Here is a 115,343-nt window from a genome sequence, read left to right as displayed (position 1 = left end):
CCGCATCCGCGAGGAGTACGGAGTCTCGGACACCGTCGCCCTGGAAGCCCGCAAGGTCCTGATGGCAGAGGGACTGGTCGAGGGCCGCTCGGGCTCGGGCACGTATGTCCGCGAGCGGCCGGTCCCGCGCCGGATCGCCCGCTCCGGCTACCGACCGCCGACGGGCGCCAGCCCCTTTCGTCAGGAACAGGCCGAGGAGGGGGCCCGGGGCACCTGGGAGTCGAGCAGCGAACAGGAGGAGGCGGGCCCGGAGATCGCGGCCCGGCTCGGCATTCGGCTCGGCGACCGGGTGATGCGTACGCGCTATGTGTTCCGCGACGCGGGCGAGGCGATGATGCTCTCCACCTCCTGGGAGCCGATCGAAGTCACCGGGCGCACCCCCGTGATGCTGCCGGAGGAGGGCCCGCTCGGCGGCTGCGGCGTCGTCGAGCGGATGGCGGCCATCGAAGTCGTCGTGGACAACGTCGCGGAGGAGGTCGGTGCCCGGCCGGGGCTTGCGGAGGAGCTTTTGGCACTCGGCGGCGTACCGGGCCATGTGGTGATGGTCGTCGAACGGACCTACTACGCATCAGGGCGACCGGTCGAGACGGCGGACGTCGTAGTCCCGGCGGACCGCTACCGGATCGCATACCACCTGCCGGTGAAGTGACCGGTACGCGAACAGTGCGTCCGGCCCCCGTGATCACGAGTTAACGCCCGCTCGCGTCCCGTAACGCCCGGGCAATCGCGTGCTGCGACATGCTGTCATGTCCGGCTCCTACCTTCCCGTCCGTACGCGCGCCCCCGCACACGGACCGACGAACGGGAAGCCACTGATGACGGACACCGCCACATCTGTCACCACGACGCCGGCCAACACCCCGGACGAAGAGCGGCAGTCGCCGCCACCCAAACGGAGTTATGCGAAGCTCGCCGCCGACGAGAGCCGCGAGGACTACTCGCTGCGCTATGCGCCGCACTCCTTCCGGCGCTGGTCGCCCTCGATGGTCGCCGGCACCGCGCTCGGCGGCATCGCCTATCTCGCGGACTTCGCCATCGGCGCGTCGATCGTCTTCACCTACGGCTTCACCAGCGGGCTGGCCTCGATCCTCACCGCCGCGGTGATCATCTTCCTTACCGGGATACCGATCGCCCGGGCCTGTGCCAAGTACGGCCTGGACATGGATCTGGTCACCCGTGGCGCCGGCTTCGGCTACTTCGGCTCCACGCTCACGTCCCTCATCTATGCCTCGTTCACCTTCATCTTCTTCGCGCTCGAAGGCTCGATCATGGCGCAGGCCATGCACCAGGCCGTCGGACTGCCCGTCGAGATCGGCTATCTGCTCACCACGCTGGTCGTCATCCCGATCGTCTTCAAAGGGATGGGCGCGCTGGCGAAGGTGCAGGCATGGACGCAGCCGGTCTGGATCATCGGCATGGTGCTCCCCTTCGTGGTGCTGGCCTTCGAAGTCCCTGACGCGTGGGGTGCGTTCGGCTCCTTCGGCGGTACGGAAGGGGCAGGCGCGGGCCTCTCCTGGATCGGCTTCGGCCTGGGCACGGGCGTCGCGCTCTCCCTCATCGCTCAGATCGGCGAACAGGCCGACTATCTGCGCTTCATGCCTGCCAAGACGGAGGCGAACAAGCGCCGCTGGAACCTCGCCGTGCTCGCCGCGGGACCGGGCTGGGTCATCATCGGCGCGGCCAAGCAGCTCGGCGGCGCTTTCCTCGCCTTCGTCGCGCTGGAGGCCGTCGGCAAGACGCACGCACTGGAGCCGATCGCCCCGCAGATCGAGGCGCTCAAGCCCTGGCTCGGGTCGGTCGCCCTGCCCGCGGCCGCGCTGTTCGTGATCGTCTCGCAGATCAAGATCAATGTGACCAACGCCTACAGCGGCTCGCTGTCCTGGTCGAACTTCTTCTCCCGTATCACCCACAAGCACCCGGGCCGGGTCTGGTACATCTTCCTCAACCTCGCCATCGCGCTGACGCTGATGGAGATGAACATGTTCGCGGCCCTGGGAAAGCTGCTGGGCTTCTACTCGAACGTGGGCATCGCCTGGATCGCGGCGGTCGCCGCGGACCTGGTTATCAATAAGCGGATCGGGCTCAGTCCCAAGTACATCGAGTTCAAGCGGGCCTATCTGTACGCCGTGAACCCGGCCGGCTTCGGTGCGATGATGATCGCGTCGACGGTCTCGATCCTCGCTTTCTTCGGCCTCTTCGGCCGGTACGCGGAGGCCTTCTCGACCTTCATCGCGGCAGGACTGGCTCTGGTGCTGTGCCCGTTGATCGCCTGGGCGACGAAGGGCAAGTACTACCTGGCCAGGCCGAACCCGGTGAACGGGCCCGAGGTCGAGATTGAGGACATCACCGCCACCCATGAGTGCGCGGTCTGCGAGACGGCGTACGAGCTCCCCGACATCGCGGACTGCCCGGTCCAGTCGGGCCCGATCTGCTCGCTGTGCTGCTCGCTCGACTCCGAGTGCGGGGACGTCTGCCGCAAGGACCCGGCGTCGGGCCCGGTGCTGATGCCGGTGCCGACGATGCCTAAGGCCGTGGCGAAGGCCGGGTCGGCGGTCGTGTCAGCGGTCGTTCCGGAGGTCGGACCGGAGGTCGTACCGGAGGCGCCGTCGCCCGGCGCGTAGGGGCGGCCGGAACCAGCCAGAAGGGGCGCATCCAGTCGGGTGCGCCCCTCTTCTTATCTCTTTGTGTAAATCCGTATCCGCTGAGTGAAGGTCAGGCGTAGGCTCGGGCATATGCGTAGTGCGGTTTCCTGGCGATCGTTACAGACCTGCAGGCCGGCCGAGGGAGGGGCGCGATGAACGACAGTGCCGCTGTGCTGCCCTGGCTCGTCATACGGCAGGACGACAACGGCAACCGCTACCGCGTTGGCAGATACGCCACCAGGGACGAGGCGCAGCAGATCGCGGACACGCTCGACGGCCGCGGACACAAGCAGCTGTACTGGGTCGAGCGCATCGGGCAGACGACGCACTAGCGTCCGGCGCCGGCGTCGGACGAGCCGACCGACCCGACCGTGCCGGGCGGGGGGCGGGCGCGAAGTACGCTCCGGCGCATGAACGAGCGTCGCGTAGTGGTGGTTGCCGGGGCCGTGTTCGACCGGGGGCGGCTGCTCGCCGCTCGCCGCAGCGCCCCCGAAGAGCTCGCCGGCCGCTGGGAGCTGCCCGGCGGCAAGCTGGAGCCGGGGGAGAGCCCCGAGCAGGCGCTGGTGCGCGAGCTGCGCGAGGAGCTGGGCGTCGAGACGGAGCCGCTGGCGCGGATCCCCGGCGAGTGGCTGCTGAAGCCGGGCTACGTACTCCAGGTGTGGACGGCCCGGCTGATCTCCGGGCAGCCGCAGCCGCAGCCGCTCGAGGACCACGACGCGCTGCGCTGGCTGGCTCCGCACGAGACCGATGCCGTCGACTGGCTCGATCAGGACCGGCCCGCCGTGGCCGAGGCCGCGCGACTGCTGCGGGAAAGCGAGCGGGACGGCGCGCGCGACTGATGCATACGCCGTTCGTGCCACGGTGCACCCATTGCTGCCCTCGCCGCGATACCTCGCCCCAAATTGGGGGTATGTGCTGATTAACCGTCCTAAATAGGGCGCGGGTCTGCTGCCGGTCTGGGAAGTGAGCGGTGTGATCGACACCGAAGGCGAAGTCGCCGAGTGGACCTTCCCTGCCGAGCCCGGCGTCGTGCGCGCCGCCCGGCACGCAGTGCGTGACACCCTGCGCGCCTGGGGACTGGACCCGGTCATAGGTGATGTCACCGAGCTCCTGGTCAGCGAGCTGGTGACTAATTCTCTACGGTATGCATCGGGTCCCATCGGGGTCCGGCTGGTCCGCCCCGAGCTCGGCGAGACCACCCCCAGCCTGCTTGTCGAAGTCTCCGATCCACTTCCGGATCCCCCCACCGAACGCGCCGCGGAGCCCGATGACGAGGGCGGACGCGGGCTGCAACTGGTGGCTTGTACTGCCCGCCGATGGGGCACACGGCGTGGGAGGACCGGTAAGACCGTGTGGTTCGAGCTGCCCGTCACTGGTTAGAAGTGTGAAGGGACAACGATCACGCGGGGCCCGGCTCAAAATGAACGAGACCGTGCTGTGATCGTGAACGCCGTGTCGGTCGGGGCCGTAGTGCTGAATACTGCGGTCATGGCCGGTCCGGTGCGGTGAGCTGGAGGGGACGGTCGCGTGAGCGAAATACCTGAGACGGCGAGCGGTGTCGTATGGCAGAGCAGCCCGCCTGGCTCGATCTATGACTACATCAAGGTTGCCTCTTTCTCGATCGGCCCGGACGGGCTGGTCGACCAGTGGAGTCAGCGTGCCGTAGATCTCTTCGGTATCACTGCAGACGAGGTCAGGGGCAAGGACCCGGTCGAGGTCTTCATGCCCGCCGATCTGCGCCCGCGCGGCCGCCGCCACGTGGCCGAGATCCTTGACGGCAAGGAGTGGACCGGTCTGGTCCCCTTCCGCATGCCGAGGCAGCGCGGCGCACACGGCGTCGCCGAGGTTTATGTGATGCCGAGTGAGACGGAGAGCGGCGACAAGGCTGCGCTCTGTATCGTCGTGGACGTTCGTGCACTGCGCCGGATCGAGACTGACCTCGCCGCTTCGCAGGCGATTTTCGGCCAATCTCCTTTCGGCTTCCTCCTGTTCGGCACGGACCTCACCGTGCAGCGCGCCAACCAGCGCTTCGCCACCGTCTTCGGAGGCGCCGCCGACGACCACCGCGGACGCACCGTCCACGACTATCTCTCCCGCCCCGAGGCCGAGCGGATGAACGCATCGCTGCGCCGGGTCCTGGAGACCGGCGAATCCGCCATCGACCTCCAGATCGTCGGAGCGCCGCCGGGCAGCACGGAACGCAGGCACTGGTCGATCAACCTCTACCGGGTGCACAGCGGATCCGGCCGCCCCATCGGCGTGGCCGGAATCGGCACCGACGTGACCCGCCGTCAAAACGCCGCCCGCGAGGCCGCCAGCGCCCGCCGCAACCTCGCCCTCCTCAATGAGGCGAGCGCCCGCATCGGCAACTCCCTCGATCTGGAGACCACCGCCCGCGAACTCCTCGACGTCGCCGTCCCCGGCTTCTGTGACCTCGCGTCGGTCGACCTCTATCAAGGACTCCTCACCGGTGACGAGGCTCCCCCCGGCAGTGCGGACGGAAGCGCCGAGCTGCGCCGGGTCGCCTTCGCCAGCGCCGTCTCGGACACGCCACTGGTCACCACTCCGGGCTGCGGCCACAACGCAAGCACCCCCACCGCGGTCGGCGAGGTCCACCACTATCCCTTCAACTCGCCCTGCGCCAGCGCCCTGCGCACCGCCCGGGTCCAGTCGATCCCGGGCGAGGACGGCACCCTCGTCCAGTCCACGCTCGCGGTGCCGATGGTCGCGCACGACACCGTCGTCGGCCTGGTGCAGTTCTCCCGTACGAAGGGCAGCGAGCCCTTCGGGGAACGGGACCGGGCGCTCGCCGTCGAGCTCGCCGCCCGCGCCGCCGTCTGCATCGACAACGCCCGGCTCTACCGCAGGGAACACGAGCGCGCGCTGATCCTCCAGCGCAGCCTGCTCCCGCCCGGAGACCCGGAGGCGGCCGGCCTGGACATCGCCTGCCGCTATCTCCCGGGCAATACGGCCACCGAGGTGGGCGGAGACTGGTTCGACGTCATCGAACTGCCGGGCCACCGCACCGCCCTGGTGGTGGGCGATGTGATGGGGCGAGGACTGCGGGCCGCGGTCGCCATGGGTGAACTGCGCACGGCCGTAAGGACCTTGGCTCTGCTGGACCTGGAGCCGGCCGAAGTGCTCTCCGCGCTCGACGAGATCGCCCGCGGCCTCGGCAGCCCGAGCGGCGCGCAGCAGGCCTCGCGCGTCGCTCACAAATCCCGCGAGGCCGACCTCTCCGAGGTCTATCTCGCCACCTGTGTCTACGCCGTCTACGACCCGGTCACCCGTCGCTGCACCTTCGCCAACGCCGGCCATCTGCCGCCTGTGCTCGTCGAACCGGACGAGGAGGCGCTGCTGCTCGACGTGCCGCCGGGGATGCCGCTCGGGGTGGGCGGCGAGCCCTTCGAAGAGGTCGAGGTCGAGCTCCCGGAAGGCGCGCTGCTCGCGCTCTACACCGACGGGCTCGTCGAATCCCGTGACCACCCCCTCGACGAGGGACTGCGTGCCTTCCGCACCGCGCTCACCGATCCAGTACGTCCCCTCGAAGACGTCTGTGACCATGTGCTGAACACCCTCGACACCCGGCACGGCGAGGACGACATCGCGCTCCTGATGGCCCGCATCCAGGGGCTGCCAGTCGATGCCGTCGGCGACTGGCGGCTGCCGCGCGAACCCCGCTCGGTGGGCCGGGCCCGCGAACTGGCCCGCGCCCAGCTGGTCGCCTGGGACCTCGAAGCGCTCGTCGACACGGTCGAGCTGCTGGTCAGCGAGCTGGTCACCAACGCGCTGCGGTACGGCGAGGGCGAGATCCGGCTGCGCCTGCTGCGCGACCGCACCCTGGTCTGCGAGGTGTGGGACTCGGGCCTGGTCCAGCCGAGACGACGACGGGCGCGCGACACCGACGAGGGCGGCCGCGGACTGCAACTGGTCGGCCTGCTGAGCGCGGCCTGGGGCTCGCGCCGGACCCCGCGCGGCAAGACGGTCTGGTTCGAACTCGCCCTGCCCGACGGGGACTCGACGTCCGAGCCCACTGTCGAGCAGCTGCTCAGCATGTTCTGACGCCCCCAAATGTTCTGACCCCCCAAGAAGGCCGGCGGCCCGCGCCGAAAGGTCCGGGCCGGGCGGCGCGCCACCGACGCCTGCTTGAGCACCAGATCCCCCCGACCCGCGGTGTCGGACCCGGTGTCAGACCCATGACCTAACGTTGCGACGCATGGGGATCAAAAACGGGGTGGGGGTGCGCGAGCGCGTCAGGGCGCTGCGCGTTTATTCGGGTGCGCGTGCGCTCCTGGGAATGTGGCGCGGCCCGCGTCTCAGATGGCCCAGGCGGATCGCCCTTGCCGTGACCGTCGTCCTCCTTCTCCCTGCCCTCACCGGCGCGATCGCGCTGCGCGTCAACTACGCGGGCGACCTGAAGGACGGCACGAAGACACGCGGCCAGGACGCGGTCTGGCTCGGTCATGCCTGGGTGGACGGCCGGAAGAAGGACGCCGACCTCGACGCCTTCGCCGCGCGGATAAGAGGGACCGGGATACGGGACCTGTATGTTCACGCCGGCCCGCTGGAGCACGACGGAAGTCTGCCCGCCGACCGTTATCCACGCGCGCGGTGGCTGATAGACGCCGTCCACCGGAAGATCCCCGGCATACGCGTCCAGGCCTGGCTCGGCGACAAGCTGGCGAGCGAAGGCCCGGACGGGCTGAAGCTGCCCGATGCCGGCACCCGCGCGGCCGTCGTGCGCTCCACCGACCAGATCCTGGACGCGGGCTTCGACGGCGTGCACTACGACCTGGAGCCGTTGCACTCCGGCGACCGCGACTATCTCTCGCTGCTCGACGATCTGCGCGAGCTGACGCGGGCCCGCAGCGTGCCGCTGTCCATCGCCGCGCACCAGATCGACCCCCTGCCCGCCCTCCACTCACTCGCGGGCGGGCTCACCGGGCACCCCAAGTGGTGGTCGCAGGAGTTCTTCGGCCAGGTCGCCCGCCGGGTCGACCAGATAGCCGTCATGTCGTACGACACGGCCATCCCGCTGGAGAGCCTGTACGGCGGATATGTCGCCCAGCAGACCGCGCTCGCCCTCGAAGTCACCCCCGAGGACACCGATCTGCTGATGGGCCTGCCCTTCTTCCACGAGGACGACATCGGCCACTGGGAGAACGCCGAAACCGTCGCGGCCGCGATCCGCGGCACCCGGCTGGGACTTGGGCGTACGGACCGCGACCGCAAGCGGTTCGGGGTCGCGCTGTATGTCGACTTCGCGGCGGAGGAGGCCGACTGGACGGCGTACCGAAATAGCTGGGGCGGTCCCGCCTGAGCCGAGGGCGTGTTTTAGAAGTAGCGCCGTCCGCCCGAAGGGCGGGCCCCGCGGCGTCTGGTGCGTGCAATCGCAAGGCGGAGGATCGCCCTCGTACTGGGCGTACTTGGGCGACTCCGACAACATCGCGAGGGTGCGTGCCAGGCGTCGCGGGGCAGGCGGGACTTCTAATACACGCCCTAGTCCTCCGCGCCCCGCCGCCTGATCTTGTCGCCCAGCCACACCAGCGGGTCGTACTTCCGGTCCACCGTGCGCTCCTTCAGCGGGATCAGCGCGTTGTCGGTGATCTTGATGCCCTCGGGGCACACCTCCGTGCAGCACTTCGTGATGTTGCAGTAGCCCAGACCGTGCTCGTCCTGGGCGGCCTTCTTGCGGTCCAGGCCCGCCTCGGCGGCCGCGTCCAGCGGGTGCATGTCCAGCTCCGCCACCCGCATCAGAAAGCGCGGACCGGCGAACGCCGCCTTGTTCTCCTCGTGGTCGCGCACCACATGGCAGGTGTCCTGGCACAGGAAGCACTCGATGCACTTGCGGAACTCCTGCGAGCGGTCCACATCCATCTGCTGCATCCGGTACTCGCCCGCCCGCACCCCCGGTGGCGGCACGAACGACGGCACCTCGCGCGCCTTCGTGTAGTTGAAGGACACATCCGTCACCAGGTCCCGCACCACCGGGAACGCCCGCAGCGGCGTCACCGTGATCGTCTCCTCGCGCGAGAAGACCGACATCCGGGTCATGCACAGCAGCCGCGGCCGGCCGTTGATCTCCGCGCTGCACGAACCGCACTTGCCCGCCTTGCAGTTCCAGCGGACCGCGAGATCGGAGGCCTGGGTGGCCTGGAGGCGGTGGATGATGTCGAGGACGACCTCCCCGTCATTGACCTCGACGGCGAAGTCCTCCAGCTCCCCGCCGTCCGCATCACCGCGCCAGACCCTGAAGGCCGCTGTGTAGCTGCTCACTCGTAGAGCTCCTCTTCGGCGAGGTACTTGACCAGCTCCTCCTTCTCGAAGAGGGCGAGCAAGTCGGGACGGATGGGATCGGTCGTCTTACGTACGAGCGCGATCTGGCCGCGCACCGGGTCGGTGGCCACCAAGCCGCCGGTGGGGTCGACGAGTTGGCACAGCAGATTGGCCCGCCGCCACTCGCGCTCCATCGTCGGGCAGTCCTCGCGGGTGTGCCCGCCGCGGCTCTCGGTGCGCTCCAGCGCCGCCCGCGCGATGCACTCGCTGACCAGCAGCATGTTCCGCAGGTCCAGCGCGAGGTGCCAGCCGGGGTTGAACTGCCGGTGCCCCTCGACCCCGGCGCGCCGCGCCCGTACCCGCAGACCCGCCAGCTTCTCCAGCGCCTGCTCCATCTCCGCCCCGCGCCGGATGATGCCGACCAGGTCGTTCATCGTCTGCTGGAGCTCCTGATGAAGGGTGTACGGATTCTCCGGCGGCTTCCCGTTCTCCTCGCCCGGCTGCGGTCCCTCGGCGCTGAACGGACGCAGTGCCTCCGCCGCGGCCTCGTCGATCTGCCCGTCCTCCACCGCGGGGCGGTCGCTGAGCCCCTGTGCGTACTCGGCCGCGTGCAGACCCGCCCGCCGTCCGAAGACCAGCAGGTCGGACAGTGAATTCCCGCCGAGCCGGTTGGAGCCGTGCATCCCGCCGGCGACCTCGCCAGCCGCGAACAGGCCGGGAACCCCGACCGCGGCCGCGGTGTCGGACTCGACGGCGATGCCGCCCATCACGTAGTGACAGGTCGGTCCGACCTCCATCGCCTCCGCCGTGATGTCGACGTCCGCCAGCTCCTTGAACTGGTGGTACATCGACGGCAGCCGACGCCGGATGACCTCGGCCGGCATCCGGGTCGAGACATCCAGGAACACGCCGCCGTGCGGGGAGCCGCGGCCTGCCTTGACCTCGGAGTTGATGGCGCGGGCCACCTCGTCGCGCGGCAGCAGCTCGGGAGGACGCCGGTTGTTGTCCGGGTCCTCGTACCAGCGGTCGCCCTCCTCCTCCGACTGCGCGTACTTCTCCTTGAAGACGTCGGGAACGTAGTCGAACATGAACCGCTTGCCCTCGGAGTTGCGCAGCACACCGCCGTCGCCGCGCACCGATTCGGTGACGAGGATCCCCTTCACCGAAGGCGGCCAGACCATCCCGGTCGGGTGGAACTGCACAAACTCCATGTTGAGCAGCGGTGCGCCCGCGAGCAGCGCCAGCGCGTGCCCGTCGCCGGTGTACTCCCACGAATTGGACGTCACCTTGAAGGACTTGCCGATGCCGCCGGTGGACAGCACCACGGACGGCGCCTCGAGAACGAAGAAGCGCCCGGACTCCCGCTCGTAACAGAAGGTCCCGCAGACCCTGTCGCCATCCTTGAGTACGCGGGTGACCGTGCACTCCTGGAAGATCTTCAACCGGGCTTCGTAGTCGCCGAACTCTTCCTTGTCCTCCTGCTGCAGCGAGACGATCTTCTGCTGGAGCGTACGGATCAGCTCCAGGCCCGTCCGGTCGCCGACGTGCGCCAGTCGTGGGTACTCGTGTCCGCCGAAGTTCCGCTGGGAGATCTTCCCCTCGGCCGTGCGGTCGAAGAGCGCCCCCCAGGTCTCCAGCTCCCAGACCCGGTCGGGCGCCTCACGCGCGTGCAGCTCTGCCATCCGCCACTGGTTGAGGAACTTCCCGCCGCGCATGGTGTCGCGGAAGTGCACCTCCCAGCTGTCCCCGGGGTTCACATTGCCCATGGAGGCCGCGATGCCCCCCTCGGCCATCACCGTGTGGGCCTTGCCGAAGAGGGATTTGCAGATGACCGCCGTGCGGGCGCCCCGCTCGCGCGCTTCGATGGCGGCCCGCAGGCCCGCGCCGCCCGCGCCCACCACCACGACGTCCCACTGCTGTCGTTCGAGTTGCGTCATGTCAGAACAACCTCGGATCGTCGAAGGCACCGGACGCGACGAGATAGACGTAGAAGTCGGCTAGCGCGACGCTGATCAGCGAGGTCCATGCGAGGAGCATGTGGCGCTCATTCAGCTTGCCGACCCAGCCCCACAGGCGGTAGCGCACCGGGTGTTTGGAGAAGTGCTTCAGCCGGCCGCCGATGATGTGCCGGCAGGAGTGGCAGGAGAGGGTGTACGCCCAGATCAGCACGATGTTGATCAGGAGGACGAGGGTGCCGAGGCCCATATGGCCCCACTCGTAGTGCTCGTCGCGGAAGGCGAGCACAGTGTCGTACGTGAGGATTCCGGCGACCGGAATCGCCGCGTAGAAGAAGTACCGGTGGATGTTCTGCAGGATCAGCGGGAAGCGGGTCTCGCCGGTGTACTTCTTGTGCGGCTCGGCGACCGCGCAGGCCGGGGGCGAGGCCCAGAGGCCCCGGTAGTAGGCCTTGCGGTAGTAGTAGCAGGTCAGCCGGAAGCCGAGCGGGAAGATCAGGATCAGCAGGGCCGGGGACAGACCCCACCAGCTGCCAAAGATCTCCCAGTTGGGGCCGTGCCGCATCGGCTCGCAGTTCTCCGCGATACAGGGCGAGTAGAACGGCGAGACATACGGCGCCGCGTAGTAGTCGGCGTTGGCGAATGCCCGCCAGGTCGAGTAGATGACGAAGGCGAGCAGTCCGCCGGCGGTCAGGGCGGGCGACAGCCACCAGCGGTCGGTGCGCAGATGGCGCGGTCCGATGGCGGCGCGCGTGGCACCGTGCACGCCCGTATTGACTTGTGGTGGTTCAGTACCTGTGGCCAACGAGGTCTCCTAGGGAGCGTGCCGGTCTCGGACGCCCAGGCCCTCGTCGTCCGAATCCGTCCACAGCGCGTTGTTGTACGGGACGTCGGGAATGGTGACCAGCTCGGGGCGGCCCGGTGTCTTCGTGCCCGGTGTGATCGGCTCGGCAGTCGTGGCCGGGCCGGCGCCACGTAGCTGATCGACGGTCCGCTCCAGCTCTCCGACACGCTGGACCAGCTCGTCGAGGCGCCGCTGAATCACCATCAGGTCTTCCTGCTGGGACATGACTTGCCCTCACTTCCGCAGGGTGCGGTGGCATGGCTCATGCGCCTGCGAGTGTCGCGCGTCACGTCCCCGCTTGTGAAGGGGACGAGCAGGGATTCCCGGCGCATGCGCTTTCAGCGCGCCCCTTGTGGTTCGGATATCACTAGCCTCATTTTCTCCCTTTAAGTGCCATTGTGTCTGGTTATGCGTTGGGCCGCATGGGTGACCTTGGATCCGGTCGCGCCGTGTCGCAGCCGCCTGTCGCGCTCCTTCCACTTCAGTGGACGGGAATCGGTGTGATCATCTCCAAATTCCGCAAAATTGGACGAAGAGGTACAAGCCATGTCCAAGGTCGACGCGCCACGCGGGAGGACATGCTCCCGCACGCTCCGCTCTGTCGCGCTGCTCACCAGCGGGGTGCTCGCTCTGCCCGTACTGTCGGGCTGCAGCTCGGGTGAGCCCGACACCGGCAAGGCCGCGGCCCAGGACATCGCGGCCGCCGGGCGCGATCTGGTCGCCGACGGAGGGACGCTGCGCTGGGCGATCGACGCCTTGCCCACCACGCTCAACACCTTCCAGGCCGACGCGGACGCAGCCACGACGCGTATCGCCGGGGCCGTGCTCCCCTCCCTCTTCACCCTCGACCGGAGCGGCCGTCCGCAGCGCAACCCCGACTACGTGGAGTCCGCCGAGGTCGTCAAGCGCGAGCCCAAGCAGGTCGTGCTCTACAAGCTCAACCAGGAGGCGGTGTGGAGCGACGGCCGGGAGATCGACGCGGCCGACTTCGTCTCCCAGTGGCGCGCGCTGAGCGGCAAGGACTCCGCGTACTGGACCGCGCGCAACGCCGGCTACGAGCGGATCGAGAAGATCGAGCGCGGCGCCAACGGCCTCGAGGTCAAGATCACCTTCAAGAAGCCGTACGCGGACTGGCGGTCCCTCTTCACCCCGCTCTACCCGAGGGACGTCACCGGCACCCCGGCCTCCTTCAACGACGGGGCCCGCAGCACGCTCAAGGTGATGGCCGGCCCGTTCCAGCTGAAATCCGTCGACCGCGCGGCGGGCACGACCACGCTCGTACGCAATCCCCGCTGGTGGGGGGAGCGGGCAAAGCTGGAGCGGCTGGTGCTGACCGCGGTGCCGCGCGACCAGCGCGCCGCCGCGATCACCGCGGGCAGCCTCGATCTCGCTGAGGTCGACCGCAGCACAGCGGACCGGATCGCCCCCGCGGCAGGGGAGAAGAAGAGCACCGGCGGCCAGCCGCTCGCCCACGGCTATGTGGTCCGCAAGTCGCTGGAGCCCGTGTACACCCAGCTCGCGCTGAACGGCGAAAGGGGACCGCTCGCCGACGACCGGGTGCGCCGCGCTGTAGCCCGCGCGCTGAACCGCAAGGAGCTGGCCGAGACCGTACTGACCCCGCTCGGCCTGCCCGCCACCCCGCCCGGCAGCCATCTGGCACTGGCCGGGCAGCGGGCGTACGCCGACAACAGCGCAGCGCTCGGCGAGCAGAACACCCAGGAGGCGCAGGCGCTGCTGGCCGACGCCGGCTGGACTCCCGCCGGAGCACGTATGAAGCCCGACCCGGCCAAGGCGGGCGGCGAGGTCGAGGGCGACAAGAAGCCGTCACCCAGCCCGACCGAGCCGAAGAAGGCCGAGCCGAACAAGACCGAGGCGAACAAGAAGGACGACAAGGCTTCCGACGAGGGGCTCTACATCGTCGGCGACGACAAGCCCGCGAGCGGCGGCCACGGCCCCGAGTCAGGCAGCAGCGGTACGCATGTCCTCGCGCCCGCGCCCGCCGCGGCCCTCCAGGGCATGGCCCTGCAACGCCAGGCCGAGTCCCTCGACGACGACCCCGCGACCAGGCCCCGGACGAACGCCGCGGAGAAGCAGGGTGGCCTCGCCGGAGCGTATGCCCCGCGCGGCACGGCCGCCCCCGCCCGGGCGGGCGGCCCGATCGGCAAGGACGGCAAGCCGCTCACCCTGCGCTTCGTCCTCCCCTCGGGCCATGGCTCCGAGGCGCTGCGCACTGTGGGCGACAAGATCGCGCGGATGCTGGCCCGCATCGGCGTGCGCACCGAGATCACCAAGGTCGCCGACGACAGCTACTTCAAGGACCACATCGCATCGGGCGACTACGACCTGGCGCTGTACTCCTGGCCCGCCACTGCCTACCCGGCGACCGACGCCCGCCCGATCTTCGCCAAGCCCGTGCCCGCCACCGACGGCTCACTGCTGGTGGAGCAGAACTACACCCGCGTCGGCTCCGACCACATCGACCAGCTCTTCGACCAGGCGGCCGCCGAGCTGGACGAGGACGCAGCCCGCGACCTGGTGCGCAGGGCCGACGCCCGGATCTGGGCCGCGGCCGGATCCATCCCCCTCTACCAGCGCCCCGAGCTGGTCGCGGCCAAGTCCCAGGTGGCCAACGCGGGCGCCTTCGGCTTCGCCACACCCCGCTACCAGGACATTGGCTTCAAGAAGCCCAAGGACGCCAAAGCTACTAAGAAGTAGCAGGTCAGAACCTCAGAACTGGCTCAAGTCCCTTGCCCGTCGGCGTCGCCGGCGGGCAAGATCGTGATCACCCCTTGACCCGGGCTTTCGACCCCGCTCCACCACACGCTTCAGTACACCCCAGTGCTCCACGATCCTTCTCCCGATCGGGCCGGGAAGCCCCCGACGCGGCGGCCCCGTACCATAGGACTAGCCGTGGCGTGTCCGCCCGGCGGGCGGACGAGGCTACGACCGTCAGACGCCTGATCCCACGATCGAGAGAAGCGCTAGTCAGCATGCCCACGCGCCACGACATCCGTAACGTTGCCATCGTCGCCCACGTCGACCACGGCAAGACCACCTTGGTCGACGCCATGCTGAAGCAGGCCGGCGCGTTCGCCGCGCACGCCGCCGAGCACCTCGACGACCGCATGATGGACTCGAACGACCTGGAGCGTGAGAAGGGCATCACGATCCTGGCGAAGAACACCGCCGTTAAGTACCACCCCAAGGCCGGCGGGGCCCCGATCACCATCAACATCATCGACACCCCCGGTCACGCCGACTTCGGCGGCGAGGTGGAGCGCGGTCTGTCGATGGTGGACGCGGTCGTTCTGCTCGTCGACGCCTCCGAGGGCCCGCTGCCGCAGACCCGTTTCGTGCTCCGCAAGGCGCTGCAGGCCCGGATGCCCGTCATCCTCTGCATCAACAAGACGGACCGCCCGGACTCCCGGATCGACGAGGTCGTCAACGAGACGTACGACCTCTTCCTGGACCTGGACGCGGACGAGGAGCAGATCGAGTTCCCCATCGTCTACGCCTGCGCCCGTGACGGCGTCGCCTCGCTGACCAAGCCGGAGGACGGCACCGTCCCGTCCGACAGCGAGAACCTCGAGCCGTTCTTCAACACGATCCTCGAGCACGTCCCGGCCCCGGAGTACGACGAGGCCGCGCCGCTCCAGGCCCACGTCACCAACCTGGACGCCGACAACTTCCTGGGCCGTATCGCGCTGTGCCGCGTCGAGCAGGGAGAGCTGAAGAAGGGCCAGACCGTCACGTGGATCAAGCGCGACGGCACCATGTCCAACGTCCGGATCACCGAGCTGATGATGACGGAGGCGCTCACCCGCAGGCCGGCCGAGAAGGCAGGCCCGGGCGACATCTGCGCCATCGCCGGTATCCCGGACATCATGATCGGTGAGACCCTCGCCGACCCCGAGAACCCGATCGCGCTCCCGCTGATCACGGTCGACGAGCCCGCCATCTCCATGACCATCGGTACGAACACCTCGCCGCTGGTCGGCAAGGGCGGCAAGGGCCACAAGGTCACCGCCCGCCAGGTGAAGGACCGTCTGGACCGTGAGTTGATCGGTAACGTCTCGCTCCGCGTCCTGGACACCGAGCGTCCCGACGCATGGGAGGTCCAGGGCCGAGGCGAGCTCGCGCTGGCCATCCTGGTCGAGCAGATGCGCCGTGAGGGCTTCGAGCTGACCGTCGGCAAGCCCGAGGTGGTCACCAAGGAGATCAACGGCAAGCTCCACGAGCCGATCGAGCGCATGACGATCGACTCGCCCGAGGAGCACCTCGGCGCCATCACCCAGCTGATGGCCACCCGCAAGGGCCGCATGGAGACGATGACCAACCACGGCTCGGGCTGGGTCCGCATGGAGTGGATCGTCCCGTCCCGCGGACTCATCGGCTTCCGTACGGAGTTCCTCACCCAGACCCGCGGTACGGGCATCGCGCACTCCATCTTCGAGGGCCACGAGCCCTGGTTCGGCGAGCTGCGCACCCGTCACAACGGTTCCCTGGTCGCCGACCGCTCGGGCTCGGTCACGCCGTTCGCGATGGTCAACCTCCAGGAGCGCGGTGTCATCTTCACCGAGGCGGGCACCGAGGTGTACGAGGGCATGATCGTCGGCGAGAACTCTCGCGCCGACGACATGGACGTGAACATCACCAAGGAGAAGAAGCTCACCAACATGCGTGCCGCGTCCGCGGACACCACCGAGAACGTGGTGCCCGCCCGGAAGCTGTCGCTGGAGCAGTCCCTGGAGTTCTGCCGCGAGGACGAGTGCATCGAGGTGACCCCGGAGACCGTGCGTATCCGCAAGGTCGTCCTGGACCAGAAGGAGCGCGGCCGCACGGCCTCCCGCGCCAAGCGCAACTGACGCCCCATCAGTGACGGTCCGGCCCCCCGCAGAAACTTGCGGGGGGCCGGCCGTTCGTCAACTCCTTTTCATGGCCCGAGTGTCCGCATATCGGCTATCGCTCTCCGGAACATGTGTTAACGGTCCGTTTCGCGGGTGTCTGTCTGTGCTCGCTTTGTCCGGATTTCGGGCTGAGAGGGTCCGGCGATGTTGTCAAAACGAGACCCTTTAAGTGTGGTTTACGGCTCGGGTCTACTTAATAGTTGGCTCCATTGAGCTCGGGTCAATGGGTCACGCGCTGTGGGGAGCGCCGACTCACGAGCACACTCGGGGTACTTGACGTGTTCGCTGTCAGGGGTGTCAGCGCGCGTAGATGTGCCCTTCTTGTAGTGACAAGTGGACTCATGAGGAGGAACCCATGCGCGGTGCCAAGAGCGCCAAGTGGGTAGTGGGTGCGATAGTCGTGGCTCTGTCGGCGACGGCGTGCGGCGGCGGAGGCAGTGACACGGACTCGGCTTCGAAGGAGAAGGGCAAGCCCGCGGGCTACGTCTCCATCGACGTCGGTGAGCCGCAGAAGCCGCTGATCCCGGCCGACACGAACGAGTCGCTCGGCAGCTACGTCATCCAGTCGCTGTTCACCCAGCTGCTGGACTTCGACGCGCAGGGCAAGATCGTCTACACCAACGCCGAGTCGGTGAAGACCACTGACTCCAAGACCTGGACGGTCAAGCTCAAGCAGGGCTGGAAGTTCCATGACGGCACCCCCGTCACGGCGGACTCCTACGTTAAGGCGTGGAACTGGTACGCCAACATCAACAACAAGCAGCAGAACGCCTTCTGGTTCGAGGACATCGCCGGCTACGCCGACGTACACCCGGAGAAGGGCGCTCCGAAGTCCGACAAGATGTCGGGTCTGAAGGTCGTCGACGAGACCACCTTCACCATCGAGCTCGCCAACGCTGTGCCGTACTACGAGTACAAGCTGGGCTACACCACCTTCGCGCCGCTGCCCGAGGTCTTCTACAAGGACACCAAGGCGTTCGGCCAGGCTCCGGTCGGCAACGGTCCCTACATCTTCGAGAAGTGGAACCACAAGAAGCTCATCCAGGTCAAGGCCAACCCTGACTACCAGGGCCCGAACAAGGCCAAGAACAAGGGTGTCCTCTTCAAGAACTACGCGACCGTCGAGGCCGCGTACCAGGACCTCCTCTCCGGCAACCTGGACATGATCCGCCAGGTCGGCCCGAAGGACCTGCCGAAGTACAAGCAGGACCTCGGCGACCGCGCGATCGAGCAGCCCTACGCGGCCATCCAGTCGCTCGTCCCGGTCTTCTACTCCAAGACCTTCAAGGGCATCGACCCGAAGGTCATCCAGGGGCTGTCGATGGCGATCGACCGCGAGACGATCACCAAGACTGTCCTCAACGGCACCCGCAAGCCCGCCACCAGCTTCATCCCCGAGGGTGTCGCCGGTAAGCAGGACCTGGGCAGCGACGTGTTCACCTTCAACGCGGCCAAGGCGAAGCAGCTTGTCACCGAGGGTGGCGGCGTCCCGGGCAACCAGGTCTGGATCCAGTACAACGCCGACGGTGGCCACAAGGAGTGGGTGACCGCGGTCTGCGAGTCGATCCGCAACTCCACCGGTGTCGAGTGCACCCCGGACGCCAAGCCGGACTTCCAGACGGACCTGGAAGGGCGCGACAACAACAAGGTCAAGTCGATGTACCGCGGTGGTTGGGTCGCCGACTACCCGGTGAACGCCAACTTCATGCGTGAGCTGTACGGCACCACCGCCGAGGCGAACAACGGCCGGTTCTCCGACAAGGCGGTCGACGCCGCGTTCAAGAAGGCCGACAACGCCAAGACCCTGGAAGAGTCGATCAAGCTCTACCAGGAGGCGGAGAAGCTGGTTCTGACGAAGATGCCGGCCATCCCGCTGTGGGAGTACAAGATCAACGGTGGCCACTCCAAGGCCGTTGGCAACGTGACGGTGGACTTCCACGGCGACTTCAACATCACCGAAGTCACCGTCGCCAAGTAACCGGCCTGCGGGCCACCCCCACTCGGCCGTCACCCGCCACCGCAACTGGCGGTAGGCCCCCGGGGCCGCTCCCTGAATCCAGGAAGCGGCCCCTGGGGCTGCAGTTATCCATATCGGAGGCAAACATGGGGCGTTATGTCGCGCGGCGACTGCTCCAGATGATCCCGGTCTTCCTCGGGTCAACCTTGCTGGTCTTCTCCATGATGTTCGCGCTGCCCGGTGATCCTGTGCGCGCGCTCGCCGGAGAGCAGACCGTCGATCCAGCACAGATCGCGGCCATGAAGAAGGACCTTGGTCTCGATCTGCCGCTCTGGCACCAGTACTGGAACTACCTGGTCAACCTGTTCCAGGGCGACTTCGGTACACAGATCGCCAGCGGCCAGCCCGTTGCCGACATCATCGCGGACGCATTCCCGATCACGGTCCGACTGACCCTGTTCGCCTTCACCTTCACCGTGCTCGTCGGAATCTCGCTCGGCGTCTTCGCCGGGCTGAAGGCAGACACGCTCCGGGACCGCGGCCTGCTCATCCTGACGCTGCTGCTGATCTCGGTTCCCTCGTTCGTCCTCGGCTTCCTGGCGCAGTTCTTCTTCGCCCACCAGCTCGGCTGGGTCGACCCCAACGTCAGCGCAGTGGCGGACTGGAACGAGCTGATCCTGCCGGCCGTTGTACTCGGCTCCCTGTCGCTCGCGTACGTCGCCCGTCTCACCCGTACGTCGATCGCGGAGAATCTGCGCTCCGACTACATGCGCACCGCGGTGGCCAAGGGGCTGCCTCGCCGCCGCATCATCGGGGTACACCTGATGCGCAACTCCATGATTCCCGTGGTCACCTTCCTCGGCACGGACATCGGCTCCCTGATGGGCGGCGCGGTGGTCACCGAAGGCATCTTCAACGTTCAGGGCGTCGGCTACAACGTATTTTCCGCGCTGAAGCACCGTGAGGGCTCCACCGTCGTGGGCATCGTGACCCTGATCGTGGTCGTCTATCTCGTCGCCAGCCTGCTCGTCGACCTGCTCTACGCGGTCCTGGACCCGAGGATCCGTTATGCCTGAGGCACTCAAGGACACCGTCAAGGACCAGCCCGCCGTCGAGACCCCGGTCAACCGGCCGGTGGAGGCCAAGGTGGGCAAGCCGCGCAGCCTCTGGTCGGACGCCTGGCACGACCTGCGCCGCAACCCACTGTTCCTGGTCTCCGGGGTGCTGATCGTCGTCCTGCTGACCATGGCGATAGCGCCGGGCCTGTTCACCGGCGCCGACCCGCGTCACGCGGACCTCGCCAAGCACTACCTTCAGAAGCCCAACTGGGGCAGCTTCTTCCAGGAGGACTGGTTCGGTTACGACATCCAGGGCCGCTCGATCTACGCACGCGTCATCTACGGCGCCCGCGCCTCGATCGCCGTAGCCGTGGGTGTGACCGCCATCGTCACCGTCCTGGGCACCGTGGTCGGCATGATCGCCGGCTACTTCGGCGGCATCCTGGACACCCTCCTGTCCCGGGTCACCGACATCTTCTTCGGCGTCCCGTTCATCCTCGGCGCGATGGTGGTGCTGACCTCGTTCACCGAGCGTCACCTCTACGTCGTGATTCTGGCGCTGGCCTTCCTGGGCTGGACCCAAATCGCACGTGTCGCCCGCGGTTCGGTGCTGACCATCAAGCAGGCGGACTACGTCATGGCGGCCAAGGCGCTCGGCGCCTCGACCACCCGCATCCTGCTCCGGCACATCCTGCCCAACGCCATGGCACCAGTGATCGTCGTCGCGACAATCGCGCTCGGCGGTTACATCTCGGCCGAGGCCACGCTGTCCTTCCTGGGCATCGGTCTCGCCGAGCCGACCGTCTCGTGGGGCGTGGACATCTCGTCGGGCCAGGAGCAGCTGCGTAATGCCGCGTTCGTCCTGATCATCCCGTCAGTCATGGTGTCGATCACTGTCCTGGCGTTCATCATGCTCGGCGATGCGGTACGCAACGCCCTCGACCCCAAGCTGCGCTGAGGGAGGCGTACATGACCATCATCGACGAGACGGCAAGCGTTCCTTCCCCGTGCGGTACGGACGATAACGGCGGCCCGCTGCTCGAAGTCCGCGACCTGCACGTGGAGTTCAACACCCGTGACGGCGTGGCCAAGGCCGTCAACGGCGTCAACTACAGCGTCAGCTCCGGCGAGACCCTCGCAGTGCTCGGCGAGTCCGGCTCCGGCAAGTCCGTGACCGCTCAGGCGATCATGGGCATCCTCGACATGCCCCCCGGCCGGATCCCCAAGGGAGAGATCCTCTTCCGCGGTGAGGACATGCTCAAGATGAGCAACGAGGAGCGGCGGAAGATCCGCGGCCAGAAGATCGCGATGATCTTCCAGGACGCGCTGTCCTCGCTGAACCCGGTGCTCTCCGTGGGCTACCAACTGGGCGAGATGTTCCGCGTCCACCTGGGCCTCTCCAAGAAGGAGGCCAAGGCCAGGTCCATCGAGCTGATGGACCGGGTGCGCATTCCGGCGGCGAAGGAGCGGGTCAACGACTACCCGCACCAGTTCTCCGGCGGTATGCGCCAGCGCATCATGATCGCGATGGCGCTCGCCCTGGAGCCGGACCTGATCATCGCCGACGAGCCCACGACCGCGCTGGACGTCACCGTCCAGGCCCAGGTCATGGAGCTGCTCGCGGAGTTGCAGCGCGAGTACAACATGGGCCTGATCCTGATCACCCACGACCTCGGCGTGGTCGCCGACGTCGCGGACAAGATCGCGGTTATGTACGCGGGCCGGATCGTCGAGACCGCCCCGGTGCACGAGCTGTACAAGCGCCCCGCGCACCCGTACACCCGTGGCCTCCTCGACTCCATTCCGCGCCTGGACCAGAAGGGCCAGGAGCTCTTCGCCATCAAGGGCCTGCCGCCCAACCTGCTGCGCGTACCGTCCGGTTGTGCTTTCAACCCGCGCTGCACCAAGGCGGAGGACATCTGCCGCTCCGAGATCCCGGCACTGCTTCCGGTCACCGAGCAGGACGGCACGGAACTGGTCGGCCGCGGCAGCGCGTGCCACTTCTGGAAGGAGACGATCCATGGCTGAGCTCAAGAAGACTGACGAGCCGACGGACGCCGTGGACGCCACCCCGAACGTCACCGACGTCGAGACGGTCGACGCCGCCACCGAGGCCGAGGCCGTGGCAGCCATCGACGCGCCCGTCTCGCAGGGTGAGCCGATCCTTCAGGTCCGCAACCTCGTCAAGCACTTCCCGCTGACCCAGGGCATCCTGTTCAAGAAGAAGGTCGGCGCGGTCAAGGCCGTGGACGGGATCTCCTTTGACCTCTACCAGGGCGAGACCCTCGGCATCGTCGGCGAGTCCGGCTGTGGCAAGTCCACCGTCGCCAAGCTGCTGATGACGCTGGAGACGGCGACCGCCGGCGAGGTGTTCTACAAGGGCCAGGACATCACCAGGCTCTCCGGCCGCGCGCTCAAAGCCGTACGCCGCAACATCCAGATGGTGTTCCAGGACCCGTACACCTCGCTGAACCCCCGTATGACGGTCGGCGACATCATCGGGGAGCCCTTCGACATCCACCCGGAGGTGGCGCCCAAGGGCGACCGCCGCCGCAAGGTCCAGGAACTCCTGGACGTCGTGGGCCTCAACCCGGAGTACATCAACCGGTACCCGCACCAGTTCTCCGGCGGTCAGCGCCAGCGCATCGGCATCGCCCGCGGCCTGGCGCTCAACCCGGAGATCATCATCTGCGACGAGCCGGTCTCGGCCCTGGACGTCTCCGTCCAGGCGCAGGTCATCAACCTGATGGAGAAGTTGCAGGACGAGTTCAACCTCTCCTACATCTTCATCGCCCACGACCTGTCGATCGTCCGGCACATCTCGGACCGGGTCGGCGTGATGTACCTCGGCAAGATGGCCGAGATCGGTACGGACACGCAGATCTACGACCACCCGACGCACCCCTACACCCAGGCGCTGCTGTCGGCGGTCCCGGTCCCCGACCCGGAGGCCCGCGAGGGCCGCGAGCGGATCATCCTCGTCGGCGACGTCCCGTCTCCGGCGAACCCGCCGTCCGGCTGCCGCTTCCGCACCCGTTGCTGGAAGGCCGAGGACAAGTGCGCCGAGGAGATCCCGCTGCTGGCGGTCCCGGAGCGCTTCAAGGGCGCGGCCACGCCGGCGGCGCACGAGTCCGCGTGCCACTTCGCCGAGGAGAAGGACGTCGTCCACGCGGTGTAGTGCTGCGCAGTACGTGAACGGGGGCGTCCCGGGCCCATATCGGCCCGGGACGCCCCCGTCGTCGTACGCGACTGCGTCCGCTCGTCCGGACGGGCGATGAGAATATGCGCGCGATGGCGTGTGAGGTGATATTTGGGGCCTAAGTGAGACTCGGGACACTGGAGGCGACCTCATGCGTGGAGCCACGCACGCCAGATGGGCCGCATGCGCCGTGGCGCTAGCCCTCGCGGCCACGGCCTGCGGCGGCGGGAGCGACAGCGGTGGTGGTGCCGACGGGATCGTGAGCTCCTCGTGGGGCGACCCGCAGAACCCGCTGGAGCCCGCGAACACCAACGAGGTGCAGGGCGGCAAGGTCCTCGACATGCTCTTCCGTGGCCTCAAGCAGTACGACCCGAAGACCGGCGAGGCCAAGGACATGCTCGCCGAGAAGATCGACACGACGGACTCCACCAACTTCACGGTCACCGTCAAGGACGGCTGGACTTTCAGCAACGGCGAGAAGGTCACCGCCAAGTCCTTCGTGGACGCGTGGAACTACGGCGCCAACCTCAAGAACAACCAGAAGAACGCGTACTTCTTCGGCTACATCGAGGGCTACGAGCAGGTCCACCCGGAGCAGGGCCAGCCCACCGCCGAGACCCTCTCCGGGCTCAAGGTCGTCGACGACAAGACCTTCACGGTCAAGCTCTCCCAGAAGTTCTCCACCTGGCCCGACACCCTCGGCTACGCAGCCTTCTCCCCGCTGCCCAGCGCGTTCTTCGACGACCATGCCGCCTGGCTGTCCAAGCCCGTCGGCAACGGCCCGTACATGGTCGACTCGTACGCCAAGGGCTCGAAGATGTCGATGCGCAAGTGGGACGGCTACCCGGGCAGCGACAAGGCGCAGAACGGCGGCGTCGACCTCAATGTGTACACGGACAACAACACCGCCTACACCGACCTGACCGCGGGCAACCTCGACCTCGTCGACGATGTGCCGGCCTCGCAGCTGAAGAATGTGCAGGCGGACCTCGGCGACCGGTACATCAACACCCCGGCCGGCATCATCCAGGCCATCGCCTTCCCCTTCTACGACAAGGCCTGGAACACCCCCGGCGCCGCGAAGGTCCGCACGGGCCTGTCCATGGCGATCAACCGCGAGCAGATCACCGACACGATCTTCCAGAAGACGCGTACGCCCGCGAAGGACTGGACCTCGCCCGTGCTCGGCGCGGACGGCGGCTTCAGCGAGACCCTGTGCGGTGACGCCTGCACCTACAACCCCACCGAGGCGAAGAAGCTGATCACCGAAGGCGGCGGCATCCCCGGCGGCCGGCTGAAGCTCTCGTACAACGCGGACAGCGGCTCGCACAAGGAGTGGGTCGACGCCGTGTGCAACAGCATCAACAACGTGCTGGGCAAGGACACGGCGTGCGTCGGCAACCCGGTCGGCACCTTCGCCGACTTCCGCAACCAGATCGGGCAGCACAAGATGCCCGGTCCCTTCCGGGCCGGCTGGCAGATGGACTACCCGCTCATCCAGAACTTCCTGCAGCCGCTCTACTACACCAAGGCCTCGTCCAACGACGGTCTGTGGAGCAACCCGGAGTTCGACAAGCTCGTCGACGAGGCCAACGCCGAGTCCGACACGAAGAAGGCCGTCGAGACCTTCCAGAAGGCCGAAGAGGTCGTACGCGACCAGATGGCCGCCATCCCGCTCTGGTACCAGAACGGCAGTGCCGGGTACTCGGAGCGGGTCTCCAATGTCTCGCTGAACCCCTTCAGCGTCCCCGTCTACAACGAGATCAAGGTCAACTGACGGCGGAAGGCGACCGGCCCGGCGTGCCCTACGCGCCGGGCCGTCCACCTTCCCACGACCCCCGGAGCCCTTCATGGGACGTTATGTGATCCGGCGTCTGCTGCAGATGATCCCTGTCTTCTTCGGCGCCACACTGCTGATCTTCCTCATGGTGAACGTGATGGGCGACCCCATCGCGGGCCTCTGCGGCGACCGGCAGTGCGACCCGGCGACGGCCGCCCAGCTGCGCAAGGAGTTCGGCCTCGACAAGCCGGTGTGGCAGCAATACCTGACGTACATGGGCAATGTCTTCACCGGCGACTTCGGCACCGCCTTCAACGGGCAGAAGGTCACCGAGCTGATGGGCGAAGCCTTCCCGGTCACCATCCGGCTGACGATCGTCGCGATCGTCTTCGAGATCGTCATCGGCATCACGCTCGGCGTGATCACGGGCCTGCGGCGCGGCCGTCCCGTAGACACCTCCGTGCTGCTGCTCACGCTGGTCGTCATCTCGGTCCCGACCTTCGTCACCGGTCTGATCCTCCAGCTGCTGCTGGGCGTCGAGTGGGGGGTCATCAAGCCCGCCGTCTCACCGGAGGCGCCCGTCAACGAGCTGCTCATCCCCGGACTTGTGCTCGCCTCGGTCTCTCTCGCGTACGTCACCCGGCTCACCCGGACCTCGATCGCCGAGAACGCCCGCTCCGACTACGTCCGCACCGCGAAGGCGAAAGGGCTCCCCAGAGGGCGTGTGATCAGCCGTCATCTGCTGCGCAATTCACTGATCCCGGTGGTCACCTTCATCGGCACCGACATCGGCGCCCTGATGGGCGGCGCGATCGTCACCGAGCGCATCTTCAACATCCACGGCGTCGGCTACCAGCTCTACCAGGGCATTCTGCGCCAGAACACCCAGACCGTCGTCGGCTTTGTGACCGTACTCGTCATCGTCTTCCTGCTGGCGAATCTGCTGGTCGACCTTCTGTACGCCGTTCTCGACCCGAGGATCCGGTATGCCTGAGCGATACGATCCGGGCGAAGCCATCGCTCCCACCGGAGCGGGTGGCGCGATGGACCTCGCGACCAGCGAGGGGACGACGCTGGAGCTGGATGCATCAGCCGCCTCCGGCGGACGGGCACCCGGTGGCCCGATGGGCACCGGACCCGCCGAGAGGCCCCGCAGTCTGTGGTCCGACGCCTGGCTCGATCTGCGGCGCAACCCGATCTTCATCATCTCCGGCCTGGTCATCCTCTTCCTGGTCGTCATCTCCATCTGGCCCTCGCTGATCGCCACCCAGAACCCGCTCCAGTGCGACCTCGCCAAGGCCCAGCAGGGTTCCCAGCCGGGCCACCCCTTCGGCTTCAACGGACAGGGCTGTGACGTGTACACGCGCACGGTGTACGGCGCCCGCGCCTCGGTCACGGTCGGCGTCTGCGCCACCCTCGGTGTCGCGCTGATCGGTTCCGTCTTCGGCGGTCTCGCCGGCTTCTTCGGCGGGGCGTCGGACGCGATCCTGTCCCGCGTCACCGACATCTTCTTCGGCATCCCGGTCGTCCTCGGCGGACTGGTCCTGCTGTCCGTCGTCACCAGCTCCACCGTCTGGCCGGTCATCGGTTTCATGGTGCTGCTCGGCTGGCCCCAGCTCTCCCGTATCGCGCGCGGCTCGGTCATCACCGCGAAGCAGAACGACTACGTCCAGGCGGCGCGGGCGCTCGGCGCGTCCAACTCCCGGATGCTGCTGCGCCACATCGCCCCCAACGCCGTCGCTCCCGTGATCGTCGTGGCGACCATCGCGCTCGGCACCTATATCTCCCTGGAGGCGACCCTCTCGTTCCTCGGTGTCGGCCTCAAGCCGCCGACCGTGTCCTGGGGCATCGACATCTCCTCCGCCTCGCCGTACATCCGCAACGCCCCGCACATGCTGCTCTGGCCGGCCGGTGCGCTGGCGATCACCGTGCTCGCGTTCATCATGCTCGGCGACGCGGTGCGCGACGCCCTCGACCCCAAGCTGCGCTGAGGAGCCCGCCATGTTGCTCGAAGTGCGCGATCTGCACGTGGAGTTCCGTACGAGGGACGGGGTGGCCAAGGCCGTCAACGGCGTCGGCTACGCGGTGGACGAGGGCGAGACGCTCGCCGTGCTGGGCGAGTCCGGCTCCGGCAAATCCGTCACGGCGCAGGCGGTCATGGGCATCCTGGACACGCCCCCGGGGAAGATCGCGGGCGGCGAGGTCCTCTTCCAGGGGCAGGATCTGCTGAAGCTCAAGGAGGACGAGCGGCGGAAGATCCGCGGGGCCGGGATGGCCATGATCTTCCAGGACGCGCTCTCGTCCCTGAACCCGGTGCTGAGCGTGGGCGACCAGCTCGGCGAGATGTTTGTCGTCCACCGCAAGATGTCGCGGAAGGACGCGCGCGCCAAGGCCGTCGAGCTGATGGAGCGGGTGGGCATCCCGGCGGCGAAGGAGCGGGTGGGGCAGTATCCGCACCAGTTCAGCGGCGGTATGCGCCAGCGCATCATGATTGCCATGGCGCTCGCCCTGGAGCCCTCGCTGATCATCGCGGACGAGCCGACGACCGCGCTGGACGTCACCGTCCAGGCCCAGGTGATGGATCTGCTGGCCAAGCTCCAGAGCGAGCTGAACATGGGCCTGATCCTGATCACCCACGACCTGGGTGTGGTCGCCGACGTCGCGGACAAGATCGCGGTGATGTACGCGGGGCGGATCGTCGAGACGGCCCCGGTGCACGACATCTACAAGGCCCCGGCGCATCCGTACACCAAGGGGCTGCTCGAATCGATCCCGCGCCTGGACCAGAAGGGCCAGGAGCTGTACGCGATCAAGGGCCTGCCGCCGAACCTGACGAACATCCCGCCCGGCTGCGCCTTCAACCCGCGCTGCCCGATGGCTCGGGACGTGTGCCGGACCGATGTGCCGCCGCTGTACGAGGTGTCGCAGAACCGCAGGAGCGCGTGCCACTTCTGGCAGGAGGCACTCAATGGCTGAGCGGGCTGAGCAGGCCGGGCGGGCTGGGCGGGCCGGGCGGGCTGAGGCGATTTTGGAAGTGCGCGACCTGTACAAGCACTATCCGCTCACTCGAGGGATCCTCTTCAAGAAGCAGGTCGGCCTGGTGAAGGCCGTCGACGGCGTCGACCTCGACCTGGCGGCGGGCGAGACGCTCGGCATCGTGGGGGAGTCGGGCTGCGGCAAGTCCACCCTCGCCAAGATGCTGGTCCATCTGGAGCGGCCGACGGCCGGGGTGATCCGGTACAAGGGCGACGACATCACCAAGCTGTCGGGGCGTGCGCTCAAAGCCGTGCGCCGGAACATCCAGATTGTGTTCCAGGACCCGTATACGTCCTTGAACCCACGGATGACGGTCGGCGACATCATCGGTGAGCCGTACGAGATCCACCCGGAGGTGGCCCCGAAGGGCTCGCGCCGGAAGAAGGTCCAGGACCTGCTGGACGTGGTCGGGCTCAACCCGGAGTACATCAACCGCTACCCGCACCAGTTCAGCGGAGGCCAGCGGCAGCGCATCGGCATCGCGCGCGGGCTCGCCCTCCGGCCGGAGATCATCGTGGCGGACGAGCCGGTTTCGGCGCTCGACGTCTCCGTCCAGGCACAGGTGATCAATCTGCTGGACAAGCTGCAGAGCGAGTTCAGCCTGAGCTATGTGTTCATCGCACACGACCTGTCGATCGTGCGGCACATCTCCGACCGGGTCGGCGTGATGTACCTGGGCCGGATCGTGGAGATCGGCAAGGACGAGGAGATCTACGACCACCCGACGCATCCGTACACCCAGGCACTGCTGTCGGCGGTCCCGGTGCCGGACCCGGAGGCCCGTGAGCGCCGCGAACGGATCATCCTGCGCGGTGATGTCCCGTCACCCGCGAACATCCCGTCGGGCTGCCGGTTCCGCACGCGCTGCTGGAAGGCGCAGGAGCGCTGCGAACTGGAGGTGCCGCTGCTGGAGGTGCCGGCGGAGTTCCGGCTGCAGGAAGGGCCCGCGCAGCATCCGTCGGCGTGCCACTTCGCGGAAGAGAAACGCGTGGTCCCGTCGGGACCCGAGGCGGAGTGATGTCTCTTTTCGCGTCCGCGCGATTCATGACTTTCGATTCGTCACACAGTCCGTATCGTGGCAGACAAAGTCAAACAAATATCCATCAATTTCGTTAACACGCAGGCAACTTGACCGTCGCAACTCCGATATACGAACGCGTCACGCTGAACAGCGTACGGCCGTGCGGGTGCCGTAGACCGGCTGGGGCTCGCCATGTGGCCCCGGCCGGTCGCCCACCCGGTGCACGGGCCCTTGTTCAACGGTGCACAGCGATGCAACATCGCACGTGTGACTCTTACCCGGGGGGCTCGGATCACGGGAGCGGTGCTGTGCGCCGCGCTTGCTCTCATCGTGGGCGGCTGGATCGGCCGGGATCTCACCACCGTGGACGACCCGTTGGATCTCTGGCGGTACTGGACCGGGAACGGCAGTGCAGGGGCCTCGGACACGCTGACGACGTCCCTGGAAGACCTGCTGCTCTTCGCGGTGTACGTCACCGTGGTCGTCGCGGCCCTGCGCTCGGCCGTCGCGGCCGCCGCGCTGGTGGCCGTCGGAGTGATCACCCTCGCCCTGCGGCTACCGGGCCTGTGGGTCCTCAGCACCTCCTGGATGGGCCTGCGGGCCACCGACGAACTGCGCACCCGGGCGCTGTACTGCGCCTTCGCGGCCCTCGGGCTCGGTCTCGGGCTGATCATCACGGCCGCCGCGGGACGCCGTGCGCCCGGCGGCTACGACCCGTACGTCACGCACGACGCCTACCCCGCCCATGAGTTGACGCCGACCAGGCCCACGCAGGGCGTGTCCGTGGTCGCCTTTCTGCTGCTCGGCGCGTCGGCAGGGATCCTGGCGGCCTGGGAGGTCTACACGGCGACGGAGATCGGCGGCTCGCGCTATCTCGACCGGTTCACCGGCAGCGAGACGGTCCTGCTGCCGCTGCTCGGAATCCCGCCCGGCTGGCTGGTCGCGGTGATCGTCGTGATCGCCCTGCTGGCGGCGTTCGGCGCGCTCTTCCACGCGGTCTTCTCGCGGCCGCTGGGGTTGGTGGTGGCGGTGTTCCTGCTGGGCACGGGCGGGCGGGGCGTCGACATCGCGGTCCGGAACGCACTCCTCTCCCGGCTCGGCGATCTGCCGACCCGCGATCAACTGCTTGTCCTGTCCTGGCTGTTCGAGCTGGCGGCGGGGGTGGTGCTGGTGATGGCGCTGGGCCGGCGGGGCGAGAGGGATGAGGTTTCGGGGGGTGCGCCGGTGTGGCAGCAGCCGCGGTCCGGCTATGGCTATCCGCAGAGCGGCGGGGGGCCGCCGCCGCCGACGTCGCCGCCGCCGGGTTGGTGACGGGGCCGCTTTTTTCCCTACCCGGGCAAGCCCCCAGACCCGCCCCCTACGCCCTTCGGGCGTGGGGGGACCCCCAGTACGCCCTTCGGGCGTGGGGGGACCCCCAGTACGCCCTTCGGGCGTGGGGGGACCCCCAGTACGCCCTTCGGGCGTTGTCCTCAATCTCCCCCAGACTTCGTCCGGGGGGACCCCCAACGGGCTTGATTTCCGCCGGTCGGCCTGAAGATTCAGGCCGACCGGCGAAACTTCAGTCCGCCCGGGCAAATCAAGCCTCGCCGGCGTTTGAGGCGCGGGGCCCGGGGCGGAGCCCCAGGGGGACGCGGACCGGCCGGAATTTCAGCCCCTCCGGCGATTGAGGAGCGGGGTCCGGGGCGGGGCCCCGGCCGGGTGGACGCGGTCACCCCCGCGCCCCCCGCTACCGCCTCGCCAACGACCGCTTCAAGAAGTCCACCTGAAGCAGCAGCAGATTCTCCGCGATCTGCTCCTGCGGCGTCATATGCGTCACCCCACTCAGCGGCAGCACCTCATGCGCCCGCCCCGCCGCCAGCAGCGCCGACGAGAGCCGCAGCGTATGTGCCATCACCACATTGTCGTCCGCCAGACCATGGATGATCATCAGCGGCCTGGCCGGATTCTCCGGCGTCGTCAACCCGTCCTCCGTGACAAGCGAGTTGGCCGCGTACACTTCCGGCCGCGCCGCCGGATCGCCCAGATAGCGCTCCGTGTAGTGCGTGTCGTACAGCCGGAGATCCGACACCGGCGCGCCCGCGACCGCCGCATGGAACACGTCCGGGCGGCGCAGCACCGCCATCGCCGCCAGGTAACCGCCGTACGACCAGCCGCGGATCGCCACCCGGTCGAGGTCCAGCGGGAACGCTCCGGCCAGTGCGTGCAGCGCCTCGATCTGGTCGTCGAGGGTGAGCGGGAAGTTGTCCTTGATCGCCTTCTCCCAGCCGGGGGAGCGGCCGGGCGCGCCCCGGCCGTCCGCCACGATCACCGCGAATCCCTGGTCGGCGAACCACTGCGAGGTGAGGTATGGATTCTGCGCGGCGAAGACACGCTGGCCGTGCGGGCCCCCATAGGGATCCATCAGCACCGGCAGCGGACCGTCCGACTCCCGGTAGCCCTCGGGAAGCAGCACGCCGCACGGAATCCGCAGTCTGCCCGCCTCGCAGAGCCGCACCCGGGCAGTCAGCACCGGCTGCTCCGCGTACGAGGCGACGGTCGCGACCGGCTTGCCCTCCCGCAGCACCTGCACGGACGCGCCGCTCACCTCCGCACGCGACGAGGCCAGCACCGTCACCGGGCCGGAGCGTACGGCCGAGTGCACCCCGGGGCCCTCCGAGATACGCTCGATCCCCAGCTCGTTGACCCGGTACACATGGATCTCGCCGGTCTCCGGATCCGAGGCCTCCTCGCCCGCCGCCGCGGACACCAGCACATCGCTCTCGCCGATGTCCAGCACCGCCCGCAGCTGCAACTGGGCCCCGGTCAGCGCCTGGTCGCCCACCGCGAGCACCCGCGCGCCGCCCTCGTCGGCGATTCGCACAAGTCGCCCGTCCGGCGCCCAGGCAGGCACCCCGGGGAAAAGATCAAGCCACACCGGATCCTCGTCGACATGCACCGTCCGGGTCGCGCCGGTCTCCTGATCAACCGCCAGATAGAGCTGCGTGCGCTGGTCACGAGCCTGTACGAGCAGCAGCGGGGCGCCCGCCGCCGACCAGTGCACCCGGGCCAGATACGGATACCGGGACCGGTCCCAGCCCACTTCCGTACACTCCCCGTCCAGCGTGACCAGATACAGCCGCACCTCCGCGTTCGGCGTCCCGGCCGACGGGTAGGCGACCTGCTCCGGCTCCCGGTCCGGATGCGCGGGATCGGAGATCCACCAGCGCCGCACGTCCCGCTCGTCGACCCGGGCGACCAGCAGCCGGTCCGACTCCGGCGCCCACCAGAAGCCGCGCGAGCGGTCCATCTCCTCGGCCGCGATGAACTCCGCGAGTCCGTACGTGGTGTGCTCGTCCTCCGGCTCGGCCAGCGCCCGGTCCTCCTCGCCCTCCGCGCCGGTCACCCGCAGCGCGCCCCGCGCCACATATGCGATGTGCCGGCCGTCGGGGGACGGCCGCGGGTCGATCACCGGGCCGGGCACGGGCAGTTCGCGCGCGGTCCCGGCCCGCAGCTCCGCGGCGTACAGCCGCCCGGAGAGCGTGAACGCCGCCAACTCGACCGCCTGGTCCACCGCATAGCCGACGATGCCCGCAGACCCCTCACGGCTGCGCTCCCGCCGGGCCCGCTCCTGCGCGGACAGCTCCTCCTCGGCCCCACCCAGCAGCGCGTCCGGATCTGCGGCCAGCCGCTCCTGCGGCCGGCGTGCGTCGCCGTCGAGATCGAGCACCCAGAGCCGGCCCGCCCGGTCGGTCCCCGAGGCCGACCTGAGGAACACCACCCGGGATCCGTCCGGCGACACCGTGAAGGCGCGCGGGGCGCCGAGAGTGAAGCGCTGGGTCCTGGCGTACTGACGCGGGAAGGAGAGCTGCAGCCTCGTGGTCATGCGACCGAACCTAGCGTTCGTGCGCCCCCGTGTGCTGCCGTGCACCGATCGATGCGTTCGTACGGATAGTTATGATCCGTAGCGCAAGGTGGGTATGACCCCCCTGGCACATGCAACCTGCCCGTCCCGACCGAATATCTGTGGAGGTGAACCGCCGTGGCACTCTCGATTTCGGCGGTGGTGCTGCTGGCGATCGTCGTCTTCCTGCTGGTCCGGAAGTCCGGGCTGAAAGGTGGGCATGCGGCGGTCTGCGTGTTGCTCGGGTTCTATCTCGCAAGCTCGTCCATCGCCCCCACCATCACCGAACTGACCACCAATGTGGCCGGGATGATCGGGGGCATCAAGTTCTAGCGCGGCGGGTCCGGCCTCGTAGGCTGTCCGCATGAAGGATCTTCCCGCCCGTCGTCTGCTCCTGGTGCACGCGCACCCTGACGACGAGTCGATCAACAACGGCGCGACGATGGCCCTGTACGTGGCCGCCGGCGCCCGGGTCACGCTGGTGACCTGCACCCTCGGGGAGGAGGGCGAGGTCATTCCGCCGGATCTCGCCCACCTCGCGTCCGACCGGGAGGACCGTCTCGGGCCCCATCGCGCCGGAGAACTGGCCGCCGCGATGAAGGAGCTGGGCGTCACCGATCACCGCTTCCTCGGCGGCCCGGGCCGGTTCCGGGACTCCGGGATGATGGGCGTCCCGCAGAACCGCCGCACGGACGCGTTCTGGAACACCGACGTGGACGACGCCGCCCCGTACCTCGTCGAGATCATCCGTTCCGTACAGCCCCAGGTGCTCGTGACGTACGACCCGGACGGCGGCTACGGACATCCGGACCACATCCAGGCCCACCGGGTCGCGATGCGCGCCGCCGAGCTGGCCGCGGAGCGCGCCTTCCGGCGCGACCTGGGCGACCCGCACACCATCGCCAAGATCTACTGGAACCGGGTGCCGCGCTCGGTGGCCGAGGAGGGCTTCGCCCGGCTGCGCACCGCCGGCGGAGTGAACTTCCCGGGCATCGCCGAGATCGACGACATTCCGGGCGTGGTGGACGACTCCGAGATCAGCACGGAGATCGACGGTACGGCGTACGCAGAGCGGAAGACGGCGGCGATGCGCGCCCATGCCACCCAAATCGCCGTGGACGGCCCCTTCTTCGCACTCTCGAACTATCTGGGGCAGCCGATCTTCCCGACGGAGTACTACCAGTTGGTGCGGGGCGAGCCGGGCGCGCCACCCGGAAAGCGTGAGCACGACCTCTTCACAGGAGTTGCACCATGAGCGGGAGTTGCGGCATTTCAGGAGTTGCGCCATGAGCGGACACGACGTACCCGGCTCCTGGCTCGCCCAGTCGCCGAAGCCCGGGAGGATCGCCGCCTACCTCGGTCTCGCGGTGCTCGGCGCCCTCGTCGGCATCGCGGGCTCACTGGTCCAAGGCGCTTGGTTCCCGGGCGGGTTGGTGCTCGCGCTGCTCGCCGCGGTGGGGCTGTTCTACGGCTCGCTGCGGGCGACCGAGACGCAGCTCGGGGTCGTCGCGCCCGCCGTCGGCTGGCTGGCGGCGGTCGTGGTGCTGAGCATCGGACGTCCCGAGGGCGACGGGGCGTTCTCCGCCGGGATCGGGCCGCTGGTCTACATGCTCGGCGGGATGGCGGTGGCTGTGATGTGCGCCACCATGCCGCGGCCGGCGCAACCGGGCGGCGGGCCCGGCCGACTTGGCAAGTAGGGGCCTGTGGGACCCCCTGGTAGGCAGCAGGTGGGGCGGGCCCTATGGTGGGTCGCCCCTAGGGGTGGGAAGCCACTGAACTGACCATGCCCGTACGGTCGGCGGAATGTCGCTTCCCACAGTCCCGGGGCGTCTGTCTTCGGCGGCCAGTATGGTGGTGCGCGCCGCCGAGCCGCCCGCAGCAGTAGCTATCCAGTAAGAAACGGGCGGCGAAGCCAACCGGGAGAACCTGCTTTGAGTCGTGAAACTGACAGTTCGTCCTCCGGCCCCCAGGGGCGCGGTGGAGCCGCGTACCCCTCGGGAACACCGCCGTACGGATCCCGCCAGTATCCGTCGCTGCATCCCACGCAGGACGCTCCGGACGAGGCCGGCGCGGCTCCCGAGCCGCAGCCGGACGAGCCCAGGACCGAGACCACGCTGACCACCCGCATCCGGATCAACATCCCGGGTTCGCGGCCGATCCCGCCGGTCGTCATGCGTACGCCGATGAGTGAGGCTGACGCCTCCGCGGCTTCGGCGGGCGGCACCCTGGGCGGGTCTTCGGGCGCGTCTTCGGGCGGCCGGGACAGCGAGCGTACGGGCAGCACTCCGCGGCCGGACGTGGCGCAGGACGCCGCGGCGGCGGAGCCGCAGTCCGAGGAGAAGGCGCCGACGAGCGACTGGTTCGCGCCGCGCAAGTCGTCCGGCACGAATTCCGGCACGAATGGGGCGGGTCTGTCGGCTTCGGCCGCGCCGGCCGGTCCTTCCGCACCGGCGCCGGCTTCGGGTCCGGGGGCCGCGAACCGCGGTGGTCCCGGGGCCGGTCACCCGTACTTCTCGGACAGTCCGCAGTCCGGCCCGGCTCAGGGCGGACCGGGTGCGCCCCGCTCCGGCAGCTCGCTGAACGACCTGGCGGCGAACGCCGACAGCGCGGCATCCGGTACGAACGCATTCGCTCCCGGGAACGAAACGCCTCCGCTGGGTGCACGGCCGCCCGCCGGGCCGACGGCGGGCCCGTCGACCGGCAGCATGCCGATCCGCCCGCGTCCGGGCGCCCAGGGCGGTCCGGGTGGTCCCGGTGCGCCTGGGCACGGCCTGGGCGGCCCCGCCGGTCCCGGGCAGGGTCCCGCGGGTCCGGGCCTCGGCGGTCCCGGTGCTCCCGGTGTTCCCGGTGTTCCTGGTCAGGGGCCTGGCTCCGGCGTGCCCCGGATGTCCGACGACACCGCCGTGCTGACCCCGCAGAAGCCCGCCGGCCCGGCGCCCGATCCCACCGCCGGCCATGTCTCCGGTGACACGCTCACCAGCGGCATCCCCGTCGTGCCCCCGGAGCACCGCACGCCTTCGCCCTTCCCGCCGCTCGGCGCTCCGCAGCACGGCCCCGGCACCGGACCGAACCCCCTCTTGCAGTTCCCCGGCCCGCAGGACGAGGGCGACTTCTCCGCACCGGAGTTCCCTGGCGGCCCGGGCGGTGGCCCCGGCGGCCCCGTGGTGCCCGCCCCCCGCCCCGCCGCGGCCAGGCCCGCCCCCGCCCCCGCGCCCCGCTCCGCGCCCGCCAAGAAGGGCCGCTCCAAGCTGGTGCTCGCCGGCGCCGGAGTAGTCGGCCTGCTCGGCGTCGCGTACGGCGCGGGACTGCTGATGAACCACTCCGACGTACCGAAGAGCACCACGGTTCTCGGTATCGACATCGGCGGCGGCACCAAGGAGGACGCGGTCGGCAAGCTCGACGCCGCTCTCGGCAAGCGCGCCGCCAAGCCCCTTCAGCTCACGGTCGGCGGCAAGAAGGAGCAGCTCGCCCCGGACAAGGCCGGACTCTCCCTGGACAGCCAGGAGACCGTCCGGAAGGCCGCGGGCAGCGACTACAACCCCGTCTCGGTGATCGGCTCCCTCTTCGGCGCCGAGCGCGTCTCCGAACCGGTGATCCTGGTCGACGAGGAGAAGCTGGGCGTCGCGCTCACCGACCTCGCGGGCGTCTCGGGATCGGCCACCGAGGGCACGATCAAGTTCGAGCCCGGCAAGGCTGTCGCCATACCGGGCAAGGCGGGCCAGGCACTGGACGTCGGCCGCTCCATGATCTCGGTCAAGGACGCCTACCGCGCCCAGGTCGAGACCGGCAGGCCCAACATCGTCGAACTGCCCGTCGCCACCCGCGAGCCGACCGTCAGCCAGGCCGAGCTCGACCGGGCGATGAAGGAGTTCGCGAAGCCCGCGATGTCCGACCTGGTCACGATCAAGGCGGGCGGCAAGCAGATCCAGTTCGGCCCGGCCAAGTCGCTGCCGAAGATCCTTTCCATGAAGGCGATCGACGGCAGGCTGGTCGAGGTCTACGACAAGAAGGCGATCAACGATCTGCTGGACGGCGTGTTCGAGGGCGTCCTGATCACCAAGGGCGACGGCAAGAAGCACCAGCTCTCCGCGGACGACGTGGCCCAGGCGATGGGGACGGCCCTGCGCGGCAAGACGCCGGCCGAGCGCACCGCCACGATCGAGCTCAACCCGAGCTAGCGGCCGACCGCCGCCGTCGCTGATCAGAGCCCCTGCCCGAGCGGGGGCTCTGCCACATCCCGGGTGGCCTGCCGCCCCGCCCGCACGCTCGCGGTACGGCCGTGCGCCGGGCAGGCGTCAGGCGGCGCCGCTCACGCCGGGGGCTACGAAGCGCCGGTGAAGCGGGAAGAACCGGGGCTCGGGCTCACCGGTGATGCCGGCTTCCACAACCGCGGGGGCGAGCCGCTCCGCGAAGAAGCGCTCGAAGTCGTCTTGTGAGTTCCACACGTCGATCACGAGCAGAGTGCCGGGCTCGAACCAGGCCACATGCAGGACGGCGCCGTCCGGCGCCTGCTCCTCCCAGCGCACTGCCGTGCGCACCGTGTCGTACTGCTCGGGCGTGACACCTGCCCAGCGCAGTGACAGCACAACAGCCATCGGGAACCCTCACTTCTGTTCGGCTCTGCTCGGCGCCCCCTTCGCCAGCAGACCGCCCCGGACCGCAGACCGCATGTCGTCGTACCCCGTTCGTGTCCGACCGTCGCCCGGCTGCTGCGGTTGGCCACGGGTCTGCCCATCGGCCGGACCTCGGCCCGTGATCCTCATAGAATCGCCGGATGACCGCTCCGGACCTCGACACCCCGCCCGAGGCGAGTGACGCGCTGCAGGTGCTGCATCGCGTCTTCGGTTATGGCTCCTTCCGGGGGAGCCAGCAGGAGATCATCGAGCATGTCGTCGCAGGTGGTGACGCGCTCGTGCTCATGCCGACCGGTGGCGGCAAATCGCTCTGTTACCAGATCCCCGCGCTCGTGCGGAAGGGCGTGGGTGTTGTCGTTTCGCCGCTCATCGCGCTCATGCAGGACCAGGTTGACGCGCTGAGGGCGCTCGGGGTGCGGGCGGGGTTTCTCAACTCCACGCAGGATTTCGACGAGCGGCGGCTCGTGGAGTCCGAGTTTCTGGCCGGGGAGCTGGATCTGCTCTATCTCGCGCCGGAGCGGCTGCGCGTCGAGTCGACAGTGCGGTTGCTGGAGCGCGGCACCATCTCGCTGTTCGCCATCGACGAGGCGCACTGCGTGGCCCAGTGGGGGCACGACTTCCGGCCCGACTACCTTGCTCTGTCCGCGCTGCACGAGCGCTGGCCCGATGTGCCGCGGATCGCGCTGACCGCTACCGCCACCGAGGCCACCCATGCCGAGATCGCGTCCCGGCTGAAGCTGCAGGATGCCAGGCACTTCGTGGCCAGCTTCGACCGGCCGAATATTCAGTACCGGATTGTGTCGAAGGACGACCCGAAGCGGCAGCTGCTTGCGCTCCTGCGTGCCGAGCACGGCGGCGATGCGGGGATTGTCTACTGCCTGTCCCGGGCTTCTGTGGAGAAGACCGCCGAGTTCCTGGTGAAGAACGGGATAGAGGCGCTGCCCTATCACGCTGGGCTCGATGCCCGTACGAGAGCCGAGCATCAGGCGCGCTTTCTGCGGGAGGACGGGCTGGTGATGGTGGCGACCATCGCCTTCGGCATGGGGATCGACAAGCCCGATGTGCGCTTCGTCTGCCATCTCGACCTGCCCAAGTCCGTGGAGGGGTACTACCAGGAGACCGGGCGGGCCGGGCGCGACGGGCTGCCGTCCACGGCCTGGCTGGCGTACGGGCTGCAGGACGTTGTGCAGCAGCGGAAGATGATCGAGGGCTCGGAGGGGGACGAAGCACATCGGCGACGGCTCTCCGCGCACGTCGACGCCATGCTCGCGCTGTGCGAGACGGCCGAATGCCGGCGCGTGCAGCTCCTCGCCTACTTCGGGCAGGAGAGCAGCCCGTGCGGCAACTGCGATTCATGCCTGACGCCCCCGGAGTCCTGGGACGGCACCGTCGCCGCCCAGAAGCTCCTGTCGACCGTCGTCCGGCTCAAGCGCGAACGCGGCCAGAAGTTCGGCGCGGGCCAGGTCACGGACATCCTGCTGGGCCGGAAGACGGCCAAGGTCATCCAGTTCGACCACGATGCGCTGAGTGTCTTCGGTATCGGTACGGAGCTGCGCGAGGCTGAATGGCGCGGTGTCGTACGGCAGTTGCTGGCGCAAGGGCTCGTCGCCGTCGAGGGCGACTACGGGACGCTCGTACTCACCGAGACGAGTGGTGAGGTGCTGGGCGGGCGGCGCGCCGTCTCGCTGCGGCGCGAGCCCGAGAAGAAAGCGGCGGCGCGGACCGAGAAGGCGTCCAAGAAGCGAGCCCCTGTCGACCTGCCCGAAGAGGCCATGCCCGTCTTCGAGGCGCTCCGCGCTTGGCGGGCCGCCACCGCGAAAGAGCAGGGCGTGCCCGCGTACGTCGTCTTCCACGACGCGACGCTCCGCGAGATCGCGGTCACCTCTCCATCGACCCTGGCGGAGCTCGGCACGGTGAACGGGGTCGGCGAGAACAAGCTGGCGAAGTACGGGCAGCCGATCCTGGACACTCTCGCTGAGGCGACGAACGACCTGTCCGAGTAGCAGCCCCCTTCCCGGGGGGCATTCCCGTTGGGACCTGCCGGCGGCGTGGATCTTCCACGCCGCCGGTCCCGGACCGTCGCCGGCCGCCGTCCTGGCCACGGCCGATGACGGCGAGGACGGTGAGCCTGCTCCGCAGCGGACTGCTGACTGTCCGGGCGGGCGAGTTCGTCTTCCTCCACCAGACGCTGCTGGAGTACTGCGCTGCCCGCCACGCAAGCCCGCATGCCCGCGCACAGGAGTTGGACCGCCTGCTGGTGAAGCGGTGGTACCGGCACTGGCCGTGGCCCCCCCGTCCCGCACGTCGGCGCGCGGGGATGGGGGCGCCGGTTCTGGGACCCGCCCGGTGAGGAGGAGGCGTCCTACTACAGCTTCCTGCTGGACGACGGGGAGCACGACGCCACCGTGGTGGGCACAGAACTGGAGGTCCTGGCAACCCGGGACGGACTGGACGGGTGCAGGTTCCTGGTCGTCCAGCACCATCTGGGAACCGCGCTGCCGCCGTCCGTCACCTGCGCCGCCGCCGACACCCTCGCAAGGCTGTGCCGCGTCAGCCACACCGAGCGGTGGCTGGCCAAGGTGGCGCAGACACTGGGCACCAAGGACGACCCGGCTACCGATATCGACCGGGTCATGTGGCGTGCGGCGTCCGCGATTGCGGTGGATGACCGCGTGCGGGCGGCCGAAACGCTGCTGCTGCTGGGCGACAGCCGCGGCTCGGACGCCCTGGCCGAACTCGCTCGTGCCCCGTACCTCACCGGCGCCTGCGGGGCCCCGGCCGCCGTCAGACTCACGATTCTCGGCGACGGGCGTGGCGCGGACCTGCTGGCGGCCCTGGCCCGCGACACCGACTTGACGGACAAGCAGCGTCTGAGGGCCGCCGGCTTCCTGGCCAAACTCGGCGACGAACGCGGCGCGGAGCTGCTCATGCGCCTGGCCCGCAACGCCGCCGTGGGCTATCGGCAGCGTGCCGAGGCCGCCGCGTGGCTCGCCGACATCGACCGCCACGCCACCGGGACTCAGTTCAGCATCGCCCGCGCCGCCCGCGCCCGCCCCTTGATCGCGTCCGCCGCGGTCTGGTCCACCGCCGCCACCACATCCGCGTACGCGTCCAGCTCCGCCGCCCCCATCGCGAACTCCCCGCGCTGTACGAGCAGTTGGGCCCGTTCGTAGCGCAGGCGCGCCGGATGGGAGGGCAGCAGCAGGGACAGGTCGACAGCCCACAGAGCGACGTCCGACTGCTCCGGGCGGGTCGCCGCCCAGGCGCGGATGTTGTTCAGGATGCGCACCACCACGTCGAGCGGGTCCGCCGGGGTCAGCATCGACGGGTCGAGCGGCGCGCCCGTGGCGCCCGCGACCAGCAGTTCCGCGTCCGGGCCCGTCAGGAGGCGGCCGCCCGCGAAGGGGTCCACGAGGACCTGCTCGTGGGGGTCGCCGAAGCCGACCACGAAGTGGCCGGGCAGGGCGACTCCGTACACCGGCGCTCCCGCGCGGCGTGCCACCTCGATCCAGACCACCGAGAGGAGGATCGGCAGGCCCCGGCGGCGCCGCAGGACTTCGTGGAGCAAGGAGGACTCAAGGCGCTGGTAGTCGCCGGGTGTACCTCTGAAGTCGCAGCGGCCGCCGAGGAGCTCGGCCAGGGCGGATGCCCACTCGCCGGGGCCGGTCAGACCGAAGGGGAGCAGGCCGGCGAGGCGGTCCAGTTCGATCTGGGCCGCGTCCAGGGCCGCCTCGTCCATGGAGGGGTCCGCCTCCGCGCCTACGAGCAGGCACAGCATCGCGAGGTCGGGCCGCCCGGAGCGGGCCTCCTCGGCGAACAGCCGCCGCCGGTCGGCAGGCCCGTCGGCGGGCGGGTCGGGGGATTCGTCGTGCATACGCGATTCGTACCCGCTTACGCAGATCGGAAGTGGTGGTAGCGGTGGTGGGTCGCAAAACCCATTCCGTCGTACAGCGCACGCGCCCCGTCGTTGTCGGACTCCACTTGCAGCCAGGCCGCCGAAGCGCCCTCCTCGAGCACGCGCCGGGCGAGCGCGGTCATCACCGAGGTCGCGAGGCCCTGGCGCCGGTACGTCGGGTCCACCTCCACCGCCATGAAACCCGCCCAGCGGCCGTCGACCACACACCGCCCGATCGCCGCAGGTGGACCGCCTATGCCTCCGGGTACGGATGCGAACCACACAGAGGGGCCGCTCCCCAATACCTTCAGCACATGTGGCCCGGGCACACCGGACCGCTGGTAGCGCTGTAGCCAGGCCTCGTCGACGGAGCGCGCGAGCCGCACCCGCTCCACATCCACGTCCAGGTCGCCGATCGGGGCCAGCGCCCCGATCCGCACCTCCGCCGAGACCTCGCGGCGCCAGCCGCGCGCCTCGAGCTCCGCGCAGAGCTCCTCCTGCGTGCCCGCCGCCCCGGTCGCGGTCTGCACATACGCGGGCAGGCCCCGGTCCTCGTACCACGTACGCACCCTGGCCAGCGCCTCGTCGAGCGGCATCCCCGGGTCTCCGAGCGGCAGCACCGAGTTGGCCCTCCGGGTGAACCCGGACGACGCCCGCAGCTCCCACTCGCCGAGCCGCTCGCTCTCCACCGGCTGCCAGGCGCGTGCGGTCACCCTCGCGAGCTCCAGGAAATCGGCCGCAGGCCCCCGTCGCCGAGCCGGCGCGGCGGGCACCACCTTGCCCGCGACCAGCGCCGATTCCGGAATGCGGATGCTCTCACCGGTCCGGCGTGTGATCAGCAGCACACCTTCGTTCCAGGATGTGAGAACGCCGACCGTGTCGGTGAACTTCGCGGGCGCCCCGCCGGAGCCGGTCAGGCGCCTGACTGATACACGTTTGCCCACGTCAGCAGGTGTAATGCGGACCTCGAGCCGTCCGCCGCCGGTGAATTCCACAGGTCTGCGAGCCCCTCCTGTTCGGATCGTGGCCAGGAACGGAGATACTAGGGGCGGGCATCGACGACGCCGCGCTCCCGCGCAATGCCAGCCCTACCGAGGAGGAACGACAGCGTGACCTACGTCATCGCGCAGCCTTGTGTCGACGTCAAGGACAAGGCGTGCATCGAGGAGTGCCCCGTCGACTGCATCTACGAGGGCTCCAGGTCCTTGTACATCCACCCGGACGAATGCGTCGACTGTGGTGCTTGTGAGCCGGTCTGCCCGGTTGAGGCGATCTTCTACGAGGACGACACCCCGGAGGAGTGGAAGGACTACTACAAGGCGAACGTCGAGTTCTTCGACGAGCTCGGTTCGCCCGGTGGTGCTTCCAAGCTCGGCCTGATCGAGCGCGACCACCCCTTCATTGCTGCACTGCCGCCGCAGAACCAGTAGTTCCTGCAGTAAACGGCCCGTAGCAGTGCCGCTCCCGGTCCCGTACGGTTCGTCGTCCGTACGGGACCGAGGTCTTTGCCTGACGTACGAGAAAGAGAAGCCAGTGCCCGCAGTCTCTTCGCGCCTTCCCGTCTTCCCCTGGGACAAGCTCGAGCCTTACAAGGCGACGGCGGCGGCCCACCCGGACGGCATCGTGGACCTCTCCGTCGGCACGCCCGTCGACCCCGTCCCCGAGCTGGTCCAGAAGGCCCTCGTCGCGGCAGCCGACTCTCCCGGCTATCCGACGGTGTGGGGGACGGCCGAGCTGCGGAACGCGCTCACCGCATGGGTGGAGCGGCGGCTCGGCGCCGTCGATGTGGCGCACACGAACGTCCTGCCGGTCGTCGGCTCCAAGGAGCTGGTGGCCTGGCTGCCGACCCAGCTCGGTCTCGGCCCGGGCGACAAGGTCGCCTACCCTCGGCTCGCCTACCCGACGTACGAGGTCGGCGCGCGCCTGGCCCGCGCGGAGGCAGTCGTCTACGACGACCCAACGGACCTCGACCCCGCCGGTCTGAAGCTGCTCTGGCTCAACTCGCCCTCCAACCCCACCGGCCGGGTGCTGGCCAAGGACGAGCTGATCCGCATCGTCGCGTGGGCGCGCGAGCACGGCGTGCTGGTCTTCAGCGACGAGTGCTACCTGGAGCTCGGCTGGGAGGCGGAGCCGGTCTCGGTCCTGCACCCGGATGTCTGCGGCGGTACGTACGAAGGCGTCGTCGCCGTCCACTCCCTGTCCAAGCGTTCCAACCTGGCCGGCTACCGCGCCGCGTTCATCGCCGGTGACGAGGCCGTGCTGGGCGAGCTGCTCCAGATCCGCAAGCACGGCGGGATGATGACCCCCGCGCCGGTACAGGCCGCGACCGTCGCGGCGCTCGGCGACGACACGCATGTCACGGAGCAGCGGGCGCGGTACTCCGCCCGGCGCACCGCCCTGCGCACGGCGCTGGAGGGGCACGGTTTCCGGATCGAGCACAGCGAGGCCAGCCTCTATCTGTGGGCGACGCGCGACGAGCCGTGCTGGGACACGGTCGCGCACCTGGCGGAGCTCGGCATTCTGGTGGCGCCCGGCGATTTTTACGGAACGGCCGGGGAGAGTTTCGTACGGGTGGCATTCACCGCGACAGACGAACGCGTCGAGGCCGCGGTCAGGCGCCTGGGCTGACGGCGACAGGGCAGCGCAGAACAACCCAGAGAACCGCGGAGAACCGCGGAGAACCGCAGAGAGGGGCCCCGGGAGTTCGCGCTCCCGGGGCCCCTCAGCCGTATCTCCGCCTGCCTCTGCCGATCTCGGCGTATCTGGGCGGATCTGGGCGTATCTCCGCGGGCTAGAGCGGGGACTTCACCGGCAGCTGCTCGGTGGGCAGACCGCTGCCGACGGGCAGGCCGCCGAGCGACTGGGTCGCGGTGCCGGCAGTCTCGCCGCCGAGCGACTCAGTGGCAGTGCCGGCGGTCTCGCCGACGACGTCGGCGGCGTTGCCCGCGGTGTCACCGGCGGCCTCCTTGGCGGTGCCGGGCGCCGACTTGCCGGTCTTGCCGACGGTCTTGCCCGCGGCCGGGACGGTCTTCTTGACCGCTTCGGCGCCGGTGTCGCCCGCGGTGCCGGTGGCCTTCTGCGCGGCACCGTCGACGGTGTTGCCGAGGCTGTCCGTGTCGAGGGCGGTCAGGCCGCCGTGCGGGCTCTGGGGAAGTTCCACGGCGCTTGCGGAGCCGGCCGCACCGACCACGGGGGCTGCACCCGCCGCGATGAGCAGCGCGGCACGGGCGATCCGACGGGTCAGGGGGAGGGACATGATGCTCCTTGAGACGAGAAGGACGTTGGTTCGTACGCACTGACAACCGCTGGAAGGGCGGGGGAAGTTGCGGTGCACCAAGGTAAAGAGTTGGTAATGCGTCGCATTATCAGCCCTGGATAAAAATGGACAAACATTCCATTGTGCAGGGGTCTGCTGAACCGTCACTTCCCTTTGTGTGCAAGGGGTTTGATGGATCACGAGCAACGCGTGCCAATGGCCATCCGGCTTCTCGTCCGGACGTGACTGAAGCGCCTCCTACGAGGGAGCGCCCGGATTACTGTGCGATGCGAATTCGGACGTCGGCCGCCTCGGAAACCGGCGCGGAACCCGACGCGGCGCCCGTGGAACGCCAGCCCTCGTCGGACTCGCTCGCGCTCCACACCCGGCCCCCGTACGAGATCTCCTCGATGCGCAGCCCTTCCGCTCGCGCCACCGCCCAGTGAGCGAGCTCCCAGCCGCGCTGTGAGGCTCCGCCGCTGTCCGTCCCGACCGTCGACGGCACCGGTACGGCCACCTCCCGCGGTCCTGGCGCTCCCGCCCTGCCCGAGGTCCTCGCCCCCGGCAGCACCTCGGGGCCGAACGCCCGCACCAGCTCCTCGCGCACCTTCGCCGGATCGCCCGGCTCCTCACCCTTGCCCGATTCGCAGGTCAGAGCCCCGGTCGCACGGCCGGTCAGGGCGGCGGCCAGCAGCGTCGCGTCCGGCTCGTGCTTCGCGTACGCCTGCGGGAAACCGCTGCGCTGGACGCGCTGCGCCGCGACGGTCAGCGGCAGCCGCGAGTAGCCCGGGACCTCGGCGAGACGCTCGTAGAACTTCCCGGCGGCGTAGACCGGGTCGAGGATCTGCCGGGTCGTGCCCCAACCCTTGGAGGGACGCTGCTGGAACAGGCCGAGCGAGTCCCGGTCGCCGTGGTTGATGTTGCGCAGCCCCGATTCCTGGAGGGCCGTGGCGAGCGCGATGGTGACCGCGCGCTCCGGCAGGCCGCGGGTGGTGCCGACCGCGGAGATCGTCGCGGCGTTCGCGGCCTGCTCGGTGCTGAGTTCGTACGTGGGGCCCTCGCCCTCGGCCGTACGGACGGTGCAGCGAGGGGCGCCGCCGCCGGTGACGTACTGCACCACGACATAGCTGATGAGAGCCAGCAGCACGGCGACCGCGGCCGCGATACGCAGGAGGCGGCCGCGCCGGACGGGGGAGGCGGTCTCGGACACGCTGCCCACGGTACTGGAGCCCGCGTTAAGGTCGGAGCCATGCCCGACACCGTGCTTGACCTCACTCTTGATGCTCCGGCGCTCACCGCCCGGCTGGTCGACTTCCGGTCGGTCAGCGGCGAGGAGAAACCCCTCGCCGACGCGATCGAGCAGGCGCTGCGCGCCCTGCCGCATCTCACCGTCGACCGGCACGGCAACAACGTCGTGGCCCGTACGAACCTGGGGCGCGCCGAGCGGGTCATCCTGGCCGGGCACATCGACACGGTTCCGATCGCCGACAACGTGCCCTCCCGGCTGGACGAGAACGGCGTGCTGTGGGGCTGCGGCACGAGCGACATGAAGTCGGGCGTCGCGCTCCAGCTGCGCATCGCCGCGACCGTCCCCGAGCCCAACCGCGACCTCACATTCGTCTTCTACGACAACGAAGAGGTCGCCGCACACCTCAACGGTCTGGGACATGTGGCCGAAGCCCATGCCGACTGGCTGAAGGGCGACTTCGCGGTCCTCCTCGAGCCGTCCGACGCCCAGGTCGAGGGCGGCTGCCAGGGCACGCTGCGGGTCTTTCTCCGTACGACGGGGGAGCGGGCACACTCCGCGCGCAGCTGGATGGGGTCCAACGCCATTCACGCCGCGGCGCCGATCCTGGCCAAGCTCGCCGCGTACGAGCCGCGACGGCCGGTGATCGACGGGCTTGAGTACCGGGAGGGGCTCAACGCCGTACGGATCGAGGCCGGAGTGGCCAACAACGTCATCCCCGACGAGTGCACCGTGGTAGTCAACTACCGCTACGCGCCCGACCGCAGCGAGGAGGAGGCCCTGGCGCACGTCCACGAGGTCTTCGCGGACTGCGGGGTGGCGGAGTTTGTGGTGGACGACCACACCGGCGGGGCGCTGCCCGGGCTCTCGCACCCGGCGGCGGCCGCGTTCATGGCGGCGGTCGGCGGCACGGCGCAGCCCAAGTTCGGCTGGACGGACGTCTCACGCTTCAGCGCGCTGGGCGTGCCCGCGGTGAACTACGGGCCCGGTGACGCGCTCTTCGCCCACAAGCGGGACGAGCATGTCGCGGTCGACAAGATCACGCACTGCGAGGGACGTCTCCGGGACTGGCTCACCGTCTGACAACCCCGATTTCACATGTCGTAACGTTCACCGACCTACCCTGACTCAAAGCAACAATGTTCGGCCGGAGGGAGCAGGTCATGGGCAACCCCGAGGGTTTGCGGGCGCTGGAGGAGCAGCGACTGGGACCGGTGCTGCGCCGTAGGGACCAGGTGCAGCCCGGCACCACCGACCAGCGGCTGCTGGACACCGAGGGCGATTCCGAGTGGGTGCACACAGACCCCTGGCGGGTCATGCGCATCCAGTCGGAGTTCGTGGAGGGCTTCGGCGCGCTGGCCGAACTGCCCAGCGCGATCAGCGTCTTCGGCTCCGCCCGCACGGGGCCCGGGACCCCCGAGTACGAAACGGGCGTCCGCATCGGCAAGGCACTGGTCGACGCGGGCTTCGCGGTGATCACAGGGGGCGGCCCGGGCGCGATGGAGGCGGCGAACAAGGGGGCGCGGGAGGCGGAGGGCATCTCGGTCGGCCTGGGCATCGAGCTCCCCTTCGAGCAGGGCCTCAACCCGCATGTCGACATCGGCGTGAACTTCCGCTATTTCTTCGTCCGCAAGACGATGTTCGTGAAGTACGCGCAGGGCTTCGTGGTGCTGCCGGGCGGACTGGGCACGCTGGACGAGCTGTTCGAGGCGCTGACGCTGGTCCAGACCCGGAAGGTCACGCGCTTCCCGATCGTGCTGTTCGGTACGGAGTACTGGAGCGGACTGGTGGACTGGCTCCGGAACACGGTGGTGGCGCAAGGGAAGGCGTCGGAGCACGACCTGCTGCTCTTCCATGTCACCGACGACGTGGAGGAGGCGGTGGCGATGGTGACGAAGGAGACGGGCCACTGACCCCCCGGGGCTCCGCCCCGAACCCCGCGCCTCAAGGCGGTTTCTAGGGATCGTCGCAACACGTGATCGGTTGTGTCAGGCGGCGAGCAGTTTATGCAGGCGCTCGGCTGGGGTTTCCCAGCCGAGCGTTTTGCGTGGGCGGCCGTTGAGTTCGGCGGCGACAGCGGCCAGTTGCTCGCGGGTGTGGACGGACAGGTCGGTTCCCTTGGGGAAGTACTGCCGCAGCAGGCCGTTTGTGTTCTCGTTCGAGCCGCGCTGCCAGGGACTGGCGGGGTCGCAGAAGTAGACCGGGATGTCGGTGGCGACGCTGAAGGCATGGTGGGCGGCCATCTCCGATCCCTGGTCCCAGGTCAGCGAGCGTGTCAGATGCGACGGCAGGGTCTTCACGGTCTCCACCAGCGCGTCGCGCATGTGCGCTGCGCTGCGGCCGTCAGGCAGGTGCACCAGCATCACGTAGCGGGTCGCCCGTTCGACGAGGGTGCCGATCGCTGAGCGGTTGTCCATCCCGATGATCAGGTCCCCTTCCCAGTGGCCGGGCACCGCCCGGTCCTCCGCCTCTGCCGGGCGTTCGCTGATCATGACCATCGGATGCGTGAAGCGCGGCTGACGACAGGCCGCCTGGCGCTGCGGGCGGCGGCGGGCGCGGCCCGAGCGAAGGGCCCGGGCCAGCTCGCGGCGCAGTTCTCCGCGGCCCTGAACGTACAGGGCCTGGTAGATCGTCTCGTGCACCACGTGCATCTCCGGCTGGTCGGGGAAGGTCCGGCGCAGACTCTCGCAGATCTGTTCCGGGCTCCACTTCAGGTCCAGGCCGTCCTGGATGAAGTCCCGCAGTGCGGTGTTCCGACCGATCTTGCCGGGCTTGGGGCGGGGCCGGCGGGCATCCGCGCGGGCCTGGGCGGCGTGTGGGCGGTAGTGCCACTGGCTGCCTCGGCCGGGACTGCGGTTGCGGTGGATCTCCCGGCTGACGGTGGACGGGCTGCGGCCCAGTTCGGCGGCGATCGCCCGGACGGTGGCCTTCTCCCGCAAGCGGTCGGCGATGTGGATGCGCTCGGTCTCGCTCAAGTACCGGGACGGTGCGGCAACGGGCGCCCGCTCGATGTGAGCGGGCGCCCGAAGCCTCTGCGGATCCGTCCGGCCATGACGCCACTCGCGACCGGTCCGCTCATGCACGCCGACAAGCCGGGATGCTTCTTTGTTGCTGTAGCCCTGTTGCATGAGCCGGAAGTATTCCGCCCGCTCACCACGGAGCTTCCTGGGCCCCTGCGGCTTGCGATCCCCACGGATCTCGAAGTCCATCGCATCCCCTGAGCTGAGGCGTTGCGACGACCGCTAGAACCCAAGCAATCTCCGGCGGGGCTTGAGTTTCGGCCGGACGGGCGGAAACTCAAGCCCGTCCGGCGTTTGAGGACAACGCCCGAAGGGCGTACGGGGTCTGGGGCGGAGCCCCGGTTCGGGAAGGGGCGGGGTGGGGGCTGTATCCGAACCCGCATCGCCCTGCCGCTACGCCAACCCCCGCCGCGCCACCGCCGGTCCCCGGTGCCCCGCGATCGTCGACACCATGTCCAGCACCTGCTTCGTCTCCGCCACCTCGTGCACGCGATACACCTGCGCCCCCAGCCATGCCGACACCGCCGTCGTCGCCAGCGTCCCGATCACGCGTTCCTTCACCGGCTTGTCGAGTGTCTCGCCGACGAAGTCCTTGTTCGACAGTGAGACCAGCACCGGCCAGCCCGTCGCCGTCAGCTCCCCGAGGCGACGCGTCGCCTCCAGCGAATGGCGCGTGTTCTTCCCGAAGTCATGACCCGGGTCGATCATGATCCCGTCCCGCCGGACCCCCAGCTCCACCGCTCGTTCCGCCAGCGAGAGCGTCACCCGCAAAATGTCCGCCACCACGTCGTCGTACGCGATCCGGTGCGGCCGTGTCCTCGGCTCCGTGCCGCCCGCGTGCGTGCACACCAGGCCCGTGCCGTACCGCGCGGCGACCTCCGCCAGCTTCGGGTCCACCCCGCCCCACGCGTCATTGAGCAGATCCGCGCCCGCCTCGCAGACCGCCTCGCCCACGTCGTGCCGCCAGGTGTCGACGCTGATCACCACGTCCGGGTGGCGCCTGCGCACCTCCGCCACGAAGCCGACCGTCCGACGTGCCTCCTCCTCGGCCGTCACTTCCTCCCCGGGACCGGCCTTCACCCCACCGATGTCGATGATGGCAGCACCCTCTGACACCGCCTGCTCGACGCGGGCGAGGGCCGGCTCGTCGTGGAAGGTCGCGCCCTGGTCGTAGAAGGAGTCAGGCGTACGGTTGACGATCGCCATGATCACCGGCTCGTGCGCGTCGAATTCGCGCCGTCCCAGCCGCAGCATCCGCTGTTTCCTCCTCAGGTCGTTCGCCTGCGACCCTAACTGTCAGAGTCCCGTGGCACGATCAGCACCGGACAGTTTCCGCTTGGGGAGAGGCTCGCTCGTGTTCTTGTTCTTGCTGATCGCGATGGTCGTGGTCGTCGCCGCGGTCACCCTCGCCGTGGTCGGCGGCGGCGACAGCGCGGCCCTGCCCGAGGTGGCGCCCGAGCAGCTGGTCGACCCGCTGCCGGCCACCCGCCCGGTCGGCCGTGCGGACGTCGAGGCACTGCGGCTGCCGGTCGCGCCCCGCGGCTACCGGATGGCTGACGTGGACGATGTGCTCGGCCGCCTCGGCGCCGAGCTCGCCGAGCGGGACGCGCGCATCGCCGAACTGGAGTCGGCGCTGGCCGGCGCGCAGGCCACGGCTGTGGGCAGGGGCGACCTGTTCACCAAGCCCGGCGAGGAGCCCGAGCGGTGACCGGCGGCGTCGCACCCGGCCCTGACGGGAAGCTGCGCTGCCCCTGGGGCCTGTCCACGGACGACTACGTCACGTACCACGACGAGGAGTGGGGCCGCCCCGTCCACGGCGACGACGCGCTCTTCGAACGTCTCTGCCTGGAGGCCTTCCAGTCGGGCCTGTCCTGGATCACCATTCTGCGCCGGCGCGAGGGCTTCCGCCTCGCCTTCGACGGCTTCAAGATCGCTTCCGTCGCGGAGTTCACCGACGCCGACGAGGAGCGCCTCCTCGCCGACGCCGGGATCATCCGCAACCGAGCCAAGATCGAGGCGACCCTCGCCAACGCGCGCGTGCTCGCCGGCTGGTCCCCCGGCGAGCTGGACACGCTGATCTGGTCGTACGCCCCCGACCCGGCGGTGCGGCCCGCTCCACGCACGATCGCCGACGTCCCGGCCGTGACGGACGAGTCCACCGCGCTGGCCAAGGCCCTCAAGAAGCGCGGGCTGCGCTTCATCGGACCGACGACGGCGTACGCGCTCATGCAGGCGTGCGGCCTTGTCGACGACCACCTGAGCGGCTGCGTCGCCCGCCTGGCCCCCTCCTAGCCCGCTTCCAGCCCGCTGCTAGCGGCCGAGGTACTTCGGCTTCTCCTTGGCGATGAAGGCCTGGACCGCGATCGCATGGTCCTCGGACGAGCCCGCCCTCGCCTGCAGCTCGTCCTCCTTGCCGAGCGTCTCGCTGAGCGTGTGACCGGCGCCGTAGGCCAGGGACTCCTTGATCGCCGCGTACGCCACGGTCGGTCCTTCGGCCAGCGCCCGGGCCACCGCTGCGGCCTCTGCGGCCAGGTCTTCGGCGGGGACCAGCTTGTTCGCGATGCCCAGCTCGTGCGCCTCCTGCGCGGAGAACGAGCGCGGGAAGAGCAGCAGATCCGCGGCCCGGCTCTGGCCGATCAGCCGGGGCAGCGTCCACGACACCCCGGAGTCGGCGCTCAGCGCGACGCCCGCGAAGGAGGTCGTGAACTTTGCGGTGTCCGCGACGACCCGGTAGTCCGCGGCGAGCGCGAAGCCGAGGCCCGCGCCCGCGGCCACGCCGTTGACCCCGGCCACGACCGGCTTCGGCATCTCGGTCAGGGCCCGCACGATGGGGTTGTAGTGCTCGCGCACGGTGTTCATCGTGTTGCCGGTGCCCGACTCGCGGTCGGCCGCGAGGAACCCGATGTGCTCCTTGAGGTCCTGGCCCACGCAGAAGGCGCGCCCGGACGCGGTGAGCAGTACCGCCCGTACGGAAGGGTCGGCGGCGGCTGCCAGGGCCGAGTCCCTCAGAGCGACTTTGGCCTCGGTGTTCATCGCGTTCATGGCCTCGGGCCGGTTGATCGTGATCGTTGCGAGTCCGTCGCTCACCTCGTACAGCACGGAGTCGGCCATGGCAGGGTCCCCTTTGCGGCTCTGACGTTGGTGTTCAGGCGTGTTCAGGGCCCAGCATGGCGGAGATCGCCGGGGGCGAACATGTGACCTGCGTCAAACAATCTTCGGGTCCGGCCCGGTGCGCGGTGGCGAAGTATCGCAGGCGGATCGCCGAATTGAGTGGTTTTGAGAGAGCGCGTTGCGCAAGCGATGCCGACCGATGTTGGTCATCGGGTCCCGCCATGCGGGATAATGACCTGGAAGCAATGTGTTCGATGCCGGTGACACCTGGGTTGTCGGCTGCGATGAGCTGGTTTCAGGAAGGGGAACGAGCATGGCGGCCATGAAGCCGCGGACGGGCGACGGCCCGCTCGAGGTGACCAAGGAGGGGCGGGGCATCGTCATGCGCGTTCCGCTCGAAGGCGGCGGTCGGCTTGTGGTCGAGCTGACTCCGGACGAAGCCGATGCCCTCGGCGACGCTCTGAAGAAGGTCGTCGGCTGACGCGGAAGCGCCCACACTTTTCACTGCCCCGGCACTTCGGTGCCGGGGCAGTGCTGTGCTCCGGATCGGATGCGTAACGAGAGTGCAGCGGCCGCCTCGGCCGGGGCGGATACGGGCTCAGCCGCGGCGGACCGCGCAGAGCAGGCCGTCGCCCACCGGCAGCAGCGACGGCAGCAGCTCCTGGCTCTCCCGGACCGCGCGCAGCAGCTCCCGCAGACGCAGCACCTCCGCCGGCTGGGCCGCCGAGTCGACCGTGCGGCCGTCCGCGAATACGCCCTCGAAGCAGACAAGACCGCCAGGTCGCAGCAGGCGCAACGATTCAGCGAGATAGTCCAGCGACTCCGTCCGGTCGCCGTCGCAGAAGACGAGGTCGTAACCGCCGTCCGCCAGCCGCGGAAGTACGTCGAGCGCGCGGCCGGGGATGAAACGCGCCCGGTTCCCGGCGAAGCCCGCCGCGCGGAACGCCTCCTTGGCGAACTGCTGCCGGTCCGGCTCCGGGTCCACCGTGGTCAGTACGCCGTCGGGCCGCATCCCGTGCAGCAGATAGATCCCGGAGACACCGGTCCCCGTACCGATTTCGGCCACCGCTTTCGCGTCGGCGGTGGCAGCCAGCAGTCGCAGCGCGGCGCCGGTGCCTGGCGACACCGAGGGGAGCCCTGACTCCCGGGCCCGGTCACGGGCCCAGCGCAGCGCGTCGTCCTCGGCGACAAAGGCGTCGGCGAACGCCCAGCTCGTCTGCCGGTTGGCGGTAATGACCCTCTCCTGTCCCCGTAGTGGCGCGAGGCTGACTGTATCCGCTGCGCCCGGGAACCCGCGGATGGGACCAGGCGTTATGGAGGGACAGGGGGAAGCGCATGGATCAGGACCAGAAGCAGGACCCAAATTCGCGTAAAGATTCTTATCCGGAGCTAACGGGCGAGGTGGCTATGGTAGGGGCTCCGCTGGACACCACCAGAGCCGACAGGGGAGGTGCGGCTGCACCTGCGGATCGGAGAGGAGTGCTGAGGCGCTTCCTCAGGTCGGCGGGTGAGCCGAGATCCGTGACCGACATTGCTGACCGTTCTCGCTCCACTGACTCCGCAGCTACCGCGACCTTCGCATCGGATGCGGAATCGCAGGCGTGGACGCCTCCCACCTGGGAGGAAATCGTCAGCACGCACAGCGGCCGGGTCTACCGCCTCGCCTACCGGCTGACGGGCAACCAGCACGACGCCGAGGACCTCACCCAGGAGGTCTTCGTGAGGGTCTTCCGCTCGTTGTCGACGTACACGCCGGGCACCTTCGAGGGCTGGCTGCACCGCATCACAACCAACCTCTTCCTGGACATGGTCCGCCGCAAGCAGCGGATCCGCTTCGACGCGCTCGCCGACGACGCCGCCGAGCGGCTGCCCAGCCGCGAGCCGTCCCCGCAGCAGGTCTTCAACGACACCCACTTCGACGCCGATGTGCAGCAGGCGCTGGACACCCTCGCACCGGAGTTCCGCGCCGCCGTGGTGCTCTGTGACATCGAGGGGCTTTCGTACGAGGAGATCGCCGCGACCCTGGGCGTCAAGCTCGGCACGGTCCGCAGCCGGATCCACCGCGGCCGGTCCCATCTGCGCAAGGCTCTGCAGCACCGCTCCCCCGAGGCACGTGCCGAGCAGCGCTCGCTGGCGGGTGTGGTCGGCCTGGCAGGGGAGGTCGGACCGGCGTGAGTGGCTCAAGCCCCACCCCTGCGGAGCAGCATCTGGGGGACCGGCTCGCCGCGCTTGTCGACGGCGAGCTCAAACACGACGTCCGGGACCGGGTACTGGCGCATCTGGCGACCTGTCCCAAATGCAAGGCCGAGGCCGACGCCCAGCGCCGCCTGAAGAACGTCTTCGCCCACACCGCGCCGCCGCCGCCCTCCGAAGGACTGCTCGCGCGGCTCCAGGGGCTGCCCGCAGGGCCCGGAGGTGACGACGGCGGCCGGGGTGGACCTTTCGACGGGGGGCGGCTCGGTGGCGACGGGGTGTTCGGAGCGCTGAGCCCCTCGTCGGGACGGGGCCGGGACTCCGGCGACTCCCGTACGCAGACGTTCGGATACGTTCCCGCGGGCGCCCACACGACCGCACTTCCCGGCAGTTCCGGCAGCGGCTTCCGAATCCATGACGTGGGGCGTACGGAAGCGGAGCGCTCGCCCTGGCGCGGGCGGAGGTTCGCGTTCGCGGCGGCCAGCGCTGTGTCGTTCGCGGCGATCGCCCTCGGTGGGGCACTGCCGCTCGACGCCTCGGTCCAGGCCGGCCCCAGGGGCGAGGGCGCGGGTCGCAACGTCACTCCGCTGCGGGCCGCGACCCCGACCGCGGGCGCCACCGGCGTGAACACCGGGGCGGGCAACCTCAGGAGCACCGAGACCGAGCGCCGCCGCACCGGGGGCAACGGCCTGGTCAGGTCGGACAACCGCCCCGTCATCACCGGGGCGCCCAGCCTGCTGGCCCCGGCGCCGCTGAACCACCCGTTCTCGGCCCCGATGCTGACCGACGCCTCCTACTCCCCGCCGCTGATACGTCCGACGGGCTCGGCATTCCAGCTCGCCACCGCCCCCGGGCTCACCCCGAGCGCCACACCTGTCCCCACGCATCTCGCTGCCCCGACCCAGTCCGCTCTGCCCCTGTCGTCCCGGCGCTGAGCAGGACACTGCGCGGAGATTCGCAAACCTGGTTGAATCTTCTGAGGGGTGCCCCGTGGGGGTGCGCAGTGGCCGGCAGTTTGCGGGGAGAGCATGGACGACGGGAAGCCCACCGGACCGAAGGCGAAGTGGTGGAGCCGGCCCAGCGCGGGACGTGCGACCCAGCCCGAGCCGGAGGGGCAGGCGACGGTGTCGGTGTCGGAGGGCGTGCCGGTTCCGGTTCCGGTACCTGAGGACGCCGCGGTGGCCGCGGACACCGAGGTGACGGCCGAGCTGCCGCCCACGCCGGCGCCGGGCAGGCCGCAGCCGCTGCACGAGCCCGACGAGTACAGCACCCCGCCATACGGCGGACCAGGGCCGTGGGCGCCCGCACCTCCCGTACAGCGGCCGATGCCGACTCCGGCGCAGGGCACTCCCGTACCGCCGCAGTACTCCACGACGCCGAACGGCACCGCGCCGGGCACCGGCGGCGGGTACGCCCCGCCGCCCCAGCCTCAAGCGCCCCAGCCCCAAGAGTCCCAGCCCCAAGCGTCCCAGCCCCAAGCACTGCGGCCTCAAGCGCCCCAGCCCCAAGCGGTGCAGCGGCACGCCCACCAGCCTCACCCCCCGCTGCCGCAGCCCCCGACCTCCCATTGGCTGCAGTACGACCCCTGGAGCGCGCCAGGTCAGTCGCTGACCCACCCCGGTGAGCCCACCAGGAAGAAGCGCGGCCGCGGATCGCTGCTGGTCGGGGCGGTCCTGCTGGCGCTCGTCGCAGGCGTCATCGGCGGCGGCATCGGCGCGTACGTCGAACGCAACGGCGGCATCACCCAGGTCGAACTCCCGCAGGCATCCAAGGACAACGGCAACCGCCCGCCCGACAGCGTCGCGGGCATCGCCGCAAGTGCGCTGCCGAGCGTCGTCACGCTCCATGTCAGCGGCGGCGGCGAACAGGGCACCGGCACCGGCTTCGTGCTCGACCAGCGGGGCCACATCCTGACCAACAACCATGTCGTCGACCCGGCGGGCTCGGCCGGCGACATCTCCGTCACCTTCAGCGGCGGCGAGACCGCCAAGGCGACGCTCGTCGGCAAGGACAGCGGCTACGACCTCGCCGTCGTCAAGGTGTCCGGCGTCTCGGGCCTCAAGCCGTTGCCCCTGGGGAACTCCGACAGCGTCCAGGTCGGCGACCCGGTTGTCGCCATCGGCGCACCCTTCGACCTCCAGAACACCGTGACCTCCGGCATCATCAGCGCCAAGGAGCGCCCCATCACCGCGGGCGGCGAGAAGGGCGACGGCAGCGATGTCAGCTATGTCGACGCGCTGCAGACCGACGCCCCGATAAACCCCGGCAATTCGGGCGGTCCGCTGGTGGACACCAAGGCCCGGGTCATCGGCATCAACAGCGCGATCCGCGCGGCGGACTCCGGTGCGGGCCCCGAGGGCGGCCAGGCCGGCTCCATCGGACTCGGCTTCGCGATCCCCATCAACCAGGGCAAGCGCGTCGCCGAAGAGCTGATCAACACCGGCAAGGCCACCCACCCGGTGATCGGTGTCAGCCTGGACATGAAATACACCGGCGACGGCGCGCGTGTCGGCGAGAAGGGCAAGGACGGCAGCCCTTCCGTCACTTCGGGCGGCCCTGGCGCCAAGGCGGGGATCAAGCCGGGCGACATCATCACCAAGGTCGACGGCCAGCGGGTGCACAGCGGCGAGGAGCTGATCGTCAAGATCCGCTCGCACCGCCCGGGCGACCGGCTGGAGCTCACCCTGGTCCGCGGCGGCAGTGAACGGACGATGACGCTCACGCTCGGCTCCGCGGACGGCACATGACCGACAGCGGAACGCCGACGATGCCGGTCCCGGCACCGGCCGTCGGAAGGTACCGTGCGGACAGTTCCGGCGGGTACCGTGGATCGGGCCGACCCCATCCGACCTGCGGGCCGCAGAGAACACGAGGAGCAGCAGGGTGTTCAATGACATAGGCGCACTGGAGCTGGTGGCGCTCGTGGTGCTCGCCGTGCTCATCTTCGGCCCGGACAAGCTGCCGAAAGTCATCCAGGACGCCAGCCGCTTCATCCGGAAGATCCGCGAGTTCTCCGAGAGCGCGAAGCACGACATCCGCAGCGAACTGGGCCCGGAGTTCAAGGACTTCGATTTCGAGGACCTCAACCCCAAGACGTTCATCCGCAAGCAGCTGAACGAGAACGAGGATCTGAAGGAGCTCAAGGACCTCCGCAGCAGCTTCGACCTCAAGAAGGAGATCAACGAGGTCGCCGACGCGGTCAACGGCAAGGAATCCGACACGTCGGTCCCCGCCGCCGTCAACGGCTCGCCCGGCACCCCCGACCTGCTCAAGAAGCGCGAAAAGCCCGTTCAGGACGAGCGCCCGCCCTTCGACGCAGACGCCACCTGAGCACCTCAATCCCTGCGAGCCGGGACAGGGTGGCTATTCTCTCCATCTGTCCGGTAGCGAGGACGCCCGAGGGGGGCGGGTCCGCTCCGGGCCTCGGACACAGAGGAGGCGGCCGGGTAGATGGAGACGACAAGTCGGCTAGAAGCGCAAGACACGGTCGGCGATCCCGATGCGCCCGACGGGGAGCCCCCGCTCGCGGCGGCACCTGCCGGGACAGCGGCACAGCGCGCGGTCGACGACTATCGGCGTGCGTCCTTCCCCTGGTATGGGCTGGACGAGGCATTCACCGGCCCGCGCTGGCTGATGCAGGTCGGCACCGCGGCGGACGGCACGGTCCAGCACGGTGCGGTGGGCCACGGCGACGAGCCGTCGATACGGCCGGAGGCCGCCGGCGCCGAGAGAGAGCGTTTCGCCGCGGTCATCACCGTGGTGGCCAGCCCGGTGCGGCACAGCGGCGACGGCACGGGCGTACTGGACGCCACCACGGTCTCCTCCGCGGCCTGGCTGGCCGGCTCGGGGCTGCTGGCCTACACCTGGCCCGCCCAGCTCGACCACTCGCTGCGCGACGACTGGCTGGACCAGCAGACCGAGACCGCGTTCGAGCTGGCCGACGAGCTGGCCGGACCCGCTTGGTCGATGCTCTCGCTGCCGGTCGACGGTGTGCCGACGACCTTCCACTACCGCGAGTCGGAATTCGGCTGGGTGCTGGCTGGCTCGACCCGGGCCGGGGTGCACATCGGCGCGTACGGGCGTGGGATGAGCGCGTACGGGCTGGGCTTCTCGGCGGTCCAGGATCTCGGCGCGTACGTCTAGTGCGGTGACCGCGATGGCTGCCGGGGCCGTCCGGCAGCCGGTTCGTCCTCAATCGCCGGACGGGCTTGATTTCCAGCCCGTCCGGCGATCGGTGGCAAGCCGCCTAGAACTTGTTGCGCGGGGTGATTCCCAGCGACATGCCCGACAGGCCGCGCTGACGGCCCCCCAGCTTGCCCGCGATGGCCCGCAGCGCCGCGCCCGCCGGTGAGTCCGGGTCGGTCAGGACGACCGGCTTACCCTCGTCGCCGCCTTCGCGCAGCCGTACGTCGATCGGGATGGAGCCCAGCACCGGCACGTTCGCACCGGTCGTCTTCGTCAGCCCCTCGGCGACCCGCTGGCCGCCGCCCGAGCCGAATACGTCGACCATCTCGTCGCAGTGCGGGCACGGCAGACCCGACATGTTCTCGACGACGCCGACGATCTTCTGATGCGTCTGTACGGCGATGGAGCCGGCCCGCTCGGCGACCTCGGCCGCGGCCTGCTGCGGGGTGGTGACCACCAGGATCTCGGCGTTCGGCACCAGCTGCGCCACCGAGATCGCGATGTCGCCGGTGCCCGGCGGCAGATCGAGCAGCAGCACGTCCAAGTCGCCCCAGTACACGTCCGCGAGGAACTGCTGGAGTGCGCGGTGCAGCATCGGCCCGCGCCACACCACCGGGGCGTTGCCCGGGGTGAACATGCCGATGGAGATCACGCTCACGCCGTGCGCGGACGGCGGCATGATCATGTTCTCGACCTGGGTGGGACGGCCGTCCACGCCCAGCATCCGCGGCACGCTGTGTCCGTAGATGTCGGCGTCGACGACGCCGACCTTCAGCCCGTCGGCCGCCATCGCCGCCGCCAGGTTCACGGTGACGGAGGACTTGCCGACGCCGCCCTTGCCGGAGGCGACCGCGTAGACGCGGGTCAGAGAGCCGGGCTTGGCGAAGGGCACCTCGCGCTCGGCGGTCCCGCCGCGCAGCGAGCTCGCGAGGTTCTTGCGCTGCTCGTCGCTCATCACGTCCAGCGTGACGTCGACGCGCGTGACGCCGTCTACGCGCGCGACCGCGTCGGTCACGTTCTTGGTGATCGTCTCGCGCATCGGGCAGCCGGAGACGGTGAGATACACCGTGACGGCGACCGCACCGTCCGCCCCGATCCCGACCGATTTGACCATGCCGAGTTCGGTAATCGGTTTGTGGATCTCGGGGTCGTTCACCGTCGCCAGTGCTTCAAGCACCGCGTCTTCCGTAGCCATACGGACGATGGTACGGCGCTGACGCCCACCCCCGGAAAGGGCGGTCAGCGGTCGCCTTCATCACGCCCGCGGGAGGTGTCTTGCGGGAATAGACGCCGGTCGTCCATCTCCGTCATCAGATCCTGGAACTCGGAGCGGATCCAGTCCCTGGTGGCGACCTCGCCGAGACCCATCCGCAGCGCCGCAATCTCCCGGGTCAGATACTCCGTGTCCGCGATGGAGCGCTCGTTCTGCTTGCGTTCCTGCTCCTGTGTGACCCGGTCCCGGTCGGCCTGCCGGTTCTGTGCCAGCAGGATCAGCGGGGCGGCGTACGAGGCCTGGAGCGACAGCATCAGCGTCAGAAAAATGAACGGGTACTCGTCGAAGCGCAGATCCCTGGGCGCGAAGATGTTCCAGACGACCCACAGGATGATGATCAACGTCATCCAGACGAGGAACCGTCCGGTTCCGATGAAGCGGGCGATCCGCTCCGAGAACCGGCCGAAGGCCTCGGGGTCGTACTCCGGCAGCAGACTGCGCCGTGGCGCGCGCGGCTGGTCGAGCCGGACCCGGTGACGCGGCGCGGCGCTCGCCCCGGACGGCATGCGCTCCTTCGGCTCGCCGCGTTCGCTCAGCCCGTACTCGCTGCCGCTACCCATGGGCGGACTCCTCGCGGAGCGACTCCTCGAAGTCCGTCTCCCGCCAGTCCTCCGGCAGCAGATGGTCGAGTACGTCGTCGACTGTCACCGCCCCCAGCAGCGAACCGATCTCGTCCACAACAGGCGCGGCGACCATGTTGTACGCCGCGAGATAGCTGGTGACCGCCGACAGCGGGGTGTTCGGCGAGAGCGGCGGCAGATCGGTGTCCACGATCGAGCTGACCAGCGTGAACGGCGGGTCCCGCAGCAGCCGCTGGAAGTGCACCGTGCCCAGGTACTTGCCGGTCGGCGTCTCGTCCGGCGGCCGGCACACGTACACCTGCGCGGCGAGCGCGGGGGAGAGGTCCTGCTGGCGTACGCGCGCCAGCGCGTCCGCGACCGTCGCGTCCGGCCGCAGCACGATCGGCTCGGTGGTCATCAGACCGCCCGCCGTCCGCTCCTCGTACGACAGCAGCCGACGCACATCCGCGGCGTCGTCCGGCCGCATCAGCGCCAGCAACCGCTCCTTCTCCTCCTCGGGCAGCTCGGAGAGCAGGTCGGCAGCGTCGTCCGGGTCCATCGCCTCCAGGACGTCCGCCGCCCGCTCCTCCTTGAGCTTGCCGAGGATCTCCACCTGGTCGTCGTCAGGCAGCTCTTCCATTACGTCCGCGAGCCGGTCGTCGTCGAGGGCCGCGGCGACCTCGGCGCGCCGCTTGGGGGAGAGGTGGTGCAGCACATTGGCGAGGTCGGCGGGGCGCAGCTGCTCGAAGGTCGCCAGCAGGCTCTCGGCGCCCTGTCCGTGCTCCTCCAGTGAGAAGCCGGTGACCGCGGACCACTCGACGGTCAGCGTCGCGCCCTTGCGGCGCAGCGCCCCGGGCTTGCCCTTGCGTACGAAGACCTTGTCGATCTCCCAGTCGCGGCGGGCCGGCAGCTGCTGGATAGAGACGTCGAGCACGGCGACCTCCTCGCCGGTGTCCACGAGCCGTACCCGCCGGTCGAGCAGTTCGCCGAGCACCAGCCGCTCGGTGGGGCGCTGTTCGAAGCGCCGCATGTTGAGCACGCCGGTGGTGATGACCTGACCCGACTCCACGCCGGTCACCCGCGTCATGGGCAGAAAGATCCGGCGGCGGCTGAGCACCTCGACGACCATGCCCAGCAGCCGCGGCGGGCGGCGGCCGACGCGCAACATCGCGACCAGGTCGCGGACGCGTCCCACCTGGTCTCCCTGGGGGTCGAAGACGGGCACGCCGGCGAGGTGGGAGACAAAGATCCGGGGGGCGCCTGCGGGCATGCTCCGCGCCTCCTCTTCGCCGCGACATCTGCCGGGAAATACCAGTGTTTGACGGCTTCAGGCTAGCCCGTACCCTTCTGGGCCGCCCTGGCTGGCGTCCGTACGGCTCTCTGCGGATCGGTGCCCTCCGCACGGGTACGCTGCGGTCTGCCACCAACGACACGCAGACGAGAGGCAGTGCGCTTGTGACTCCCCTCCCTCCGGCTTCCCGAGCCCGCCGGGCCGCGCTCCCCCTGGCGCTGTGCGCCGGGCTGACCGTGGCGCTCACGGCATGCGGCAGCGAGGATCCGGACGCGGGGACCAATGGCGTCGGCAGACTCTCCGCCGCCGAGATCGAGACGAAGGCACGCGCGGCGGCGGACGCGGCGGTGTCGGTACGCCTCTCAGGGACACTGGTCAGCAAGCGCGGCACATACAAGCTGAACATGCGGCTCAAGCAGGACGGCGGCACCGGTTCCGTCACCTCGAAGGACAACACCTTCGAGCTGCTGCGGGTCGGGAAGGCGCTCTATCTGAAGGCCGACGCCGGTTTCTGGAGCGGCGCGGGAGGTAAGGGCGACGAGCAGCCGAGCAAGACGGACGCGGAGGCGGCGGGCAAGCTCGACGACAAGTACGTGAAGGTGCCGGAGGGGGACCCGGCGTACAACCAGTTCCGCGGCTTCACGGACATGGATGTGCTGCTGGAGGGGCTGCTCGGTATGCAGGGCGAGCTCAGCAAGGGCAACCGCACGCAGGTGGGCGGCGTCCGCACGATCAAGGTCATGGCGGGCGAGGGCGCGGGCGGCACGCTCGACGTCTCGCTGGAGGGCAAGCCGTACCCGCTCCAGTTCGCGAGGGCGGGCGGCGCGGGGGTGCTGACGCTGGGGGACTGGGACAAGGACTTCGCGCTGGCGGCGCCGGAGAGGGATGAAACGGTCGACTACGGCCGCCAGCTGCCGAAGACCAGCGACTAGCTGTTCCCCGGCGCTCCCGCCCCGGACTCCTGCCGGGGCTCCGCCCCGGACCCCGGTCCTCAATCTCCCTCAGACTTCGTTCGGGGGGACCCCAACAGGCTTGAAAATCAAGCCCGTCCGGCGATTGAGGACAAAGCCCCGGCCGGGGCTAGCCGCGCCTCTTTTTGCGCTTCAGCAGCAGCCTCGGCAAAGCCGCCGGCACCGGACGCCGCGTCGTCGCCGTCGTCGGCAGCGGCGCGGCCGCCCCCGAGCCCTCCGGCAGCTCCGTGATCGCGTCCTTCGGCTCCAGTCGCAGCACCCGGCACTCACGTGCCCATCGCTCCGTCATCTGCTCCGCGTCCGGCGCGTTAAGGCGCTTGCCCTTCAGTTCCGCGACGGCCGACTCCCACGCCTCGGAGTGCGGCTCCAGCTCGCTCACCGCCGCCGTCCAGACGATCAGCCGGCCGCCCTTGTCCTTGCTGCGTACGGTGATCTCCGCCGTACCACCGTTCACCAGCCGCGGCAGTGGCTGCTCGCCGGGGCCGTCGCCGACGATGTGTGCCGCGCCCTCGTGCCACACGTGCCACAGCGCCCTCGCGGGGCCCTCGCCGCGCACCCAGATGAGCCCGGACTTCTTGGTGGCCTCCTCGATGAGGGCCTGGCCGAGGAGCATGTCTGTCATGCCTGCAGCTTAACGACAGCCCCCCAGGGCTACAGCCAGCCGTTGCGCTTGAGGGTGCGGTGGATCGCGAGGCAGACGCCGATGATGCCGGTGAGCACCATGGGGTAGCCGTACTTCCAGTGCAGCTCCGGCATGTGGTCGAAGTTCATGCCGTACACCCCGCAGACCGCCGTCGGTACGGCGATGATCGCCGCCCAGGACGTGATCTTGCGCATGTCCTCGTTCTGCGCGACCGTCGCCTGCGCCAGATTGGCCTGGAGGATCGAGTTCAGCAGCTCGTCGAAGCCGATGACCTGCTCCTGCACCCGGGCGAGGTGGTCGGCGACATCGCGGAAGTACTTCTGGATGTCCGGGTCGACCAGCCGCATCGGCCGCTCGCTCAGCAGCTGCATCGGCCGCAGCAGCGGCGACACGGCCCGCTTGAACTCCAGCACCTCACGCTTGAGCTGGTAGATACGCCCCGCGTCGCTGCCGCGCGGGCTGCCCTTCGCGGGCGCGGAGAAGACATCGATCTCGACCTCGTCGATGTCGTCCTGCACGGCCGCCGCCACTGCGATGTACCCGTCGACGACATGGTCGGCGATGGCGTGCAGCACGGCCGAAGGCCCCTTGGCGAGCAGCTCGACGTCCTTCTGCAGCCCGTGCCGCAGAGCCCGCAGCGAGCCCTTGCCGCCGTGCCGCACCGTGATGACGAAGTTCCGGCCGGTGAAGCACATCACCTCGCCGGTCTCGACGACCTCGCTCGTCGCGGTGAGCTCGGCGTGCTCGACGTAGTGGATCGTCTTGAAGACCGTGAAGAGCGTGTCGTCGTACCGCTCCAGCTTGGGCCGCTGATGGGCGTGGACCGCGTCCTCGACGGCCAGCGGGTGCAGCCCGAACTCCGCCGCGATACCGGCGAATTCGGCCTCCGTCGGCTCGTGCAGCCCGATCCACGCGAAGCCGCCGCCCTCGCGCACCCGCAGCATCGCCTCGTGCGGCGTCTGGCAGGTCGCGCTCTCCATCCGCTTTCCGTCGCGGTAGACCGCGCAGTCGACGACCGCGCTGGAGGCGGACGGGTCGCGGGTGGCGTCGTACGTGCTGTAGGGGGCGTTGCTCTTGCGCAGGGACGGACGGACCGCTTCACGCAGGTCACGGATCATCGACATGGCAGGCTCCTTCACGGAGAGGCCGTCGTACGAGTGGCGTGGCACAGCCCGGAATGGGGACGTGATGCGTACGTCCGCAAAGCGGGCGGCACCGCGGGGATCGCGGTGACGGCGTTCGCTACAGACAGGCAAAAACGAAGTGCTCTTCCGTCGTGCGAAATGCCATGGGCCCCGTGCGGGAAGGCCTCAGATCACAGAGGAAAGGTGCCGTGCGGAAGAGCGGTTGGTACTGACCGGTCGACTTCGATCCACCGCAGCCCCACCTCCTCCAGCCGGTCCCCCGTGGGGGATGACGTGTCGTCGGGACTTGAGAGCAACTCCCCCAGAGCTCCGCCTGGGGGTACCCCCACCTGCGTGCCCGTCCCGACCAGCGGCCAAGACTATCAGCCGACTGAGGGCCAATCCCTTCGTTTGCCCGTTCCATACGCCATTTATGCTCGCGACATGGAAGACGTTCTTGCTCTGGTCGAGGCCCGGCTGCGTACGGCACTTGGCGAACCGGACGCGCGCGCCGCGGTGACCTTCCTCGGTACGGACCGTATCGAGGTGCTCCGGTTCCATGACCGGGGCGGCGACGGGGACATCGCGCGGTACGCCACTCTCGGCATGTCCGCCCACCCGATGACGGACCCCACCGCGGCCCTCGCCGACCCGGTGAAGGGGCCGCGCGCGGAGCTGGTTCTTTCCGTACGGGCCGGGCTCGCCGACACCGACAAGGTGCTGCGTCCGCTCGCCGTACTGGCCGCGTCCCCGCAGGTCGAGGGCGTGGTGGTGGCGCCAGGCGCCTCGCTGGACGTCGGCGGTCCGCTGTGGCCGGACGCGCCGTTCAGCTCGGTGCTTGTCGCCGAGCCGGGCGGGCTTGTCGAGGATCTGGAGCTGGACGGGCCGATGGATCCGGTGCGCTTCCTTCCGCTGTTGCCGATGACGTCGAACGAGGCGGCCTGGAAGCGGGTGCACGGCGCGCAGGAGCTCCAGGAGCGGTGGCTGACGCACGGCACGGATCTGCGCGATCCGCTGCGCAGGTCCGTAACTCTCGACTGATTTCAGGCCAGTTGGTGAAGACCGTCACATCGTCCTCGGTCGCGTGGACGGGCTGGAGCGCCGGCGCTGCCCACGCCGGCCACCGGTCGCTTCTCCGTCGAATGGGTGCGATATGCAGGCAATAGGCTGGACACTCTAATGCTTGCAAGCTGCATCTAGTTTCGTCTGGTGAGGGCACGCGCCGGACGGGTGATCGTCCTTGACGCGACGACGGCCGGGGAGGACCGTTGGACGCTATGAGGGGCGAACCCAGTTGCCCGAAGTGCGGTGGCCGGGTCAGGGCGCCCGGTCTCTTTGCCGACTCCTGGCAGTGCGATGTGCATGGTGCGGTGCACCCGCTGCAGCCGGTGATTCCGCCCAGTGTCGAGGCTCTAGGTGTGGTCGTGCACCGCGCGAAAGTCCCTGTCTGGATGCCCTGGCCGCTGCCTGTCGGCTGGCTCTTCACCGGTGTCGCCTATGCGGGGGACGACCGAAGTGGCGGCCGCGCGACCGCAGTTGCCTGCTCGGGGCCCGGCCCGCTCGGCGGCTTGGGCGAACTGCTGCTGATCGCAGAGGAGCTGGGCGTCGGCCTCGGCGCGCGTTACGCGGGGATGGACGGACCCGACCCCGGTCCGCACATCTGCGTCGACAAGCCGCCGCAGACCAAGGTGCTCGCCGCGGGACGCCCCACCCCGCTTTGGCATGTCAGCGACGCCCCCGCCGACCGCGCGGTCTTCGCGGGCGAGGCGCGCGGGCTGTGGCTGTGGGCGATCGTCTGGCCGGAGCAGTCAGGGTTGTTGATGTACGACGAGCTGGTGCTGACGGATCTGCGGGACGCGGGCGCGGAGGTGGAACTGGTGCCCTGCGGGGCGCTGTCGCCCCGCCTGCTGTCCTGAACCGGGCTGAAGCGGGGGTGTTCGAATCCCCGATACACTGGACCGTCCCCTTGTCCGTCTGCCGTCCCTGGAGTTACGCGTCGTGCGCATCGATCTGCACACCCACTCCACGGCTTCGGACGGTACGGACACCCCCGCCGAGCTGGTGCTGGGCGCCGCGGCGGCCGGACTGGACGTCGTAGCGCTCACCGACCACGACACCACCCGCGGCCATGCCGAGGCGATCGCCGCGCTCCCCGAGGGCGTGACTCTGGTCACGGGCGCCGAGCTCTCCTGCCGTATCGACGGAGTGAGCCTGCATCTGCTGGCGTATCTCTTCGACGCCGACGAGCCGGAGCTGCTGCGCGAGCGTGAGCTCGTACGGGACGACCGGGTACCGCGCGCCCAGGCGATGGTGGCCAAGCTCCAGGAACTGGGCGTCCCGATCGAGTGGGCCCAGGTCGCCCGTATCGCCGGGGAGGGCTCGGTCGGCCGGCCGCACATCGCGACCGCGCTCGTCGAGCTCGGCGTCGTGCCGACCGTCTCGGACGCCTTCACGCCTGAGTGGATCGCCGACGGCGGCCGTGCGCACATCACCAAGCACGAGCTCGACCCCTTCAAGGCGATCCGCCTGGTCAAGGCCGCAGGCGGGGTCAGCGTCTTCGCGCACCCGCTCGCCGTCAAGCGCGGCAACACGGTTCCCGAGGCCGCGATAGCCGACCTCGCCGCGTACGGCCTCGACGGCATCGAGGTCGACCATATGGACCACGACGAGGCGACCCGGGCCCATCTGCGCGGCCTCGCCGCCGACCTCGGGCTGCTGGCCACCGGATCGAGCGACTACCACGGCAGCCGCAAGACCTGCCGGCTCGGCGAGTACACCACCGACCCGGAGATCTACGGCGAGATCACGCGGCGCGCGACCGGCGCTTTCCCGGTGCCGGGCACGGGCGGACGCCGCGCCTGACCCTCGCCCTCCTCTGTTCGACCCCTCTTCCCGCTAGGCCCTCACTGTGTTTGACGCTGCCGTTTTCGGCTCCCTCTTCCTCACCCTTTTTGTGATCATGGATCCCCCCGGGATCACCCCGATCTTCCTCGCTCTGACCTCGGGGCGGCCCGCCAAGGTGCAGCGACGGATGGCCTGGCAGGCGGTGGCCGTCGCCTTCGGCGTGATCACCGTCTTCGGCATTCTGGGCCAGCAGATCCTGGACTACCTGCATGTCTCCGTACCGGCGCTGATGATCGCGGGAGGTCTGCTTCTGCTGCTCATCGCACTCGACCTGCTGACCGGCAAGACGGACGAGCCCCAGCAGACGAAGGACGTCAATGTCGCGCTCGTACCGCTCGGCATGCCGCTGCTGGCCGGGCCCGGCGCGATCGTGTCGGTGATCCTGGCCGTGCAGCACGCGGACGGCGCGGCCCAGCAGATCTCGGTCTGGGCGGCGATCGTCGCGATGCACGTCGTGCTCTGGCTGACCATGCGCTACTCGCTGCTGATCATCCGGCTGATCAAGGACGGCGGTGTGGTGCTGGTGACCCGGCTCGCGGGCATGATGCTCTCCGCGATCGCCGTGCAGCAGATCATCAACGGCGTCACCCAGGTCATCCAGGGGTCCTGAGGCCGTCGTGCCGAACGCACTGCGCCCCCGTACGGATCGTCCGTACGGGGGCGCAGCGCGTCACATCACTACGTCTTCAAGCGTTACGAAGCCATGGATTCGGCCGGGCGGATATAGATGCGCTGGCCTGTCGATGCGGCCTGCTGCACGATCCGGTTGACGGAGGCGGCGTCTACGACGGTGCTGTCCACGGCGGTGCCGTCGACGTCGTCCAGTCGCATGATCTCGAAGCGCATGGCTTCTCCCTTCGTCTGATCCTCCTGCTGGAGAACTGATGGCGACGGATGTCCGTCTGCGTTCTGTACGTGTTCAACGGGATGCACCCTGCAAACATTCCCTACGCTAAGGAAATTTTTTGGATGCCTAACTACTGGCAGGCTGTGGCGTGGCCACGGAGAATGAGCAGCGTATGAATGAGCACCGTATGGACGACGCAGAGATCAACGAGATCGGCGCCCGCCTGGAGCGCACCAACGAGCTGCTCCATCGCATGCTCGCCGAGGTCGCCAAGACGCCTTCCACCCACGCCATCTTCGTGGACGCGGGTTACGTCTATGCTGCGGCCGGGTTGCTTGTCGCGGGCACCGAGGACCGGCGCTCCTTCGATCTGGACGCGGAGGGGCTGATCGAGGCCTTCATCGACAAGGCCCGCACGATCTTCGCGGACAGCAGGCTGCTGCGGGTGTACTGGTACGACGGAGCCCGGCGCCGTATCCACACCCCCGAGCAGCAGTCCATCGCCGAGCTGCCGGACGTGAAGGTGCGCCTGGGCAACCTCAACGCGAACAACCAGCAAAAGGGCGTCGACTCACTCATTCGTACGGACCTGGAGTCACTCGCCCGGCACCGCGCGATCAGCGACGCGGCGCTGGTGGGCGGCGACGAGGACCTGGTCTCGGCGGTCGAGGCGGCGCAGGGGTACGGCGCGCGGGTCCATCTGTGGGGCATCGAGGCGGGTGAAGGGCGCAATCAGGCGGAGCCGCTGCTGTGGGAGGTCGACAGCCAGCGGACGTTCGACCTGGACTTCTGCCGCCCCTACATCACGCGCCGACCGGTCACGACGTACGAGAACGAGGGCGCGCCGCCGCCGTCGCGGGACGAGGTGCGCTTCGTGGGGGCGCAGATAGCGGCGACGTGGCTGGGGGAGCGGGGGCGGGAGGCGATGGGGGAGCTGCTGCCGGGCCATCCGTATCTGCCGGGTCCGGTGGACCAGGACCTGCTGATCGAGGCGGAGAGGGTGTTGCAGCGGTCGCTGCGGGGGCATGCGGTGCTGAGGCGGGCGCTGCGGGACGGGTTCTGGCAGCACCTTCAGGCCCAGTACTGACGCGCCCTGTACTGACGCGCCCTGTACTGACGCGCCCAGTACTGACACGCCCAGTACTGACGCGCCCAGTACTGACACGCCCAGTACTGACACGCCCAGTACCGACACCTCCAGTACCGACTCGTTCAGTGCTGATCCCAGAACCTGGCGATGGCTGCGGCGGTTTCGCTGGGGCGGTCGGTATTCGGTGAGTGCTCGGCGCCGGCGATCACGGTCCGGTGGGCGTCGAGCCGCTGCGCCATCGCGTCGAGCAGTGGCACCGGCCAGGTGTCGTCCCGCTCGCCGGACACCACATGCTTGGGCAGCGGCTGTACGGCGGCGAGTGCGTCGACCCGGTCCGGTTCCACGGTCAGCTGGCGGCCGGTGGCGATCAGCTGGGCGGGGTTGTGGCGCAGCCAGCGGCGACGGAGGTCCTCGCCGTTGCCGGGGCCGGTGTCGGCGTCCTCGGGCGGGTCGAGCGCCCTCATGGCATCCCAGACCTGGTCCATCGTCATGAGCGCGAGCGCGTCGCTGAGCAGCTTGACCTTCTGCTGCTGGGCGGGCGAGATCTGGGCGGGCCCGGAGGACACGAGGGTGAGCGTGCGGAAGGGGGTGGGGTCGATGAGGACGGCGGCGCGGGCGATCTGCCCGCCGAGGGAGTGCCCGAGGAGGTGCACGGGCCTGCCGATCGCCTCGGCCTGCGCGAGCGCGTCGCGGGCCAACTCTTCCTGGGCGTAGGCCTGTTGGTCGTCCGGCCCGGCGGTCTCGTACTGCCCGCGCCCGTCGACGGCGACGGCGTGGTAGCCGGCCTCGGCGAGGGGCTGAAGCAGGGCGATGAAGTCCTCCTTGCTCCCGGTGTACCCGGGAAGGAGGAGGGCGGTGCGGTTGTCGGCGCGGCGAACGGGGTCGGGCTGCGCATCGAGCACGGCGAAGGTGCCGCGGGGGGTGTGGAGGTCGCGGGACCGGGCGGAGGGGGGCGGGGTGAAGGTGGGCGGGCGACTCATGCGACGAGGCTAACGGGGACGGGGATTTCCCCTGACCGGGGCTCCGCCCCGGGCCCCGGGCCTCAATCTCCCTCAGACTTCGTCCGGGGAACCCCCACGGGGCTTGGTTTTCGCCCGGGCGGACTCGAAGTTTCGCCGGTCGGCCTGAATTTTCAGGCCGACCGGCGGAAATCAAGCCCGTCCGGCGTTTGAGGACAACGCCCTGAAGGGCGTACCGGGGTCTGGGGCGGAGCCCCCCACGCGGCGGAGCCGCAAATCGACACAGCGGGAAGGGCCGGGCTGGGGGAAAGCCAATGGCCCGGCCCCCGCAACGGGGGCCGGGCCATTTTGGGGGCGGTCAGCTCTCGGGCTGGGCCGCCTTCACCGTGCGCGTACGGCGCCGCGGCTTCGTCTCGGGCTCGGGCGTGTCGACGACCGCCTCGACCACGGGCTTTGCGGCCCGCGTACGGCGGCGCGGCTTCGTCTCCGGCTCGGTCGCATCCACGACGGCATCCACGACCGGCTTTGCGGCGCGCGTACGGCGGCGGGGCTTCGTCTCGGGCTCGGCCTCGACCGTGGCCACCGCCTCGACCGGGTCCGCGACCTTCACCGTGCGCGTACGACGGCGCGGCTTCGTCGCGGCCTCCGCCTCGACGGCCTCGACCGCGGCCTCGACCAGCTCCACCGCGGCCGGCGCTGCTACTCGCGTGCGGCGACGGCGGCGCGGGGTCCGCGGCTCAGCCGGGGCGTCCGAGGCGTCGGGTGCGTCCGTGGCGTCCGGTGTCACCGTCGGCTCCGGGGCGTCGAGCGGCGTGGAGCCGCTCCGCGTCCGGCGGCGCTGGCGCGGCGTGCGCGGTGCGCGCTCTTCCCGCGTCGGGGCCGCGGACGGCGACGACTTACGGCCGCGGCCGCCCGTCTCGCCCAGGTCCTCGACGTCCTCCGCCGCCAGGCCCGCGCGGGTGCGCTCCGCCCGCGGCAGAACACCCTTCGTGCCGGCCGGGATGCCCAGCTCCTCGAACAAGTGCGGCGACGTGGAGTACGTCTCGACCGGGTCGCTGAAGCCGAGGTCAAGCGCCTTGTTGATCAGCTGCCAGCGCGGGATGTCGTCCCAGTCCACCAGCGTCACGGCGGTACCGGACGCGCCCGCCCGGGCCGTACGGCCGACGCGGTGGAGGTAGGTCTTCTCGTCCTCGGGCGACTGGTAGTTGATGACGTGCGTCACGCCCTCGACGTCGATGCCGCGCGCCGCGACATCGGTGCAGACGAGGACGTCCACCTTGCCGTTGCGGAAGGCCCGCAGCGCCTGCTCGCGCGCGCCCTGGCCCAGGTCGCCGTGAACTGCGCCGGAGGCGAAGCCGCGACGTGCGAGCTGCTCGGCGATGTCCGCCGCCGTCCGCTTCGTACGGCAGAAGATCATCACGAGCCCGCGCCCGTCGGCCTGCAGTATCCGCGAGACCATCTCCGGCTTGTCCATGGAGTGCGCGCGGTACACACGCTGCGTGATGTTCGCGACGGTCGCGCCCTGGTCGTCCGGCGCGGTCGCGCGGATGTGCGTGGGCTGCGACATGTACCGGCGGGCGAGGCCGATGACCGCACCCGGCATGGTCGCCGAGAACAGCATCGTCTGGCGCTTGGCCGGAAGCATGTTGATGATCTTCTCGACGTCGGGCAGGAAGCCCAGGTCGAGCATCTCGTCGGCCTCGTCGAGGACGAGCGCGCGCACATGCGAGAGGTCGAGCTTGCGCTGGCCGGCCAGGTCGAGCAGGCGGCCCGGGGTGCCGACGATCACGTCGACGCCCTTGCGGAGCGCCTCGACCTGCGGTTCGTACGCACGGCCGCCGTAGATCGCGAGCACGCGGACGTTACGGACCTTGCCGGCGGTCAGCAGGTCATTGGTGACCTGCTGGCACAGCTCGCGGGTGGGGACGACCACAAGCGCCTGCGGGGCGTCGGTCAGCTGCTCGGGCTTCGCCCGGCCCGCCTCGACGTCCGCGGGGACGGTGACACGCTCCAGCAGCGGCAGGCCGAAACCGAGCGTCTTGCCGGTGCCGGTCTTGGCCTGGCCGATTACATCGCTGCCGGAGAGCGCGACGGGGAGTGTCATCTCTTGGATGGGGAACGGGGACAGAATGCCGACGGCTTCGAGGGCCTCGGCGGTCTCGGGAAGGATCCCAAGATCCCGGAAAGTCGTAGTCAGGGTGCTGCCTCTTCTGTGAGACGCGGCGCGAGGCGAACGATGGGGGTCGTACCGCACCTGGGTACTGGGCCGGCCGTGGGTTGGCCGGATGGCGCGGGACCACTGCCGTCGCTCGAGCGCTCGTGCCGCTGAGGGGGCCCCTCATCTGCGGTCATACGCAACTGTGCGCACGGTCCGCGCGGAGGGCGGTCGGTTCGGAGCCGATCGTGCCACCGACCGGGCATCCTCAAGGGGACTCTGGAGGAGCAAATCCTCCAGTCATACACTGCGATCGCCCGCCGAGTAACCAAAACGCTCGACAGGCGCATTACCACTGTACCCCGGAATCGCGCATGTGTGTTGGGTGAATTCGTAGGAACCGAGGTGCGGGCGGGGCTGACCAGCCCCTTCCGCCCTGCGGCGAGCGGGCTATTGTGCGCTTCATGGAGACGCCTGACAACGCCACTGAACACACCGGGATCGCCGCCCAGGACTGGGCCACGGCGTCCGCCGACCCGCAGTACCGCGCCGCCGTGGTGGATCTGCTGGGCGCGCTCGCGTACGGCGAGCTCGCGGCCTTCGAGCGGCTCGCCGAGGACGCCAAGCTCGCACCGACGCTCGGCGACAAGGCGGAGCTGGCGAAGATGGCCTCCGCCGAGTTCCACCACTTCGAGCAGCTGCGCGACCGGCTCACCGCCATCGACGCCGAGCCGACCGCCGCGATGGAGCCCTTCGCCCAGGCCCTGGACGACTTCCACCGCCAGACCGCGCCGTCCGACTGGCTGGAGGGCCTGGTCAAGGCCTACGTCGGCGACTCGATCGCCAGCGACTTCTACCGTGAGGTCGCGGCCCGGCTGGACACCGACACCCGCGCGCTGGTGCTCGCCGTGCTCGACGACACGGGCCACGGGAACTTTGCGGTCGAGAAGGTCCGCGCCGCGATCGAGGCCGAACCGCGCGTCGGCGGACGGCTCGCGCTGTGGGCACGCCGGCTGATGGGCGAGGCGCTCTCCCAGGCGCAGCGTGTGGTGGCCGACCGCGACGCGCTCTCGACGATGCTCGTGGGTGGTGTGGCGGACGGCTTCGACCTCGCGGAGGTGGGCCGGATGTTCTCCAGGATCACCGAGGCGCACACCAAGCGGATGGCGGCCTTGGGCCTCGCGGCCTAGCTCTCGGGCGACTCGGGCGACTCGGGCGACTCGGGCGGCCCCGGAGGATTCGCAGACTCCGGCGGTTTCGGCGGCTTCCGCGGCTCCTCGGGCTTCGCGGAAGCCGCGTCATGCGGCCTCAGAAAGGGAACGCTCGGCGCAGGCGGCGCGTTGACGGCCGGATCAGCAGCGAGAGCAGTACGGCTCCGATGGCCGCCGCGCCCACGAGCGTCGCCAGGAAGTGACCGGGACCGAGCGCCGCATGCGTCACATACGCGCCGAACAGCGCGCCCAGCGGGCCTGTTGTGAAGACCACACGGCGGGCCGGAAGCCGGTCGGGCAGATGACGGGAAACCGCCCAGGAGAGGGCGAGTCCGAGCAGGACTGAACCGAGCGCTTCCAGCAGCACTGCTGATCACCTCACGGACGCCGGTGCGGGCAAAACGGTCGTAGCCCGTACTACCCGGCGTCCGCGGAACGCAACCCTCCCTGAGCTGCGGACCTGAGAGCGGACTGAGCAGCGGACTGAGCAGCGAAAGAGGGCCCGGCGGGGAACTCCCCGCCGGGCCCTCCTGCGTACTGCTCCAGTGGCTCGAGCCGCCCTGCTACAGCGCGCCGAATCCCACGCGCCGTGCCGCCGGCTCACCGATCTCGATGTACGCGATCCGGTCGGCCGGTACCAGGACCTTGCGGCCCTTGTCGTCCGAGAGGCTGAGCAGCTGCGCCTTGCCGGCCAGCGCGTCTCCCACCGCGCGCTCGACCTCCTCGGCGGACTGCCCGCTCTCCAGAACGATCTCCCGGGGCGCGTGCTGCACGCCGATCTTGACCTCCACGGCTATGTCCCTCCGAACGGTCAGCGATGCGCGGTCAGCCGCGCCGTACGCAGCACACATTAGCCCGGCCGACGGACGGGGCCGACGTCCGCGGGGAACGCCAGGAGCGAACATCCCGCGGCAGCGCCGCGCCTCAGTGCTGGTCTGTGCCGTGCAGCGGGAAGCCCGCGATGCCGCGCCACGCCAGCGAGGTGAGCAGCTGTACCGCCGTGTCGCGTGGGATGCCGGAGCCGCTGGAGAGCCAGTACCTGGCCACCACCTGGGAGACCCCGCCGAGGCCTACGGCCAGCAGCATGGACTCCTCCTTGGACAGGCCCGTGTCCTCGGCGATCACGTCCGAGATCGCCTCGGCGCACTGGAGCGAGACCCGGTCCACGCGCTCGCGCACCGCGGGCTCGTTCGTCAGGTCGGACTCGAAGACCAGCCGGAAGGCCCCGCCCTCGTCCTCGACGTACGCGAAGTACGCGTCCATCGTGGCGGCGACGCGCAGCTTGTTGTCGGTCGTCGACGCCAGCGCCGTACGGACCGCGTGCAGCAGGGACTCGCAGTGCTGGTCAAGCAGAGCCAGATAGAGCTCGAGCTTGCCCGGGAAGTGCTGGTAGAGCACCGGCTTGCTGACGCCGGCCCGCTCGGCGATGTCGTCCATCGCGGCCGAGTGGTAGCCCTGGGCCACGAAAACTTCCTGGGCAGCGCCCAGAAGCTGGTTCCTGCGGGCTCGGCGTGGCAGACGTGTGCCCCGCGGGCGCGCTGCCTCTGTCTGCTCGATGGCTGTCACGCCGCCTCCCAAAATTCGTTCCGTGCGCGCTGTGCGCCGCGCCGCCATCGTACTTTTGGGTAACCCGGCTGTGCGTGCTGCGAACGCAGAATTTCATGGACCGGACGGTCTTGGTAGCTCCCGATTCGGGGGCAAAGAGGGGCAGGTTACCGGTAGTCGTCCTCGTCGAGAGAGACGACGCGGGCCTGTTCCGCGGCATCGGCCTCGTTCGCGGTGTCCGGGTCGATGCCGGTCAGCGGGTCGTCGTGCTCCGGTTGTATCTCGGTGTGCTGCTCGGCGGCGTCGGCCTCGGGCACCTCTTCGTCGAGTGCGGCGTCGCCCAGGTCCTCTTCATCTTCGAAGGTCTCCGGGTCAGTGGGATCGACAGGCATGCGGCACCGCTTTCCATGGAGAGCTGCCTTTCCTACGAGCCTAGGAGGTCCTGATTCATGGCGCTACGCGATGTGTGATGCCGAACACACGATCCAGGGTGTGATCGTCTCGTAACATTGCCGCATGTCTTCGACCGAGCTGCCGGGAGTCCGCGCCATCACCGCCGCGGCGGCCCCCAAGGTCGCGACCGTGCGGGTCGCCGAGGGGGAGGAGCTGCGCTCCGTCGCGCTGCCCGGACTCTCCCTCACCGTCAGATCCCGGCCCCCGGCGCGCACCGGATTGCCGCCCGCTCTGTACGTGCACGGGCTCGGCGGCTCCTCGCAGAACTGGTCGGCGCTGATGCAGCTGCTCGATGACGTCGTGGACGGCGAGGCGCTCGACCTGCCCGGCTTCGGGGATTCGCCGCCGCCGGACGACGGCAACTACTCGGTCACCGGGCATGCCCGGGCGGTGATCCGGCATCTGGACGCGGCCGGGCGCGGGCCCGTGCATCTGCTCGGGAACTCCCTGGGCGGCGCGGTCTCCACCAGGGTCGCGGCTGTCAGGCCCGATCTGGTGCACACGCTCACCCTCGTCTCGCCCGCTCTGCCCGAGCTGCGTGTCCAGCGCTCCGCCGTGCCCACCGCGCTGCTCGCGCTGCCCGGGCTCGCCTCGCTGTTCAGCCGACTCACCAAGGACTGGACGGCCGAGCAGCGCACCAGAGGCGTGATGGCGCTCTGTTACGGAGACCCCAGTCGGGTCGACGAGGAAGCGTTGCGCAATGCTGTGCAGGAGATGGAGCGGCGTATGCAGCTCCCGTACTTCTGGGACGTGATGGCCCGGTCGGCGCGCGGCATCGTCGATGCGTACACGCTCGGCGGCCAGCACGGACTGTGGCGGCAGGCCGAGCGGGTGCTCGCGCCGACGCTCCTGGTGTACGGGGGGCGGGACCAGCTCGTCGCCTACCGTATGGCGCGCAGGGCGGCGGCGGCCTTCCGGGACTCCCGGCTGCTGTCTCTCCCGGACGCGGGGCACGTTGCCATGATGGAGTACCCGGAAACGGTCGCTCTGGCCTTCCGGGAACTGCTGAACGACTGCGACAGGAGCTGAATCGGGGCCGTGGGACGACACAGCCGCAAAGGCCCCGCACCCAGGGGCTCCGAATCGGACGACAGGTCCGGCATATCGACCGCCGGTGGGCCGGAGGGTGTGGTTCCGGACCCCGGCAGCGGGCGGCGCAGGCGGGGGGCCGAGCTCAGGGGCTCCGAGCAGCACACCCCCTCCGGATACGGCCCCTCCGGGTACGGCACGCCGCAGGCCAGGGGCGGGCACCCCGAGCAGCATGAGGCGGGCGGCGGCTGGGGCGTCCCGCAGCAGTACGACAACAGGCAGGGCGGGCAGGGCAGGCAGCGGATGCAGACACCCGCCGCGCCGCCGCGGATCGCCACGGGGGCGCGAATACCGGGCCCGCGACGGGAGTTCGTCGAGGCCTTCGACCAGCCGCAGTCACAGGCGCCGTCGCAGGCGCAGTCACAGCAGGGCAGGGTGCCCGGTCCGCGGGGGGCCGATCCGTACGCCTCCGTCACCTCCTGGGACGACGTCCCCGACCTCGTCTCCGAGCGAGATGTCCCCGATGCAGACGAGGAAGCGCCCGAGGAGCCGCCCGCCAAGGCCGGCAAGGGGCGCACCTTCACCGGGATCGCCGCCGCCGCGGTGACCACCGTTCTCGCGGTCGTCGTGGCCGGCCAGGTCGCCACCGACGGCCCCGGCACATCGAGCGCGCAGTCCGCGGGCGAGGACCGGGGGGCCGCGCAGAGCCCGGCGTCCCGCTCCAAGGGCCGGCAGGCGCCGCCGAAGGGCGCGCCGCCCGCCGCTCCGGCTGCCCCGGTCACGTACGCGAAGCTGATGGCCACTCAGTTCTCGATCGATCCGAAACTGACGGCGAGCGGAAAATTCGAGGTGGTGCCCGGCTTCCAGAAGGCGCCGGGCAAGGGCCGCAAGATCCGCTATCGGGTGGATGTCGAGAAGGGCCTCGGACTGGACGGCGAGCTCTTCGCCAAAGCGGTCCAGGAAACTCTGAACGACGAGCGGAGCTGGGCGCACGGCGGGGCAATGACCTTCGAGCGGATCTCGTCCGGCGAGCCGGAATTCGTCATTACGCTGGCGAGTCCGGGGACCACGGCGGACTGGTGCGCCAAATCCGGTCTGGATACGACCGTCGACAATGTCAGCTGCGACTCCGCGTCGACCGACCGCGTGATGATCAACGCGTACCGCTGGGCGCAGGGCTCGGAGACGTACGGCGACAAGGCGATGTTCCCCTACCGCCAGATGCTCATCAACCACGAGGTCGGGCACCGGCTCGGGCACGGGCATGTGAACTGCCGCACGCCGGGAGCGCTCGCGCCGGTGATGCAGCAGCAGACCAAGTCCCTGGACGTCGACGGGATCCAGTGCAAGGCCAACCCCTGGGTGCACCCCGGCAGTTGAGTCCAGCATGCGGGACAGACGTCTCGCGCACGGCTCCTCGCGCGGCGCTGTTCCATCTAGCGCCGGGCGACCCGGCCGGGCTCGCCTGCGGCGAACGCCGCAACACGCAGCAGATCGCGCAGGTTCGGGACCAACTCGGCCTGAACGACTCGGTGTTCGCACAGTACGCGCACTTCGGAGCGCCTCCCGGCGACCGCGTCCCTCGCGCTCGGCGTGATGGCGCTGTGGCTGGTCATCGGGGTGGGCACCGGGCTGCTGTCCGCGCTGCGCCGCGGCGGCCTCACCGAGCGGGCCCTGAGCACGCTCACGCCGGCAGGCACCAGCACACCCGTCTTCATTCTCGGGCTGCTGCTGTTGTGGAGCTGGCCGCAGCCTGACGCTCCGTAACGAGATACCCGCGTAGCGCGACAGAACGCTACCTGGGTAGGAAAGTTACGTGCATTCACCCCTTCCGGTGGCGTGATGGACAACCGTCCGTCGCGCCACCGGCGTACCGGCTTACCGTCTTCCCGCTGCGAGTCGCCGGACCAACGGTGGCCGCCCACAAGGGAGATCGGGGGTGCACTGGTGCGGATCGGACTGCTTACGGAAGGTGGTTATCCGTATGCGACGGGTGAGCAAAGGCTGTGGTGCGACCGGCTTGTGCACGGGCTCGCGCAGCACGAGTTCGACATCTACGCGCTGAGCCGCAGCGCACGGCAGGAAGACCACGGCTGGATCCAGCTCCCGCCGCAGGTGCAGCGCGTGCGCACCGCCCCGCTGTGGGCGCCCGAGGATGACGGGCGCACCTACGGGCGGCGTGAACGACGGCGCTTCGTCGGCCACTTCAAGGAACTTGCCACCGCCGTCTGCGGCGAGGGCGATGGCTTCGCCGACGGCCTGTACGGGCTCGCCGAACTCGCCCGCGACAGCGGCGGCCTCTACGCGGCCCTCCGCTCCGAACTCGCCGTACGCGTCCTCGAATCCGCCTGCCGCGCCCACGGCGCACGCCGCACCGTGCACGCCGCCACCGTCCCCGACTACCTCGCCTTCGCCGACCAGCTGGAGCGCGCGCTGCGCCCGCTCTCCCTCGACTGGTACGGCGAGGACGGCCTCGGCGCGGTCGACCTCTGCCATGCCGCTTCCGGCGGATCCGCCGCTCTGTCCGGACTTGTGGCCAAACGCTTCTTCGGGGTCCCACTGCTGGTCACGGAGTACGGCGTACAGCTGCGCGCGCACTATCTGGCCGCGAGCGACGGCGAGCTGACCGCGCCTGTACGGGCCCTGCTCGCCGCCTTCCAGGGACGGCTCGCCGCAGAGGTGTACGCGCAGGCATCCGTCATCACGCCCGGCAACACGCACGCCCGGCGCTGGCAGGAGAAATGCGGCGCCGACCGCGCCAAGCTGCGGACCGTCTACCCCGGCATGGAGGCGGATCGTTTCGCGGCGGTGGGGGAGCCGGTGGGGGAGGGCGCGGACAGCGGCGACCCGCACACCCTCGTCTGGATCGGCAGGATCGAGCCCGCCAAGGACCTCATCGCGCTCCTCCACGCTTTCGCCGAGGTGCTCAAGAAGGAGCCGCGGGCGCGGCTGCGGCTGTTCGGCGCGCCGGTACAAGGGCCTCAGGCGGCGACGTATCTCGCCCACTGCAAGGCGCTGGCCGCCCAGCTCTTCCCGGACGAGGCGGCCGACGCGCACGCGGTGGGCACCAACCCCGTCTCCTTCGAGGAGATCGGTGGACCCGAGGCCCCCGAGCTCGCCGACGCGTACGCCTCCGGGGGCGTGGTCGTCCTCTCCAGCGTCGTCGAGGGCTTCCCGATCAGCCTGGTCGAGGCGATGTTCTGCGGCCGCGCGACGGTGTCGACGGATGTCGGCGCGGTCGTCGAAGTCATCGGTGGTACGGGCCTCGTCGTGCCCCCGCGCAATCCGCGGGCGCTCGCGGACGCCTGCCTCGCGCTGCTGCGCGACCCGGAGCGCCGTGAACGGCTGGGCGCCGCGGCGCGCGCCCGTGCGCTCGAACTCTTCACGATCGAACAGAACCTGACGGCATTTCGCGGCATTTACCTGGAGCTGATCTCGCACTCTCCGGTGCAGCGCGAGGCCGTGAACGAGGACGGCGAACCGTTGCCCTTCGCCCATCCCGCCGAGGCGCATGTGCCGGGCCACTGGACGGGCGGCACCCCGTCGAAGGGCCGCACACCCCGCTGGGCGGACGGGCGGGGGCTCGTCGGTGCGGCGGCCGTCACGGCACAGGAGGCACGCGCATGAGTACGTCCCGTATCACCGGGGCCGGGGAGGACGCGCCCGCAAAGCCGGGCAAGCCCCCCGCCCCGCGCCGTGGCCCCGCCGACCCCGTCAAGGCGCTCATGCACCGCCATCGGGAACTGTGCGAGCGGGCCGTCGACCCGCTGGAGATCGCCGCGGGCCTCGAAGCCCATGGCGTTACCGACCGGACCGCCTCGCGCTTCCGTCACCGGGACGTCTTCTCGCTCGCCGAGGAGCTGTACGCGCGCGTGCCGCGCGGAGCGGAGTCGGATCCCCGCCCCGCACGTACGGGCGCGCGCGTCGCCGAATCGCGCGCCGGGCACGCGGGGCGCGCCGGTCGTGCACTGCTCGCGCTGTTGCCGGGCGCCGTCTGCGTCCTGGCCGTCGTCGCCCTGGAGGCGACCGACGGCGCCGCCCAACTCGCGGCCGGGGCCGCGGGCGCGGCCGGAACCGCAGTCGCGCTCGCCCTCTGCCTGCGGCGCGGGCCGCTGCGCGCGACGGGGCGCACCGTCCCCGCCGTACGCCTGTGGACGGTATGGCTGCTGGCGTACGCGGCGTACGGCGAAGGCCTGCCGGAGCAGATCGCCGACGGCGGACCAGAAGGACCTCTGCCCCTGACCGCAGCCCCGCTCGTCGCCCTCGCTCTTGCCGTCGCCCCCGCGGCCTGGTGCGCCCGCGTCTTCTCCGTGCAGGCCCGGCGCAAGCTGGACGGCAGCCGTGGTCTGGAGGAGTTCGCATCCGGCGCGCGCCCCCTGCTGCTCTCAGTCGTCGCGTTCTATGTCTGCGTCCTCACCGCGCTCCTCGTGCTGGCCGGCCTCGTCCTCCCGCACGATGCCTTCGCCCCCGCCGTCACCCTCGGCACCCTGCTCTTCCTGGCCCGGCTGCTCATCGTCCACGGCTTTCCCGAATCCGCCGCCGCCGGGCTGGCCGCCGCCTGCGCCGCCGAAGTCGCGGCCCCCGCTCTGCTGCTGGCCGGCCGCCTGCCCGGCTGCGGTTTCCTGGCGAGCCCCGTCGAGGCGGCCGTCGGCGCCTGGGGCGCCGGATCCGTACCGGCGATCGCCTGCGGGGCCGCCGCCCTCGGTCTGCTGGCCCACGCCACCGCGGCCCTGTCCCGGGCCTCGGCGCACACCGTCCAGACCGCCCCTGGAGCCGACACCGCGGGCGAACCCCGGCAGCAACAGCACCCGCATCGACAGCAACACCCTTAAGGAGAAAGCGACATGACCCCCCAACCCCCAGCTCCGGCCCGTCGGCACCGAGGGGCCGCGCGATGAGGGTGCTGCTGCTCGGTGCCAATGGATTCCTCGGCCGCTTCGTCGCAGACCGGCTGCTCGCCGACCCGGCCGTGCACCTCACCGCCCTCGGTCGCGGCGACGACGCCGACGTGCGCTTCGACCTCGCCGGCGGCAGCCCGGGCGCGCTCACCCGCTTCCTGGGCGCCGTCCACCCCGGTGTCGTCATCAACTGCGCAGGCGCCACCCGCGGCGGCGCCCGCGATCTGACCCGGCACAACACCGTCGCCGTCGCCACCGTCTGCGAGGCCCTGCGCCGCAGCGGCTGCGGCGCCCGGCTCGTCCAGCTCGGCTGCGCCTCCGAGTACGGCCCGTCCCAGCAGGGGTCGTCGACCGCGGAGGACGCGATTCCGCGCCCCGGCGGGCCGTACGGCGTCAGCAAGCTCGCCGCCACCGAGCTGGTGCTCGGCTCCGGCCTGGACGCCGTCGTGCTGCGGGTCTTCTCACCCGTCGGCCCCGGCACCCCGGCCGGCTCCCCGCTCGGCCGCCTCGCCGAGGCGATGCGCCGCGCCATGCAGGCCGGCGACGGCGAATTGAAGCTCAGCGGCCTCGGGGTGCAGCGCGACTTCGTCGACGTACGGGACGTGGCGCGCGCCGTGCACGCCGCCTCCCTGTCCGCGGCGCAGGGCGTCGTCAACATCGGCACGGGACGTGCCGTCCGTCTGCGGGACGCGGCCGCCGTGCTGGCCCGGGTCGCGGGCTACGCGGGCGCGCTGCACGAGCTCGACGCGCCCTCCGGCCGCCCGTCCATCGGCGCCCCGCGCTCCGAATCCGTACTGGAGCAGCTGTCCGCGACCCCGGCGCCGTACCCCGACGGCTGCGGCAGCTGGCAGCAGGCGGATGTCCGCACGGCCCGCGACCGGCTCGGCTGGCGTCCCCGTATCAACCTCGAAGAATCCCTGGCCGACATCTGGATGGAGGCAGCATGCCGCATCTGACCACGACCGGCACCCAGCTCACCGCGACCGGCGCGGAGGGGCTCGGCTTCGGTATCCCCGGCTACGCCCACCCATTGCTCGCCCCCGTCGAATGGGCCGAGCTGACCCGTCCCGGCACGCCGCTGCACTGGGTCGTCCTCAATGTCGACGACGGCCCCGGCGACCGCCCCGACCCGCACTGCCTGGAAGCCACGGGCAAGGTGCGCAACGCGGGCGTACAGGTCCTCGGGCACATCGACATGGCGCACGGCTCGCGCTCCTTCGGCGATGTCGTCTCCGATGCGCACCACTACCTCGAGTGGTACCGCGTGGACGGCTTCCTGCTGGACCGCTGTCCTGCGGACCGGGCCGATCTGCACGGAGTGCGGCGTATCACGGCGACGCTGGAGGCGGTCCTGGACGGCGGGCATCTTGTCCTCAACCACGGCTCGCACCCCTACCCCGGATATGCGGAGGTCGCCGACCAGCTGGTCACCTTCTCCGGGCCGTGGACCGATTACCGCTGGTCGCAGGTGGCGGAGTGGACGGCGGACTATCCGCCGGAGCGGTTCGCGCACTTCGTCCACGGGGTGCCGCGCACGCATCTGGAGGAGGCCACCCGCATCGCGCGCTGGCAGGGCGCGGGGACGATCTTCTTCACCGACAGGTCCACACGTTCCGATCACAGGGGACATAGCACTGCATTCGAGGCACTGCCCGGTTACTGGGACGAAATCGTCTCGCAGATCGGACCGGGTGTCTCGGAATGAGGAGGGCCGTGGCAGTGTTACGGAGAGAACAACCGTACTGACATACCGACCAACGGAGCCCCCGTGTCGCTGCCACCCCTGGTCGAGCCAGCTGCTGAGCTCACCGTCGACGAGGTCCGCAGGTACTCCCGCCACCTGATCATCCCGGATGTCGGGATGGACGGACAGAAGCGGCTGAAGAACGCCCGTGTGCTGTGTGTGGGCGCCGGCGGCCTGGGTTCGCCGGCCCTGATGTACCTCGCCGCGGCCGGTGTCGGCACGCTCGGCATTGTGGAGTTCGACGAGGTCGACGAGTCGAACCTGCAGCGCCAGATCATCCACAGCCAGGCCGACATCGGCCGCTCCAAGGCCCAGTCCGCGAAGGACTCGGTGCTCGGCATCAACCCGTACGTGAACGTGGTCCTGCACGAAGAGCGGCTCGAGGCCGAGAACGTGATGGACATCTTCAGCCAGTACGACCTGATCGTCGACGGCACGGACAACTTCGCGACCCGCTACCTGGTCAATGACGCGTGCGTGCTGCTGAACAAGCCGTACGTCTGGGGCTCCATCTACCGCTTCGACGGCCAGGCGAGCGTGTTCTGGTCGGAGCACGGTCCCTGCTACCGCTGCCTCTACCCCGAGCCCCCGCCGCCCGGCATGGTCCCGAGCTGCGCCGAGGGTGGCGTGCTGGGCGTGCTCTGCGCGTCCATCGGCTCCATCCAGGTCAACGAGGCCATCAAGCTGCTCGCGGGCATCGGCGAGCCGCTGGTCGGCCGACTGATGATCTACGACGCCCTGGAGATGCAGTACCGCCAGGTCAAGGTCCGCAAGGACCCGGACTGCGCGGTCTGCGGCGAGAACCCCACCGTCACCGAGCTCATCGACTACGAGGCCTTCTGCGGCGTCGTGTCCGAGGAGGCCCAGGAGGCGGCGGCCGGTTCGACGATCACTCCCAAGCAGCTCAAGGAGTGGATCGACGACGGCGAGAACATCGACATCATCGATGTCCGTGAGATCAACGAGTACGAGATCGTCTCGATCCCCGGCGCCAGGCTGATCCCGAAGAACGAGTTCCTGATGGGCACCGCCCTGGAGGCGCTGCCGCAGGACAAGAAGATCGTCCTGCATTGCAAGACGGGTGTCCGCAGTGCTGAAGTCCTCGCGGTGCTCAAGTCCGCGGGCTTCGCGGACGCGGTGCACGTGGGCGGCGGCGTGATCGGCTGGGTCAACCAGATCGAGCCGGACAAGCCGATCTACTGACGCGAGTGTGCTGGGGCCCTGGACCGGAGTGCCGGTCCAGGGCCCTTCGCGCTGTCGTGGACAGCTACCCGCGGGTCTGGCCGTTCAGCTATCCGCAGGTCTTGCCGTTCGCCGGGACCTTGCCGTCCAGGAGATACGCGTCCACCGTCCCGGTCACGCACGCTCCGTTCCCGTACGCGCCGTGGCCCTCGCCCTTGTTGGTGAGCAGCACGCCGACGCCCGCGCCGAGCTCGTCCGCCATCTTCTTCGCGCCCTCGTACGGGGTCGCCGGGTCGCCCGTGGTGCCGACGACCAGGATCGGGGCCGCGCCCTCCGCGGCGACCTCGGGAGTCTCCCACTCGCCGGGCACCGGCCAGTTCGCGCACCAGCCCGTCAGGTCCCAGGCCAGATACGGGCCGAAGACCGGCGACACCTGCGTGAACTCGGCCAGATGGCGGGACTTGACCTCGGCGGCCGTCACCCGTCCCGTGGTGTCCGCGCACGATATGGCGCGCTGCGAGTGGTCCTGCGTGCTGTAACTGCCGTCCTCGTCACGACCGTTGTACGACTCGGCCATCAGCAGCAGCCGACTCCCGTCGCCCCTGTCGGCCTCGTCCAGGGCCTTCGTGAGGTACTGCCACTCGTCCTTGGAGTACAGCGGCGTGATGATGCCGGTGAGCGCGAGGCTCTGGGTGAGCGTGCGGCCCTGCTTGGTGGGCAGCGGCTTGCGGTCGAGCTTGTCGAGCAGCTTCACCACGCGCGCGGTGCCGTCCTTCGCTGAAATGCCGCGGCTCTTGAAGTAGTTCTCCAGAGCGCGCTGGAAGCCGAGGGCCTGGTTGCGCGAGTGCCCCGGGTAGTCGGCGGAAGGGTCGACCACGGCATCCAGGACAAGCCGTCCTACCCGCGCCGGGAACAAGTGGGCGTAGACGCCGCCCAGTTCGGTGCCGTACGAGAAGCCCAGGTAGTACAGCTTGTCGTCGCCGAGTACCTGGCGAATCAGGTCCATGTCGCGGGCGGCGTTCGCGGTGCCGACGTGCGGCAGCACCTTGCCCGACTTCTTGGCGCAGCCCGCGCCGAAGGCGGTGGAGTCTTCGAGGTACGCCTTCTCCTCGGCGGGTGTGTCCGGGGTGAAGTCCAGCCGGAACGAGGCAGCCGACTGCTTGCTGTCCCGGCAGACCACCGCGGCGCTCTCCGCGACCCCGCGCGGGTCGAAGCTGACCAGGTCGTAACGGCTGTGCAGCTTCTTGAAGCCGTCTGCCGAGCCGGGCAGTCCGGCCACCCCCGAGCCGCCGGGGCCGCCGAAGTTGAAGATCAGCGAGCCGATCCGCTTGTCCGCGTCGAGTGCCTTGGCGCGGATCAGGGCGATCCCGATCGTCTCGCCCGTCGGCTTCTGGTAGTCGAGCGGGGCCTTGAGCAGGGCGCACTGCCATTCCTTGCCCGGCGTCTGTGCGTAGCTGCCCCGGGCCTTCACGGGCGCCTTGCAGCGCTTCCAGTCCAGCTGCTGACCGGTGAGCGCGGCGGGCAGGGCCTGCTCGCCCGGCTTGCTCGGCGCGGCCTTGCCGGGGGCGGCCTCGGACGCCGATGGCTTGGCGGTGTTCTTGCCGTCGGAATCCGCCTTGTCCGTACCGCTGTTACAGCCGACGGCCGCCCCTGCCAGCAGCAGCGCGGCCGCGGCCAGGGTCCCCGCCCGTACCCGCATGGTCATTCCGTGCCCCCCACGGCTTCGAAGATTCTTTCGGCATCCTATGCGGGCCTACTGACAGACCGTACCGGAGGCAGGCGCCTTGCCCTGAAGGAGGTAGGCGTTCACGGCCTGCTGCACGCACTTGTTACCGCCGTTGTACGCGCCATGGCCCTCGCCCCGGTACGTGAGCTCCACGCCGACGCCCTTGCCGAGGGCGTTGACCATGGCCCTCGCGCCTTCGTACGGGGTCGCCGGATCGCCGGTGGTGCCGACGACGAGGATGGGCGGCGCGCCGGGCGCGGAGACGTCGGGTGTGTTCCAGGCGCCGGGCACCGGCCACTCGGTGCAGCCCATCAGGCCCCAGCCGAGGTAGTCACCGAAGACCGGCGACACCTTGCGGAACTCCGGCAGCTTCGCCTTCGTCTGTGCCAGGGACAAGCGCTCCTTGGAGTCGACGCAGTTGATGGCCGCGTTGGCCGCCGAGATGTTGCTGTAGTGGCCGTTCTCGCTGCGCCCGTTCATCGCGTCGGAGAGCGCGAGCAGCAGTGCGCCGTTGCCGCCGTCGGCCTCGTCGAGACCCTGTTCCAGCAACTCCCAGTACTCCTTGGAGTACAGAGCCTGCGCGATCCCGTTGGTGGCCTGGCTCTGGGTCAGTTTCCGGTCGCCGACGCCGGCGATCGGCTCCTTGTCGAGCTTCGTGAGCAGCGCGATGATCCAGTCCTGGATCTCCCGCGCTGTGGTGCCGGGCAGCAGGCACTGATCGCCGCGGTCCACGCAGTCCTGCGCGAAGTTGGTGAGAGCCAGCTGGAAGCCCTTCGCCTGGCCGAGCGAGCTCTGTTCGTAGTTCTTTGTCGGGTCGACGACGGCGTCGAAGACGGCCCGGCCGACCTTGGTCGGGAACAAGTGGGCGTAGACGCCGCCCAGTTCGGTGCCGTACGAAATGCCGAAGTAGTAGAGCTTGTCGTCGCCGAGTACCTGGCGCATCAGGTCTATGTCGCGGGCGGCGTTGGTGGTGCCGACGTACGGCAGATGCTCGCCGGAGTTCTGCTCGCAGGCATCGGCGAAGTTCTTCAGGCCGTCCGTGTACGTCTCCTCCTCGGCGGTGTCGTCGGGTGTGAAGTCCTGGGCGAAGTACGCGTCGAGCTGCTTGTCGTCCTCGCACTCCACCGCCGCACTGCGGCCGACCCCGCGCGGGTCGAAGCTGACCAGGTCGTAGCGGGTGTGCAGGGTGGCGTAGTCCGCGGCGGCGGCGGGCAGGTTGGCGACCCCGGAGCCGCCGGGGCCGCCGAAGTTGAAGATCAGGGAGCCGATCCGCCGGCTTGTGTCGCGGGCCTTCGCCCGGATGAGGGCCAGCTCGATGGTCTCGCCGTCCGGCTTGGCGTAGTCGAGAGGGGCGTCCATGAAGGCGCACTCCCAGGCGATGCCGTCGGGCAGCGGCGAGGGCGCGGTCCCACCGCCCTCCGCCTCCGAGGGCGCCGGGCACTTCTGCCAGTCGAGCGTCTGCGAGGCGAGATCCTTCGCCCGCTCCTCGCCCGTGTCCCCGCCCTTGTCGCCGCTGTCGGAACAGCCGGCGGCCGTCAGCAGCACGGCGACGGAGACGGCGAGTGCGGCGGCGCGCGGGGCGGTGGCGCGCACGGCCGCGGAAAAGGTCGGCATGCCGCCATGGTGCGCCGCGGGGGCGTGCGGCGCGCGGGCGGCGGTCCATGCGGGTGGCGCGGGCGCTACAGCGCGCCCTTGCGCGTGAGGTGGTTGAAGGCGAACCACCCCGGCAACACCGGCAGCCACAGCGTCATCATGCGGTACAGCAGCACCGCCGGCGCCGCGACCTCCTTCGGCACCCCGGCCACGATCAGACCGAAGGTCAGAGCACCCTCGACCGCGCCCACACCGCCGGGCGTCGGCGCCGCCGATCCCAGCGCGTTGCCCGCCAGGAAGACCACGGCGATGCTGGCGTAGCTCAGCGGCTGGTTGCCGTTGTCGAAGGCCCGGACCGACGCGTCCAGGCACATCACGAACACACCGGTCAGCAGCAACATCCCGCCGATGCCGGTGAGCAGCTTCATCGGCCGCTGCAGTACGTCGAGCATGCGCGGTACCACCCCGGCGAACAGCGAGCGCAGCCGCGTCGAGACGAACTTCCGCAGGAACGGGATCGCGGTCACGACCAGCACCAGCACGGCGACCGTCAGCAGACCCGCGATCACCGTCCTGGACGGGGTGAACGACGTCGTCCGCTCCGTACCGGTCAGATAGCCGAAGGCGAGCAGCAGCAGGATGTGCGCGCCGAGCCCGAAGAGCTGGGAGGCGCCGACACTGGCCACCGCGAGGCCGGGACGTACTCCCGAACGCTGCAGGAAGCGGGTGTTCAGCGCGACGCCGCCGACCGCCGCCGGGGCGACGATCTTGACGAAGGACCCGGCGACCTGTGCGACGACGGTCCGCAGGAACGACACCCGCTCGGGCACGAAGCCCAGCAGGCTCATCGCTGCCGCGAAGTAGCTGAGCACGGAGAAGGCGACCGCGGCCGCCACCCAGCCCCAGTGGGCCCGGGCGAAGACAGTGCCGAAGTCGATGCCGGCGAGCTGCGAGAGCAGGAAGTACGCGGCGACCGCGCCGGCGATGAAGCTGACGAGCGTACGCGGCCTGATCCGCTCCAGGCGGACCGGCTCGACCGGCGCCTGCGGCCGGATCAGGAGCATCTGCCGGCGGATCTGGGAGAGCAGATCCTCCTCGCGCACCTCGTCCATGGCCTCGTCCATGGCCTTCTTGTCGGCCTGCTTCTCCGCCCGTTCGGTCTTGCGGACGGCCTTGCGGTCGTCGACCGCCGCCTCTTCCGACTCTGCCGTACGGGCCCGCTTGGCGGCCGCGGACGCCTCCAGCACCGCCTCCCGCTCGCGATGCGACCGCTCGCGGGCGAGTCTGCGCAGCGTCGCCCGGGTCGAGCGGCTCAAGGCGATCGGCTGGAGCAGCGGCAGACAGTCGGCGACCTTGTCGGGGCCGAGCACCTCGACAGCGGTGGCCACCGCACGCTCGGCGCCGGCCCGCAGGCCGGTCGTGGTGAGCAGCTGCGCGATGTCCATGCGCAGCACCACATCGCCCGCCGCGATCTCGCCGCCGCGCAGATCGGTCAGGATCACCTTGCCGGAACGATCCACCAGAATCGCGTCGCCGGTCAGCCGACGGTGCGCGATACGCCTCGACTGGAGCGCCTGCACCTGCCGCCAGGCCCCGCGCAGCACGTCGTCGGTGATCTCGTCGTCCGCCATGGAGTCGAGGGACCGGCCGCCCAGGTGCTCGTACACCAGCATCACGGCGTCCGGGCCGAGCTCCGACGTCGCGATGAGCTTGGGAGCGTTGGCACCTGCGGCGATCGCCGCGTACGCGAGCAGCGCCTCCTGCTCCAGGGCCTGGCGCAGCGACGGGATGGAGCGGCGGGTGGTGATGGAGCGCAGCGTCAGCCGGCGCCACACCCGGTAGAAGAAGCCCTGTGCCTGCTGCTCACGGTCGACAACGGTGACATCGAGCGGTGCGCCCTCCTCCAGCGTGACCTGGTAGCGGCGGCCGCGGTCGCCCGGCTCGGTGGAGTCGGGGACTTCCTCGGCGCGCATGGCGGTGACCGGGCGGAAGCCGACGTGGCGCAGACCGGCCAGCAGGGTCTGGCCGGTGGGCCGTACGTTCGGTGAGCCGACGGCGTACAGCGTGCCGTAGGCGACGGTCCAGCCGAGCAGCACGGTGAGGATGATCGAGAAGGGGGTGGTGTAGCCGGCGACCAGCATCGCGAAGGCGTCGAGCAGCAGGACCACCCACAGGACCACGCGCCAGCGGGGTCTGCGGGACATGCCGACGGCCGTCATGTACGCGATGACGGGGGCGAGATAGCCGTGGACGGGGTCGGTCAGCCCGCCGCCGCTCTGCGCCTGGGTCAGGGCCTCCTGGAGGGGGCCGGGCGCGGCCCTGGCGACCCAGAGGTCGGTGGCGAGGGTGGCGCCGTGCGCGAGCACGGCGGCGAGGACGCCGTCCGCGATCCGCAGCCCGTCCCGTTTGATCAGCCGCTCGATCGCGAAGGCGACCGGGACGAGTAGTACGGCGATGCTGGAGACCAGACCGGCGATCTTGACGAAGAGGTCGGGTGCCTGTCCGGTGCCCTTGTTGATGTCCTGCTCGAGGCCGGATGTGGTGCCGTGGGCGAAGGCGGCGATGGCGAGTACGACGGCGATCGCGAGGATGCCGATGAGCAGGCGCAGCAGGTCGGAGGGACGGTGGACGCGGGCGGCGAGCAGCGGCTCGTCCCCCGAGACCCGGTCGACGCCGGGGCCGTCGGCGGCGTCTGCCGGTTTGTCTGCGGCTTCGGTGGCTTTGTCCGCGTCTTTGCCTGCGGTTGTGTCCGCGCCTTTGTCGGCGCCCTTTTTGTCGGCGCCTTTGTCGGCGGCTTTGGCCGCGGCGTCTGCTGCTTTGCCCGCGGCTGTGTCCAGGGCCTGGTCAGTGGCGTCGTCCGCCGCTTCCTTTTTCCCCTTGGAAGCGCCGGCACCCTCACGCGGAACGGGCGCGTCCGGGTACGACTCGGGCTCAGGGGTGCTCGCCGCCTGAGGAGGCTGCACGCCCTGCTCCTTCGCCGTCTCGGTCTCTTCTTGATCTCGTATCACCAGTCACCGCCCGCATGATGGTGGCACGGCCCGCCGACAGAGGGGGGCATCAGGGTGCATTGCAGGGGCGCGGGGCGGGCAGGATACGCCCCTTTGCCCCTCGGGTCCTGCTGTCCGGGGCGTTGTCGGTGGCGTACGGCAGGATGGACCGGATGGAAGAGCTGCCGGAGTACGCGGAGCGCGGTGCTCGAGGTCGCCGAGCTGATTCCGCCGGGCCGGGTGATGACGTACGGCGACGTCGCCGAGTGGCTCGGGGACGGCGGGCCGCGCCAGGTCGGCCGGGCGATGTCCCTGTACGGCGGCGGCGTGCCCTGGTGGCGCGTCGTGCGCGCGGACGGCGCGCTGCTGCCCGGCCATGAGCTGCGTGCCCTGGAGCACTACCGCACGGAGGGGACGCCCCTGCGCGAGGCCGCGCGCAGCGCCGAGGAACACGTGCCGCGCCTCGACGTGAAGCGCGCGCGATGGGACGGCGGCGGTGGTGCCGGCGACAGCGCTCACATATGACAGCTTCCGCCATTCGGCGGTCGCGCGGGCGCTCTGCCGACCGTACGGAGTACGCGCCGGACTCACTGCGTCGCGGTAGCGCGCTGGCGTAGCGTCGTCAGCGCGCGGCACGAACCGCTCCATCACCACCAGCACACCCACCAGGACCGGCGATCCACGTGAGCTCCTCCTCCACCACAGGGCATACGACGTACCAGCAGGTACGGCAGGGGGTCCCCCCACGCCCGCAGGGGCGTAGAGGGAGGACTCCCGGTGCGTACCGACTGGTGCGTACCCCGCCGAGCCCCGTGGATCCCCCTCTTCTGGACGCAAGTCAGCGCGCGGTGGTTGACCACGATCACGGTCCGCTGCTCGTTCTGGCAGGTCCGGGCACCGGCAAGACCACCACGCTGGTGGAGGCGGTCGCCGCGCGGGTGGCCAAGGGGACGGATCCGGAGCGGATCCTGGTGCTCACCTTCAGCCGCCGGGCGGCGGTGGAACTGCGTGACCGGATGGCGCTGCGGCTCGGCGGCGCGCAGGGGCCGCAGGCGACGACCTTCCACTCCTTCTGCTACGCGCTGGTCCGCGCGCACCAGGACGCAGATCTGTTCTCCGAGCCGCTGCGGCTGCTGTCGGGTCCCGAGCAGGACGTCGCCGTACGGGAGCTGCTGACGGGCCAGCTCGACCTGGAGGCGGAGGGGCTGGCGCGCAACCGCTGGCCGGACGAGCTGCGGGCGTGTCTGACGACGCGTGGCTTCGCCGACGAGGTACGGGCGGTGCTCGCCCGGAGCCGTGAGCTTGGCCTGGGCCCCGACTCCCTGGCCCGTTTCGCGGCCCGTACCGGCCGCCCCGACTGGGGGGCGGCCGCGTCGTTCCTCGCGGAGTATCTGGACGTCCTGGACCTGCAGGGGGTGCTCGACTACGCGGAACTGGTGCACAGGGCGGTGCTGCTTGCCCAGCGCGTCGCCTCGCCTTACGACTTCCCCTACGACGCGGTGTTCGTGGACGAGTACCAGGACACCGACCCGGCCCAGGTACAACTGCTCCAGGCGCTGGCCGGGCAGGGCCGCACGCTGGTCGCGTTCGGGGATCCGGACCAGTCGATCTACGCCTTCCGCGGCGCGGACGTGAACGGCATCCTCGACTTCCCCGACGCCTTCCGGCAGGCGAACGGCAGCCCGGCGGACGTGGCGGTCCTGGACGACGTCCCGGCGCAGTGGCGAGCACCTGCTGGCGGCGACCCGGCTGCTGACCCGCCGGATGCCGCTGCCCCGCCTCCCGTTGGAGAAGGTCCGGGCGCACCGGGAGCTGGGCGCGGTCCGGGAGGGCGGCCGGGTCGAGACATGCACCTACCCGACGGCCTCCACGGAACTGGACAACATCGCGGACATCCTGCGCCGGGCCCATCTGGAGGACGGCGTCCCCTGGCACGACATGGCAGTCCTGGTCCGCGCGGGCGGCCGCACGATCCCCTCGGTGCGCCGCGCCCTGGCGTCGGCGGGAGTCCCCCTGGAAATCGACGGCGACGACGTCCCTCTGCGCCATGAACCGGCGGTGTCCCCGCTGCTGACGGCACTGCGAGCGGTGGCTACGGCAGCGACGCAGCCGCAGAGGGCGCAATCAACCGACACTGCGGGGGAGGGCGGCGACGCTGCGGGGGAGGGGGCCGACGCTGCGGGGGAGGGGGCCGACGCTGCGGGGGAGGGGAAGGACGACCCCACCACCCCCTGGCTCAGCACAGAGACCGCCCTCACCCTCCTCACCTCCCCTCTCGGCGGCATGGACGCCGCCGACCTCCGCCGCCTCGGCCGTGCCCTCCGCGACGAGGAGCGCGCCGGCGGCAACCGCGTACCCCCGCCCTCCGACCAGCTCCTCGCCCGCGCCCTCGCCGAGCCCGAGCGCCTCGTCGCGCACGACCCCGCGTACGCCCGCGGCGCGCAGCGGCTCGGTGCGCTCCTGCGTAAGGCGCGCGAGCTCCTCGAAGGCGGTGGCACCGCCGAAGAGGCGCTGTGGGAGCTGTGGGCCGGCACCCCGTGGCCGCAGCGCCTCGAACGCGCCGCCCTCCGCGGCGGCGCGGCCGGCCGCAATGCCGACCGCGACCTCGATGCCGTCTGCGCCCTCTTCGAGACCGCCGCCCGTGCCGAAGAGCGCACCGGCGGCCGCGGCGCCCTCAACTTCCTCGAGGAGATCGAGGCCCAGGACATCGCCGCCGACACCCTGGCCAGGAGAAGCACCCGCCCCGACGCCGTACGCCTGATGACCGCCCACCGCTCCAAGGGCCTCGAATGGAGCCTCGTCGTCGTCGCCGGCGTACAGGAAGGCCTCTGGCCCGATCTGCGACGGCGGGGCTCGCTCCTGGAGGCGGACAGGATCGGGCGCGACGGGCTCGCGGAGCCCCTCACCCCCGGAGCCCTCCTCGCCGAGGAACGCCGGCTCTTCTACGTCGCCGCCACCCGCGCCCGCGACCGCCTCGTCGTCACCGCCGTCAAGGCACCCGCCGACGACGGCGACCAGCCCTCCCGCTTCCTCACCGAACTCGGCGTCGAACCCAAGGACATCACCGGCCGCCCCCGCCGCCCCCTCGCCGTCGCCGCGCTCGTCGCCGAGCTGCGCGCCACCACCGTGGACCCGCAGGCGACGCCCGCGCTGCGCGACGCCGCCGCCCGCCGCCTCGCGCGCCTCGCTGCGCTCGCCGACGACGAGGGCCAGCCGCTCGTGCCCGCCGCACACCCCTACCGCTGGTGGGGGCTGTACGAGCCGACCCACAGCCGGCTCCCCCTGCGGGACCGGAACCAGCCCGTCACCCTCTCCGGCAGCGCACTGGACCAGCTGGCCAACACCTGTGCGCTCCAGTGGTTCCTGGGCCGCGAGGTGAAGGCGGACGCCCCCGCAACGGCTGCCCAGGGGTTCGGCAACGTCGTTCACGTACTCGCGGACGAGGTCGCCTCCGGACAGAGCCCCGCCGACCTGGCCGTTCTCATGGAGCGCCTCGACTCCGTCTGGAGCGCGCTCGTTTTCGACGCGCCATGGAAGTCGCAGCAGGAGAAGGAGCACGCGCGCGTGGCGCTCGAACGCTTCCTGCGCTGGCACGTCATGGACCGCGGTGGCCGAGCCCCTGCCGCGACCGAGCACGACTTCGACGTGACCCTGGAGGCCGGCGAGTACGAGGTACGCATCCGAGGCTCCATGGACCGCGTAGAGCAGGACGCCGAAGGCCGCGCGTACGTCGTCGACTTCAAGACCGGCAAGCAGACGCCGACCCGGGACGAGGTCGCCCGGCACCCTCAACTCGCCGTCTACCAGCTTGCCGTGCGCGAGGGCGCCGTGGACGAGGCCTTCGACGGCCGCCGCCCCGAACCCGGCGGCGCCGAGCTCGTACAACTGCGCCAGGCCGCCGCCAAGAAGGAGGGCGGCGACGCCCTCCCGAGGATCCAGGCGCAGGAGCCGCTCGCGGGGGAGTGGGTCGGCGAGCTGCTGGCCACCGCCGCCGGCCGCGTACTCGATGAGCGCTTCACCCCGAGCGCGGGGCAGCACTGCACCCATTGCACGTTCCGTTCCTCGTGCAGCGCCCAGCCGGAAGGCCGCCAAATAGTGGAATGAGCGGTGTTTTATCGCGCATTGCCGCATTCGCTTGCATCCAATAAATGGCGACAAGGCGACACGCGGACTGCAAGGGGAGACACATGGCGGCCAAACGGAAGTCCTTGGTTACGGCGGTGGTCTTCTCGACCGCGACCGCGACCGCTGCGCTGGCGGGCTGCTCCAACGATGGCGACATCAAGGCCAAGAGCGCCTCCGAGGAGAGGAGGGAGCAGCAGAAGCAGGAGAGGGAGCAGGAACCGGCGGCCGTCACCAGCGCGGCACCCACCGACCTCACCGGCCTGACCGCCGATCAGATCGCGGAGAGGGCCGTCGCGGCCACACAGGCGGCCCGGTCCATGAGGATGGCGGGCCAGGTCACCAGCGAGGGCGAGCGGGCGTCCGTCGACCTTGCGGTGGACAACAAGGGCGCATGTACGGGCAAGCTGGGCTTCGGCGGCGGCAGCGCCGAGCTGCGCCAGGTCAGCAAGGTCCTGTACATGAAGGGCAACGAGAAATTCTGGCGCGCCTCGCTCAGCGAGAGCAGCTCGCCCGGCACAGACGGCGAAGGCGTCGTCGAGCTGGTGAAGGACCGCTGGATCAAGATGCCGGCGGGCAGCGCGAAGGCCATGGGCGGCGTCTGTGACCTCAAGGCCATGCTCGCCGAGAGGGACAAGGACACGTCGGAGCGTCAGGGGATGACCAAGGGACCCGACGCCGAGGTCAACTCTGTGCCCACAACGACCCTCGTGAAGAAGCAGCCCGGCGGTGAAACGATCACCATGTACGTGGCCAAGAAGGGCGAGCCGTACCTCATCAGAGTCGTCAGGGTCGGCGGTGACGGGCCCGGCACGATGACCTTTTCCGACTACAACAAGCCGGTCAAGGCCGTGGCCCCGCCGGCCGACCAGGTCGTCGACTTGGAGAAGCTGGGCACGGGCTTGAGCGCGGGCCCTGGCTCTGGCTCTGGCACCGGCTCCCGCTTCGGCCTCGGCTTCGGCTTCGGCTTCGGCTTCGGGTCCGGCACCGGAACCTGACGCCCCCCGAGGCCGCGCCCCACGCCCGCCCGCGGCGGTTGAGGCCAACGGGGACCATCGCTGTCAGTGGTCCCCATTAGCCTCTCTGAGGTGACCGCACGCATCACCGACCCCGAGCAGCTCAAAGAGCTCCTCGGCATCCCCTTCACCCCGGAGCAGACGGCCTGCATCACCGCGCCGCCCGCCCCGCAGGTGATCGTGGCCGGAGCCGGCTCGGGGAAGACGACGGTGATGGCCGCGCGGGTGGTGTGGCTCGTGGGGACCGGCCAGGTCGCCCCCGAGCAGGTCCTCGGCCTCACCTTCACCAACAAGGCGGCGGGGGAGCTTGCCGAGCGCGTCCGCAAGGCGCTCGTGCGGGCGGGGGTGATGGACCCCGACGTCATCGACCCGGACAACCCTCCTGGCGAGCCGCGCATCTCCACGTACCACGCCTTCGCCGGGCAGCTCCTCACCGACCACGGGCTGCGGATAGGCCTGGAGCCGACCGCGCGCCTGCTCGCGGACGCCACCCGCTACCAGCTCGCCGCGCGTGTGCTGCGCGAGGCGCCGGGCCCGTATCCCTCGCTGACCAGGTCATTTCCGTCCCTGGTCAGCGATCTGCTGGCGCTCGACGCGGAGCTCGCGGAGCATCTCGTACGTCCCGAGCAGCTCGGCGCGTACGACTCCGAACTGCTGCGCACCCTGGAGAGCGCCCGGCTGAGCAACGCCGAACTGCGCAAGGTGCCCGAGGCGGCCGCGGCCCGCCGTGAGCTGCTCGACCTGACCGTCCGTTACCGCGAGGCCAAGCGCACCCGTGACCTCCTCGACTTCGGCGACCAGATCGCGCTCTCCGCCGAACTCGCGCTGACCAGGCCCGAGGTCGGAGCCATCCTGCGGGACGAGTTCCGGGTCGTGCTGCTCGACGAGTACCAGGACACGTCGGTGGCCCAACGGCTGCTTCTGTCCGGCCTGTTCGGCCAGGGCACCGGCCATGCCGTGACCGCGGTCGGCGACCCCTGCCAGGCGATTTACGGCTGGCGTGGGGCCTCCGTCGCCAACCTCGACGACTTCCCGGCACACTTCGCGTACCCCGACGGCCGTCCCGCGACCCGCTTCTCCCTCAGCGAGAACCGCCGCAGCGGCGGTCGGCTGCTGCACCTCGCCAACGGCCTGGCGGCCCCGCTGCGTGCCATGCACGAGGGCGTCGAGGCGCTGCGGCCCGCCCCGGGCGCCGAGCACGACGGGTCCGTCCGCATCGCTCTCCTCCCCACCCACGCGGAGGAGATCGAGTGGCTCGCCGACTCGATCGCCCACCTGGTGCGTACTGGCAAGGAGCCGGGCGAGATCGCGGTCCTGTGCCGCACGGCGGGCGACTTCCCCGAGATCCAGGGCGCGCTGGTCGCCAGAGACGTCCCGGTCGAGGTCGTCGGCCTGTCCGGGCTGCTCCACCTGCCCGAGGTCGCCGACCTGGTCGCGATGTGCGAGGTCCTGCAGGACCCGGGGGCCAACGCCTCTCTCGTACGTCTGCTCACCGGACCGCGCTGGCGGATCGGCCCGCGCGACCTGGCCCTGCTGGGCCGCCGGGCCCGGCTGCTGGTCCACCGCGCCTCGTCCGACGGGACGGATCCCGACGAGCGGCTGGCCGCGGCCGTCGAAGGCACCGACCCGGCCGAGGTCATCTCGCTCGCCGACGCGCTGGACACGTTCCTGGAGTCGGCGGATGGGGAGGACGACGAGCTCCCCTTCTCCGCGGAGGCGCGGGTCCGCTTCGCCCGCCTCGCCGCCGAACTGCGCGACCTGCGCCGCTCCCTGGCCGACCCGCTGATGGACGTCCTGCACCGCGTCCTGTCCACCACCGGCCTCGAAGTCGAACTCTCCGCATCCCCGAACGCCCTGGCCGCCCGCCGCCGCGAGACCCTCGCCAACTTCCTTGACACAGCCGCCGGTTTCGCGGCACTGGACGGGGAGGCCACCCTGCTGGCCTTCCTCGCCTTCCTGCGTACGGCCGCGCAGTACGAGAAGGGCCTGGACAACGCCCTTCCGGGCGGCGAGAACACCGTCAAGGTCCTGACGGCCCACAAGTCCAAGGGCCTGGAATGGGACGTGGTCGCGGTCCCCGGCCTGGTCGCCAAGCACTTCCCGAACGACCAGGCGCGCGAGGCCTGGACCTCTCAGTCCAAGGTCCTGCCGCACGCCCTGCGGGGCGACGCGGCCACCCTTCCCTCCGTCGAGTCCTGGGACGCCAAGGGCCTCAAGTCCTTCAAGGACGCGATGAAGGACCACCAGCACACGGAGGAACTGCGCCTCGGCTACGTCACCTTCACCCGCCCCCGCTCCCTGCTTCTGGGATCGGCCCACTGGTGGGGCCCGACCCAGAAGCGCCGCCGCGGCCCCTCGCTGTTCCTGCAGGCGCTGTACGACCACTGCGCGGAGGGCTTCGGCGAGATCGAGATCTGGGCAGACGGACCGGAGGAGGACGCGGAGAACCCGACCCTGCACGAAACGACGGCCGACCAGGCCTGGCCCCTGCCGCTGGACGCGACTTCTCTGATGCGCCGCCGCGCCGCGGCGGACACGGTGCTGGCGTATCTGGACGAGCCGGAGGAGCTCCTGTCGGCGCCTGACGAGCCCTCGTCCGAGCCGGAGGAGTTCCTGTCCGAGCCGGACGAGCCGGACTGGGACGACCCCTGGGACGAGCCGGAGCTCCCGGACGTCGCGGCGGCCGACCTGCCGCACCCGCGCCGCGAAGCCGACGCTCTTGAGGCGGCGGCCCCCACCCCCGAAGACGCCCGCACCATCGCCTCCTGGGACCGCGACCTCGACGCCCTCGCCGGTGAGCTCCGCCGTAGCCGCGCGACCGTCCGCGACGTCACCCTGCCCCCCTCCCTGTCCGCCTCCCAGCTCATGCGCCTCGCCGCCGACCCCGACGGCTTCGCTCAGGAGCTGGCCCGCCCCATGCCGCGCCCCCCGCACCCCGCGGCCCGCAGAGGCACCCGGTTCCACGCCTGGGTGGAGTCGCGGTTCGAGGAGATCCCGCTCCCGATGCTCGGCCCGGACGAGCTCCCCGGCGGTGACGCCGACGACCCCGAGATCGCGGACGAGCGCGACCTGGCCGCGCTCAAGGAGGCATTCGAGCGCACCCCTTACGCGTGCCGCACGCCCTACCGCGTGGAGTCCCCGTTCCAGGTCACCCTCGCGGGCCGCGTGATCCGCGGCCGTATCGACGCCGTCTACCGCGACGAGCGGGCAGAGGGAACGGCAGACGAGGCGACGGGGACGTACGAAATCGTCGACTGGAAGACCAGCCGCACAAACACCGCCGACCCCCTCCAGCTAGCCATCTACCGGCTCGCCTGGGCCGAGCAGCACGACATCCCCCTCGAAGCCGTCAACGCCGCGTTCGTTTACGTACGCACCGGAGAGATCGTCCGCCCCGACCCTCTCCCCGCCCGGGCCGAGCTGGAGCGCATCCTGCTGGGCGAGACGGCCGACGAGACAGTCACCCGCGCCCGTTAGGCTCAGGTGCATGAGCGACACCCCGGACAGCGCCGTCCGTACGTACATCGAGCAGCACCGCGCTGCCTTCCTGGACGACCTCGCCGACTGGCTGCGCATCCCGTCCGTGTCGGCCCAGCCCAACCATGCGGCGGACGTCCGGCGCAGTGCCGACTGGCTCGCGGCCAAGCTCAAGGAGACCGGCTTCCCGGTCACCGAGGTCTGGCCCACCCCCGGTGCCCCCGCGGTCTTCGCCGAGTGGCCGTCCGGCGACCCGGATGCGCCCACCGTCCTGGTCTACGGCCACCACGACGTCCAGCCCGCCGCCCGTGAGGACGGCTGGCACACGGACCCCTTCGAGCCGCAGATCGTCGACGGCCGGATGTACGGGCGCGGCGCGGCGGACGACAAGGGGCAGGTCTTCTTCCACACCCTGGGCGTACGGGCCCACCTCGCCGTCACCGGACGCACCGCACCGGCGGTCAATCTCAAGCTGCTGATCGAGGGCGAGGAGGAGTCGGGATCGCCGAACTTCCGTGCCCTGGTCGAGGCCAACTCCGCCAGCCTCGCAGCCGACACCGTGATCGTGTCCGACACCGGCATGTGGTCCGAGACGACCCCCACCGTCTGCACCGGAATGCGCGGCCTCGCAGACTGCGAGATCGAGCTGTACGGCCCCGACCAGGACATCCACTCCGGTTCGTTCGGTGGCGCGGTACCCAACCCGGCCACCGTCGCCGCCCGTCTTGTCGCGGCGCTGCACGACGCCGACGAGCACGTCACCATCCCCGGCTTCTACGACGGCATCGAGCCGCTCACTGACGCCGAGCGCGAGCTGTTCGCCGAGCTCCCCTTCGACGAGGCGTCCTGGCTGAACACCGCCAAGTCGCACGCCACGCTCGGCGAGGCCGGCTACTCCACGCTGGAGCGCATCTGGGCCCGCCCGACGGCCGAGCTCAACGGCATCGGCGGCGGCTACCAGGGCCTCGGCGGCAAGACGATCATCCCGTCATCCGCCCAGCTGAAGCTCACGTTCCGTCTGGTCGCGGGCCAGCACCCGGAGAAGATCGAGCAGGCGATCGGCGACTGGGTCGCGGCCCAGGTGCCGGCCGGTATCCGCCACGAGATCACCTTCGGCGCCTCGACCCGCCCCTGTCTGACGCCGCTGGACCACCCGGCCCTGCAGTCGGTCGTACGGGCGATGAGCCGCGCCTTCGACGGACGGAAGATCCGCTTCACCCGCGAGGGCGGATCGGGCCCCGCCGCAGATCTTCAGGACGTGCTCGCGGCCCCCGTGCTCTTTCTTGGCATCTCCGTACCGTCCGACGGCTGGCACGCGCCCAACGAGAAGGTCGAACTGGACCTGCTCATCAAGGGTGTGGAGACGACTGCCCACCTGTGGGGCGACCTCGCCGCCGCCCTCCGCTGAACCGCCATCCAATCCACTCGGGGGAGTTGGAAGTACCTGTGAGCACCACCAGCAACGGCATCACACACCGCACGATCGATCTCACCGCGCCGATCGGTCTCACCGCGCCGAGCGGTATCGACCGCGAGGCGCACCACCGCCTCGACGAGGCCTGGCTGGCGGCGGCGTGGAGCCACCCGACGACCCGGGTCTTCGTGGTCTCGGGCGGCCAGGTGCTGGTCGACGACACCCCCGACGGCCGCACCGAACTGGTCATGACCCCGGCCTTCGAGGCCCCCGTCACCGAGACCCACCGCTACTTCCTCGGCACCGACGAAGCCGGCGTGCGCTATTTCGCGCTGCAGAAGGACGCCCTGCCCGGCCGCATGGACCAGTCGGCCCGCCCCGCAGGCCTGCGCGAGGCCGGACTGCTGCTCTCCCCGCGCGACGCGGGACTCCTGGTGCACGCCGTGGCACTGGAGAACTGGCAGCGGCTGCACCGCTTCTGCTCACGCTGCGGCGAGCGCACGGTCATCGCGGCCGCGGGCCACATCCGCCGCTGCCAGGCATGCGGGGCGGAGCACTACCCCCGTACCGACCCCGCCGTGATCATGCTCGTCACGGACGAGGAGGACCGCGCGCTGCTGGGCCGCCAGGTGCACTGGCCGGAAGGGCGCTTCTCCACCCTGGCGGGATTCGTCGAGCCGGGTGAGTCGATCGAGCAGTCGGTGCGCCGCGAGGTCTTCGAGGAGGCGGGCGTCACGGTCGGCGATGTCGAGTACATCGCCAGCCAGCCCTGGCCCTTCCCGTCCAGCCTGATGCTCGGCTTCATGGCGCGGGCGACATCCTCCGAGATCGACGTCGACGGCGAAGAGATCCACGAGGCGCGCTGGTTCTCCCGGGAAGACCTGCGGGCCGCATTCGAGTCCGGGGAGGTGTTGCCTCCCTACGGGATCTCGATTGCGGCCCGCCTGATCGAGCTCTGGTACGGCAAGCCGTTGCCGAAGCCCGGAGATATGGCCTGAGCGGTCCCCCGCTCAGACGCCGATCTTCTGCTTGACCTGGGCCAGCGAGGGGTTGGTCAGCGTCGAACCGTCCGCGAAGAGCACGGTCGGGACGGTCTGGTTGCCCCCGTTGGCCTTCTCGACGAAGGCCGCGGAATGCGGGTCCTGCTCGATGTTGATCTCGTTGTACGTGATGCCTTCGCGGTCCATCTGGCTCTTCAGCCGACGGCAGTAGCCGCACCACGTGGTGCTGTACATCGTCACAGTCCCCTGCATGGTTTCTCGCGCTCCTCTGTCTCGTCCGTCTCGTTCGTCTCGGTCGTGCGAGTCGGCTCGTGCGCGCTCGATGCGTGGTCGATGCGTGCTCGTGCGTGTTCGCACGGCGTAGAACGTACGTGATCTGGCCGCCATTCCCGCATTAGTACGACCGCCCCCGGCCCTCTGTGGACAACGGCCGCACCCATCTCTGCCGACCTGGCAGCATGGCGGTGTGACAGCAGCAACGCACTCCTCTCTTTTCCCACAGGTCCCCGAGTCGGCGGACGCGGTGCTCGACGGGCTCGACCCCGAGCAGCGCGAAGTGGCGACGGCCCTGCACGGTCCGGTGTGCGTGCTGGCAGGCGCCGGCACGGGCAAGACGCGCGCGATCACCCACCGCATCGCGTACGGAGTGCGCGCGGGCATACTCCAGCCCGCCAGTGTGCTGGCCGTCACCTTCACCAACCGCGCCGCGGGCGAGATGCGGGGCCGACTGCGCCAGCTCGGCGCGGGCGGCGTCCAGGCGCGTACGTTCCACTCTGCAGCGCTGCGCCAGCTCCAGTTCTTCTGGCCGAAGGCGGTCGGCGGCGACATGCCCCGCCTCCTCGAGCGCAAGATCCAGCTGGTCGCCGAGGCCTCGGCCCGCTGCCGCATCCGACTCGACCGCAATGAGCTGCGGGACGTCACGAGCGAGATCGAGTGGGCCAAGGTCACCCAGACCGTGCCCGCCGACTATCCGGCCGCGGTCGCCAAATCGCACCGCGACGCCCCGCGCGACCCGGCCGAGATCAGCCAGATCTACGGGATGTACGAGCAGCTCAAGCGCGACCGCTCGGTGATCGACTTCGAGGATGTCCTGCTCCTCACGGTCGGCATCCTCCAGGACCGGCACGACATCGCCGACCAGATCCGCCGCCAGTACCAGCACTTCGTGGTGGACGAGTACCAGGACGTCAGCCCGCTCCAGCAGCGGATGCTCGACCTGTGGCTCGGCGACCGCGACAGCCTCTGCGTCGTCGGCGACGCCAGCCAGACGATCTACTCCTTCACCGGCGCCACCCCCGACCACCTGTTGAACTTCCGCACCCGCCACCCCAGTGCGACCGTCGTCAAGCTGGTCCGTGACTACCGCTCCACTCCCCAGGTGGTCCATCTCGCCAACGGCCTGCTGAGCCAGGCGCACGGCCGCGCCGCCGAGCACCGCCTCGAACTGATCTCGCAGCGCTCAGCCGGCCCCGACCCCGCCTACACCGAGTACGCGGACGAACCGGCCGAGGCCGAGGGCACCGCCCGTCGGATCCGCGACCTGATCGCCGCGGGCGTCCCGGCCGGCGAGATCGCCGTGCTCTACCGGATCAACGCCCAGTCGGAGGTCTACGAGCAGGCGCTCGCCGACGCCGGAGTCCCGTACCAACTGCGCGGCGCCGAGCGCTTCTTCGAACGCCAGGAAGTACGGGAGGCGGGAGTCGCCCTGCGCGGCGCGGCCCGCGCCGGTGGCAACGACTCCCTGCTCGACGACGCCGGTGACCTCCCCTCCCAGGTCCGGGCTGTGCTCTCCACCAAGGGCTGGACCACCGAGCCGCCCGCCGGATCGGGAGCGGTGCGCGATCGCTGGGAGTCCCTGGCCGCGCTGGTCCGCCTCGCCGAGGACTATGTACGGGTCAAGCCGGACGCGAGCCTCGGCGATCTGGTGGCCGAGCTGGACGAGCGCGCCGCGGCCCAGCACGCCCCCACCGTTCAGGGCGTCACCCTCGCCTCGCTCCACTCGGCGAAGGGCCTGGAGTGGGACGCCGTGTTCCTGGTCGGCCTCACCGAGGGCATGATGCCGATCACCTACGCCAAGACCGACGAGCAGGTCGAGGAGGAGCGCCGACTGCTCTATGTCGGCGTCACCCGCGCCCGGCTCCATCTCTGCCTCTCCTGGGCGCTGTCCCGCTCACCAGGCGGCCGCGCCTCCCGCCGGCCCACCCGCTTCCTGAACGGGATGCGGCCGGGCTCCGTGGCACCCGGCGCACGCGGCGCGGGCGGTGGCGGTGGCATCGAGCGCGGCAGCGGCGGCCGCCGCAAGCCGCGAGGCCCTGTGCTGTGCCGGGTCTGCGGCAAGACGCTCACCGACGCGGGCGAAATGAAACTGATGCGCTGCGAGGACTGCCCCTCCGACATGGACGAGGCGCTGTACGAGCGCCTGCGCGACTGGCGTGCGGACCAGGCGAAGGAGCTGGGCCAGCCCGCGTACTGCGTCTTCACCGACAAGACACTGATGGCGATCGCCGAGGCCGTGCCGGGCAGCGAGGGGGAGTTGGCCCAGATCTCCGGTGTCGGTGGACGCAAGCTCGAGCGTTTCGGAGCCGATGTGCTGACCATCTGCGCAGGTCAGGAGGTTGTGGGAGACGGCGAAGAGGACTGATACAAACTCGTCGAAAAAATAGTTTGCGCCCGCCCCAGCAAGCCCCATAGGTTCTTAACCACGGGAACAGCGACTTCTCTGAAGCCCTGTCCTCGTGCTGTACTTATCCGAATACGCGTGACTGGCCTCGGCCGGTCCTTAGACGCCGAGAGGAGGCGATTCCAGTGATCAGCATCAACACCAGCTTCATCAGCACCGCCAAAATGACCGATCGCTCGGTCGTCTCCGCCTGCTCGCTCGGCTTCTCCGCGGCGTTCAACGGCACCGGTGTGTCCGGCGTCGCCGCCGCGCTTCCGGTCTCCGGTCTGGGCGGACTGCCCGGCATGGAGCGCAATGAGCGACCGACCAAGGCACTGGAAGCAGCAGTAGCAACGGCAAAGGCTCGGGCCTATGCCTTTGCGGCAGCCAGTGCCGGCACCAAGAAGCAGCAGACGCAGCACCACACGATGTGGGCCTTCCGTGGGCTCGAACCCTGGAGTGATCCAGCCTGATCCAGATCAGGCCGGCGCCTTCAGGGCCGCGGAACCCCACCCGGGATCCGCGGCCCTTCTGTTTTCCCCGAACGGGGCGGACGGAGCGAAGGGGCCTCGGGACAAGAAGCACCCGGTACCAAGCCGACACCCGGCCAACAGGCCGGACCGACCAGACGAGGAACGACACCACCGTGCAACTCGAAGCGCACGCCCCGTCCGTACCGCCTTCCGAGACGATCCCCCCGCCCGCCCACACGGAGGACTCCACCTTGACTCCGCTCACTGCGCTCACCGCGCTCGACGACGCCATCGAGAACCTCGGCGTACCCGTCCCCTGCCGTTCCTACGACCCGGAGGTCTTCTTCGCCGAGTCGCCGGCCGACGTCGAGTACGCCAAGTCCCTCTGCCGTACCTGCCCGCTGATGGAGGCCTGCCTTGCGGGCGCCAAGGAGCGGCGTGAGCCGTGGGGCGTCTGGGGCGGAGAGCTCTTCATCCAGGGCGTGGTCGTCGCCCGCAAGCGGCCGCGTGGTCGCCCGCGCAAGAACCCGGTCGCGGCATGACCGCCATCGGAACCATCGACCGACCCATCACGCACGATCCCCAGAAGCTGGCCCCAATGACCTCTTCCACGAGCGAGCCGTCCGGCTCCGCCACCCCAGACGTCACCACCATCGGCGCGAACGCCTCGCGTCAGAACAGGACCCGTGAGATGCAACTCATCCCAGAAGCCATGGCTCGTGCGCATATGCACGAGCGCCTGCGGGAAGCCGACGCGGAACGCCAGGCCGTGCGCCTGGTCGCCGCCCGGCGGATGCAGCGCCGCGCCGAGCGCGCGTCGATGCGTGCCCGCCGCGCACTGGCCATGGCCGTCATGCACTGACCGCAATCAAGGCACTGACAGCACACACTGACCCGGGGGCCGGTCCGAACGGACCGGTCCCCGCGGTGCGTTGTCCCTGCGACTGGTCCCCGACGGGGCTATCGTCACGACGTGGACCAGCAGCAGACTCCTCACCCTGCGCAGCCGGGTGCCGAGAGCATCGTGTGTTCCCACTGCGGCGCCGTCGCCGAGGGACCACCGCCCACCTGGACCTGCTCCGTGGAGAACGGCACTCGTCACTACTTCTGCGACGACTGCGCACGCGCCAACATCAGGGCGATCGAGGGCAGGCTCGACTCGGCCTGGTGGTGACCGCCTCCCGCTGACCGCCGCCGGCTGTTGGCGCGCTCGGCCCGCGGCGGTGAACACTCAGGCCTGAGCCTCGACCGCCCTGACGTCCTCCTCGTCCTCCAGCAGGAAACCGGGCACCCACGACTCGAGTTCGTCCCGCAGCCGCACCGTCGCGTTCAGCTGGCACAGCACGCCGATCGTGCTCAGCGTCACCCGGTGGATCAGCAGATACGAGGGCGGCAGATTGAGCTGCTTTCCCAGCTGATGCGCGGGGGAGCGGATATCCGCGATCCGGGCCGCCTGGGTGCGCATCCAGCTCCGGGTGAAGGTGAACTCCTCCGCCTCCGCCGGCTCGATGATCGGCACCAGATACTCGAGCACTGCGTCCGGGTCGAGCTCTATGGTCTTCTTGACGAAGCCTTCCTGGCGCAGCAGCTCGTAGACCCCTTCGGCCTCGCCCTCCAGCGTCATCCGCAGACACTCGCCGATGGTCGGCGGCAGCCCGCCGGGCAGTCGGTCCACCGTGCCGAAGTCCAGCACTCCGAGCCGCCAGCCTTCGCCGTCCTCCTCCGGGAGCAGCCGGAAGTTTCCCGGGTGCGGATCCGCGTGCAGCAGCCCCGTGCGGGCCGGGCCCGAGAAGAGGAAGCGGGCCAGCAGCTGGCCCGCCCGGTCCCGCTGCTCGTCCGTGCCGTCGGCGATCACCTCGGCCAGCGGGATCCCGTCGATCCACTCGGTCACCAGCACCTGGTCGCACTGGTGCACCACATCCGGCACCAGCACATCCGGATCGTCCGCGAACTCCGCCGCATGCTCCCGCTGTGCCTGTCCCTCCAGCTCATAGTCCAGCTCCTCCGACACCCGGTCACGGAGCTCGGCGATCAGCGGCTTGATGTCCATGCCCGGGATCAGCGGACCCAGCAGCCGGGCGAAGCGGCTGAGCTGCGTCAGATCGGACAACAACGCCTCCCCCGCCCCCGGGTACTGCACCTTCACCGCGACCTCGCGCCCGTCGTGCCACACCGCCCGGTGCACCTGGCCGATGGATGCGGCGGCCGACGGCTTGTCCTCGAAATTGAGGAACAGCTCCCGCCACTGAGCACCCAGCCGCTCCTCCAGGACCGTGTGGACCGTACGCGTCGGCATCGGGGGTGCCGCGTCCTGGAGCTTGGTGAGGGCCGCGCGGTAGGGGCCCGCGATCTCCTCGGGGAGCGCCGACTCGAAGACGGACATGGCCTGCCCGAACTTCATGGCACCGCCCTTGAGCTCGCCGAGCACCTTGAACAGCTGCTCCGCCGTGCGCTGTTGCAGTTCCCTGGCCACGATCTCCGCGGACTTCCCGCCGATCCGCTTGCCCAGACCCCAAGTGGCACGCCCGGCGAAGCCCAGTGGCAGTGCGGCCAACTTGGCGGTCCGGGTGACCGCCTTCCGGGGAAGATCAGACATGCGCCCCTCCAAATCCCAGACAGCCGTGCCGCGTGTGCCTGACGGCATTACTTCATTGACGGCGGTTACCCGGCCATTGTCTCGTGCAGCGGCCCGAACCCTGAGGTGTGCTCCCTCTCACTCTTCCCATACGCGCTGCAGACACAGTCGAGTTGCGGCGTGATGCTCTCCGACTGCCACTCCAGCAGCGGCAGTGACGCCTCCCATCGCGCTCCCGTACTCGCGGGCAGCTCCCCGTCGAGGAACGACAGCGCATGCGCCGCGGTCAACCCCGCCACAGCCGTGGCCAGGGCGACATCGCAGGCCGGCACCGCGCTGCGACGGCGGCCCGAGCGCCACTGCGCGAGCAGCCTGGGCCTGCCCGGGTCGCGGTCCGCCCGGCCCAGCTCCAGACAGCCGGCGCAGGCCGTGCCCCCGGGCAGCACCAGCGGGCCCACCACTCCGGTCCCTTCCACAACTCCCGCGTACAGATGGGGTGTCCCGGTGGCGATCCAGCCCTCGGCCGCTGCCGGGTCGGGCGCATAGGCCGCCAGCCCGTCCCGCGGCGCCACCACGACCAGGGAAAGGCCGGGCTCGCCCGTGCCCGGACCCGCCGACTCGGCCGCGCGCGGCGGGCGGTCGGGCGCGCACCGCCGCACCAGCTGTCGGGCCGCCGCGTCGCGCCGCTCACCGACCGCCTCCGGCGGCAGCCCGCCGGGCGCCACATCCCACGGCTCCGTACACCCGCCGTCCAGCACCTCGACCCGGCCCAGCCCGGAGGCGGACAGCACCGCGGCGACCGTCGCGCCCACCCGGCCCGCGCCCCGGACCTGGACGCGCATCGCCCGCCGGGCCGTCAGGCGCGCCGTCCCGCCGCCCGGTTCCGGATGGACGACGGAGAGCGACGCCAGATCGGGGCGCAGCCGGTCGAGAGCACCGGCCCGATTCCGTAACGCATCGGCCGCAGGACCGCCTGCCGTCGGATCGTCGAGCAGACCGGCCGACGTCAACCGCTTCACCAGAGCGTCCACTTGTCCGTCCGGCAGCCCTATCGCCCGCGCCTCCTCACGCAGCAGCGGCAGCCCCCTGGTCCCGTCCAGCAGCTCGAGCAGGGCGCCGGTCGCCGTGTCCACCGGGCCGACCATCACCGCGTGCGCGGGAGTAACCCCGAACTGCACGGTCTGCCGCTCCCGCCATGCCCGCCTGAGGGCAGGCTTCACCATCGGATGCATATCCACTTCCCCCGTCCACTTCCTCCGTTGAAGTGTTGTCGGATCTCTCCGCGATCTGTTGTCAGAATGCACGGTCGCGACGATGGGTGTGAAAAGTTATCCACAGGCACCGGGTATTAGTCGTTCAAATGGTGCACGCCATGGAGTGGATCAAGCTCGAACCGTCCCGGAGGCGGGACTTCCTCCACTGGCAGCGGGTAACGTCGGGGCGTGTCCGTCGACCAGTCCCCTCGCTTCGCTGGGGAGACCCCACCCCCTCGCCTTGTCGGAGAGGGCCCACCGCACAGCGCCGGAAGTCAACAGCGCAGCGCGACAAACCGACCGCCTCGCGGATCGGCGACGAGCGCGGTCGAGGTCCGCAGGAGCGCCCGGCGCAGCAGAACGGTCTCGGCCTATCGGGAGGGCGACCGGACCATCGTGCTCATCCCCGCCCGGATGTCGGAGGCGGAGGAGCAGCGCTGGGTCAGCGTGATGCTCGACAAACTCGCCGCCCAGGAGAGCAAGCGCATCCTCGGCGACACCGAACTGGCCGAGCGCGCCGAGCGCTTGTCCGCCCAGTACTTCGACGAACGCGCAAGACCGACATCCGTGAGATGGGTGACGAATCAGAACACCCGCTGGGGCTCGTGCACCCCGGCCGAGGGCAGTATCCGCCTCTCGCACCGCCTGCAGGGGATGCCCGAGTACGTCGTTGACTATGTGCTCGTCCATGAGCTTGCCCATCTCCTCGTGCCGGGGCACGGGCCGCGGTTCTGGCGGCTCCTCGAGGCGTATCCCCGCACCGAGCGGGCGCGGGGCTATCTCGAGGGCGTCGTCGCCGCCGACCGGCTGCCGCATTTGCCCGCAGCGCGCGGAGAGTAACTGTCGACGGTCCTGTACCGAATGTGTACCGGCTTGGCTCAATGTCGCACTCAGCCGTTAGCCTGACGCGACGCATTCACATTCGGGATGGGGGACGGTCGTTACGCATGGCCAGGGAATTCCAACGCGGCCACAAGGCCAAGATCAGTGATCTCACGCCGGGAACGGATCTGTACGTAGGTGTGCAGATCGCCGCTCCTGGGCTGACCTTCGACATCAGCTGTTTCGGACTCGACGCCAACGAGCAGCTCTCGGACGACCGGTACTTCATCTTCTTCAACCAGCCGAAGTCGCCCGAGGAGTCCATTCAGCTGCTCGGCGCGCAGGCCGGTGACACCGAGTCCTTCCGCGTCACTCTCGACCGCATTCCGGCGAACATCCACAGGCTCTCGTTCACCGCGACGATCGACGGCGCGGGGCAGATGTCGAACGTCGGCCCCGGCTACATCCGCATCGTCGCGGGCGGCGAAGAGGTCGTCCGGTACGCCTTCAACGGCTCGGAGTTCACCACCGAGCGCGCCGTGATGCTCGGCGACTTCTACCTCAAGGACGTGTGGCGCTTCACCGCCGTCGGCCAGGGCTTCGACGGCGGACTCGACGCGCTGCTCAAGAACTTCGGCGGCGAGGTCGCCGAGGAGCAACCGGCCGCGCAGCAGCCGCAGGGCGCCGCGCCGTCGTTCGCACCGCCCGCGCAGGCCACCGCGCCCCCGGCGTTCGGCGCACCTGCCGCACCGCAGGCACCGCAGGCGCCCCAAGTGCCGCAGCCCGCGCCCTCCTTCGGCGCACCGGCCGCCCAGGCCCCGGCACCGGCCCCCGCCCCTCAGCAGCCGAACCCGCAGATGCACGCCGCGCCCACCATCGCGGCTCCCATGACCCCGTACGGACAGCCGCCTCAGTACGGCCAGGTGCCGGGCCAAGCTCCTGGCCAGATGCCTGGCCAGGTCCCGCCGGGTGCGCCTTCGCCGTACGGACAGCCGGCACCGTCCCCTTACGGACAGCAGGCTCCGGGCGTCCCGCAAAGTGTTCCCCAGGGAGCCCCGGCGACCGGCGCCGGTCTCCAGGCCGCCCTGCAGCCCTACCGAGAGACCCCCACCGGCCAGCGCTGGACCCCGCAGAACCAGCAGCTCATGCGGGTCGACCTGACCATGGGTGGCACGCCCGTCCTCGCCCGCCAGGGCAGCATGGTGATGTACCAGGGCAAGGTCGACTTCAGCTACAAGGGCGCCGGCTTCGCCGGGCGCATCGTCGGCAATGCGACCGGCCAGGAGATGCAGCTGATGCGCTGCAGCGGCCGCGGCCAGGTCTTCCTCGCCGAGAACGGATCGCATCTGCACTCCATCGAGCTGCAGGGTGACGGCATCTGCGTCTCCGCGGAGAACGTCCTCGCGTTCGACGAGTCGTTGCAGCACGAGATCCGCAGGATCGAGGGCCACGGCATCCCCGGCGGCGCCCTGTTCACCATGCAGTTCCAGGGCACCGGCACGGTCGTCGTGAAGACCCACGGTGTCCCCGTGGTCCTCCCGGTCACACCGACCACCTTCGCCGACTGCAATGCCGTCGTCGCCTGGTCGTCCGCGTCCCAGGTGATCCTCTCCAGCCAGGTCCGGCTGCGGCGCAACGCGTACCCGGGGCACAGCGGAGAGACCGTCAACCTCCAGTTCCGGGGCGCCCCCGGCAACTTCATCGTCGTCCAGCCGTACGAGGTCTGAGGGAGCCCGAAGAAATGAACCAGCAACTCGCGGGCTTCGCCCCGACCCCGATCGCGGCCCGGATGGAGAACCACGGCCGCACCATGCTCAAGGTCGCCATGGCCAGTGGCCAGGACCTGTACGCACGCACCGGCTCGATGGTCGCCTACGAAGGCTTCGTGCAGTACGAGCCGAACCCGCCCGCCGTCCGCCAGATCGCCTCCCAGTGGGTGACCGGCGAAGGCGCGCCCATCATGAAGTGCTCCGGTGACGGACTGCTCTACCTCGCCGACTACGGCGCGGACGTGGTCGTCATCAACCTCAACAACGACTCGATCTCGGTCAACGGCACCAATGTGCTGGCCTTCGACGCGCACCTCCAGTGGGGCGTCGAGCGGGTCAAGGGCCTGGCCAAGCTGGCCGGCCAGGGCCTGTGGAACGTGGAGATCTCGGGCACCGGCTGGGTGGCCCTCACCTCGCGCGGCACCCCGATCGTCGTCGACTGCGGCCGTGGCGAGGACGAGACATACGTCGACCCGGACGCCCTTGTCGCCTGGTCCCCGAACCTCAAGGTGAAGGGCAAGCGCAGCTTCAAGGCGTCCTCGCTGGTCGGGCGGGGCAGCGGTGAGGCGTACCAGATGGCCTTCTCGGGCCAGGGCATCGTCGTCGTACAGCCGAGCGAGGACAGTACCGACCGCCTGCGGATCCGGAACTGAGGGGGAGCGAGAACACACCATGCAGAGTCCGCTTTTCAGCTACACGGAACAGCAGTCCCAGGACCGGTACGTCGTGCAGAACCCGCAGCTGCTGCGGGTCGCGCTGACGGGCCACGACGACATCCTCGCCCGCAAGGGCGCCATGGTCGCGTACCAAGGGCTTGTCGACTTCGACGGCGAGTACCAGACGAACAATCAGCGGCGGGCCCGTGCCAACACCGGTGAGGGCCTGGACCTGATGCGCTGTTCCGGGCAGGGCACCGTCTATTTCGCCAACCTCGCCCAGTACATCCATGTCGTGGACGTCGACAACGAGGGCATGACGGTCGACAGCGCCTACGTCCTGGCGCTGGACTCCACGCTGCACACCGAGGTCATCGCGGTGGACAGCCAGTACGGAATCTCCGGCTCCGGGAAGTACCAGCTCAATGTCTCCGGCAGGGGCAAGGTCGCGCTGATGACCTCGGGCCAGCCGCTGATGATGCAGGTCACGCCGGACAAGTACGTCAATGCGGACGCCGACGCGATTGTCGCCTGGTCCTCAGCACTGCGGGTGCAGATGCAGGCGCAGACGCATTCGTCCGGAGTACGGCGAAGGCGCGGCAACACAGGTGAGGGCTGGGAGTTGAGCTTCCTCGGCCAGGGCTTCGCCCTTGTGCAGCCCAGCGAGGTCATGCCGCCACAGGGCACGGAGATCGGGCAGGGCCTGCGCGCGCAGTACGGCGTGGGCCAGCAAGGCGCCCACGCTCAGAACCAGAACAACGCCTGGAACTGACGAGCAAGGGCGCACGGGTAAGGACGCACGGGTAAGGGGCGGTCTCCATGGAGACCGCCCCTTACCCGTGCTCAGTCACAGTGCTGTGCGCGTACGATCCAGCAGTCGTACGACCGACTCGTCGGCCACGTCCGCCACCTCGTCGTACGCGAACCAGCGCAGATCCAGCGACTCCTCGCTGATCTCCTCGGCCGCCCCGGCCGGCGCCATCGCCGCGTACTGCACATCGAGATGCCAGTGGCAGGGCGCCGGAATCGCATGCCGGTCCAGTCGCACAGGACCGCCGGGCAGCAGCGTCAGCCCGCGGATCCCGGACTCCTCCGTGGCCTCGCGCATCGCGGCGTCCGCAAGCGTCGCGTCACCCGGCTCGCAGTGGCCGCCCATCTGCAGCCACATGCCGAGCTTTTTGTGCAGCGTCAGCAGCACCCGCCCGTGCTCCGGTTCGACGACCAGCGCGCTCGCCGTGACATGCCCGGCCTCACAGGCCTTCCACATCCCGTCCGGGTGCGCTGCCAGGTGGTCCAGATAGAGCTGTCGCAGCTCCTCCTGATGCTCGTAGCTCTTCAGTACGAGAACGGCGTCGTCGTGCAGGCTCACTGCTCCTTGTCGTCCTTGTCGTCCTTGTCGCCCTGGTCGTCCTTGCCGAGGTCCGTGTCCTTGTCGAGCTTCGGCTTCCCGCCGCCTGCCGCCTCGCCGAGCATCTTGTCCAGCTCCGAGAAGTCGAGCTGCTCACGGTGGACAAAGCCGTCCGGGTCGTCCAGATCGGTGGCCGTCGGCAGCATGTCCGGGTGCTCCCACAGGCCGTCACGCCCGTCCACACCCCGCGCGTCGGTGAGCGAGGCCCACAGCCTGGAGGCGTCCCGCAGCCGGCGCGGACGCAACTGAAGGCCGATCAGGGTCGCGAAGGTCTGCTCGGCGGGACCGCCGGAAGCGCGGCGCCTGCGCAGCGTTTCGCGCAGGGCGTCCGCCGAGGCCAGCCGCCTCGACGCGGCCTCGTGCACCACCGCGTCCACCCAGCCCTCCACCAGAGCGAGCGCGGTCTCCAGACGGGCCAGCGACGCCTTCTGCTCCGCGGTGTCCTCCGGCTGGAACATGCCCTGCTGGAGGGCCTCCTGCAGCTGCTCGGGGTGTGTGGGGTCGAACTGGCCGACCACGTCCTCCAGCTTGGTCGTGTCGACCTTGATCCCGCGGGCGTACGCCTCGACCGCGCCGAACAGATGCGACCGCAGCCACGGCACATGGGCGAAGAGCCGCTGGTGGGCGGCCTCGCGCAGGGCGAGATACAACCGCACCTCCTCCTTCGGCACGCCGAGGTCCTTGCCGAACGTCTCGATGTTCAGCGGCAGCAGCGCGGCCTTGCCGGCCGGGCCGAGCGGCAGGCCGATGTCGGTCGAGCCGACCACCTCGCCCGCCAGCACACCCACGGCCTGCCCGATCTGCTGGCCGAACATCGCGCCGCCCATGGAGCGCATCATGCCGATCAGCGGGCCCGCCATGGCCTGCATCTCCTCCGGCAGCACATCGCCCATGGCCAGGCCGACGCGCTCGGCGACCGGATCGACAAGCTGCTGCCACGCGGGCAGCGTCGCCTCGACCCACTCCGCGCGGCTCCACGCCACGGCGGTGCTCGCCCCGGAGGGCAGGGACGTCACGCTGTCCAGCCACAGATCGGCGAGGCGCACGGCCTCCTCGACCGCGGTCCGCTCGGCCGGGCCCACGCTCTCGTCCTTGGTGCCGTCCTGTGTGCCCTGCGAGACCGTCTGGCGCGCGATCTGCTTGGCCATGTCCCAGTTCACGGGACCGCCCTCGTAGCTGAGCATCTGGCCGAGCTGCTGGAACGCCGCGCCCAGGTCATTGGGGTTCAGGGAGCCGAACATCGCGGCGAACGGATTGTCCGCGCCTTCCCCGAAACCGAAAGGATTTGCCGGGGACGGCCCGCCGGAGCCCTGTCCACCTCCGGCGGGATCCTTCTTCTTGCCCTCGTCGCCGTTCTCCGGCTCCTCCGGCGGAAGGCCGAATCCGAATGGGGTGTCACTCACGGGGTTCCTCGGCTCGTAGGGCCGCCGGCTTCCTGCCGACGGCGAATGCCCGACAACACCACCCAGCGTAGACATCCGGGCCGCATATGGGCTCGGGTGCTCCGCCGACTCTTGGCCTGCGGCAGGATGGACGCCACCTGGTGCGCACGCGTCATTCGCGTTCGTACTGAAGACAACCGCTGGAGACGCCTGGTGAGTTCCCCAGATCCGCAGGTTCGCGCAGCGCGAAACCCCTCAACCCAGACCTCAGGTCGCGGGTCGGCCGGCCGTGGTCCCGTCGTCGCGGTCACCGGTGCCGCCTCGGGCGTCGGCGACCTGCTCACCCGGCGTCTCGCCGCGTCCGAGGAGATCAAGCAGGTCATCGCGATCGACGAGCGCCGGGGCGAGGTTTTCGAGGCGCAGTGGCACATTCTCGACGTGCGCGATCCGGCCATCGCCGAGAAACTGCGCGGCGCGGACGTGGTGGTACACCTGGCGCTCAACCTCGACCTTGAGACCGACTCCGCCGCCCGTACCGCGTACAACGTGCGCGGTACACAGACCGTGCTGACCGCCGCGGCGGCCGCCGGTGTCCACCGGGTCGTCCTGTGCACCTCGGCGATGGTGTACGGCGCGCTGCCGGACAATGACATCCCTCTCTCGGAGGACGCGGAACTGCGCGCCACCGCCGAGGCCACGGGTGTCGGCGACCTGCTGGAGATCGAACGCCTGAGCCGCCGTGCGCCGCGCGCCCACCCCGGGCTCAACGTCACGGTGGTAAGGCCCGCCGTCCTGGTGGGCGGTACTGACACCGCGCTGACCCGCTACTTCGAGTCACCACGGCTCCTTGTGGTCGCCGGATCCCGTCCCACCTGGCAGTTCTGCCATGTCGAGGACCTGGTGAGCGCACTGGAGTATGCCGCGCTGGAGAAGGTGGACGGCGAGCTGGCGGTCGGCTGCGACGGCTGGCTGGAGCAGGAGGAGGTCGAGGAGCTCAGCGGCATCCGCCGGATGGAGCTGCCCTCGGCGATCGCCC

General features: G+C 69.9%; 100 protein-coding genes and 3 pseudogenes (2 of these 103 cut by a window edge). 69 read left to right on the top strand and 34 right to left on the bottom strand.

Features of this window, described 5'->3' with window-relative positions:
* From QFZ67_RS13535 to QFZ67_RS13505, 7 genes are all read left to right on the top strand, one after another.
* On the top strand, window positions 1-649 hold the 3' portion of the coding sequence (locus tag QFZ67_RS13535; protein WP_307661341.1) for a GntR family transcriptional regulator. The gene continues 104 nt to the left of window position 1, outside the view; 649 of the gene's 753 nt are visible here — the last part of the coding sequence; the start codon falls outside the window, past its left edge; the stop codon is at window positions 647-649.
* A gap of 166 nt (window positions 650-815) precedes the next feature.
* On the top strand, window positions 816-2,621 hold the full coding sequence (locus QFZ67_RS13530) for a cytosine permease (RefSeq protein WP_307661340.1): 1,806 nt from the start codon (window positions 816-818) through the stop codon (window positions 2,619-2,621).
* A 173-nt stretch (window positions 2,622-2,794) separates the two neighbouring features.
* On the top strand, window positions 2,795-2,974 hold the full coding sequence (locus tag QFZ67_RS13525; protein ID WP_307661339.1) for an SPOR domain-containing protein: 180 nt from the start codon (window positions 2,795-2,797) through the stop codon (window positions 2,972-2,974).
* Window positions 2,975-3,052: 78 nt separating this feature from the next.
* Window positions 3,053-3,481: a (deoxy)nucleoside triphosphate pyrophosphohydrolase gene (locus tag QFZ67_RS13520; RefSeq protein ID WP_307661338.1), complete on the top strand. Its 429-nt coding sequence runs from the start codon at window positions 3,053-3,055 to the stop codon at window positions 3,479-3,481.
* Between the two features lie 124 nt (window positions 3,482-3,605).
* Window positions 3,606-4,022, top strand: a complete 417-nt coding sequence (locus QFZ67_RS13515; protein WP_307661337.1) for an ATP-binding protein — start codon at window positions 3,606-3,608, stop codon at window positions 4,020-4,022.
* A 147-nt stretch (window positions 4,023-4,169) separates the two neighbouring features.
* Window positions 4,170-6,704 (top strand): SpoIIE family protein phosphatase, encoded by a 2,535-nt coding sequence (locus tag QFZ67_RS13510; RefSeq protein ID WP_307661336.1) that lies wholly within the window; start codon window positions 4,170-4,172, stop codon window positions 6,702-6,704.
* Window positions 6,705-6,858: 154 nt separating this feature from the next.
* Entirely contained in the window at window positions 6,859-7,962 is a 1,104-nt protein-coding gene (locus tag QFZ67_RS13505; protein ID WP_373430019.1) for a hypothetical protein, read from the top strand.
* Window positions 7,963-8,141: 179 nt separating this feature from the next.
* On the opposite strand, the gene QFZ67_RS13500 is transcribed toward QFZ67_RS13505, so the two are convergent.
* Genes QFZ67_RS13500 through QFZ67_RS13485 form a run of 4 tightly spaced genes read right to left on the bottom strand, consistent with a single transcriptional unit; the run spans window position 8,142 to window position 11,942 of the window.
* Entirely contained in the window at window positions 8,142-8,918 is a 777-nt protein-coding gene (locus tag QFZ67_RS13500; RefSeq protein WP_307661334.1) for a succinate dehydrogenase/fumarate reductase iron-sulfur subunit, read from the bottom strand.
* On the bottom strand, window positions 8,915-10,855 hold the full coding sequence (locus QFZ67_RS13495) for a fumarate reductase/succinate dehydrogenase flavoprotein subunit (RefSeq protein WP_307661333.1): 1,941 nt from the start codon (window positions 10,853-10,855) through the stop codon (window positions 8,915-8,917). Before QFZ67_RS13495 ends, QFZ67_RS13500 begins: the two co-directional genes overlap by 4 nt.
* Before the next feature lies 1 nt (window position 10,856).
* Entirely contained in the window at window positions 10,857-11,678 is an 822-nt protein-coding gene (locus QFZ67_RS13490) for a hypothetical protein (protein WP_307661332.1), read from the bottom strand.
* 9 nt (window positions 11,679-11,687) lie between these two features.
* Entirely contained in the window at window positions 11,688-11,942 is a 255-nt protein-coding gene (locus tag QFZ67_RS13485) for a hypothetical protein (protein WP_307661331.1), read from the bottom strand.
* A 321-nt stretch (window positions 11,943-12,263) separates the two neighbouring features.
* Between QFZ67_RS13485 and QFZ67_RS13480 the strand changes: the two genes are divergently transcribed.
* From QFZ67_RS13480 to QFZ67_RS13420, 13 genes are all read left to right on the top strand, one after another.
* Window positions 12,264-14,432 (top strand): ABC transporter family substrate-binding protein, encoded by a 2,169-nt coding sequence (locus tag QFZ67_RS13480; RefSeq protein ID WP_307661330.1) that lies wholly within the window; start codon window positions 12,264-12,266, stop codon window positions 14,430-14,432.
* A gap of 275 nt (window positions 14,433-14,707) precedes the next feature.
* Window positions 14,708-16,582, top strand: coding sequence for a translational GTPase TypA (typA, locus tag QFZ67_RS13475; protein WP_307661329.1), 1,875 nt, complete (start codon window positions 14,708-14,710; stop codon window positions 16,580-16,582).
* 397 nt (window positions 16,583-16,979) lie between these two features.
* On the top strand, window positions 16,980-18,602 hold the full coding sequence (locus tag QFZ67_RS13470; protein WP_307661328.1) for an ABC transporter substrate-binding protein: 1,623 nt from the start codon (window positions 16,980-16,982) through the stop codon (window positions 18,600-18,602).
* Between the two features lie 125 nt (window positions 18,603-18,727).
* Window positions 18,728-19,657 carry an ABC transporter permease gene (locus QFZ67_RS13465; RefSeq protein WP_307661327.1) on the top strand — a complete coding sequence of 310 codons (930 nt, stop codon included), beginning with the start codon at window positions 18,728-18,730 and terminating at the stop codon, window positions 19,655-19,657.
* On the top strand, window positions 19,650-20,597 hold the full coding sequence (locus tag QFZ67_RS13460) for an ABC transporter permease (protein ID WP_307661326.1): 948 nt from the start codon (window positions 19,650-19,652) through the stop codon (window positions 20,595-20,597). Before QFZ67_RS13465 ends, QFZ67_RS13460 begins: the two co-directional genes overlap by 8 nt.
* Before the next feature lie 11 nt (window positions 20,598-20,608).
* Window positions 20,609-21,667: an ABC transporter ATP-binding protein gene (locus QFZ67_RS13455; protein ID WP_307661325.1), complete on the top strand. Its 1,059-nt coding sequence runs from the start codon at window positions 20,609-20,611 to the stop codon at window positions 21,665-21,667.
* Entirely contained in the window at window positions 21,660-22,817 is a 1,158-nt protein-coding gene (locus QFZ67_RS13450; protein ID WP_307661324.1) for an ABC transporter ATP-binding protein, read from the top strand. Before QFZ67_RS13455 ends, QFZ67_RS13450 begins: the two co-directional genes overlap by 8 nt.
* Before the next feature lie 172 nt (window positions 22,818-22,989).
* Complete coding sequence (locus QFZ67_RS13445) at window positions 22,990-24,615, top strand: ABC transporter substrate-binding protein (protein WP_307661323.1); 1,626 nt, start codon at window positions 22,990-22,992, stop codon at window positions 24,613-24,615.
* A 73-nt stretch (window positions 24,616-24,688) separates the two neighbouring features.
* Entirely contained in the window at window positions 24,689-25,612 is a 924-nt protein-coding gene (locus tag QFZ67_RS13440) for an ABC transporter permease (RefSeq protein WP_307661322.1), read from the top strand.
* The gene (locus tag QFZ67_RS13435) at window positions 25,605-26,609 is read left to right on the top strand and encodes an ABC transporter permease (RefSeq protein WP_307661321.1); all 1,005 of its coding nucleotides are present in this window, start codon (window positions 25,605-25,607) and stop codon (window positions 26,607-26,609) included. Before QFZ67_RS13440 ends, QFZ67_RS13435 begins: the two co-directional genes overlap by 8 nt.
* A 10-nt stretch (window positions 26,610-26,619) precedes the next feature.
* A complete protein-coding gene (locus QFZ67_RS13430; protein ID WP_307661320.1) occupies window positions 26,620-27,594 on the top strand; it encodes an ABC transporter ATP-binding protein in 975 nt (324 codons plus the stop codon).
* On the top strand, window positions 27,587-28,672 hold the full coding sequence (locus QFZ67_RS13425) for an ABC transporter ATP-binding protein (RefSeq protein WP_307661319.1): 1,086 nt from the start codon (window positions 27,587-27,589) through the stop codon (window positions 28,670-28,672). The genes QFZ67_RS13430 and QFZ67_RS13425 overlap by 8 nt, the downstream gene beginning before the upstream one ends.
* A 270-nt stretch (window positions 28,673-28,942) precedes the next feature.
* Window positions 28,943-29,986: a hypothetical protein gene (locus QFZ67_RS13420; RefSeq protein ID WP_307661318.1), complete on the top strand. Its 1,044-nt coding sequence runs from the start codon at window positions 28,943-28,945 to the stop codon at window positions 29,984-29,986.
* 415 nt (window positions 29,987-30,401) lie between these two features.
* Here the strand turns inward: QFZ67_RS13420 and QFZ67_RS13415 are convergent, their stop codons facing one another.
* A complete protein-coding gene (locus QFZ67_RS13415; RefSeq protein WP_307661317.1) occupies window positions 30,402-32,537 on the bottom strand; it encodes an alpha/beta fold hydrolase in 2,136 nt (711 codons plus the stop codon).
* A gap of 156 nt (window positions 32,538-32,693) precedes the next feature.
* Here QFZ67_RS13415 and QFZ67_RS13410 point away from each other — a divergent pair, with 156 nt between their 5' ends.
* The 4 genes from QFZ67_RS13410 (at window position 32,694) to QFZ67_RS13395 (ending at window position 36,733) form a co-directional block, all read left to right on the top strand.
* A complete protein-coding gene (locus tag QFZ67_RS13410) occupies window positions 32,694-32,888 on the top strand; it encodes a hypothetical protein (RefSeq protein ID WP_307661316.1) in 195 nt (64 codons plus the stop codon).
* A gap of 31 nt (window positions 32,889-32,919) precedes the next feature.
* Complete coding sequence (mshB, locus tag QFZ67_RS13405; protein ID WP_307661315.1) at window positions 32,920-33,810, top strand: N-acetyl-1-D-myo-inositol-2-amino-2-deoxy-alpha-D-glucopyranoside deacetylase; 891 nt, start codon at window positions 32,920-32,922, stop codon at window positions 33,808-33,810.
* 31 nt (window positions 33,811-33,841) lie between these two features.
* On the top strand, window positions 33,842-34,252 hold the full coding sequence (locus QFZ67_RS13400) for a DUF6113 family protein (protein WP_307661314.1): 411 nt from the start codon (window positions 33,842-33,844) through the stop codon (window positions 34,250-34,252).
* A gap of 234 nt (window positions 34,253-34,486) precedes the next feature.
* Window positions 34,487-36,733, top strand: a complete 2,247-nt coding sequence (locus QFZ67_RS13395) for a hypothetical protein (protein WP_307661313.1) — start codon at window positions 34,487-34,489, stop codon at window positions 36,731-36,733.
* A gap of 117 nt (window positions 36,734-36,850) precedes the next feature.
* Here QFZ67_RS13395 and QFZ67_RS13390 read toward each other — a convergent pair whose 3' ends face one another.
* The gene (locus tag QFZ67_RS13390) at window positions 36,851-37,150 is read right to left on the bottom strand and encodes a hypothetical protein (RefSeq protein WP_307661312.1); all 300 of its coding nucleotides are present in this window, start codon (window positions 37,148-37,150) and stop codon (window positions 36,851-36,853) included.
* A gap of 179 nt (window positions 37,151-37,329) precedes the next feature.
* Between QFZ67_RS13390 and recQ the strand changes: the two genes are divergently transcribed.
* Window positions 37,330-39,192, top strand: a complete 1,863-nt coding sequence (gene recQ / locus QFZ67_RS13385; RefSeq protein ID WP_307661311.1) for a DNA helicase RecQ — start codon at window positions 37,330-37,332, stop codon at window positions 39,190-39,192.
* 104 nt (window positions 39,193-39,296) lie between these two features.
* Window positions 39,297-39,539, top strand: coding sequence for a hypothetical protein (locus tag QFZ67_RS13380; RefSeq protein ID WP_307661310.1), 243 nt, complete (start codon window positions 39,297-39,299; stop codon window positions 39,537-39,539).
* A gap of 669 nt (window positions 39,540-40,208) precedes the next feature.
* On the opposite strand, the gene QFZ67_RS13375 is transcribed toward QFZ67_RS13380, so the two are convergent.
* Together QFZ67_RS13375 and QFZ67_RS13370 are read right to left on the bottom strand one after the other, a co-directional pair.
* Window positions 40,209-41,063, bottom strand: a complete 855-nt coding sequence (locus QFZ67_RS13375; protein WP_307661309.1) for a transglutaminase-like domain-containing protein — start codon at window positions 41,061-41,063, stop codon at window positions 40,209-40,211.
* A gap of 17 nt (window positions 41,064-41,080) precedes the next feature.
* Complete coding sequence (locus tag QFZ67_RS13370) at window positions 41,081-42,079, bottom strand: GNAT family N-acetyltransferase (protein WP_307661308.1); 999 nt, start codon at window positions 42,077-42,079, stop codon at window positions 41,081-41,083.
* Between the two features lie 114 nt (window positions 42,080-42,193).
* On the opposite strand from QFZ67_RS13370, the gene fdxA reads away from it, so the two are divergent.
* Together fdxA and QFZ67_RS13360 are read left to right on the top strand one after the other, a co-directional pair.
* Entirely contained in the window at window positions 42,194-42,514 is a 321-nt protein-coding gene (gene fdxA / locus QFZ67_RS13365) for a ferredoxin (protein ID WP_018089397.1), read from the top strand.
* Between the two features lie 103 nt (window positions 42,515-42,617).
* Entirely contained in the window at window positions 42,618-43,712 is a 1,095-nt protein-coding gene (locus QFZ67_RS13360; protein ID WP_307661307.1) for a bifunctional succinyldiaminopimelate transaminase/glutamate-prephenate aminotransferase, read from the top strand.
* 163 nt (window positions 43,713-43,875) lie between these two features.
* On the opposite strand, the gene QFZ67_RS13355 is transcribed toward QFZ67_RS13360, so the two are convergent.
* Window positions 43,876-44,340, bottom strand: a complete 465-nt coding sequence (locus tag QFZ67_RS13355; RefSeq protein WP_307661306.1) for an ATP-binding protein — start codon at window positions 44,338-44,340, stop codon at window positions 43,876-43,878.
* Window positions 44,341-44,617: 277 nt separating this feature from the next.
* Window positions 44,618-45,550 carry a hypothetical protein gene (locus QFZ67_RS13350; RefSeq protein WP_307661305.1) on the bottom strand — a complete coding sequence of 311 codons (933 nt, stop codon included), beginning with the start codon at window positions 45,548-45,550 and terminating at the stop codon, window positions 44,618-44,620.
* 39 nt (window positions 45,551-45,589) lie between these two features.
* Between QFZ67_RS13350 and dapE the strand changes: the two genes are divergently transcribed.
* Together dapE and QFZ67_RS13340 are read left to right on the top strand one after the other, a co-directional pair.
* Window positions 45,590-46,669: a succinyl-diaminopimelate desuccinylase gene (gene dapE, locus QFZ67_RS13345; protein WP_307661304.1), complete on the top strand. Its 1,080-nt coding sequence runs from the start codon at window positions 45,590-45,592 to the stop codon at window positions 46,667-46,669.
* Window positions 46,670-46,749: 80 nt separating this feature from the next.
* Complete coding sequence (locus tag QFZ67_RS13340) at window positions 46,750-47,499, top strand: TIGR00730 family Rossman fold protein (protein WP_307661303.1); 750 nt, start codon at window positions 46,750-46,752, stop codon at window positions 47,497-47,499.
* 75 nt (window positions 47,500-47,574) lie between these two features.
* Here the strand turns inward: QFZ67_RS13340 and QFZ67_RS13335 are convergent, their stop codons facing one another.
* Window positions 47,575-48,714, bottom strand: a complete 1,140-nt coding sequence (locus QFZ67_RS13335) for an IS30 family transposase (protein WP_307665834.1) — start codon at window positions 48,712-48,714, stop codon at window positions 47,575-47,577.
* A 285-nt stretch (window positions 48,715-48,999) separates the two neighbouring features.
* Window positions 49,000-49,860, bottom strand: coding sequence for a dihydropteroate synthase (folP, locus tag QFZ67_RS13330; RefSeq protein WP_307661302.1), 861 nt, complete (start codon window positions 49,858-49,860; stop codon window positions 49,000-49,002).
* A gap of 100 nt (window positions 49,861-49,960) precedes the next feature.
* Here folP and QFZ67_RS13325 point away from each other — a divergent pair, with 100 nt between their 5' ends.
* Both QFZ67_RS13325 and QFZ67_RS13320 read left to right on the top strand, forming a co-directional pair.
* Window positions 49,961-50,314 carry a DivIVA domain-containing protein gene (locus QFZ67_RS13325; RefSeq protein WP_307661301.1) on the top strand — a complete coding sequence of 118 codons (354 nt, stop codon included), beginning with the start codon at window positions 49,961-49,963 and terminating at the stop codon, window positions 50,312-50,314.
* Window positions 50,311-50,898, top strand: a complete 588-nt coding sequence (locus tag QFZ67_RS13320; RefSeq protein WP_307661300.1) for a DNA-3-methyladenine glycosylase I — start codon at window positions 50,311-50,313, stop codon at window positions 50,896-50,898. The genes QFZ67_RS13325 and QFZ67_RS13320 overlap by 4 nt, the downstream gene beginning before the upstream one ends.
* Before the next feature lie 18 nt (window positions 50,899-50,916).
* Here the strand turns inward: QFZ67_RS13320 and QFZ67_RS13315 are convergent, their stop codons facing one another.
* A complete protein-coding gene (locus tag QFZ67_RS13315) occupies window positions 50,917-51,717 on the bottom strand; it encodes an enoyl-CoA hydratase/isomerase family protein (RefSeq protein WP_307661299.1) in 801 nt (266 codons plus the stop codon).
* Between the two features lie 313 nt (window positions 51,718-52,030).
* On the opposite strand from QFZ67_RS13315, the gene QFZ67_RS13310 reads away from it, so the two are divergent.
* On the top strand, window positions 52,031-52,198 hold the full coding sequence (locus QFZ67_RS13310; RefSeq protein WP_003966491.1) for a DUF3117 domain-containing protein: 168 nt from the start codon (window positions 52,031-52,033) through the stop codon (window positions 52,196-52,198).
* A gap of 117 nt (window positions 52,199-52,315) precedes the next feature.
* Here the strand turns inward: QFZ67_RS13310 and QFZ67_RS13305 are convergent, their stop codons facing one another.
* On the bottom strand, window positions 52,316-53,017 hold the full coding sequence (locus QFZ67_RS13305; RefSeq protein ID WP_307665833.1) for an O-methyltransferase: 702 nt from the start codon (window positions 53,015-53,017) through the stop codon (window positions 52,316-52,318).
* A gap of 107 nt (window positions 53,018-53,124) precedes the next feature.
* On the opposite strand from QFZ67_RS13305, the gene sigE reads away from it, so the two are divergent.
* From sigE to QFZ67_RS13280, 5 genes are all read left to right on the top strand, one after another.
* Window positions 53,125-53,892 (top strand): RNA polymerase sigma factor SigE, encoded by a 768-nt coding sequence (sigE, locus tag QFZ67_RS13300; RefSeq protein WP_307661298.1) that lies wholly within the window; start codon window positions 53,125-53,127, stop codon window positions 53,890-53,892.
* The gene (locus QFZ67_RS13295) at window positions 53,889-54,845 is read left to right on the top strand and encodes an anti-sigma factor (RefSeq protein ID WP_307661297.1); all 957 of its coding nucleotides are present in this window, start codon (window positions 53,889-53,891) and stop codon (window positions 54,843-54,845) included. The genes sigE and QFZ67_RS13295 overlap by 4 nt, the downstream gene beginning before the upstream one ends.
* Window positions 54,846-54,938: 93 nt before the next feature.
* Entirely contained in the window at window positions 54,939-56,657 is a 1,719-nt protein-coding gene (locus tag QFZ67_RS13290) for a S1C family serine protease (RefSeq protein ID WP_307661296.1), read from the top strand.
* Between the two features lie 136 nt (window positions 56,658-56,793).
* A complete protein-coding gene (locus tag QFZ67_RS13285) occupies window positions 56,794-57,240 on the top strand; it encodes a sec-independent translocase (RefSeq protein WP_307661295.1) in 447 nt (148 codons plus the stop codon).
* A gap of 120 nt (window positions 57,241-57,360) precedes the next feature.
* Complete coding sequence (locus QFZ67_RS13280) at window positions 57,361-58,053, top strand: hypothetical protein (RefSeq protein ID WP_307661294.1); 693 nt, start codon at window positions 57,361-57,363, stop codon at window positions 58,051-58,053.
* 103 nt (window positions 58,054-58,156) lie between these two features.
* Here the strand turns inward: QFZ67_RS13280 and QFZ67_RS13275 are convergent, their stop codons facing one another.
* The 3 genes from QFZ67_RS13275 to QFZ67_RS13265 are packed head-to-tail and all read right to left on the bottom strand — an operon-like array spanning window position 58,157 to window position 61,198.
* Window positions 58,157-59,290 carry an Mrp/NBP35 family ATP-binding protein gene (locus QFZ67_RS13275; protein ID WP_307661293.1) on the bottom strand — a complete coding sequence of 378 codons (1,134 nt, stop codon included), beginning with the start codon at window positions 59,288-59,290 and terminating at the stop codon, window positions 58,157-58,159.
* Between the two features lie 44 nt (window positions 59,291-59,334).
* Window positions 59,335-59,928: a DUF1003 domain-containing protein gene (locus QFZ67_RS13270; RefSeq protein ID WP_373430012.1), complete on the bottom strand. Its 594-nt coding sequence runs from the start codon at window positions 59,926-59,928 to the stop codon at window positions 59,335-59,337.
* On the bottom strand, window positions 59,921-61,198 hold the full coding sequence (locus QFZ67_RS13265) for a magnesium transporter MgtE N-terminal domain-containing protein (protein WP_307661292.1): 1,278 nt from the start codon (window positions 61,196-61,198) through the stop codon (window positions 59,921-59,923). Before QFZ67_RS13265 ends, QFZ67_RS13270 begins: the two co-directional genes overlap by 8 nt.
* A 185-nt stretch (window positions 61,199-61,383) precedes the next feature.
* Between QFZ67_RS13265 and QFZ67_RS13260 the strand changes: the two genes are divergently transcribed.
* Complete coding sequence (locus tag QFZ67_RS13260; protein ID WP_307661291.1) at window positions 61,384-62,151, top strand: hypothetical protein; 768 nt, start codon at window positions 61,384-61,386, stop codon at window positions 62,149-62,151.
* A gap of 148 nt (window positions 62,152-62,299) precedes the next feature.
* Here the strand turns inward: QFZ67_RS13260 and QFZ67_RS13255 are convergent, their stop codons facing one another.
* Window positions 62,300-62,812 (bottom strand): hypothetical protein, encoded by a 513-nt coding sequence (locus QFZ67_RS13255; RefSeq protein WP_307661290.1) that lies wholly within the window; start codon window positions 62,810-62,812, stop codon window positions 62,300-62,302.
* 29 nt (window positions 62,813-62,841) lie between these two features.
* Window positions 62,842-63,957 carry a magnesium and cobalt transport protein CorA gene (locus QFZ67_RS13250; protein WP_307661289.1) on the bottom strand — a complete coding sequence of 372 codons (1,116 nt, stop codon included), beginning with the start codon at window positions 63,955-63,957 and terminating at the stop codon, window positions 62,842-62,844.
* A gap of 444 nt (window positions 63,958-64,401) precedes the next feature.
* Here QFZ67_RS13250 and QFZ67_RS13245 point away from each other — a divergent pair, with 444 nt between their 5' ends.
* The 4 genes from QFZ67_RS13245 (at window position 64,402) to QFZ67_RS13230 (ending at window position 67,471) form a co-directional block, all read left to right on the top strand.
* A complete protein-coding gene (locus tag QFZ67_RS13245; protein ID WP_307661288.1) occupies window positions 64,402-64,998 on the top strand; it encodes a suppressor of fused domain protein in 597 nt (198 codons plus the stop codon).
* 236 nt (window positions 64,999-65,234) lie between these two features.
* Window positions 65,235-65,873, top strand: coding sequence for a DUF6758 family protein (locus QFZ67_RS13240; protein WP_307661287.1), 639 nt, complete (start codon window positions 65,235-65,237; stop codon window positions 65,871-65,873).
* Between the two features lie 82 nt (window positions 65,874-65,955).
* Window positions 65,956-66,819, top strand: a complete 864-nt coding sequence (locus QFZ67_RS13235; protein WP_307661286.1) for a PHP domain-containing protein — start codon at window positions 65,956-65,958, stop codon at window positions 66,817-66,819.
* A gap of 46 nt (window positions 66,820-66,865) precedes the next feature.
* Complete coding sequence (locus QFZ67_RS13230) at window positions 66,866-67,471, top strand: MarC family protein (protein ID WP_307661285.1); 606 nt, start codon at window positions 66,866-66,868, stop codon at window positions 67,469-67,471.
* Between the two features lie 83 nt (window positions 67,472-67,554).
* Here QFZ67_RS13230 and QFZ67_RS13225 read toward each other — a convergent pair whose 3' ends face one another.
* Window positions 67,555-67,707 (bottom strand): hypothetical protein, encoded by a 153-nt coding sequence (locus QFZ67_RS13225; protein WP_307661284.1) that lies wholly within the window; start codon window positions 67,705-67,707, stop codon window positions 67,555-67,557.
* Window positions 67,708-67,895: 188 nt separating this feature from the next.
* Between QFZ67_RS13225 and QFZ67_RS13220 the strand changes: the two genes are divergently transcribed.
* Window positions 67,896-68,795 (top strand): NYN domain-containing protein, encoded by a 900-nt coding sequence (locus QFZ67_RS13220; RefSeq protein WP_307661283.1) that lies wholly within the window; start codon window positions 67,896-67,898, stop codon window positions 68,793-68,795.
* Window positions 68,796-68,920: 125 nt separating this feature from the next.
* Here the strand turns inward: QFZ67_RS13220 and QFZ67_RS13215 are convergent, their stop codons facing one another.
* Window positions 68,921-69,778 carry an alpha/beta fold hydrolase gene (locus QFZ67_RS13215; protein ID WP_307661282.1) on the bottom strand — a complete coding sequence of 286 codons (858 nt, stop codon included), beginning with the start codon at window positions 69,776-69,778 and terminating at the stop codon, window positions 68,921-68,923.
* A 337-nt stretch (window positions 69,779-70,115) separates the two neighbouring features.
* Window positions 70,116-71,861, bottom strand: coding sequence for a DEAD/DEAH box helicase (locus QFZ67_RS13210; RefSeq protein WP_307661281.1), 1,746 nt, complete (start codon window positions 71,859-71,861; stop codon window positions 70,116-70,118).
* Between the two features lie 515 nt (window positions 71,862-72,376).
* Between QFZ67_RS13210 and QFZ67_RS13205 the strand changes: the two genes are divergently transcribed.
* Window positions 72,377-73,102, top strand: coding sequence for a ferritin-like fold-containing protein (locus QFZ67_RS13205; RefSeq protein ID WP_307661280.1), 726 nt, complete (start codon window positions 72,377-72,379; stop codon window positions 73,100-73,102).
* 118 nt (window positions 73,103-73,220) lie between these two features.
* On the opposite strand, the gene QFZ67_RS13200 is transcribed toward QFZ67_RS13205, so the two are convergent.
* From QFZ67_RS13200 to QFZ67_RS13185, 4 genes are all read right to left on the bottom strand, one after another.
* A complete protein-coding gene (locus QFZ67_RS13200; protein ID WP_307661279.1) occupies window positions 73,221-73,490 on the bottom strand; it encodes a hypothetical protein in 270 nt (89 codons plus the stop codon).
* A gap of 196 nt (window positions 73,491-73,686) precedes the next feature.
* Window positions 73,687-73,914 (bottom strand): DUF3107 domain-containing protein, encoded by a 228-nt coding sequence (locus tag QFZ67_RS13195; protein ID WP_307661278.1) that lies wholly within the window; start codon window positions 73,912-73,914, stop codon window positions 73,687-73,689.
* A gap of 133 nt (window positions 73,915-74,047) precedes the next feature.
* Window positions 74,048-74,689, bottom strand: a complete 642-nt coding sequence (locus QFZ67_RS13190; protein WP_266535399.1) for a TetR/AcrR family transcriptional regulator — start codon at window positions 74,687-74,689, stop codon at window positions 74,048-74,050.
* Between the two features lie 146 nt (window positions 74,690-74,835).
* Complete coding sequence (locus QFZ67_RS13185; protein ID WP_307661277.1) at window positions 74,836-75,060, bottom strand: hypothetical protein; 225 nt, start codon at window positions 75,058-75,060, stop codon at window positions 74,836-74,838.
* Window positions 75,061-75,184: 124 nt separating this feature from the next.
* Between QFZ67_RS13185 and QFZ67_RS13180 the strand changes: the two genes are divergently transcribed.
* From QFZ67_RS13180 to moeZ, 8 genes and pseudogenes are all read left to right on the top strand, one after another.
* On the top strand, window positions 75,185-76,150 hold the full coding sequence (locus QFZ67_RS13180) for an alpha/beta hydrolase (RefSeq protein ID WP_307661276.1): 966 nt from the start codon (window positions 75,185-75,187) through the stop codon (window positions 76,148-76,150).
* A 9-nt stretch (window positions 76,151-76,159) separates the two neighbouring features.
* The gene (locus QFZ67_RS13175) at window positions 76,160-77,530 is read left to right on the top strand and encodes a DUF3152 domain-containing protein (protein WP_307661275.1); all 1,371 of its coding nucleotides are present in this window, start codon (window positions 76,160-76,162) and stop codon (window positions 77,528-77,530) included.
* Window positions 77,527-77,887, top strand: a pseudogene (locus QFZ67_RS13170) (hypothetical protein); the annotation flags it as partial. The gene QFZ67_RS13175 and the pseudogene QFZ67_RS13170, both read left to right, overlap by 4 nt.
* Window positions 77,888-78,097: 210 nt before the next feature.
* Complete coding sequence (locus QFZ67_RS13165) at window positions 78,098-79,777, top strand: DUF3492 domain-containing protein (RefSeq protein WP_307661274.1); 1,680 nt, start codon at window positions 78,098-78,100, stop codon at window positions 79,775-79,777.
* The gene (locus QFZ67_RS13160; RefSeq protein WP_307661273.1) at window positions 79,774-80,982 is read left to right on the top strand and encodes a hypothetical protein; all 1,209 of its coding nucleotides are present in this window, start codon (window positions 79,774-79,776) and stop codon (window positions 80,980-80,982) included. Before QFZ67_RS13165 ends, QFZ67_RS13160 begins: the two co-directional genes overlap by 4 nt.
* A 62-nt stretch (window positions 80,983-81,044) precedes the next feature.
* The gene (locus QFZ67_RS13155) at window positions 81,045-82,004 is read left to right on the top strand and encodes an NAD(P)-dependent oxidoreductase (RefSeq protein WP_307661272.1); all 960 of its coding nucleotides are present in this window, start codon (window positions 81,045-81,047) and stop codon (window positions 82,002-82,004) included.
* On the top strand, window positions 81,992-82,753 hold the full coding sequence (locus QFZ67_RS13150) for a spherulation-specific family 4 protein (RefSeq protein ID WP_307661271.1): 762 nt from the start codon (window positions 81,992-81,994) through the stop codon (window positions 82,751-82,753). Before QFZ67_RS13155 ends, QFZ67_RS13150 begins: the two co-directional genes overlap by 13 nt.
* A 63-nt stretch (window positions 82,754-82,816) precedes the next feature.
* Entirely contained in the window at window positions 82,817-83,995 is a 1,179-nt protein-coding gene (gene moeZ, locus QFZ67_RS13145) for an adenylyltransferase/sulfurtransferase MoeZ (RefSeq protein ID WP_307661270.1), read from the top strand.
* A gap of 88 nt (window positions 83,996-84,083) precedes the next feature.
* Here moeZ and QFZ67_RS13140 read toward each other — a convergent pair whose 3' ends face one another.
* From QFZ67_RS13140 to QFZ67_RS13130, 3 genes are all read right to left on the bottom strand, one after another.
* Window positions 84,084-85,679 carry an alpha/beta hydrolase gene (locus QFZ67_RS13140; RefSeq protein WP_307661269.1) on the bottom strand — a complete coding sequence of 532 codons (1,596 nt, stop codon included), beginning with the start codon at window positions 85,677-85,679 and terminating at the stop codon, window positions 84,084-84,086.
* Between the two features lie 48 nt (window positions 85,680-85,727).
* Window positions 85,728-87,314 carry an alpha/beta hydrolase gene (locus QFZ67_RS13135; protein WP_307661268.1) on the bottom strand — a complete coding sequence of 529 codons (1,587 nt, stop codon included), beginning with the start codon at window positions 87,312-87,314 and terminating at the stop codon, window positions 85,728-85,730.
* Window positions 87,315-87,379: 65 nt separating this feature from the next.
* Window positions 87,380-90,256: a lysylphosphatidylglycerol synthase domain-containing protein gene (locus QFZ67_RS13130; protein WP_307661267.1), complete on the bottom strand. Its 2,877-nt coding sequence runs from the start codon at window positions 90,254-90,256 to the stop codon at window positions 87,380-87,382.
* A gap of 188 nt (window positions 90,257-90,444) precedes the next feature.
* Here QFZ67_RS13130 and QFZ67_RS13125 point away from each other — a divergent pair.
* The 6 genes and pseudogenes from QFZ67_RS13125 to nudC all read left to right on the top strand — a co-directional run bounded on the left by QFZ67_RS13125 (window position 90,445) and on the right by nudC (window position 101,307).
* Window positions 90,445-90,805: pseudogene (locus QFZ67_RS13125) on the top strand (MGMT family protein).
* A gap of 158 nt (window positions 90,806-90,963) precedes the next feature.
* A pseudogene (locus QFZ67_RS13120) lies at window positions 90,964-94,384 on the top strand (ATP-dependent helicase).
* An 83-nt stretch (window positions 94,385-94,467) separates the two neighbouring features.
* Window positions 94,468-95,400 carry a hypothetical protein gene (locus tag QFZ67_RS13115; RefSeq protein WP_307661266.1) on the top strand — a complete coding sequence of 311 codons (933 nt, stop codon included), beginning with the start codon at window positions 94,468-94,470 and terminating at the stop codon, window positions 95,398-95,400.
* A gap of 90 nt (window positions 95,401-95,490) precedes the next feature.
* Window positions 95,491-98,895, top strand: a complete 3,405-nt coding sequence (locus tag QFZ67_RS13110; protein ID WP_307661265.1) for an ATP-dependent DNA helicase — start codon at window positions 95,491-95,493, stop codon at window positions 98,893-98,895.
* A gap of 10 nt (window positions 98,896-98,905) precedes the next feature.
* Window positions 98,906-100,303, top strand: coding sequence for a dipeptidase (locus QFZ67_RS13105; protein ID WP_307661264.1), 1,398 nt, complete (start codon window positions 98,906-98,908; stop codon window positions 100,301-100,303).
* A gap of 38 nt (window positions 100,304-100,341) precedes the next feature.
* A complete protein-coding gene (gene nudC / locus QFZ67_RS13100) occupies window positions 100,342-101,307 on the top strand; it encodes an NAD(+) diphosphatase (RefSeq protein WP_307661263.1) in 966 nt (321 codons plus the stop codon).
* 12 nt (window positions 101,308-101,319) lie between these two features.
* Here the strand turns inward: nudC and QFZ67_RS13095 are convergent, their stop codons facing one another.
* A complete protein-coding gene (locus QFZ67_RS13095; RefSeq protein ID WP_307661262.1) occupies window positions 101,320-101,562 on the bottom strand; it encodes a mycoredoxin in 243 nt (80 codons plus the stop codon).
* A 214-nt stretch (window positions 101,563-101,776) separates the two neighbouring features.
* On the opposite strand from QFZ67_RS13095, the gene QFZ67_RS13090 reads away from it, so the two are divergent.
* The 5 genes from QFZ67_RS13090 (at window position 101,777) to QFZ67_RS13070 (ending at window position 105,616) form a co-directional block, all read left to right on the top strand.
* A complete protein-coding gene (locus QFZ67_RS13090) occupies window positions 101,777-103,951 on the top strand; it encodes an ATP-dependent DNA helicase UvrD2 (protein ID WP_307661261.1) in 2,175 nt (724 codons plus the stop codon).
* Window positions 103,952-104,115: 164 nt separating this feature from the next.
* Window positions 104,116-104,442: a hypothetical protein gene (locus QFZ67_RS13085; protein WP_307661260.1), complete on the top strand. Its 327-nt coding sequence runs from the start codon at window positions 104,116-104,118 to the stop codon at window positions 104,440-104,442.
* 173 nt (window positions 104,443-104,615) lie between these two features.
* Window positions 104,616-104,984, top strand: coding sequence for a WhiB family transcriptional regulator (locus QFZ67_RS13080; protein ID WP_307661259.1), 369 nt, complete (start codon window positions 104,616-104,618; stop codon window positions 104,982-104,984).
* The gene (locus QFZ67_RS13075) at window positions 104,981-105,304 is read left to right on the top strand and encodes a hypothetical protein (protein ID WP_307661258.1); all 324 of its coding nucleotides are present in this window, start codon (window positions 104,981-104,983) and stop codon (window positions 105,302-105,304) included. The genes QFZ67_RS13080 and QFZ67_RS13075 overlap by 4 nt, the downstream gene beginning before the upstream one ends.
* A 111-nt stretch (window positions 105,305-105,415) precedes the next feature.
* Window positions 105,416-105,616: a hypothetical protein gene (locus QFZ67_RS13070; RefSeq protein ID WP_307661257.1), complete on the top strand. Its 201-nt coding sequence runs from the start codon at window positions 105,416-105,418 to the stop codon at window positions 105,614-105,616.
* Between the two features lie 57 nt (window positions 105,617-105,673).
* On the opposite strand, the gene QFZ67_RS13065 is transcribed toward QFZ67_RS13070, so the two are convergent.
* Window positions 105,674-107,038 (bottom strand): AarF/ABC1/UbiB kinase family protein, encoded by a 1,365-nt coding sequence (locus QFZ67_RS13065; protein ID WP_307661256.1) that lies wholly within the window; start codon window positions 107,036-107,038, stop codon window positions 105,674-105,676.
* A gap of 65 nt (window positions 107,039-107,103) precedes the next feature.
* Complete coding sequence (locus QFZ67_RS13060; RefSeq protein WP_307661255.1) at window positions 107,104-108,249, bottom strand: ThiF family adenylyltransferase; 1,146 nt, start codon at window positions 108,247-108,249, stop codon at window positions 107,104-107,106.
* 210 nt (window positions 108,250-108,459) lie between these two features.
* Here QFZ67_RS13060 and QFZ67_RS13055 point away from each other — a divergent pair, with 210 nt between their 5' ends.
* From QFZ67_RS13055 to QFZ67_RS13040, 4 genes are all read left to right on the top strand, one after another.
* Window positions 108,460-109,110 (top strand): M48 family metallopeptidase, encoded by a 651-nt coding sequence (locus QFZ67_RS13055; protein ID WP_307661254.1) that lies wholly within the window; start codon window positions 108,460-108,462, stop codon window positions 109,108-109,110.
* 107 nt (window positions 109,111-109,217) lie between these two features.
* Window positions 109,218-110,819 carry a TerD family protein gene (locus tag QFZ67_RS13050; protein ID WP_307661253.1) on the top strand — a complete coding sequence of 534 codons (1,602 nt, stop codon included), beginning with the start codon at window positions 109,218-109,220 and terminating at the stop codon, window positions 110,817-110,819.
* Between the two features lie 14 nt (window positions 110,820-110,833).
* The gene (locus QFZ67_RS13045) at window positions 110,834-111,514 is read left to right on the top strand and encodes an AIM24 family protein (protein WP_307661252.1); all 681 of its coding nucleotides are present in this window, start codon (window positions 110,834-110,836) and stop codon (window positions 111,512-111,514) included.
* Window positions 111,515-111,533: 19 nt separating this feature from the next.
* The gene (locus QFZ67_RS13040) at window positions 111,534-112,289 is read left to right on the top strand and encodes an AIM24 family protein (protein ID WP_307661251.1); all 756 of its coding nucleotides are present in this window, start codon (window positions 111,534-111,536) and stop codon (window positions 112,287-112,289) included.
* Between the two features lie 75 nt (window positions 112,290-112,364).
* Here the strand turns inward: QFZ67_RS13040 and QFZ67_RS13035 are convergent, their stop codons facing one another.
* Together QFZ67_RS13035 and QFZ67_RS13030 are read right to left on the bottom strand one after the other, a co-directional pair.
* The gene (locus tag QFZ67_RS13035) at window positions 112,365-112,886 is read right to left on the bottom strand and encodes an NUDIX hydrolase (protein WP_307661250.1); all 522 of its coding nucleotides are present in this window, start codon (window positions 112,884-112,886) and stop codon (window positions 112,365-112,367) included.
* On the bottom strand, window positions 112,883-114,328 hold the full coding sequence (locus QFZ67_RS13030; RefSeq protein ID WP_307661249.1) for a zinc-dependent metalloprotease: 1,446 nt from the start codon (window positions 114,326-114,328) through the stop codon (window positions 112,883-112,885). The genes QFZ67_RS13035 and QFZ67_RS13030 overlap by 4 nt, the downstream gene beginning before the upstream one ends.
* A gap of 192 nt (window positions 114,329-114,520) precedes the next feature.
* Between QFZ67_RS13030 and QFZ67_RS13025 the strand changes: the two genes are divergently transcribed.
* Window positions 114,521-115,343: the 5' portion of an SDR family oxidoreductase gene (locus tag QFZ67_RS13025; protein ID WP_307661248.1), read on the top strand. It continues 305 nt past the right edge of the window; only the first 823 of its 1,128 coding nucleotides appear in the window; its start codon is at window positions 114,521-114,523; its stop codon lies beyond the right edge, outside the window.

The sequence above is a fragment of the Streptomyces sp. V1I1 genome (genome assembly GCF_030817355.1).
Lineage (GTDB): Bacteria > Actinomycetota > Actinomycetes > Streptomycetales > Streptomycetaceae > Streptomyces.
Note: the sequence above shows the minus strand (reverse complement) of the source record. Positions and strands in the feature narration are given on the sequence as shown.

What these genes read in the sequence shown, in the direction of transcription:
- mshB (WP_307661315.1), top strand. Translation starts at nt 32,920, where the DNA reads ATGAAGGATCTTCCCGCCCGTCGTCTGCTCCTGGTGCACGCGCACCCT.
- QFZ67_RS13290 (WP_307661296.1), top strand. Translation starts at nt 54,939, where the DNA reads ATGGACGACGGGAAGCCCACCGGACCGAAGGCGAAGTGGTGGAGCCGG.
- QFZ67_RS13245 (WP_307661288.1), top strand. Translation starts at nt 64,402, where the DNA reads ATGGAAGACGTTCTTGCTCTGGTCGAGGCCCGGCTGCGTACGGCACTT.
- QFZ67_RS13225 (WP_307661284.1), bottom strand. Translation starts at nt 67,707, where the DNA reads ATGCGCTTCGAGATCATGCGACTGGACGACGTCGACGGCACCGCCGTG.
- QFZ67_RS13435 (WP_307661321.1), top strand. Translation starts at nt 25,605, where the DNA reads ATGCCTGAGCGATACGATCCGGGCGAAGCCATCGCTCCCACCGGAGCG.
- QFZ67_RS13315 (WP_307661299.1), bottom strand. Translation starts at nt 51,717, where the DNA reads ATGGCCGACTCCGTGCTGTACGAGGTGAGCGACGGACTCGCAACGATC.
- QFZ67_RS13450 (WP_307661324.1), top strand. Translation starts at nt 21,660, where the DNA reads ATGGCTGAGCTCAAGAAGACTGACGAGCCGACGGACGCCGTGGACGCC.
- QFZ67_RS13185 (WP_307661277.1), bottom strand. Translation starts at nt 75,060, where the DNA reads ATGCCTGTCGATCCCACTGACCCGGAGACCTTCGAAGATGAAGAGGAC.
- QFZ67_RS13355 (WP_307661306.1), bottom strand. Translation starts at nt 44,340, where the DNA reads ATGTCCCTCCCCCTGACCCGTCGGATCGCCCGTGCCGCGCTGCTCATC.
- QFZ67_RS13095 (WP_307661262.1), bottom strand. Translation starts at nt 101,562, where the DNA reads ATGCAGGGGACTGTGACGATGTACAGCACCACGTGGTGCGGCTACTGC.
- QFZ67_RS13135 (WP_307661268.1), bottom strand. Translation starts at nt 87,314, where the DNA reads ATGCCGACCTTTTCCGCGGCCGTGCGCGCCACCGCCCCGCGCGCCGCC.
- QFZ67_RS13280 (WP_307661294.1), top strand. Translation starts at nt 57,361, where the DNA reads ATGGAGACGACAAGTCGGCTAGAAGCGCAAGACACGGTCGGCGATCCC.
- QFZ67_RS13045 (WP_307661252.1), top strand. Translation starts at nt 110,834, where the DNA reads ATGAACCAGCAACTCGCGGGCTTCGCCCCGACCCCGATCGCGGCCCGG.
- QFZ67_RS13115 (WP_307661266.1), top strand. Translation starts at nt 94,468, where the DNA reads ATGGCGGCCAAACGGAAGTCCTTGGTTACGGCGGTGGTCTTCTCGACC.
- QFZ67_RS13140 (WP_307661269.1), bottom strand. Translation starts at nt 85,679, where the DNA reads ATGACCATGCGGGTACGGGCGGGGACCCTGGCCGCGGCCGCGCTGCTG.
- QFZ67_RS13205 (WP_307661280.1), top strand. Translation starts at nt 72,377, where the DNA reads ATGGAGACGCCTGACAACGCCACTGAACACACCGGGATCGCCGCCCAG.
- QFZ67_RS13105 (WP_307661264.1), top strand. Translation starts at nt 98,906, where the DNA reads ATGAGCGACACCCCGGACAGCGCCGTCCGTACGTACATCGAGCAGCAC.
- QFZ67_RS13455 (WP_307661325.1), top strand. Translation starts at nt 20,609, where the DNA reads ATGACCATCATCGACGAGACGGCAAGCGTTCCTTCCCCGTGCGGTACG.
- QFZ67_RS13065 (WP_307661256.1), bottom strand. Translation starts at nt 107,038, where the DNA reads ATGTCTGATCTTCCCCGGAAGGCGGTCACCCGGACCGCCAAGTTGGCC.
- QFZ67_RS13480 (WP_307661330.1), top strand. Translation starts at nt 12,264, where the DNA reads ATGTCCAAGGTCGACGCGCCACGCGGGAGGACATGCTCCCGCACGCTC.
- QFZ67_RS13335 (WP_307665834.1), bottom strand. Translation starts at nt 48,714, where the DNA reads ATGCAACAGGGCTACAGCAACAAAGAAGCATCCCGGCTTGTCGGCGTG.
- sigE (WP_307661298.1), top strand. Translation starts at nt 53,125, where the DNA reads ATGGTAGGGGCTCCGCTGGACACCACCAGAGCCGACAGGGGAGGTGCG.
- QFZ67_RS13520 (WP_307661338.1), top strand. Translation starts at nt 3,053, where the DNA reads ATGAACGAGCGTCGCGTAGTGGTGGTTGCCGGGGCCGTGTTCGACCGG.
- QFZ67_RS13060 (WP_307661255.1), bottom strand. Translation starts at nt 108,249, where the DNA reads ATGCATCCGATGGTGAAGCCTGCCCTCAGGCGGGCATGGCGGGAGCGG.
- QFZ67_RS13160 (WP_307661273.1), top strand. Translation starts at nt 79,774, where the DNA reads ATGAGTACGTCCCGTATCACCGGGGCCGGGGAGGACGCGCCCGCAAAG.
- QFZ67_RS13310 (WP_003966491.1), top strand. Translation starts at nt 52,031, where the DNA reads ATGGCGGCCATGAAGCCGCGGACGGGCGACGGCCCGCTCGAGGTGACC.
- QFZ67_RS13495 (WP_307661333.1), bottom strand. Translation starts at nt 10,855, where the DNA reads ATGACGCAACTCGAACGACAGCAGTGGGACGTCGTGGTGGTGGGCGCG.
- QFZ67_RS13265 (WP_307661292.1), bottom strand. Translation starts at nt 61,198, where the DNA reads ATGCCCGCAGGCGCCCCCCGGATCTTTGTCTCCCACCTCGCCGGCGTG.
- QFZ67_RS13440 (WP_307661322.1), top strand. Translation starts at nt 24,689, where the DNA reads ATGGGACGTTATGTGATCCGGCGTCTGCTGCAGATGATCCCTGTCTTC.
- typA (WP_307661329.1), top strand. Translation starts at nt 14,708, where the DNA reads ATGCCCACGCGCCACGACATCCGTAACGTTGCCATCGTCGCCCACGTC.
- QFZ67_RS13150 (WP_307661271.1), top strand. Translation starts at nt 81,992, where the DNA reads ATGCCGCATCTGACCACGACCGGCACCCAGCTCACCGCGACCGGCGCG.
- QFZ67_RS13210 (WP_307661281.1), bottom strand. Translation starts at nt 71,861, where the DNA reads ATGACACTCCCCGTCGCGCTCTCCGGCAGCGATGTAATCGGCCAGGCC.
- QFZ67_RS13255 (WP_307661290.1), bottom strand. Translation starts at nt 62,812, where the DNA reads ATGACAGACATGCTCCTCGGCCAGGCCCTCATCGAGGAGGCCACCAAG.
- QFZ67_RS13050 (WP_307661253.1), top strand. Translation starts at nt 109,218, where the DNA reads ATGGCCAGGGAATTCCAACGCGGCCACAAGGCCAAGATCAGTGATCTC.
- QFZ67_RS13275 (WP_307661293.1), bottom strand. Translation starts at nt 59,290, where the DNA reads ATGGCTACGGAAGACGCGGTGCTTGAAGCACTGGCGACGGTGAACGAC.
- QFZ67_RS13465 (WP_307661327.1), top strand. Translation starts at nt 18,728, where the DNA reads ATGGGGCGTTATGTCGCGCGGCGACTGCTCCAGATGATCCCGGTCTTC.
- QFZ67_RS13180 (WP_307661276.1), top strand. Translation starts at nt 75,185, where the DNA reads ATGTCTTCGACCGAGCTGCCGGGAGTCCGCGCCATCACCGCCGCGGCG.
- QFZ67_RS13415 (WP_307661317.1), bottom strand. Translation starts at nt 32,537, where the DNA reads ATGACCACGAGGCTGCAGCTCTCCTTCCCGCGTCAGTACGCCAGGACC.
- QFZ67_RS13425 (WP_307661319.1), top strand. Translation starts at nt 27,587, where the DNA reads ATGGCTGAGCGGGCTGAGCAGGCCGGGCGGGCTGGGCGGGCCGGGCGG.
- QFZ67_RS13525 (WP_307661339.1), top strand. Translation starts at nt 2,795, where the DNA reads ATGAACGACAGTGCCGCTGTGCTGCCCTGGCTCGTCATACGGCAGGAC.
- QFZ67_RS13270 (WP_373430012.1), bottom strand. Translation starts at nt 59,928, where the DNA reads ATGGGTAGCGGCAGCGAGTACGGGCTGAGCGAACGCGGCGAGCCGAAG.
- dapE (WP_307661304.1), top strand. Translation starts at nt 45,590, where the DNA reads ATGCCCGACACCGTGCTTGACCTCACTCTTGATGCTCCGGCGCTCACC.
- QFZ67_RS13400 (WP_307661314.1), top strand. Translation starts at nt 33,842, where the DNA reads ATGAGCGGACACGACGTACCCGGCTCCTGGCTCGCCCAGTCGCCGAAG.
- QFZ67_RS13445 (WP_307661323.1), top strand. Translation starts at nt 22,990, where the DNA reads ATGCGTGGAGCCACGCACGCCAGATGGGCCGCATGCGCCGTGGCGCTA.
- QFZ67_RS13340 (WP_307661303.1), top strand. Translation starts at nt 46,750, where the DNA reads ATGGGCAACCCCGAGGGTTTGCGGGCGCTGGAGGAGCAGCGACTGGGA.
- folP (WP_307661302.1), bottom strand. Translation starts at nt 49,860, where the DNA reads ATGCTGCGGCTGGGACGGCGCGAATTCGACGCGCACGAGCCGGTGATC.
- QFZ67_RS13215 (WP_307661282.1), bottom strand. Translation starts at nt 69,778, where the DNA reads ATGAGTCGCCCGCCCACCTTCACCCCGCCCCCCTCCGCCCGGTCCCGC.
- QFZ67_RS13430 (WP_307661320.1), top strand. Translation starts at nt 26,620, where the DNA reads ATGTTGCTCGAAGTGCGCGATCTGCACGTGGAGTTCCGTACGAGGGAC.
- QFZ67_RS13380 (WP_307661310.1), top strand. Translation starts at nt 39,297, where the DNA reads ATGACGGCGAGGACGGTGAGCCTGCTCCGCAGCGGACTGCTGACTGTC.
- QFZ67_RS13250 (WP_307661289.1), bottom strand. Translation starts at nt 63,957, where the DNA reads ATGTCGATGATCCGTGACCTGCGTGAAGCGGTCCGTCCGTCCCTGCGC.
- QFZ67_RS13240 (WP_307661287.1), top strand. Translation starts at nt 65,235, where the DNA reads ATGAGGGGCGAACCCAGTTGCCCGAAGTGCGGTGGCCGGGTCAGGGCG.
- QFZ67_RS13485 (WP_307661331.1), bottom strand. Translation starts at nt 11,942, where the DNA reads ATGTCCCAGCAGGAAGACCTGATGGTGATTCAGCGGCGCCTCGACGAG.
- QFZ67_RS13155 (WP_307661272.1), top strand. Translation starts at nt 81,045, where the DNA reads ATGAGGGTGCTGCTGCTCGGTGCCAATGGATTCCTCGGCCGCTTCGTC.
- QFZ67_RS13075 (WP_307661258.1), top strand. Translation starts at nt 104,981, where the DNA reads ATGACCGCCATCGGAACCATCGACCGACCCATCACGCACGATCCCCAG.
- QFZ67_RS13470 (WP_307661328.1), top strand. Translation starts at nt 16,980, where the DNA reads ATGCGCGGTGCCAAGAGCGCCAAGTGGGTAGTGGGTGCGATAGTCGTG.
- QFZ67_RS13460 (WP_307661326.1), top strand. Translation starts at nt 19,650, where the DNA reads ATGCCTGAGGCACTCAAGGACACCGTCAAGGACCAGCCCGCCGTCGAG.
- recQ (WP_307661311.1), top strand. Translation starts at nt 37,330, where the DNA reads ATGACCGCTCCGGACCTCGACACCCCGCCCGAGGCGAGTGACGCGCTG.
- QFZ67_RS13375 (WP_307661309.1), bottom strand. Translation starts at nt 41,063, where the DNA reads ATGCACGACGAATCCCCCGACCCGCCCGCCGACGGGCCTGCCGACCGG.
- QFZ67_RS13040 (WP_307661251.1), top strand. Translation starts at nt 111,534, where the DNA reads ATGCAGAGTCCGCTTTTCAGCTACACGGAACAGCAGTCCCAGGACCGG.
- QFZ67_RS13530 (WP_307661340.1), top strand. Translation starts at nt 816, where the DNA reads ATGACGGACACCGCCACATCTGTCACCACGACGCCGGCCAACACCCCG.
- QFZ67_RS13390 (WP_307661312.1), bottom strand. Translation starts at nt 37,150, where the DNA reads ATGGCTGTTGTGCTGTCACTGCGCTGGGCAGGTGTCACGCCCGAGCAG.
- QFZ67_RS13220 (WP_307661283.1), top strand. Translation starts at nt 67,896, where the DNA reads ATGGACGACGCAGAGATCAACGAGATCGGCGCCCGCCTGGAGCGCACC.
- QFZ67_RS13505 (WP_373430019.1), top strand. Translation starts at nt 6,859, where the DNA reads ATGGGGATCAAAAACGGGGTGGGGGTGCGCGAGCGCGTCAGGGCGCTG.